Source organism: Pseudomonas sp. B12(2026) (genome assembly GCF_057767015.1).
The window spans coordinates 3,614,333-3,726,199 of record NZ_CM173430.1 but is presented as its reverse complement, the minus strand read 5'-3'; the positions used below and the strand labels follow the sequence as shown (position 1 = coordinate 3,726,199).

Here is a 111,867-nt window from a genome sequence, read left to right as displayed (position 1 = left end):
AGAAGAAGCTGGCGCGCATCCGCCAGGAGCAGGGCGAGGGGCGCATGGTCGCCATGTGCGGCGACGGCGCCAACGACGCCCCCGCACTGGCCCAGGCCGACGTCGGCATGGCGATGAACGACGGCACCCAGGCCGCCCGCGAGGCCGCCAACCTGGTCGACCTGGACAGCGACCCGACCAAGCTGCTGGACGTGGTGCAGGTGGGCAAGGAACTGCTGGTGACCCGCGGCGCGCTGACCACCTTCTCGGTGGCCAACGACGTGGCCAAGTACTTCGCCATCCTCCCCGCGCTGTTCGCCGGCATCTACCCGCAGCTGGGCGTGCTCAACGTGATGAAGCTGGCCAGCCCGCAGAGCGCGATCCTCTCGGCCATCGTGTTCAACGCGCTGATCATCGTCGCGCTGATCCCCCTGGCCCTGCGCGGCGTGCGCGTGCAGGCCACCGACGCCTCGCACCTGCTGCGGCGCAACCTGCTGATCTACGGCGTGGGCGGCATCGTCGCGCCCTTCGTGGGGATCAAGCTGATCGACATGCTGCTGGTGGCCATCGGTCTGGCCTGACGACGGCTGCTTTTCGTAGGAGCGAGCTTGCTCGCGAACCGCCCAACGCCGGAGCGACCGGGAAGCTGGTTCGCGAGCAAGCTCGCTCCTACAGGTAAGGCCCGGCTTCGATTCCGCCGGACGCTCCGAACCCAACAGAGGAACACCGAAAATGCTCAAACACCTCCGTCCCGCCATCGCCTCGCTGGCCCTGCTCAGCCTGGTCACCGGCGTCGCCTATCCGCTGGCCGTCACCGCCATCGCCCAGGTGGCCTTCCACGACCAGGCCAACGGCAGCCTGGTCCGCGACGAGCAGGGCAACGTGCGCGGCTCGGCGCTGATCGCGCAGAAGTTCGACGGCGCCCAGTGGTTCCACCCGCGCCCCTCGGCCGGCGACTTCGCCACCGTCTCCAGCAGCGCCAGCAACCTCGCGCCCGGCAACCCGGCGCTGGCCGAACGCATCGCCAAGGACGCCGCCGCCCAGCGCGTCGGCGCCCAGCCGGTGCCGCTGGCGCTGGTCACCACCTCCGGCAGCGGCCTCGACCCGCAGCTGCCGCCCCAGGCCGCGCTGTACCAGGTGCCGCGCATCGCCCTGGAGCGCGGCGTGCCGGCGGCCAGCCTGGAGAAGCTGGTGGAAGCCAACACGCAGCGCCCGCTGGTCGGCCCCGCCGTGGTCAACGTGCTGGCGCTGAACATGGCCCTGGCCGGTCTGCCTCGCTAGACTCCAGCGCCAATGCGGTCCGGGCCGTGGGACGATGTTTCCTGCGCGCCTCGGACAACCCCCTCCCCCTTCGGGAGAGGGCAGGGGTGAGGGGCTTTGCCGGCTCACTCCAGATGACATGAAGCGAGCGCCAGAAGCGCTCCGAGGATAGCCACATGACCGACCCCAACCGCGCCGACGCCCTGCTTGCCGACCTGCCGAGCATGGGCCGCGGCCGCCTGAAAGTGTTCCTCGGCGCGGCGCCGGGGGTCGGCAAGACCTACGCCATGCTGCTCGCCGCGCAAACCCAGCTGCGCCAGGGCGTGAACCTGCGCGTCGGCATCGTCGAGACCCACGGCCGCGCCGAGACCGAGGCGCTGCTCGCCGGCCTGCCGCAGCAGGCGCTCAAGCGCTCCGAGTACCGCGGCATCCAGCTGGTGGAAATGGACCTCGACGGCCTGCTCGCCGACCCGCCGCAACTGGCGCTGGTCGACGAGCTGGCCCACAGCAACGCCCCCGGCAGCCGCCACGCCAAGCGCTGGCAGGACATCCAGGAGCTGCTCGCGGCCGGCATCGACGTCTACACCACGGTCAACGTGCAGCACCTGGAAAGCCTCAACGACCAGGTACGCGACATCACCGGCGTGCTGGTGCGCGAGACGGTGCCCGACTGGGTATTGCAGGAAGCCTACGAACTGCTGCTGGTCGACCTGCCGCCGCGCGAGCTGCTGGAGCGCCTGCGCGAAGGCAAGGTCTACGTGCCCGAACAGGCGCGCGCCGCCATCGACGCCTTCTTCAGCCAGACCAACCTCACCGCCCTGCGCGAGCTGGCCATGCAGACGGCGGCGGCGCGGGTCGACGCCGACCTCGCCCATCGCTACCGCCAGCAGGGCGGCGAGGCCCCGGCGGTGCGCGGGCGCCTGCTGGTCGGGGTGGACGGCGAGCAGAACGCCGAGCGCCTGGTGCGTCACGCCTGCCGCGTGGCCGAGCGCCGGCACCTGCCCTGGTCGCTGGTCCACGTCGACACCGGCGAGGCGCGCAGCGAGGAGTCGCGCATGCGGTTGCAGAGCGCCCAGCAACTGGCCGAGCGCCTGGGCGGCGACGTGGTGGAACTGCGCGGCGGCGAAGTCGTGCGCACCCTGATCGAACATGCCCGGGAACGCCGCGCCAGCCTGCTGCTGGTGGGCCGCTCGCGGCAGCGCTGGCACCGCCGGCTGTTCGGCGGCGGCCTGGCGGCACGCCTGCTGCGCCTGGGCGCCGGGCTGGAAATCAGCGTGCTCGACAGCGAAGCCGACCTGGCGCCGCGCCAGGCGCACCCGCGCATGCCCTGGCCCTGGGGCGACTACCTGCTGGCGGCGCTCGCCGCCGCCGGCGCCAGCCTCCTGGCCTGGGTGGTGGCCCGGACCCTGGAACTGCCCAACATCTCCCTGGTGTTCCTCGCCGCCGTGCTGCTGGTGGCGGTGCGCAGCAGCCTGGGGCCGGCGCTGGCCTGCGCCGTGCTGTCGTTCCTGGTCTACGACTTCCTGTTCATCCCGCCGTACTTCTCCTTCGCCATCCAGCGCGAGGAGGACGTGCTGACCCTGCTGTTCTTCCTGCTCATGGCCGGCCTCACCGGCAACCTCGCCGCCCGCCAGCGCCGGCAGTTGCAGGCCCTGCGCGACACCCAGGAAGAGACCAGCCAGATGCTCGAACTGTCGCGCAAGCTCACCGCCGCCACCGACCGCCAGGCGGTGATGGCCGCCGCCGCGCAGCAACTGGGCGGCTGGGAAGGGCTGGACGTCTGCCTGCTCGGCCAGACCCACGGCGAGTGGAAGGTGGAGGGCGGCCTGAACCGCCCGCTGGACGACCAGGAACGCGCCGCCGCCGACTGGTCCTGGCAGCACAACCAGCCCGCCGGGCTGGGCACCGGCACCCTGCCGGGCGGGCGCTGGTGGTGGTGGCCGCTGGCGGGCGAGGAGGGGCCGCTGGCGCTGCTCGGCGTCAGCCCGCGCGACGGCCAGCCGCTGCCCGGCTCGCGCCGCCGCCTGCTCGCCGCCCTCGGCCAGCCGCTGGCCCAGGCCCTGGCCCGCGCGCGGCTGGCCGAAGACCTGGAAGCCGCCCGCCTGCACGGCGAAACCGAGCAGCTGCGCAGCGCACTGCTGGCCTCGGTCAGCCACGACCTGCGCACCCCGCTGACCTCCATGCGCGGCTCCATCGACAGCCTGTTGGCCCTGGGCGATGCGATTCCGCCGGCGGATCGCCGCGAGCTGCTGGAAGGCACCCGCGACGAAGCCGAGCGCCTGGACCGCTACATCCAGAACCTGCTGGACATGACCCGCCTGGGCCACGGCGGCCTGAAGCTCTCGCGCGACTGGGTGGCGCCCGGCGACATCGTCGGCAGCGCGCTCAACCGCCTGCGCGCGGTGGTCGCCCCGTACCGCGTGGAAACCCGCGTGCCGCCAGACCTGCCGCTGCTCTACGTGCACGCCGCGCTGATCGAGCAGGCGCTGGTCAACGTGCTGGAAAACGCCGCGCGCTTCTCGCCGCCCCAGGGCCGCCTGCGCATCGCGGTGGAGACCGGCGACGGCGAACTGCGCTTCTCGGTCAGCGACGAGGGGCCGGGGATTCCGCTGGCGGAGCGGGAGAAGATCTTCGACATGTTCTACACCGCCGCCCGTGGCGATCGCGGCGGGCAGGGCACCGGCCTGGGCCTGGCGATCTGCCAGGGTATGGTCGGCGCCCACGGCGGGCGGATCACCGTCGAGGACGGCATCGACGGGCGCGGCACCACCCTCGTGCTGCACCTGCCGCTGCAGCAGCAGCCGGACCTGGAGCAACTTGATGCCGTCAGCTGAAAGGCTCAAGCTGGGCGGCCCTGACAGCCAGCCCAGCTCCCCGATGAACGCCAGCGCCGCCACCATCCTGGTCGTCGACGACGAACCGCAGATCCGCAAGTTCCTCCGCATCAGCCTCAGCGCCGGCGGCTACAAGGTGCTGGAAGCCGGCACCGGCGAGGAAGGCCTGGCCCAGGCCGCGCTGGGCCGCCCGGACCTGGTGGTGCTCGACCTCGGCCTGCCGGACAAGGACGGCCAGGACGTGCTGCGCGAACTGCGCGAGTGGTCGCAGGTGCCGGTGCTGGTGCTTTCGGTGCGTGCCAGCGAGAGCGAGAAGGTGCTGGCGCTGGACAGCGGCGCCAACGACTACGTGACCAAGCCCTTCGGCATCCAGGAATTCCTCGCCCGCATCCGCGTGCTGCTGCGCCAGGGCGCCAGCGGCGAGGGCCAGGAGGCGCTGGTCCGGGTCGGCCCGCTGAGCGTCGATTTCTCCTACCGCCGCGTGCTGCTGGACGACGCCGAAGTGGCGCTGACCCGCAAGGAATACGCGGTGCTCTCGACCCTGGCCCGCCATCTTGGCCGGGTGGTCACCCAGCAGCAACTGCTCAAGGACATCTGGGGCCCGACCCACACCGAAGACACCCATTACCTGCGCGTGGTGGTCGGCCACCTGCGGCAGAAACTCGCCGACGACCCGGCCAGCCCGCGCTTCATCGTCACCGAGGCCGGCGTCGGTTATCGCTTGCGCGAGGGCTGATCGCCCCGCGATCCTGCCCGCGATCCGCGCCCACGGGCCGCTCCCGCAGGTGGGCGCCGCGCTTTCCCTGTCCTGTAGGAGCGGACCTTGTCCGCGATGCTCTTCGTAGATGGATAATGCGCAGCGTTATTCACCGATGGGTATCGCTTCGCTCCACGCCATCCTACGACGTGCAAATCCTTCAGCCGCCGCTCTTCCCGTTACACCGAAATCGCAGGCGCGCGCAGAGTCCCGTCAGGAGGCCGAGTGGAGGTATTGCGCAGAGGGGCGAGCGGCATGGATGCCGCGAGAGGCTTGAAGGGCCAGGGACGGCCCTTGCAAGCCGACCCTCGGAGCGATACCGGAAGGAGGGCAGTCTGAGCGAAGCGAAGACCCGGATGTCGGGACGGGCCCTTTTGGTTCCTTTTGGGGCCCCAAAAGGGACTCGCCCGGGAGGGCGAAACCCAATCTCTCAGCGCACGCCGAGGCGGCGCAGAAACACCTAATCCCGAAAGACAAAAAGCATCGCGGAGAAGCTCCGCTCCTACGAAAGCGATGCACCCCGCAGGAGCGGACTGCGTCCGCGATCAGCCACAGTTCGCGAGCAAGCAGGTCGGGCCGGTGCGCTCTTCGCTCTTCGTAGGAGCGAGCTCGCTCGCGAACCGCCCAACGCCGCTCTCGCCGCGATCAGGAATTCTCCTCCTCATACCGGTCCAGCGTATCGCTGGCGATCTGCCGGCCGAGGGCGATGAGTTCCGGGGCCTTGTAGAACTCGAAGAAACGACACACGCGCTTGGGCACGTTGATCAGGACGTCCGGCGGGTAACCGGCGATCTTGTATTGCGCCAGCGACGTCTGCATCACCTCGAAGCTCTGGTTGACCAGCTCCAGCAGCGAGGCCGGGCTGCTGCTGTCGATCACCCGGGTGCCGGTGGCCGAGCTCCCGTTCCGGGCCGCGGCGGCCAGTGGCTGCCCTATCTCCGGTAGGGCCGGGTCCTCGGCGCTGTCCGGTACCGGGTGGAGCAGGGCCTCGGGCAGCAGTTCCGGCGGCGACTCGGCGTCGTTGCCCTGGCGGCGGAAGAAACTCAGCTTGCTGCTCAGGCTGCCGATCACCGCGTCGAAGCGGCCCTTGAGCGCGGGCGGGCGCTCGATCACCGGCAGCGAATACTGGCGCTGGTTGGTGGCGTTGAGGTTGACCGCGACGATCAGGTCGGCATGGGTCGAGACCACCGGGACGATCGGCAGCGGGTTGAGCAGGCCGCCGTCCACCAGCATGCGGCTGCCCTGCATGACCGGGGTGAACAGGCTCGGAATCGCCGCCGAGGCGCGCATGGCCTGGTGCAGGCAGCCTTCCTGGAACCAGACTTCATGCTGGTTGGTGAGGTCGGTGGCCACCGCGGTATAGGGGATCGGCAGGTCTTCGATGTCGATCTCGCCGAGAATTTCGTGGATCTTGCCAAATACCCGCTCGCCGCGGATGGCGCCGAGGCGGAAGCTCACGTCGAGCAGGCGCAGCACGTCCAGGTAGTCCAGGCTCTCCACCCAGTCGCGGTACTCGTCCAGCTTGCCGGCGGCGTAGATACCGCCGATCACCGAGCCCATCGAGCAGCCGGCGATGCAGACGATCTCGTAGCCGCGCCGTTCGATCTCCTCGATCACGCCGATATGCGCGTAACCCCGCGCGCCACCGGAACCGAGCACCAGCGCAATCTGCTTTGACATCGGGCCATTCCCCTCATGAAACACTTCGACGATACGCCCGGGGGACAGGCGCCGCCAAGGTCGCTTTTGCTAGAATCGCCGTCTGTTTTTCTTTCGCCGGAGCCCGCGATGAGCGAACCGATCCGCCTGACCCAGTACAGCCATGGTGCCGGCTGTGGTTGCAAGATTTCCCCCAAGGTCCTGGAGGTCATCCTCGCCGGCAGCGGCGCGCAGAACCTCGACCCGAACCTGTGGGTCGGCAACGCCTCGCGCGACGATGCCGCCGTCTACGCCATCGACGCCGAGCGCGGCGTGGTGTCCACCACCGACTTCTTCATGCCGATCGTCGACGATCCCTTCGACTTCGGCCGCATCGCCGCCACCAACGCCATCAGCGACATCTACGCGATGGGCGGCGACCCGCTGATGGCCATCGCCATCCTCGGCTGGCCGGTGAACGTGCTGGCGCCGGAAATCGCCCGCGAGGTGATCGCCGGCGGCCGCAAGGTCTGCGACGAAGCCGGCATCCCGCTGGCTGGCGGCCACTCGATCGACGCACCCGAGCCGATCTTCGGCCTGGCGGTGACCGGCATGGTCGAGAAGCGCTTCATGAAGCGCAACGACACCGCCAGCGAAGGCTGCCGGTTGTACCTGACCAAGCCGCTGGGCATCGGCATCCTCACCACCGCCGAGAAGAAGTCCAAGCTGCGCGCCGAGGACATCGGCGTCGCCCGTGACTGGATGTGCACCCTGAACAAGCCCGGCGCGCGCTTCGGCAAGCTGGAAGGCGTGAAGGCGATGACCGACGTCACCGGCTTCGGCCTGCTCGGCCACCTGGTGGAAATGGCCGACGGCAGCGGCCTGACCGCGCGCATCCGCTACGACGCGGTGCCGCGCCTGGCCAGCGTCGAGTACTACCTGGAAGCCGGCTGCGTGCCCGGCGGCACCCTGCGCAACTTCGACAGCTACGGCGAGCGCATCGCGCCGCTGCCGGAGCTGCACAAGCTGCTGCTGTGCGACCCGCAGACCAGCGGTGGCCTGCTGGTGGCGGTGGAGCCAGAGGGCGAGGCGCAGTTCCTCGCCGCCGCGAAGGAGCTTGGCCTGGACCTGGCGTCCATCGGCGAACTGGTCGGCCGACAGCGTCACGCGGTCGAGGTGGTGTGATGCGCGAAAACACCCGCCACTACCGCGAGCTGTTCCTCGGCGATGTGAAGATGATGGACGTGCGCGCCCCGGTCGAGTTCGACAAGGGCGCCTTCCCGCACGTGGTGAACCTGCCGCTGATGAATGACAGCGAGCGGCAGAAGGTCGGCACCTGCTACAAGCAGAACGGCCAGCAGGCGGCCATCGCCCTGGGCCACGAGCTGGTCAACGGCAAGCTCAAGGCCGCGCGCATCGAGGCCTGGGCGAACTTCGCCCGCGCCAACCCCGAGGGTTACCTGTACTGCTTCCGTGGCGGGCTGCGCTCGCAGATCACCCAGCAGTGGCTGAAGTCCGAGGCCGGCATCGACTACCCGCGCGTGGTCGGCGGCTACAAGGCGATGCGCGGTTTCCTCTTCGACACCACCCGCGCCGCCGTCGAGGAATGCCAGTTCGTGCTGGTGGGCGGCCTGACCGGCACCGGCAAGACCGAGGTGGTCGCCCGGCTGGCCAACAGCCTGGACCTGGAAGGCCACGCCAACCACCGCGGCTCCGCCTTCGGCCGCCGCGCCACGCCGCAGCCGGGGCAGATCGATTTCGAGAACCGCCTGGCCATCGACATCCTGAAGAAGCGCCACGCCGGCCTGGAGCAGTTCGTGCTGGAGGACGAAGGGCGCATCATCGGCAGCTGCGCGCTGCCGCTGGAGCTGTACCAGGGCATGCAGCACTACCCGCTGGTGTGGCTGGAGGACAGCTTCGAGCAGCGCGTGGGGCGCATCCTCAAGGACTACGTGATCGACCTGTGCGCCGATCACCTGCAGACGGTGGGCGAGGAGGGCGGCTTCGACGCCTTCGCGGCCTACCTGCGCAAGAGCCTGTCCGGCATCGTCAAGCGCCTGGGCGGCGAGCGCTACCAGCGCCTGGCGGCGATCATGGACGCGGCCCTGGAAGAGCAGAAGCGCAGCGGCGCGGTGGACCTGCACCGGGGCTGGATCGAGGGGCTGCTGAGCGAATACTACGACCCGATGTACGCCTACCAGCGCGAGAGCAAGGAGTCGCGCATCGAGTTCCGCGGCACGCAGGCCGAGGTGGTCGAGTACCTGAGCTTCCGCGCGGAGCGCTGAGTCCCCGAACGGTTCAAGCCGCCCCGTTCCCACGCCAGCGCGGCGCGGGAGCGGGGCGGGAACCGGCTCACTGGATCAGGTGCATCACCTCGGCGCTGTAGCGCCCGCCCGCGGCGACGCCGGCGGGGAAGATGGCGTCGATCTCGGCCAGTTCCGTGGCGCTGAGCTCCAGCGTGACGGCGGCGATGTTCTCCTCCAGGTACTTGCGCTGCTTGGTGCCCGGGATCGGCACCAGGTGCTCGCCCTGCGCCAGCACCCAGGCCAGCGCCAGCTGCGCGGGTTTCACCCCGCGGGCGGCGGCCAGTTCGCCGATTTTCTCCACCAGTTTCAGGTTCTTCGCGAAGTTTTCCCCGGTGAAGCGCGGGCTGGCGCGGCGGTAGTCGTCCGCGGCGAAGTCTTCCGGGCTTTTCAGCGCGCCGGTGAGGAAACCGCGCCCCAGCGGGCTGTAGGGCACGAAGCCGACGCCCAGGCGGCGGCAGGTCTCCAGCACGCCGTTCTCCTCCGGGTCGCGGGTCCACAGCGAGTATTCGCTTTGCAGCGCGGTGATCGGGTGGACCTTGTGGGCGCGCTCCAGGGTCTGCGCCGAGGCTTCGCTCAGGCCCAGGTAGCGCACCTTGCCGGCCCGCACCAGCTCGGCCATGGCGCCGACGGTTTCCTCGATGGGCACGCCCGGGTCGACGCGGTGCTGGTAATAGAGGTCGATGTGGTCGGTGCCCAGGCGCTTCAGGCTGCCTTCCACGGCTTGCCGCACATAGTCGGGGTGACCGTTGGCGCCCCGGCTCCGGGGGGCGTCGGGGTTGCGCACCAGGCCGAACTTGGTGGCCAGGAATACCTGCTCGCGCTTGCCTTTGAGCGCCCGGCCGAGCAGTTCTTCGTTGGTGTGCGGGCCGTAGACGTCGGCGGTGTCGAACAGCGTGACGCCCAGTTCCAGGGCGCGGTGCAGGGTGGCGATGGATTCCTGCTCGTCGCTGCCGGTGGTGTAGAAGTCGGACATGCCCATGCAGCCGAGGCCGATGGCGGAAACGCTGGGGCCCTGTGGGCCGAGACGGCGGGTTTTCATGCGGGATTCTCCGGTAAGTGAGGAAGCGGATTCATTCTTGTTGTTTGGCATGCATGGATAAACCGGCCATTTACGGTTTAACTATTTGGCCTCAGCGAATAATCGGAGTCCCGCCATGGACCGTTTGCAGGCCATGCAGGTGTTCACCCGCATCGTCGAACTCGAGGCTTTCGGACAGGCGGCGGACAGCCTGCAACTGCCGCGCGCCAGCGTGACCCAGCTGATCCAGCAGCTGGAGGCGCACCTCGGCGTGCAGCTGCTGCGCCGCACCACCCGCCAGGTCAGCGTCACCGCCGACGGCCAGGCCTATTACGAGCGCTGCGTGCGGCTGCTGGAAGACCTGGAGGAGGCGGAAAACTGCTTCTCCGACTCGCCGGACAACCCGCGCGGCAAGCTGCGGATCGACCTGCCCAGTTCGCTCGGGCGGCGGGTGGTGATCCCGGCGCTGCCGGAATTCTGCCGGCGCTATCCGCAGATCGAGCTGGAGCTGAGCCTCAACGACCGCCAGGTGGATCTGGTGCGCGAGGGCGTGGACTGCGTGCTGCGCGCCGGCGAGCTGGCGGACTCCAGCCTGGTGGGCCGGCGCATCGCCGAGCTGGAGCAGCTCACCTGCGTGAGCCGCGACTACCTGGCCGAATTCGGCCGCCCCGAGCATCCGGAGCGGCTCGCCGGCCATCAGGCGGTGAACTACCAGTCGGCCTCCAGCGGACGCATCTTCGACCTGGAGTTCCGCTTCGACGGCGAGTTGCGCACCACCCGGCTGCCCGGCCGGATCACGGTGAACAACGCCGACGCCTATATCGCCGCCTGCCGCGCCGGCTTCGGGCTGATCCAGGCGCCGCGCTACCACCTGTGCGACGGGCTGGCCAGCGGCGAGCTGGTGGAGGTCCTGCGCGAGTGGCAGCCGCCGCCGCTGCCGGTGAGCGTGCTCTACCCGGCGCGCCGCCAGCTGTCGCGGCGGCTGCGGGTGTTTTCCGATTGGCTGACGCAGTTGTTTGCCGAGCGCCGCTGGTGAGCGTTGTAGCAGGGGGCCGCAACTGTCCGGGCGGAAGAAAAGCGGCCCCGGCGCCGGGTTGGTCCTGAGCAAGGACCCGGCGTCGGGGCCGTAAGGGATCAGCCGCGGCGATGCACGCTGCGGCCGTGGGCGAAGGTTTCCTTGACGGTGCGGTCGTCGCCGAGGATGACCAGGGCGAAGAGTTTTTCCTCCAGGGTCCTGGCCTGCCGCAGGCGGTAGTCCAGCAGCGGGGTGGCCTTGTAGTCGAGGACCACGAAGTCGGCCTCGTTGCCCTGGGCGAAGCTGCCGACCTTGTCGTCCAGCGCCAGCGCGCGGGCGCCGCCGAGGGTGGCCAGGTACAGCGACTTGAACGGGTCGAGCCTGATGCCCTGCAGCTGCATCACCTTGTACGCCTCGTTCAGCGACTGCAGCTGGGAGAAGCTGGTGCCGGCGCCGACGTCGGTGCCCAGGCCGACCTTGACCTTGTGCTTTTCCAGCCTGGCCAGGTCGAACAGGCCGCTGCCGAGGAACAGGTTGGAGGTCGGGCAGAAGGCCACCGCCGAGCCGGTTTCCGACAGGCGCTGGCATTCGCCGTCGCATAGGTGCACGCCATGGGCGAACACCGAGCGCGGGCCGAGCAGGCCGTGGTGGTCATAGACGTCCAGGTAGCCCTTGCGCTGCGGGAACAGTTCCTTGACCCACTCGATTTCCTTGAGGTTTTCCGACAGGTGCGTGTGCAGGTACACGCCCGGATGCTCCTTGAGCAGGCGGCCGGCGGCGTCCAGCTGTTCCGGCGTGCTGGTCGGCGCGAAGCGCGGGGTCACCGCGTAGAGCAGGCGGCCCTTGCCGTGCCAGCGCTCGATCAGGGCCTTGCTGTCGGCGTAGCTGCTTTGCGCGGTGTCGGTCAGGTAGTCCGGGGCGTTGCGGTCCATCATCACCTTGCCGGCGATCAGGCGCAGGTCGAGCTTTTCGGCGGCGCCGAACAGCGCGTCCACCGACTGCGGGTGCACGGTGCCGAACACCAGCGCGGTGGTGGTGCCGGCGCGCAGCAGTTCCTTGAGGAAGATGCCGGCGACGTCGGCGGCGTGGGCCGGGTCGGCGAACTGCTTCTCGGTGGGGAAGGTGTAGGTGTTCAGCCAGTCCAGCAGTTGCTCGCCGTAGGAGGCGATCATGCCGGTCTGCGGGTAGTGGATGTGGGTGTCGATGAAGCCGGGGGTGATCAGCGCGTCGCGGTACTCCACCACCTCGACGCCGCCCAGTTGCGGCAACAGCTCGGCGGCGTGGCCGACGCGGGCGACCTTGCCGTCTTCCACCAGCAGGATGCCGTCCTCGAAATACTGGTAGGACTGCTCCACGCCGACGTCGCTGGGGTCGGCGATGCTGTGCAGGATGCTGGCGCGGTAGGCTTTGGCTTGAGTGCTCATCGAGGTCTCGCAAATCGGAATTGGCGCGTCTTTAGACGCTATTCGATGGGTATCGCTGGCGCTCGCGGAGCGCCGCCCGACCCATCCTACAAAAAGCTGGTCATGGCTCCGTAGGATGGGTGGAGCGAAGCGATACCCATCACGAAGCCAGGCATGTTGCCGATCAGGCGCCGCTCTCGGCGGTGCGCGCGCGGCGGCTCGTGGGTAACAGTCTGGCCACGCTGTTCTCGCCCTGGCCGGTCTGCTGACCGAAGGTGGCGTTGTAGGTGGCGATCACCTCGCCGGCGATGGACACGGCGATCTCCACCGGCAGCTTGCCCTTCACCTCGCCGAGGCCCATGGGGCAGCGCATGCGCTGCACGGTGTCGGCGGCGAAACCACGGTCGCGCAGGCGGTGTTCGAACTTGGCGCGCTTGGTGTCCGAGCCGATCAGGCCGAAGTAGGTGAAGTCGTTGCGTTCGAGGATTCTGGCGGTCAGCTCCAGGTCCAGCGCGTGGTTGTGGGTCATGACGATGAAGTAGCTGCCGGCGGGCATTTCGTCGATCTCGTCGATCACCTCCTCGTTGACCACCCGGGTCACGCCTTCGGGGATGTGCTCCGGAAACTCGGCCTCCCGCGAGTCGATCCAGCGCACCTTGCACGGCAGGCTGGCGAGCAGCGGCACCAGGGCGCGGCCGACGTGGCCGGCGCCGAACACGGCGATGTGCGCCTGGGGCTGGCCCATGGGCTCGAACAGCAGCACGGTGGCGCCGCCGCAGCACTGGCCGAGGCTGGCGCCGAGGCTGAAGCGCTCCAGCCTGGGCTCGCGCTCGCGGTTCTGCAGCATTTCGCGGGCGATGGCCATGGCCTTGAATTCGAGGTGGCCGCCGCCGATGGTGTCGTAGGCCTTGCCGGCGCTGACCACCATCTTCGAGCCGGCGTTGCGCGGGGTGGAGCCGCGTTCCTCGATGATGGTCACCAGCACGCTGGCTTCGGCGCGCTGTTGCAGGTCGGCGAGGGCACTGATCCAGTTCATCGTTCGATCCTCGGACATGGGCTTTTTGTAGGAGCGAGCTTGCTCGCGAATGGGTTCCCCGGCGGTTCCGTCGCCGGGGCGGTTCGCGAGCAAACTCGCTCCTACAGGTTCATTAAAGGGTGGGGCAGCGCATCAGGCCGGTTCGACCTGCACCTGCGGCGTCCCGGCCTGCGCCAGCTTCAGCCTGCGCATCTGCTCCACGCCCCAGAGCACGCGCTCCGGCGTCGCCGGGGCGTCGATCCGGGGCTGGGCGCGGTAGTCGGCCAGGCTGGCCACGGCGTCCTTGATCGCGCAGAACACCGAGATGCCCAGCATGAACGGCGGCTCGCCGACGGCCTTGGAGTGGAACACCGTCTGCTCCGGGTTCTTGCGGTTCTCCACCAGCTTCACCCGCAGGTCGATGGGCATGTCGGCGATGGCCGGGATCTTGTAGCTCGCCGGGCTGTTGGTCATCAGCTTGCCCTTGGCGTTCCAGACCAGCTCCTCCATGGTCAGCCAGCCCATGCCCTGGACGAAGCCGCCTTCCACCTGGCCGATGTCGATGGCCGGGTTCAGCGAGGCGCCGACGTCGTGGAGGATGTCGCTGCGCAGCATCCGGTACTCGCCGGTGAGGGTGTCGACGATCACTTCCGAGCAGGACACGCCATAGGCGTAGTAGTAGAACGGCCGGCCGCGCGCCTGGCTGCGGTCGTAGAAGATCTTCGGCGTGCGGTAGAAGCCGGTGGAGGAGAGCGACACCTGGCCGAAGTAGGCCTGCTGGACCAGTTCCTCGAAGGGCAGGATCAGGTCGCGCACGCGCACCTGGTTGTTGCGGAATTCGACGTCTTCCTCGGTCACCTTCCAGTGCCTGGCGGCGAATTCCACCAGGCGCTGCTTGATGATCTCGGCGGCGTTCTGCGCGGCCTTGCCGTTGAGGTCGGCGCCGGAGGACGCGGCGGTCGGCGAGGTGTTGGGCACCTTGTCGGTGTTGGTCGCGGTGATCTGCACGCGGTCGATGTCGACCTGGAAGACCTCGGCCACCACCTGGGCGACCTTGGTGTTCAGGCCCTGGCCCATCTCGGTGCCGCCGTGGTTCAGGTGGATGCTGCCGTCGGTGTAGACGTGGATCAGCGCGCCGGCCTGGTTGAGGAAGGTGGCGGTGAAGCTGATGCCGAATTTCACCGGGGTCAGCGCCAGGCCCTTCTTCAGCACCGGGCTGCCGGCGTTGAACGCGCGGATTTCGGCGCGGCGCCTGGCGTACTCGGCGCTGGCTTCCAGTTCCCCGGTCATCTCCTGCAGCAGGTTGTGTTCCACCTGCTGGTGGTAGTGGGTGACGTTGCGCTCGTCCTTGCCGTAGTAGTTGCGCTTGCGCACCTCCAGCGGGTCCTTGCCGAGGTGGCGCGCGACCGCGTCCATGATCTCCTCGATGGCGACCATCCCCTGTGGACCGCCGAAGCCGCGGTAGGCGGTGTTCGACGCGGTGTTGGTCTTGCAGCGGTGGCCGTTCACCGTGGCGTTGCCGAGGAAGTAGGCGTTGTCGGAGTGGAACATCGCGCGGTCGACGATGGAGCCGGAGAGGTCCGGCGAGTAGCCGCAGTTGCCGGCCAGCTCGATGTTGATGCCGTGCAGCAGGCCGTCGTCCTCGAAGCCCACGTCGTACTCGACGTAGAACGGGTGGCGCTTGCCGGTCATCTGCATGTCTTCCATGCGCGGCAGGCGCATCTTCGCCGGGCGGCCGGTGAGGCGCGCGATCACCGCGCACAGGCAGGCCGGGGCGGCGGCCTGGGTTTCCTTGCCGCCGAAGCCGCCGCCCATGCGGCGCATGTCGATGACCACCTTGTTGAAGGAGATGCCCAGCACTTCGGCGACCAGCTTCTGCACTTCGGTGGGGTTCTGCGTCGAGGTGTAGACGATCACGCCGCCGTCTTCGGTGGGCATCACCGAGGAAATCTGCGTCTCCAGGTAGAAGTGCTCCTGGCCGCCGATGTGCAGGCTGCCCTGGATGCGGTTCGGCGCGGTGGCCAACTGGCCTTCCGAGTCGCCGATCTTGTGGGTGTGGCTGTCGAGCACGAAGTGCTTTTTGCGCAGCGCTTCGACCACGTCGAGCACCGGCTCCAGGTCTTCGTACTCGATGATCGCGGCCATGGCCGCCTTGCGCGCGGTTTCCAGGCTGTCGGCGGCCACGGCGATGACCATCTGGCCGACGTACTCGACCTTGCCGTCGGCCAGCAGCGGGTCGCCGGCGACCACCGGGCCGATGTCCAGCTGGCCGGGCACGTCGTCCCTGGTGATGGCGATGGCGACGCCGGGGAACTGGTAGCAGGGGCTGACGTCCAGCCGGGTGATGCGCGCGTGGGCGCGGTCGCTCATGCGGGCGTAGACGTGCAGCTGGTTGGGGAATTCCAGGCGGTCGTCGATGTAGACCGCCTCGCCGCTGACGTGCTTGGGCGCGCTCTCGTGCTTGACGCTGCGGCCGACGCCGGTGGTGAGGTCGGCGCGGAACAGTGCGGCGAGTTCTTCCTGGCTCTTCTGGGGCTTATGCATAGTGGGTCACCCGGGTCACGGCCTGAGGGGCTTCCAGTTCCAGGAAGCACTTGCGCAGCAGGTTCTGCGCGGTGAGCAGGCGGTATTCCTTGCTTGCGCGGAAGTCGCTGAGCGGGGCGAAGTCCTCGCTCAGGGCCAGCGCGGCGCGTTCGAAGGTGGCGCTGTCGAAGGTCTGGCCGAGCAGCGCGGCCTCGCAGGCAGCGGCGCGTTTCGGGATGGCGGCCATGCCGCCGAAGCCGGTGCGCACGGCGGTGATCCGGCAGTTTTCGACGGTGATGCTGAAGGCGGCGCAGACGGCGGAGATGTCGTCGTCCAGACGCTTGGAGACCTTGTAGGCGCGGAACGCCTGGTTGGCCTGCGGACGCGGAATGATCACCTGCTCGATGAACTCGCCTTCCTGGCGCGCGGTGACCTTGTAATCGATGAAGTATTCGTCGATCGGCAGCTCGCGGCGCTCGTTGCCCTTGCGCAGCACCAGGCGTGCACCGAGGGCGATCAGCAGCGGCGGCGAGTCGCCGATGGGCGAGGCGTTGCCGATGTTGCCGCCGAGGGTGCCCTGGTTGCGGATCTGCAGCGAGGCAAAGCGGTGCAGCAGCTCGCCGAAATCCGGCCAGTCGCGGGCGAGGGTCTGGTAGCAGTCGGTCAGCGGGGTGGCGGCGCCGATCTCGATGCGGTCGTCGAACACCTCGACGCGCTTCATTTCCTCGACATGGCCGACGTAGATCATCACCGGCAGTTCGCGGTGGAACTGGGTGACTTCCAGGGCCAGGTCGGTGCCGCCGGCCAGCAGGCGCGCCTGCGGGTTGGCGCTGTAGAGGTCGGCGAGGTCGGCGATGGTCAGCGGCAGCAGGCAGCGCTTGTCGCCGCTGTTGAGCTCGGCGGTTTCGCGCGGGGCGATGGCTTTCAGCTGGGCGATGATCTCGGCCTGGGCGGCGTCGAACTGGTCCGGGCGCTTCTGGCAGCAGGACTGCTCGGCGGCGTCGAGGATCGGCCGGTAGCCGGTGCAGCGGCAGAGGTTGCCGGCCAGCGCTTCGAGGGCCTCGGTCTTGCGCTGCTCGGCGCTCTCGCCGGCGCTGTTCTTCTGCAGGGCGAACAGCGACATGACGAAGCCGGGGGTGCAGAAGCCGCACTGCGAGCCGTGGCAGTCGACCATGGCCTGCTGCACGCCGTGCAGTTCGCCGCGGTGCTTGAGGTCGTCGACGCTGAGCAGCTGCTTGCCGTGCAGCGAGGAGACGAAGGTCAGGCAGGAATTGAGGGTGCGGTAGCGGATGCGCTCGGCGCCGTCTTCGCCGACCAGCTCGCCGACGACCACCGTGCAGGCACCGCAGTCACCGGAGGCGCAGCCCTCCTTGGTGCCGGTCTTGCCCAGGTGCTGGCGCAGGTAGTTGAGCACGGTGAGATTGGGGTCGAGGCGGTCTTCGACGCGCAGCTCGCGATTGAGCAGGAACCTGATCAAGGCTTGCCTCCAGGCTGTTCTTGTTTTTGGTAGGGCACTGGAGGGTGAATCTATGAAAAGCTGACTTGTGAGTCAATAAAAATTCTGTCCGTACGGTCAGAAAAGATTGCCGCAGGTGATGAATGGCGTGCCCCTGCTCCCCGTAGGATGGGTGGAGCCTAAGCGATACCCATGCGGTGGATGCAGGAATCGATGGGTATCGCTTCGCTCCACGCCATCCTGCGAGGGCGCTCCGCAATCGCGGGCAGGCGTGCCTGCGAAGAGCAAAAAGCAGAAGCAAAAAAAGGCGGCAAGCCGGGGTAGGGCTTGCCGCCAAGGCGTGGAACGTGTGGGTCAGGCTTGCTGGGTGGCGCTCAGCTGGTATTCCTCGCCGGCGTAGTAGGCGCGCACCCGGCGGTCCATCACCGCGCGCCAGAGCGGCGGGAACAGCGCGAGGACGATCATCCCGGCGTAACCGTTGGGCAACTGCGGGCTCTCGTCGAAGTGGCGCAGCACCTGGTAGCGGCGCTTGGCGTTGGCGTGGTGGTCGGAATGCCGTTGCAGGTGGAAGAGGAACAGGTTGGTCAGCAGGAAGTTGCTGTTCCACGAGTGTTCGTGGGTGGTCCGCTCGTAGCGGCCGTTCTCCAGCCGGCGGCGGTGCAGGCCGTAGTGCTCGACGTAGTTGACGATCTCCAGCAGGGTGAAGGCCATCGCCGACTGGCCGAGGAAGTAGACCGCGCCGATCCAGCCGAAGGCGAGGCTGAAGCCGGCCAGGAACAGCACGCTGATCGCGTACCAGCCGATCAGCTCGTTGCGCCAGTGGAAGGCCGGCAGGCCCTTGCGCTTGAGGCGCTCGGCCTCCAGCTTCCAGGCGTTGAGGAAGTTGTGCTTGTAGGCGTGGGGCAGGAAGGCGTAGAGGCTCTGGCCGTAGCGCGAGGAGGAGGCGTCCTCGGGCGTCGAGACATGCACGTGGTGCCCGCGCACATGCTCGACCTTGAACCCGGCGTAGCACACCGCCGCCAGCAGCAGGCCGCCGGCCTTCTGTTCCAGTTGCGGGTCCTTGTGGACCAGTTCGTGGGACACGGTGATGCCGATGGCGCCCATCACCGTGCCCACCGAGAGAATCCAGCCCAGCCGGCCGACCCAGTTCCAGGCGTCATAGGTGGCCAGCACCCAGCCACCGTACACCAGCATGGCCAGCAGCAGCGGCACCGTCGCCAGGCTGAGGAAGCGGTAGTAGCCCTCGCGCTCCATGGGCGGCACTTCGTCGATCTCGTCCGGGTTGGCCGGGTCGCGGCCGACCACGAAGTCCAGCAGCGGGATCACGCCGAACACGATGCCGATCACCATCCAGGGCCAGGCGTTGGGGTGCGCGCTGCCGTACGACCACCAGTAGCTGAGCGGAATGCCGAACACGGGGATCAGCCAGATCCAGTAGCCGGCCTTTTTCAGGCGCAGCATCCAGGCGGGGGAAAGCAGCGAGGCAAGCATGGACGACTCCCGAGACGTCTCTTGTGTAGGATTGTCAGACAATCCTGCGCCCGTTCTCCCCCTGTGGCGCACCAACCTTCGTTCTGTCGTCCGCCTGCCGGAGGGGATGGCGCGGTAACACCCTGTGTTACACTTCGCGTCCGCAATACCCCCTCGAAAGCGCCCGATTCTTAAGGACAACCATGACGTTCAAGGCCCCGGACAGCCTGGCTGAGCAGATCGCGCACCACCTTGCCGAACGCATCATCCGGGGCGAACTCAAGGAACGCGAGCGCATCCAGGAGCAAAAGGTCACCCAGACCCTCAACGTCAGCCGCGGCTCGGTGCGCGAGGCGCTGCTGATCCTCGAACGCCGCCATCTTGTGGTGATCCTGCCGCGCCGGGGGGCGCAGGTCTCCGAGCTGTCCGCCGCCCACGTGGAAAGCCTGTATTCGCTGGTCACCGAGCTCTACATCATGCTCGCCGGCAGCGTGGCCCGGGGCTGGCGCGAAGAGGGCGAGCTGCAGCCGTTCCTGGCGATCCAGCAGCGCCTGCTGGACAACCTCGAACGCGGCGACATCAACGCCTTCGTCGAGTCCAGCTTCGACATCATGCGCGCCGCCTTCCCGTTCGCCGCCAACCCGTACCTGCAGGAAACCGTGGAAAACCTCCTGCCGGCCATCAGCCGCACCTATCATCTGGCCCTGGAACGCCGCAAAGGCGAAATGAGCCAGTTCATCGGCAGCTTCGAGCAATTGCTCCGCGCCGTGGTCGGACGAGACGAAGCGGCGATCCGCGAGGTACTGCTCGACTACAGTCGACGCAACAGCCAACTGGTCCTGGCCGCCCTGGCCGAACGATAAGCGCGCTGGCTGAACGATAAGAAAGAGGGGGAGGGCTCATGCGGCTCAAGTGCATCAAGCTGGCGGGCTTCAAGTCCTTCGTCGACCCGACGACGGTCAGTTTCCCGAGCAACATGGCGGCCGTGGTCGGCCCCAACGGTTGCGGCAAGTCCAACATCATCGACGCCGTTCGCTGGGTGATGGGCGAGAGTTCGGCGAAGAACCTCCGTGGCGAGTCGATGACCGACGTCATCTTCAACGGCTCCAACACGCGCAAGCCGGTGACCCAGGCGTCCATCGAGCTGGTGTTCGACAACTCCGACCAGACCCTGCTGGGCGAATACGCCAGCTACGCCGAGATTTCCATCCGCCGCCGTGTCACCCGCGACGGCCAGAACACCTACTTCCTCAACGGCACCAAGTGCCGGCGCCGCGACATCACCGACATCTTCCTCGGCACCGGCCTGGGTCCGCGCAGCTACTCGATCATCGAGCAGGGCATGATCTCCAAGCTGATCGAGGCCAAGCCCGAGGACCTGCGCAACTTCATCGAGGAAGCCGCCGGCATCTCCAAGTACAAGGAGCGCCGCCGCGAGACCGAGAACCGCATCCGCCGCACCCAGGAAAACCTCGCGCGCCTGACCGACCTGCGCGAGGAGCTGGAACGCCAGCTGGAACGCCTGCACCGCCAGGCCCAGTCGGCGGAGAAGTATCAGGAATTCAAGGCCGAGGAACGCACCCTCAAGGCCCAGCTCGGCGCCCTGCGCTGGCGCGACCTGAACGAACAGGTCGGGCAGAAGGAGCGGGTGATCGGCGACCAGGAAGTGGCCTTCGAGGCGCTGGTGGCCGAGCAGCGCAGCGCCGATGCGAGCATCGAGCGCCTGCGCGACGGCCACCACGAGCTGTCGGAAAGCTTCAACCAGGTGCAGGGCCGCTTCTATTCCGTGGGCGGTGACATCGCCCGCGTCGAGCAGAGCATCCAGCACGGCCAGCAGCGCCTGCGCCAGTTGCAGGACGACCTGCGCGAGGCGGAGAAATCCCGCCAGGAAACCGAATCCCACCTCGGCCACGACCGCACTCTGCTCGCCACCCTGGGCGAGGAGCTGGAGCGCCTGGCCCCGGAGCAGGAAATCAGCGCCGCCGCCGCCGAGGAGGCCACCGTCGGCCTGGAAGACGCCGAGCAGCGCATGCAGGACTGGCAGCAGCGCTGGGACGCCTTCAACCAGCAGAGCGCCGAACCGCGCCGCGAGTCGGAAGTGCAGCAGTCGCGCATCCAGCACCTGGAGCAGAGCCTCGAACGCCAGGGCGAGCGCCAGCGCCGCCTGAACGACGAGCGCACGCAGCTGGCCGCCGATCCGGAAGACGCCGCGATCCTCGAACTGGGCGAGCAGGTCGCCGCCATCGAGCTGCTGCTGGAAGAGTCGCAGATCGAAGAACAGGAGCTGGCCGAGCGTCTGGAACGCGTGCGCCAGTCCCTGCAGGAAAGTAGCGCCGCGCAGCACCAGGCGCAGGGCGAGTTGCAGCGCCTGAACGGCCGCATCGCCTCGCTGGAAGCCTTGCAGCAGGCCGCGCTCGATCCGGGCGACGGCACCGCGCAATGGCTGCGCCAGCAGGGCCTGGAGCAGCGCCCGCGCCTCGCCGAGGGGCTGCGCGTGCAGCCGGGCTGGGAGCTGGCGGTGGAGACCGTGCTCGGCGCCGACCTGCACGGCGTGCTGCTGGACGATGTGAAGGGGCTGCCGTTCGACGCACTGGAAAAGGGCGAGCTGCGCCTGCTCGATCTCGCCGCCGGCGCCGCTTCACGGCCGGGCAGCCTGCTGGACAAGGTCGAAACCAGCGTCGACCTGAGCTACTGGCTGGGCCGCGTGCGCCCGGTGGAAAACCTCGACCAGGCGCTGGCGCAGCGCGCGATGCTGGGCGACGGCGAAAGCCTGGTCAGCCGCGACGGCTACTGGGTCGGGCGGAACTTCCTGCGCGTGCGCCGTGGCGAATCCGCCGATGGCGGCGTGCTGGCCCGCGGTCAGGAGCTGGAGCGCCTGTACGCCGAGCGCGAGACGCTGGAGCAGCGCCTCGCCGAGATCGACGAACAACTGGCGCGCCTGCGCGACGAACAGCGCCAGGCCGAGGAAGGCCGCGATCAGGTGCGCCGCCGCCTGCAGGACGAAGGCCGCCGCCAGGGCGAGCTGAAGGCGCAGCTGTCCGCGCAGCAGGCCAAGGTCGAGCAGTTGACCCTGCGCCGCCGCCGTCTCGACGAGGAGCTGGCCGAACTGGCCGAACAGCACGCCATCGAGCAGGAACAACTGGGCGAAGCGCGCCTGAGCCTGCAGGAAGCGCTGGACGCCATGGCGGTCGACACCGAGCGCCGCGAGTCGCTGCTGGCCGAGCGCGACGGCATGCGCGAGAAGCTCGACCGCATCCGCCACGAGTCCCGCCAGCACAAGGATCACGCCCACCAGCTGGCCGTGCGCGTCGGCTCCCTGCGCGCCCAGCACGAATCCACCCGCCAGGCCCTGGAGCGCCTGGACAGCCAGGCCGTGCGCCTGGTCGAGCGCTGCGAGCAGCTCAACCTCAATCTGGAGGAGGGCGCCGCGCCGCTGGAAGAGCTGCGCATGCGCCTGGAAGAACTGCTCGACCGGCGCATGGCGGTGGAGGACGAACTCAAGCACGCGCGCCTCGCCCTGGAAGACGCTGACCGCCAGCTGCGCGACGCCGAAAAGCGCCGCACCCGGGCCGAGCAGCAGTCGCAGCTGCTGCGCGGCCAGCTGGAGCAGCAGCGCATGGAATGGCAGGCCCTGAGCGTGCGGCGCAAGACGCTGCAGGAGCAGCTCCACGAGGACGGCTACGACCTGCACGGCGTGCTCGGCACCTTGCCCCATGACGCCGCCGAGAAGGTCTGGGAAACCCGCCTGGAGGAACTGGCCGCGCGCATCGGCCGGCTGGGCCCGATCAACCTCGCGGCGATCGAGGAATACCAGCAGCAGTCCGAGCGCAAACGCTACCTGGACGACCAGAACGACGACCTGGTGGAAGCGCTGGAGACCCTGGAAAACGTCATCCGCAAGATCGACAAGGAGACCCGCAACCGCTTCAAGGAAACCTTCGACCAGATCAATGCTGGCCTTCAGGCACTGTTCCCCAAGGTTTTCGGCGGCGGCCACGCCTATCTGGAACTTACCGGCGAGGATCTACTCGATACCGGGGTGGCGATCATGGCGCGCCCGCCGGGCAAGAAGAACAGCACCATCCATCTGCTGTCCGGCGGCGAGAAGGCCCTGACCGCCCTGGCGCTGGTATTTGCGATCTTCCAGCTGAACCCGGCACCGTTCTGCATGCTCGACGAAGTCGATGCGCCGCTGGACGATGCCAACGTCGGCCGTTATGCGCGACTGGTGAAGGACATGTCGGAGAAAGTGCAATTCATCTATATCACCCACAACAAGATCGCCATGGAAATGGCCGATCAACTGATGGGCGTGACGATGCACGAACCGGGATGTTCGCGACTGGTGGCGGTGGATGTCGAGGAGGCGGTAGCGCTGGCCGAAGCCTGATCCGGATGCAACTTGCGAGGCACTGCCGGAATATGGGTCTATGCTTGTAAAGCATTGATTATATTGAGGTAGGCGTCGCGCTGTAGGCGAACTCGCGATAGGCTATGAAAAGTTGCAAAGACCAGGGCGGAGTGTCGCCACAGGCAGTGTAAAGTTGCGTGCGAGCGTGTTAGCTTAACGCCCACTTCTGTTTCGCGTGGAAAACATCAGTCAGAACATGAAGTTGGCTCCACGTTTTCAAGGGATAGGATGTCCTTTTCTTCATCATCATTTTTTGTTCAGGGGCTACGGGATTAGATGGATATCGGTCTACGCGAATGGCTGATCGTCATTGGGCTTATCGTGATCGCCGGCATTCTGTTCGACGGCTGGCGTCGTATGCGGGGTGGCAAGGGCAAGTTGCGCTTCAAACTGGATCGCCACTTCGCCAACCAACCCGACGATGGGGATGACAGCAACCCCGAACTGCTCGGGCCGTCCCGCGTGGTCGAGCACCGCGAGCCGGAGCTCGACGAGGAAGACCTGCCCAGGGTCAGCGCCAGGGAGGCCCGTGGCAAGCGCCGCGGCGAGCCGCGCCAGGGCGACCTGAACCTGGACGACCCGGCACCGAACCTGCTCGGCCCGCTGGACGAGGAGGATTTCCCCAACCCGCTGGACGAAGCGCCGCAGGAGAAGGAAAAGTCCCGCAAGGAGCGCAAGAAGGACAAGGAGCGCGCCGCCGCCCCGGCCGCCGCCGCTGCCTCCGCGCCCCAGGCTCCGGTCGAGGAAGTGCTGATCATCAACGTCATCAGCCGCGAGGAGAACGGCTTCAAGGGCCCGGCGCTGCTGCAGAACATCCTCGAAAGCGGCCTGCGCTACGGCGAGATGGACATCTTCCACCGCCACGAGAGCATGGCCGGCAACGGCGAAGTGCTGTTCTCCATGGCCAACGCGGTCAAGCCGGGCACCTTCGATCTGGACAACATCGACCAGTTCAGCACCCGCGCCGTGAGCTTCTTCCTCGGCCTGCCGGGCCCGCGCCATCCCAAGCAGGCGTTCGACGTGATGATCGCCGCCGCGCGCAAGCTGGCCCAGGAGCTCAACGGCGAGCTGAAGGACGAGCAGCGCAGCGTGATGACCGCGCAGACCATCGAGCACTACCGGCAGCGCATCATCGACTTCGAGCGGCGCGCCCTGACCCAGAAACGCTAAATAGCAGCGGCAAGCGACAAGCCCCAAGCTGCAAGCCCTAGCGCTTGGCTTGGGGCTTTGCTTTTCTTAAGGCTCTTGTCTTGCCGCTTTCAGCTTGCAGCTTGAGGCTTCCTGAATGACCGATTCCCAGACCGCTGCCGAACGCATCGCCCAGCTGCGCAGCGAACTCGACGACCACAACTACCGCTACTACGTGCTCGACGAGCCGAGCGTGCCGGACGCCGAGTACGACCGCCTGTTCCGCGAGCTGAAGGCGCTGGAAACCGAGCATCCCGAGCTGGTCACCCCCGAGTCGCCGACCCAGCGCGTTGGCGGCGCGGCGGCCTCGGCCTTCGGCGAGGTGCGCCACGAGGTGCCGATGCTCAGCCTGGGCAACGCCTTCGAGGAGCAGGACCTCAACGACTTCGACCGCCGCGTGCGCGAGGGCCTGGCCGACCAGTTGCCGTCCTCCGACCTGTTCGGCGGCGGCGCCGAGGTGGAATACAGCTGCGAGCCCAAGCTCGACGGCCTGGCGGTCAGTCTGCTGTACGAGAACGGCCTGCTCACCCGTGGCGCCACCCGGGGCGACGGCACCACCGGCGAGGACATCAGCGTCAACGTGCGGACCATCCGCAACGTGCCGCTGCGCCTGCAGGGCGAGGGCTGGCCGGCGGTGCTGGAAGTGCGCGGCGAGGTGTTCATGTCCAAGGCCGGTTTCGAGGCGCTCAACCAGCGGCAGATGGAAGCCGGCGGCAAGACCTTCGCCAACCCGCGCAACGCCGCGGCGGGCAGCCTGCGCCAGCTGGACTCGAAGATCACCGCCGGCCGCCCGCTGGAGTTCTGCTGCTACGGCTTCGGCCGCGTCGAGGGCGGCGCGCTGCCGGGGACCCAGTTCGACATCCTCCAGGCCTTCAAGGGCTGGGGCATCCCGATCAGCCGCGAGCTGAAGCTGCGCAAAGGCGTCGAAGGCTGCCGCGCCTATTACGAAGACATCGGCACCCGCCGCGACAGCCTCGCCTACGAGATCGACGGCGTGGTGTTCAAGGTCAACCGCATCGACTTCCAGCGCGAGCTGGGCTTCCGCGCCCGCGAGCCGCGCTGGGCCATCGCCCACAAGTTTCCGGCCCGCGAGGAAATCACCGAGCTGCTCGACGTGGAATTCCAGGTCGGCCGCACTGGCGCGGTGACCCCCGTGGCACGCCTGAAGCCGGTGCAGGTGGCCGGCGTGACCGTGTCCAACGCCACCCTGCACAACATGGACGAAGTGGCGCGCCTGGGCCTGATGATCGGCGATACGGTGATCATCCGCCGCGCCGGCGACGTGATCCCGCAGGTCATGCAGGTGGTCACCGAGCGCCGCCCGGCGGACGCCCGCCCGGTGGAGATTCCGACCCAGTGCCCGGTGTGCGGCTCGCAGGTCGAGCGCACCCAGCTGGTCAAGCGCAGCAAGGGCAAGGAATCGGTCAGCGAAGGCGCCATCTACCGTTGCGTCGGCCGGCTGTTCTGCCAGGCGCAGCTCAAGCAGGCCATCATCCACTTCGTCTCGCGCCGCGCCATGGACATCGATGGCCTCGGCGACAAGATCGTCGAGCAACTGGTGGACAAGGGCCTGGTGACGTCGCCGGCCGACCTCTACACGCTCACCTATGAACAGGTCATCGAGCTGGAAGGCTTCGCCGAGGTCTCCACGCGCAACCTGCTCGCCGCCATCGCCGACAGCCGCAAGCCGGCGCTGGCGCGCTTCGTCTTCGCCCTGGGCATCCCCGACGTGGGCGAGGAGACCGCCAAGCTGCTGGCGCGCTCCCTGGGCTCGCTGGCGCGCATCCAGAAGGCGCTGCCGGAAGTGCTGACCTACCTGCCGGACGTCGGCGGCGAAGTGGCCTACGAGATCCACAACTTCTTCGGTGACGAGCACAACCGCAACGTGATCCGGCAACTGCTGGAGCGTGGCATCGAGCTGCAGGACGAAGGCGAGGTTTCCGCCGAGTTCGCCGCCTGCGCCACCCTGGCCGGCTTCATCGACAAGCTGAACATCCCCTTCATCGCCGCCACCGGCGCCGAGAAGCTGGCCGACAGGACCGGCAGCCTCGACGGGCTGGTCGCGCTGAGCCAGGACTGGCTGGACCTCAGCACCCTCAAGGGCGTGAACGAGAAGGCCAGGCAATCGGTGCGCGAATATTTCGCCGATGCTGCCCGCGTCGAGCGCGCCAAGCTCGTCGAGGCGCAGCTGGCGGAGTTCGGCATGCACTGGCGCAGCGAGCGCAAGGCGGTCGAAGGCCTGCCGCTGGCCGGCCAGACCTGGGTGCTCACCGGCACCCTGGAGGCCATGAGCCGCGACGTCGCCAAGGAAAAACTGGAAAGCCTGGGCGCCAAGGTGGCCGGCTCGGTCTCGGCCAAGACCCATTGCGTGGTGGCCGGGCCGGGAGCCGGTTCGAAACTGGCCAAGGCCCAGGAACTCGGCGTCGCCGTGATGGACGAAGAGCAGCTGCTCAGGCTGCTGGCCGACCACGGCATCGGCGCCTGACACACCCTCAACGATCAATCTACCCAGGAGCTATTCCATGCCCATGACCAAGGACCAACTGGTTCGCGATATCGCCGAATCCCTCGACCTGACCCAGGCCGCCGTGCGCGGCGTGTTCGAGCAACTGGCGCAGATCGCCCAGGACGCCCTGGAAAACGACGGCGAACTGACCCTGCCGGGCATCGGCAAGCTCAAGGTCAGCGAGCGCGCCGCCCGCACCGGCCGCAACCCGCAGACCGGCAAGAGCATCGAGATCGCCGCGAAGAAAGCGGTGCGCCTGGTGCCGGCCAAGGCCCTGGTCGACAGCCTGAACTGACCGGCGGACCCGCCCCGCGCAAGGCGGGGCGGGTCGTCCGCGAGCGGAGAGCGAGATGGACAAGGCAAGAAAGCAGCGCCTGCTTGGCGTGGCGGCGCTGGTGCTGCTGTTCGGGGGCTACGTGGCCTGGACCGAGCGGCCGCAGATCGTCCTGCACTATGACGCGAACGGCGGGATGGGGCAGGGCGGGGCGGCGGTCAGCTACAGCTTCAAGGAGAACGGCGAGGAAAGCCTGGCCGGCGAGATCAGGCCGGGCGAGTCGCGCGTGTTCCCGCTGCGCCTGTGGCGCCCGGGCGAATACCGCGTGGCCTTCCAGTTCCACCAGGGCGCGGAGCGCTACTCCACCTTCAGCACCCGTCCGGGCTACGACAAGACGGACCTGTACATCGGGCCGAACCTGGAGGTCTCCACCCAGCCTCGACCCGAAGGGCTGATCCAGGCGGAGTAAGGTGCGGCCCAGGCACTTGGCGCCCATCGGGAATTGCTGATGGGCGCACCTAAGTGCTTGAAGTGCTTGTAACTTGCAAACAAGCCGCTACAATGGCGCGGCTCGCCGATCTGGCGAGATTCGCGATGGTGGCCCTGTCGGTCCCCCCGCAACGATTACTCGCTTACCTGGTCAGGTCCGGAAGGAAGCAGCCAAGGCGGGGACATTGTGTGCCGGGGTGTGGCTGGCGGGGCCGCCTCCATTTCAGGGGCAGGAAAATCGCTCCGCCATCCCCGGCGTCGAGCTCCAGCCTTTATTTCAGTGCCCCGTTGTTTCAGCGATAGCGAGCGAGGATCCGCTCGATCCCTCCGTTGGCCTTCAGCGCCGCCAGCGCCGAAAGCAGCTCCGCGGTGGGCATCTCCGGGCTGTCCAGCACCATGCACGACAGCGGGGTTTCCTCGAGGATGCTGGCGAGCGTCAGGCGCTGGCCGTGCGGCAGCGAGCGGTTGAACCAGTCCAGGGTGATTTCGCTGCTGATCGCGTAGCGGTAACGGCCGATCTGCAGTTTCTTCAGCACCAGCTCCTGGTTGCGCGCTTCGTCGCGGGTCACCTGGCCGCTGTCCAGCAGCGGCTGCAGGCGCGGGTAGTGGTAGCCGAGCACGGTGCCGACGGCCTGGCCGGACAGGCTCTGCAGGTCGCCCGGCAGGCCCGCGCGGCTGACCAGTATGTCGCGCTGCGTCATCAGCGGCACGCTCCAGCGGTAATCCTTGAAGTCGTGTTCGGTCCAGGCCGGCGCGACGTAGCAGCGCACGTCCACCGTATGGTTGAGCAGCGCCTGTTCGACGCGGGCGCGGGGCAGGATATGGAAGGCCGGCGGCCGATGCACCTGGCGGGCGATCTCGCTGTACAGCTCGAAGAGGATGCCGCCGGTCAGCTTGCCGTCCTCGATGCGCGCCAGGGGCATCGCCCAGCTGTCGACCACCGAGAAGCGCAGCGGGCGCTCCTCGGCAAGGGCGAAGGCAGAGCTGAACAGCAGGGCGATTGCGAGCAGGCGCATCAAGGCTCCGATGGCGGCGTGATGGCGACACAATGCCTGTATGGATCGGGCCTTGCCAAGATGTACCAAAGGCCAGAGCGGACATCGGGTGCAATTTACGGTCCGCTTCGCTAGGATTAGCCCACTTCTGCTCACCTGTGCGATGGATATCAATGAGTTATCAGGTTCTTGCCCGCAAATGGCGTCCGCGTTCGTTCCGCGAAATGGTCGGCCAGACCCATGTGCTCAAGGCCCTGATCAACGCGCTGGACAACCAGCGCCTGCACCACGCCTACCTGTTCACCGGCACCCGCGGCGTGGGCAAGACCACCATCGCGCGCATCCTGGCCAAGTGCCTGAACTGCGAGACCGGCGTCAGCTCGACACCGTGCGGGCAGTGCTCGGTCTGCCGGGAGATCGACGAGGGCCGCTTCGTCGACCTGATCGAAGTCGACGCCGCCAGCCGCACCAAGGTCGAGGACACCCGCGAGCTGCTCGACAACGTGCAGTATTCGCCGACCCGCGGGCGCTACAAGGTCTACCTGATCGACGAAGTGCACATGCTCTCCAGCCACAGCTTCAACGCGCTGTTGAAGACCCTGGAGGAGCCGCCGCCGCACGTGAAGTTCCTGCTCGCCACCACCGACCCGCAGAAGCTGCCGGTCACCATCCTCTCGCGCTGCCTGCAGTTCTCCCTGAAGAACATGCCGCCGGAGCGGGTGGTGGAGCACCTGACCCACGTGCTGGGCGCGGAGAACGTGCCCTTCGAGGAAGACGCACTGTGGCTGCTCGGCCGCGCCGCCGATGGCTCCATGCGCGACGCCATGAGCCTCACCGACCAGGCCATCGCCTTCGGTGAGGGCAAGGTGCTGGCCGCCGACGTGCGCGCCATGCTCGGCACCCTGGATCACGGCCAGGTCTACGGCGTGCTCCACGCGCTGCTGGAAGGCGATGCCCGCGCGCTGCTCGAAGCGGTGCGCCACCTGGCCGAGCAGGGCCCGGACTGGGGCGGCGTGCTGGCGGAAATGCTCAACGTGCTGCACCGCGTGGCCATCGCCCAGGCGTTGCCCGAGGCGGTGGACAACGGCCAGGGCGACCGCGACCGCGTGCTCGCGCTGGCCCGGGCGCTGCCGGCCGAGGACGTGCAGTTCTACTACCAGATGGGCCTGATCGGCCGCCGCGACCTGCCGCTGGCGCCCGATCCCCGTGGCGGCTTCGAGATGGTGCTGCTGCGGATGCTGGCGTTCCGCCCGGCCGATGCCGCCGGCGCGCCCAGGTTGCCACTAAAGGACCTGGGGATCAGCAAGGCCACGGCTGATTCCAACCCCAACCCAGTGGCCGGCGCCGCCGTTGCGGCGCCGGTTGCATCCATTGCCGCGCCTGTCGCTGCGCCGGCCGCTCCGGTAGCCGAGGTCGCGCCGGCCGTTGCTGCGGCCCGGCCGCAGGCGGCTCCGGCTCCAGTTCCAGCTCCGGCTGCGCAAGCCGAGCCGGCGCCCGCTCCTGTGCCGGTGGCCGAGCGCGCGCCTGCGCCGGCCCCGGTCGAAGCGGAACCTGAGGTCGCCGTGCCGGCGGAGCCGGCCGCCGAGCCCGTACAGCCCGCTGCCGAAGCGCCGGTCGACCTGCCGTGGGAAGAGCCCGCCGCGCCGGTTGCCGCCGCTCCCGCGCCGGTCGAGCCTGCTGCACCTGCACCTGCACCTGCACCTGCACCTGCACCTGCACCTGCACCTGCACCTGCAGCCGCGCCGTCGGCCCCGGTCGTCGCCGAAGCCCCGGCCGAGGATGACGATCGCGACGAAGAGCCGCCGCCCGCCGACGACTACTACGAAGTGGACATGGAGTCCTACGGCTACCTGGAGAACGAAGCGCCGCAGGAACAGGCCGAGCCGGAACCCGAACCCGCCGCCATGCCCGCGACCGGTCTGGCCGCCGAATGGCTGGAGCTGTTCCCGCGCCTGGGCCTGGCCGGCATGACCGCCAGCATCGGCGCCAACTGCACCCTGGTGGCGGTGGACGGCGACCACTGGCACCTGCACCTGGACCCGGGGCAGAGCGCGTTGTTCAACCCCAACCAGCAGCGTCGCCTGAACGATGCGCTGAACCAGTTCCACGGCCGCACCCTGACCCTGCAGGTGACCCTGCAGAAGCCCGAGCAGGAGACCCCGGCCCAGGCCGCCGCGCGCAAGCGCGCCGAGCGTCAGCGCCTGGCCGAGGCGTCCATCGCCGCCGACCCCTATGTGCTACAGATGAAGCAACAGTTCGCCGCGGTCGTCCGCGACGGTACTATTGAACCCCTGGAGGCGAAGGCCTGAGAGCCAGTCCGCGACCTGCTGCGCGTCGGCAGAACGTCGTTGAAAGCAGGCGAGGGATGCTCATTTACTGCGTGTAAACTCCGCTCCCTCGCCTGCTTTCGCCTAGTTCTGCTCTAGCTCGCGAGGCCGCGAACAGACTCTGACTTCTCCACGACTGAACGAATCGAGGTGATCGAAATGATGAAAGGTGGCATGGCCGGCCTGATGAAGCAGGCCCAGCAGATGCAGGAAAAGATGCAGAAGATGCAGGAAGAGCTGGCCAACGCCGAAGTGACCGGCCAGTCCGGCGCCGGCCTGGTGAGCGTGGTGATGACCGGTCGCCATGACGTCAAGCGCGTCTCCCTGGACGACAGCCTGATGCAGGAAGACAAGGACATCCTCGAGGACCTGATCGCCGCCGCGGTGAACGACGCCGTGCGCAAGATCGAGCAGAACAACCAGGAGAAGATGTCCGGCATGACCGCCGGCATGCAGCTCCCCCCAGGCTTCAAGATGCCTTTCTGAGTTCGTTCGTGCCGCCCATGCCCGGCGCATGGCGGCGTTGCCGTCGGGTTCGGAATTCATGTGCTGCAGCACACTCCGGTTCCTCACCCGACGGCGCCTTGCCCTGCTTGGGCCTGAACGGCCCGCTGCATGATTTTTCCCTCCCTGTTTTGCAAGCGACGGCTCTTCCAGCCCTCGCGGCTTGGCAGGGGTTCGCGAGCAAGCTCGCTCCTACAGTCGTTCTATCCATCCGGAAACCTGAGACCGCCCCATGAGCTTCAGCCCGCTGATCCGCCAACTGATCGACGCCCTGCGCATCCTGCCCGGAGTGGGGCAGAAGAGTGCCCAGCGCATGGCGCTGCAGCTGCTGGAGCGCGACCGCAGCGGCGGCCTGCGCCTGGCCCAGGCGCTGACCCAGGCGATGGAAGGCGTCGGTCACTGCAAGCAGTGCCGCACGCTGTCGGAAGACGAGTTCTGCCCGCAATGCTCCGACCCGCGCCGCGACGACAGCCTGCTGTGCGTGGTGGAAGGTCCGCTGGATGTGTTCGCCGTCGAGCAGACCGGCTACCGCGGGCGCTATTTCGTGCTCAAGGGCCATCTCTCGCCGCTGGACGGCCTGGGCCCGGAAGCCATCGGCATTCCCGAGCTGGAAGCGCGGATCAAGGCCGGCAGCTTCAGCGAGATCATCCTCGCCACCAACCCCACGGTGGAAGGCGAGGCGACCGCTCATTACATCGCCCAGCTGCTCGGCGGCAGCGGTATTACCCTGTCGCGCATCGCCCACGGCGTGCCGCTGGGCGGCGAGTTGGAGCTGGTGGACGGCGGCACCCTGGCCCACGCCCTGGCCGGACGCCGGCCGATCAGCGGCTGATCCGGGCTTTTCCCGCTTCGACGGGCGGGCGCGGCGCATCTGCCCTGACCGATGGCGGATGTCTCGCCTTGTAAACCAAGCAAGCGCTCGGTAAGTTTTCAGGCAAATCGCCTGGAGCCTTGCCATGTCCGTGTTCGCCGAATACTTCGATGACAGTCACCGCCTGGTCCGCGACAGCGTGCGGCGCTTCGTCGAGCGGGAAATCCTGCCCTACGTCGCCGACTGGGAAGAAGCCGAGGAGTTTCCCCGCGAGCTGTACCGCAAGGCCGGCGAGGCCGGCATCCTCGGCATCGGCTACCCGGAGGCGCTGGGTGGCAGCCACGAGGGCGACCTGTTCGCCAAGGTGGCGGCCAGCGAGGAGCTGATGCGCTGCGGCTCCGGCGGACTGGTGGCGGGCCTCGGCTCGCTGGACATCGGCCTGCCGCCGTTGATCAAGTGGGGCCGCCCGGAGCTGCGCGAGCGCATCGCGCCGCAGGTGCTGGCCGGCGAGAAGATCATCGCGCTGGCGGTGACCGAGCCGTCCGGCGGCTCCGACGTGGCCAGCCTGAAGACCCGCGCCGTGCGCGACGGCGACCACTACCGCGTGAGCGGCAGCAAGACCTTCATCACCAGCGGTGTGCGCGCCGATTACTACACCGTGGCGGTGCGTACCGGCGGCGACGGCTTCGGCGGCGTCAGCCTGCTACTGGTGGAGAAGGGCACGCCCGGCTTCAGCGTCAGCCGCAAGCTGAAGAAGATGGGCTGGTGGGCGTCGGACACCGCCGAGCTGTTCTTCGACGATTGCCGGGTGCCGGCGGAAAACCTGATCGGCGCCGAGAACATGGGCTTCGCCTGCATCATGGCGAACTTCCAGAGCGAGCGCCTGGCGCTGGCGATCATGGCCAACATGACCGCGCAGCTGGCGCTGGACGAGGCGCTGGCCTGGTGCCGCGAGCGCGAGGCCTTCGGCAAGCCCATCGGCAGGTTCCAGGTGCTCAAGCATCGGCTGGCGGAGATGGCCACCCAGGTGGAGGTGTCCCGCGAGTTCACCTACCGCCAGGCGGCGAAGATGGCCATCGGCAAGAGCGTGATCAAGGAAATCTCCATGGCCAAGAACTTCGCCACCGACGTCGCCGACCGTGTCACCTACGATGCGGTGCAGGCCCTCGGCGGCATGGGCTACATGCGCGAGAGCCTGGTGGAGCGGCTGTACCGCGACAACCGCATCCTCTCCATCGGCGGCGGTACGCGGGAGATCATGAACGAGATCATCGCCAAGCAGATGGGGCTGTAAGCGCGGCTTTTCCTATCTTCTTCTGCGAGCCCCGTGTTCCTCGCCCCAAGAGAGACTTGGGGGCTCCTGATCCTGTAGGAGCGGACTCCGCCCGCGATGTGCCTGGCCCGGGATCGCGGACGGAGTCCGCTCCTACGAAAATCCAGGGCGCGCGCCGGCCGATTGGCTGCGCCGCCAGGCGGCCGGCGGGCAGCCGTATTCGCGGCGGAAGGCGCGGCTGAAGGCGGTGTCCGTCTGGTAGCCGACGTCCTCGGCGATGCGCGCCAGCGGGGCGTTGCTGCCGCGCAGCAGGTTGGCGGCGAGGAGCATCCGCCACTGGGTCAGGTACTGCATCGGCGGGCAGCCGACCAGGCACTGGAAGCGCTCGGCCAGCACCGAGCGCGAGGTGCCGGCGCTGCGCGCCAGTTCCTCCAGGCTCCAGGCGTGGGCCGGCGACTTGTGCAGGGCACCGAGGGCGCTGCCGACGATGCGGTCCTGCAGGCCGGCCAGCCAGCCGCTGCGGCCTTCGCCCTGCTGCTCCATGTACAGCCGCAGCATCTCGATGAACAGCACCTCCGCCAGCTTGGCCAGCACGCCGGCGCCGCCGGGGCGGGGCGAGCGCGCCTCGGCCAGGGCGTAGCGCACCGAGGCTTCCAGCCAGTCGCCGGCGGCGGAGCCGCGCACGTTGACCTTCACCAGCGCCGGCAGCCCGGCCAGCAGCAGCCGCGCCAGGCGCGCGTCGCAGGCCAGGTAGCCGCACACCAGGCGGGTCGTCGCGCCGCCGCCGCCATAGGCCAGTTGCCGTGGCCGGCGCGCCAGCACCGTGTCCAGCTGCGCGCCGCTGGCCGGCGGCACGCCGGGTTGGGACGTCATGCAATGGGCGTGGCCCTGAGGGAACAGCACCGCGTCGCCAGCGACCAGATGCAGTGGCTCGGCGCGGCCCATCTCGACGAAGCATTCGCCCTCGGTGATCAGGTGGAAGATCACCACCTGCTCGGCGCCGGGCTCCAGCAGCTCGACCACCGAGTCGGCGCGGGGCGACTGGTAGCACCAGGGCGCGGTGAAGCGCGCGTTGATGAAGATGGCGCCGACCAGCCGCACCACGCGCAGGGTTTCCGAGAGCGCGTCCATCAGTCCGCGCCGCTGTCGATGGCGAGCCGCACGGGGACGGCCTCGGCCAGCGCGCTGGCCATGGGAGAGACGCGGATCGCCTCCTCGACCAGTTCGCGCACCGCCGCATCCGCGGCGCCCGGCACGCTGATGCGCACCTGCAGGCGGATTTCCCGCGGCCCGGCCGAAGCGCGCTGGCCGTCTTCCCGCGCCAGCCCGAGCAGACCGTGCAGGTCGCTGTCGCTGGCGACTTCCGCCTCCAGCCGCTGCGGTTGCAGGCCCTTTTCCGCCGCCAACATGGCGATGCGCGTGACCGCGCAGGACGCCAGCGCCGCGCGCAGCAGCCAGCCGGGGCTGACCCGCTCGCCGTCGCCGCCCAGCTCGGCGGGCAGGTCGGTGTACAGCGCGTTGCCGTCCGGATGCTGGGTGCGCGTCTTGCCGGCACCTTCCCAGTGCGCGGTGGCGGGGACGTCGCGGACCTGGGCGACGGCCGGCCGCTGGCGCACCAGGCGGGTCAGGCGCTGTTGCGCGGCGAGGATGGTTTCCGAGCTCATGGACAGTCCCTCCGCCGGGGCTTTCAGAAATTCTGGGTGCTATATCGCCACCACGGCGGACCGTCGGACGATCGGGCAGGCAAGGCCGACGCTGGGGCAGGACGGCAACCGGCGCGCGGCGCAGCATGAAGGTGCGGGAGGTTGCGGTCCCCGTTCGATCCCACCCAATGGAGACTGTCATGCCCAAGTTCGTTATCGAGCGCGAAATCCCCGGCGCCGGCACCCTGTCCGAGCGCGATTTCAAGGCCATCGCGCAGAAGTCCTGCAAAGTCCTGAGCCAGCTGGGGCCGCAGATTCAATGGCTGCAAAGCTACGTGACCGGTGACCGCATCTACTGCCTGTACATCGCCCCCGACGAGGACGCCGTGCGCGAGCACGCGCGCCTGGGCGGCTTCCCGGCCAACCGGGTATCGCAGGTCGTCACCACCCTCGACCCGACCACCGCCGAATGAGCGCGCCGGCGCTGCCTGGAGATGCACAGATGAGCACCGATGTAGACCTCAATGCCCTGAAACAACGCCAGATGGCCACCTGGGCCAGCGGCGACTACGCCGTGATCGGCACCACCCTGCAGATCGTCGGCGAGCGCCTGGCCGAAGCCTGCGACCTGCGCTGCGACGAGCGGGTGCTGGATGTCGCCGCCGGCAATGGCAACGCCACCCTGGCGGCGGCCCGGCGTGGCTGCCGGGTGACCTCCACCGACTATGTGCCGCGCCTGCTGGAGCTGGGCGCCGAGCGCGCGCGGGCCGAGCACCTGGAGGTGGCGTTCCACGAGGCCGATGCCGAGGCGCTGCCCTTCGAGGCGGGCAGTTTCGATGCGGTGGTCTCGACCTTCGGCGTGATGTTCACCCCCGACCAGCCGAAGGCGGCCGCGGAGCTGGCGCGGGTCTGCCGCTCCGGCGGGCGCATCGGCCTGGCCAACTGGACGCCGGAAGGCTTCATCGGCCAGCTGTTCAAGGTGCTTTCCGGGTATGTCCCGCCGGCGCCCGGCGTGCGTCCGCCATCTGCCTGGGGGCGGGAGGAACATCTGCGCGAGCTGTTCGGCGAGGCGCTCGGCGAACTGCGCGCCTCGCGGCAGATCTTCAACTTCCGCTATCGCTCGGCGACGCATTTCATCGAGGTCTTCCGGGACTGGTACGGCCCGCTGCACAAGGCGTTCGCCAGCCTGCCGGAGAGCGAGGCGAAGGGGCTGGAGCGCGACCTGACGCAGCTGCTGGAGGCGAGCAATCGCGCCGGCCCGTCGTCGCTGGTGGTGCCCGGCGAGTACCTGGAGGTGGTGGTGACCCGTCGCTGAGCCCTTCATCCAAAAAAAACGGCGCCCACCCGGGGTAGAGGGTGGGCGCCGGCCCGACAGGGAAAGGGACGCCTACTTGGCCTCGACACCCTCGGCGCCGTGCTTGCGCTTGGGTTTGGGCGCGAAGCGCCTGGCCAGCTTCATGCTGCCGGTGACCACCTTCTGGTACCCGACCGGCAGCAGGCGCAGCATCAGGTCGATGGCGTGGGCGTCCGGGCCGATCAGGATGCGCCGCGCGTCACGCTCCACGCCGCGCAGGATGACCTGGGCGGCCTTCTGCGGGGTGGTGCGCAGCAACTGGTCGTTGAACTGGCTGCGGGCCTGCTCGGCGCTCTGCCCGGTGACCTTGGCCATGCTGTCGTTCATCCGCGCGGTCCTGGCGATGTTGGTCTTGATCCCGCCGGGGTGCACGCAGCTGGCCGAGACGCCGCCGCGCTCCATGTCCAGCTCCTGGCGCAGCGACTCGGTGAAGCCGCGCACGGCGAACTTGGTGGCGTTGTAGGCGCTCATGCCCGGCTGGGAGAACAGCCCGAACACGCTGGAGACGTTGACCACGTGGCCGTCGCCCGAGGCTTTCAGGTGCGGCAGGAAGGCCTTGGTGCCGTAGACCACGCCCCAGAAGTTGATGTTGGTGATCCACTCGTATTCTTCGTAGTCACTGGCTTCCACGGTGCCGGCGTGGGCGACCCCGGCGTTGTTGAACACCAGGTTGACCTTGCCGTGCTCGCGGGCGGCCTTGTCGGCCCAGGCGTGCACCTGTTCGCGGTCGGCGACGTTCACCGTGTCGACGGACACGCGCACGCCGCTGGAGGCGAGCAACTGGCGGGTTTCCTCCAGGCCGGCGGCGTTGACGTCGGCCAGCGCCAGGTGGCAGCCGCGGGCGCCCAGTTCGAGGGCCAGGGCGCGGCCGATGCCGGAGCCGGCGCCGGTGATGGCGGCGACCTTGTTCTCGAAACTCTTCATGCCGGCACCTCCTCGGCGTGGCGTGGCGCTTGGACGGCGGGGTTGCCCAGGGGCTTGGCCTTCAGATGGTAGGCGGCCGGGTCGAACTGGCTGGTCAGCGCGCGGAAACGCCAGGTGAAGCCCGGCCACAGGGTGCAGTTGCGCCCGCTCACCGGGTGCAGGTACCAGCTGTTGCAGCCGCCGGTGTTCCATACGCTGTGGTTGAGGCCGCGCTGCAGCTTCTCGTTCCAGCGCGCCTGCGCGTCTTCCTTCACTTCGACGCTCTGCAGCTCGCGGCGGTCCATCAGGCGGATGGCGCCCAGCACGTAGGCGATCTGCGATTCGATCATGTAGACCATGGAGTTGTGGCCCAGGCCGGTGTTCGGGCCCATCAGGAAGAACAGGTTGGGGAAGCCGCGGGTCATGGTGCCCTTGTAGGCTTCCGGGCCGTTGGGCCAGGTGTCGAGCAGGTCGACGCCGCCCTTGCCGAACACCGCGCCGCGCGGGATCGGGTCGTTGGCGGTGAAGCCGGTGCCGAAGATGATGGCGTCCACCGGGCGCTCGCGGCCGTCGCTGGTGACGATGCTGCCGGCCCTGATCTCGCGGATGCCTTCGGTGATCACCGCGGCGTTGGCCGCCGCCAGCGCCGGGTAGTAGTTGTGCGACATGAGCACGCGCTTGCAGCCGATGGTGTAGTCCGGGGTCAGCTTGCGGCGCAGGTCCGGGTCCTTGACCTGCTGGCGGATGAAGCGCTCGGCCAGCCGGCCCACCAGCTTCATCGCCCAGGGCGCGAAGGTGAAGCCCAGCACGCGGCCTTCGAGCATGCTGTAGAGGGCGCCGCGCCAGAGTTTCTGCAGCAGCGGGAAGTGGCGGAAGCGCGCGCGTTCCTTGTCGCTGATGGCGCGGTCCGGCTTGGGCAGGATCCACGGCGCGGTGCGCTGGTAGAGGTCGAGCCTGGCCACCAGCGGCTGGATTTCCGGGACGAACTGGATGGCCGAGGCGCCGGTGCCGATCACCGCCACGCGCTTGCCCTTGAGGTCGTAGCCGTGGTCCCACTGCTGGGAGTGGAAGGCCTTGCCCTGGAAGTTCTCCAGGCCCTTGAGCGCCGGGATCGAGGGGATCGACAGGGCGCCCATGCCGGAGACCACGGCCTTGGCGGTGTAGTGGTTGCCGGCGGCGTCGAACAGGTGCCAGAGCTGCTGCTCGTCGTTCCACTCCAGGCGCACCATCTCGGTGTTGAGCAGGGTCTTGTCTTCCAGGCGGTACTTCTTCCAGCAGTTCTCCAGGTAGGCGCGGATTTCCGGCTGGCGGGCGAACATGCGCGTCCAGTCCGGGTTCGGCTCGAAGGAGAAGGAGTAGACATGGGATTGCACGTCGCAGGCGCAGCCCGGGTAGTTGTTGACCCGCCAGGTACCGCCGACGCCGGCGTCCTTCTCGAACAGCAGGAAGTCGTTCTCGCCTTCCTGCTTCAGGCGGATCGCCATGCCCAGCCCGGAAAACCCGGTGCCGACGATGGCGATCTTGCAGTGTCTGCTCGGGGCAGTCTTAGGTTGCGTGCTCATACCCGTACCCATGGCCAAGCTCCTGTTATGATTATTGCTGGCGTATACAACTGTCTACGTGGTGCGAATGTAGACATCTGTATACTTCGGGAACAACCAACCTTAGGTGGGGGCGCGCGCCAGATTCATGGAAACCGGACAGGAAGAACGGCCGGCGGAAGCCGCGGGCAAGCGCGCGCTGATCGACGCGGCACTGCGCCTGGCGGCCGGCCGGCGCAGCCTGAGCAGCCTGGGGTTGCGCGAGCTGGCGCGGGAGGCGGGGCTGAACCCGAACACCTTCTACCGGCATTTCGGCGACGTCGACGACCTGGGCCTGGCGATCATCCGCGACATCGCCACTCAGTTGCGCCAGCCGCTGCGCGACCTGCGCCGCGAGGCCGCCGAGCGCGCGCAAGCGGGGGAGGGCGCCGCCGGCCTGCCCTTCGGCCTGGACCTGGAGCGTGGCCAGCGCGTGACCCGGGAAACCGTGCGGCTGTTCTTCGACTACGTCGAGGGCAACCCGCAGGCCTTCATCATCGGCGTGCGCGAGCTGCATGGTCCCTCGCCGGTGCTGCGCGCGGCGCTGGCGCGGGTGATGGACGAGTTCGGCGAGGACATGGCCGAGGACATCCGCCGGTTCCACCTGCTGCCGGAGATCGACGAGGGGGAGCTCCGGCAGTTGTCGCGGGCGATCAGCCGGCAGCTGTTCCAGCAATCGCTGGACTATCTCGAGCGTCCGCCGGAGCAGCGCGAGGAGGTCTGCGCCCTGGCCGGGCGGCAGATCCTGCTGCTCTTCACCGGCGTCGCGGTGCTGCAGACCTTCGGGATGCTGGCTAGGCTTTGAGTCTTCATGTCCTGTCCGGGAGGTTCGCCATGTTGCCCTTGCCCCTGTTCGGCGGCTGCGCCTGCGGCGCGGTGCGCTACCGGGTGGATGCCGAGCCGGAGGAGACCGGCTACTGCCACTGCCGCATCTGCCAGAAGTCCAGCGCCGCGCCGGCGTTGCCCTGGGCGGTGATTCCGCTGTCGGGCTTCCACTACCTGTCCGGTGAGCTGGGACTGTGGCGCTCCAGCGAGGACGGGGAACGGCGCTTCTGCGTGAAGTGCGGCACGCCGCTGGAGTTTCGCGTGCGCGATGGCGACACCGTCGGACTCAATTACGTGACCCTGGACGAGCCGGCGCTGATCGAGCCGCGCTGCCATGTGTGGTGCTCGTCGCAGTTGCCGTGGTTCGACACCAGGGACGACCTGCCGCGCCGGCAGGAGGGCTGAAACCTGCTCCTGCGGCGTGGGCTTTTGCTTTCGTAGGAGCGGAGCTTCTCCGCGATGCTCTTCAGCGAGGCAAGCCCTTCGCGGACAAGGTCCGCTCCTACGAAGAACCATCGGCGCGATGGGCTGCAACGCAAAACGCCAGGCAGTGCCTGGCGTTTTCAGTTCCACCGCGACGATCAGCCGGCGAAATCCAGCTGGTCCTTCCAGCGGGTCTCCAGCGCCTTGGTGTCGTGGTCGAAGGGGTGGAAGCCGGGGCGGAAGTAGTCCAGCCAGGGGCGGATCAGGTTGACGAAGTAGCCGCGGCGCGGGTGCAGCAGCACGCCCAGGCCGTGCGTCCAGCTGCGCCAGTTGAGCAGTTGGCCATCGCGGCGCAGCAGGTGGATCTGGAAGCCGCCGATGACGCCGAGGAAGATCAGGGTGGTCAGCAGCATCACCGCGGTACGGGTGAAGTAGCCGCCGTAGACCTGCTGGTAGACGTCATAGGCCACCGCCTTGTGCTCGTTCTCCTCGACGGCATGCCACATCCACAGCTTGTACATCTTGTCGGACTTCATCTGGCTGCTGAGGTCTTCGCGCTTGAGCAACTGTTCGGCCATGGTCGCGGTGAAGTGCTCCAGGGCGCAGGTGATCGCCAGCTGGTGCTTCTTCGTGGTGACCTTGCTGATCGCCCCGAGCAGGTGCTTGATGCGCAGCTCCAGGCGTTCCAGGTCGATGCCATGCACGTCGGCGTACTCGTTGTAGGTTGCGTGCTCCTTGGAGTGCATGGCTTCCTGGCCGATGAAGGCGCTGACGTCCTTCTGCAGCTGCGGGTCGCGGATGCGCTCGCGCACGGCACGCACGCTGTCGACGAAGAACTTCTCGCCGTAGGGGAACAGCGAGGACAGGTTGTTCATGAAGTGGGTCATGAAGGGTTGCCCGTCCCACCAGTATTTCGGCGTTTCGCTGAAGCTGAAATCCATGCGGCGGACCGGGAAATTGGCGCGGATCGGCGTGGTGCTGGCGTTCATGACTAACTCCTTGTTGTTGTGCGGGCGGGTGGTGCGCGGCGGGGCGCGACCCGGGCAAGCCCTGTCGTTAGTTCGCTATGCCACCTCGGAGTGTGTCATTAGCTGATGTCATGTTCGGAGTCTTGTCGGACAATCGCCAGGTCATATCCGGCCGTGCCCGGGTCGGATCAGGCCAAACCGGCCATGACCAGCCATTGGATGGGGGAAGCGAAAACGGGCGCCGAGGCGCCCGTTTTGTTGCTGGTAGCGACCGATCAGCGCTCGTCGAGGGCGAACGCAGTCAGGCTGTAGGTGGAAATCTGCGCGTCGGCCAGCTTGGCCGAGCCGCCCAGTTCCGGCAGGTCGATGATCGCGGCGGCCTCGAACACGCTGGCACCCATGCGGCGCACCAGTTGCGCGGCGGCCAGCAGGGTGCCGCCGGTGGCGATCAGGTCATCGAAGATCAGCACGCTGTCGCCTTCGCACAGGCTGTCGGCGTGGACCTCCAGCAGGGCTTCGCCGTACTCGGTCTCGTAGGCCTGGGCCAGCACCTCGGCCGGCAGCTTGCCGCGCTTGCGGAACAGCACCAGGGGCTTGTTCAGCTCGTAGGCGATGATCGAACCGATCAGGAAGCCGCGGGCGTCCATGGCGCCGATGTGGCTGAAGTCGGCCTCGACGTAGCGCTGGATGAAGCTGTCGGCGACGAAGCGCAGGGCTCGCGGCGACTGGAACAGCGGGGTGATGTCGCGGAACATGACGCCGGGCTTGGGAAAGTCGGGAACGGCGCGGATCACGGACTTCAGGTCGAGTTGGTTGAGGATCATGCTGGCTGTGCACCCGATGCGATTTTGCAGAGGCGGAAGTATAACGGGCCCGCCAGTTGGCGAGCCCGTTTTCGATGACCGGAAAGTCGACCGATCGATCAGCTTTCCAGCTGACCACCTGCCAGTGCGCACAGCTCGATGGAGTCGAGGATGTGCACTTCCTTGCCTTCGGCGGCGATCAGGCCGTTCTGCTGGAAGCGGGTGAACACGCGGGAGACGGTTTCCACCGCGAGGCCCAGGTAGTTGCCGATCTCGTTGCGCGACATGGCCAGGCGGAACTGCTGGGCCGAGAAGCCTCGGGCGCGGAAGCGCGCGGAGAGGTTGACCAGGAAGGTGGCGATGCGTTCGTCGGCGGTCTTCTTCGAAAGCAGCATCATCATCTGCTGATCGTCGCGGATCTCGCGGCTCATCACTCGCAGCAGCTGGCGGCGCAGCAGCGGCAGTTGCTCGGACAGCTCGTCCAGGCGCTCGAAGGGAATCTCGCAGACCGAGGTGGTTTCCAGCGCCTGGGCCGACACCGGGTAGCACTCGGTGTCCATGCCGGACAGGCCGACCAGCTCGCTGGGCAGGTGGAAGCCGGTGATCTGCTCTTCGCCGCCGTCGGTGATGCTGAAGGTCTTGAGTGCGCCGGAACGGACCGCGAAGACGGAGCCGAAGGGGTCGCCCTGACGGAACAGGAATTCGCCTTTCTTCAGTGGGCGGCCGCGCTTGACGATTTCATCCAGGGCGTCCATGTCGGTGGAGTTCAGCGACAGGGGCAGGCAGAGGGCCGCCAGGCTGCAATCCTTGCAGTGCGCCTGGGGCAATGCGCGCACTTTGATGGTTTCGGCCATTGAGAGATCCTTGAGAGAGAAGGCATACAGAGATCAAGGGTACCCCAGTCAATGGATCGGGCGCCAGCTGCCGGCCTGTCTGAGTCGGCCATTGGAGTGGCGGAGGAAAGGGCGGGAAGACGGAGAAGTATCCCGGGACGCTCCGGAAAGAGTCGATTCAGGGCCGTTCAGCGCCGGAGGTGGTGGACATATCCTGTTGCAATGGATGCGACACTCGGTCTCGGCCGTCCATCGACTTGCCGCGCGGGTCAGATGACCCGCGAGAAGCGTTGCAGGTTCTGCGCCGGCAGGTAGTGGTCGAACGCCATGCAGATGCTCCGCACCAGCAGCCGTCCCGAGGCGCTGACGTCGATGTTGCGCGGGCTGAGGGTGATCAGTCCGTCGGCGGCGAAGCGTTCCAGTTCCGGCCAGATATCCGCGAAATAACCGCGGAAATCGATGTTGTAGAGCTCCTCGATTTCCCCGATGTCCAGCTGGAAATGGCAGATCAGCTGCTGGATCACCGCGCGGCGGATGATGTCGTCCTTGCTGCAGTGCAGGCCGCGGCGGGTGGCGAGCTGGCCCTGGTCGAGGGAGTTCTGGTAGTCGGCGATGTCGTTGCTGTTCTGGCTGTAGAGGTCGCCGATCTGGCTGATCGACGAAACGCCCAGGCCCACCAGGTCGCAATGGCCATGGGTGGTGTAACCCTGGAAGTTGCGATGCAGGGTGCCGTCCTCCTGGGCCATGGACAGGTCGTCGTCCGGCAGGGCGAAGTGGTCCATGCCGATATAGCGGTAGCCGGCGGCTGCCAGTTGCTCAACGGTGCGCTGGAGCATCTCCAGTTTCTGGCCGGGGGTGGGGAGGTCCTCGGCCTTGATCCGCCGTTGCGCCATGAAGCGCTCGGGCAGGTGCGCGTAGTTGAACACCGAGAGGCGGTCGGGTTGCAGGGCGATGACCTGCTCCACGGTGCGGGCAAAGGTCTCGGGGGTCTGCTTGGGCAGGCCGTAGATAAGGTCGATGTTGATCGAGCGGTATTGCAGGGTATGCGCCGCGTCGATGATGGCGCGGGTCTCGTCGATGCTCTGCAGGCGGTTCACGGCCTGCTGCACTTCCAGGTTGAAGTCCTGCACGCCGATGCTGACACGGTTGAAGCCCAGCTCGCGGAGCAGGCCCATGGTCGACCAGTCGGTCTCGCGCGGGTCGATCTCGATGCCGTAGTCGCCGGAGTCGCCCTCGATGAAGTTGAAGTGGGTGCGCAGTTGGGCCATCAGCTCGCGCAACTGGCCGGGGCTGAGGAAGGTCGGGGTGCCACCGCCGAAATGCAGCTGCTCGACTTGCTGCTGACGGCCGAGGTGGCGGCTGACGATCTCGATTTCGTGAATCAGGCGGGCGAGGTACGGCGCGCTACGGCCGCGATCCTTGGTGATGACCTTGTTGCAGCCGCAGTAGTAGCAGACGTTCGCGCAGAACGGGATGTGCACGTAGAGCGAGAGTGGGCGCTGCGCCTTTTGGCTATCCCGCAGCGCGTGCAGCAGATCGAAGGGTCCGACGCCTTCGTGGAACTGCACGGCTGTGGGATAGGAGGTGTAACGCGGGCCGGACAGATCGTATCTGCGTATCAGATCTGCGTCCCAGCGAATGTTGTCGAGCATGCCGATGTTCCCCGGTGGCGAGCTTTTGACGCAGTCTAGGGAGTGTCGGGCCGGGGCCTGTTGACCTGTATCAAGCGGCTTTATGGTGGGGATGGACGGTGCCGGCGTGCATTTCGTGGCCCATGATCCAGGCCTGGTGCGGGCCCGGCAGGGTCCACAGGCCGAAGAGGATCACCAGGATGCCGCCGGCCATGCGCACGCTGCGCTTGCGCAGCAGGGCGGTGATGCGCTCGGCGGCCAGCCCCGTGGCCAGAAGCACCGGCCAGGTGCCCAGGCCGAAGGCGAGCATCAGCAGCGCGCTGTCGATGGCCGACCCCTGGCTGGTGGCCCAGAGCAGGGTGCTGTAGACCAGGCCGCAGGGCAGCCAGCCCCAGAGCGCGCCCAGCAGCAGCGCGCGCGGAACGCTGGCGACCGGCAGCAGGCGGCTGGCGAAGGGCTGGATGTGCTTCCACAGGCCGCGGCCGAGCGCTTCGATGCGGGTCAGGCCGCTCCACCAGCCGGCCAGGTACAGGCCCATGGCGATCAGCAGCAGCCCGGCGACGATGCGCAGCGCCGAGGCGAACGGCGTGCGGGCGATGGCCCAGCCGGCGAGGCCGAGCAGCAGGCCGGCGCAGGCGTAGCTGAGGATGCGCCCGAGGTTGTAGGCCAGCAGCAGGCGCAGGCGGCGGCCGCGCTGTTCCGGCGGAATCGCCAGGGTCAGCGCGCCCATCAGGCCGCCGCACATGCCCAGGCAGTGACCGCCGCCGAGCAGGCCGAGGATCAGCGCCGACGCCAGCAATGGCGCCAGTTCAGGCATCGCGCGGGTCCTTCTGTTCCTGGCCTTTGGCTTCGTCGATGCCGGCCTGGTGCTTGGGGTCCTCGTCGTCGAACAGGATGCTGTGGGCGGGGCCGTCCATGTCGTCGTACTGGCCGCTGTTCACCGCCCAGAAGAGAATCCAGATGCAGATGCCGACGATCAGCATGGCGATCGGGATCATGACGTAGAGTGCGGGCATTTCAACTCCGTGGCAGCGCCTGACCGGCCTGCAGGGCGGCGGGGCGCGCGGTGGTCGCTGGGGCGGTGTCGACGGCCCTGGGCAGCCGGGTCAGGCGCAGGGCGTTGAGCACCACGGTCAGCGAGCTGATCGACATGCCCACCGCCGCCCAGACGGGCGTGATCCAGCCGAGGGCGGCGAAGGGCAACATGAGGCCATTGTACAACCCCGCCCAGACCAGGTTCTCGATGATCACCCGGCGGGTGCGCCGCGCCAGGCCGAAGGCCTGCACCAGGCTGTCCAGGCGATTGGACAGCAGCACGGCGTCGGCGCTGGTCTTGGCCAGGTCGGTGGCCGAGCCCATGGCGACGCTGATGTCGGCGGCGGCCAGCACCGGCACGTCGTTCACGCCGTCGCCGAGCATCAGCACGCGGCGGCCTTCCTGGTGCAGCTGGCGCAGGACTTCCAGCTTGTCATCCGGGCGCAGGCTGCCCCGGCAGTCGTCGATACCCAGTTCGGCGGCGACGCGGCCGACCATCGGCGAGCTGTCGCCGGACAGCAGCAGGGTGCGCCAGCCACGGGCGCGGCAGGCGTCGAGGAGGGCGGGGGCGTCTTCGCGGATGCGGTCGTCCAGCACCAGCCAGGCCAGCGCGCCGCGTTCGTCGCCCAGCAGCAGCCACTGGCCGGGCTCCTGCGGATGGGCGGGCGCTTCGGTCCGGCTCAGGGCGCAGACGAAGGACGGCTCGCCGATGCGCAGGCGGTGCTCGCCGACCTGACCTTCCAGGCCCAGGCCGGGATGGCTCTCGACGCCCTCGGCGGGCTGCGGCGCGCGGCCGAAGGCGCGGGCGATGGGGTGTTCCGAGCGGTTTTCCAGCGCGGCGGCCAGGGCCAGGCAGGCATCGTGGTCGAGGTCGCCCAGCGGGCGAACGGCGCGCAGGGTCAGGCGGCCTTCGGTGAGGGTGCCGGTCTTGTCGAAGATCACCGTGTCGATGTGGTTCAGGCCTTCCAGCACGTGGCCGCGGGTAAGCAGCAGGCCGAGCTTGTGCAGCGTGCCGGTGGCGGCGGTGAGCGCGGTGGGCGTGGCCAGGGAGAGCGCGCAGGGGCAGGTCGCCACCAGCATCGCCAGGACCACCCAGAAGGCCCGGGATGCGTCGTGCTGCCACCAGAACAGGCCGACCAGCGCGGCCAGCACCAGCAGGACGACCAGGAACCATTGCGCGGCCCTGTCGGCGAGCTCGGCCAGGCGTGGCTTGTCCGACTGGGCGCGCTCCAGCAGGCGGACGATGGCGGACAGCCGGCTGTCGCCGCCCAGGGCCCTGACCTGCACGGTCAGCGGGCCTTCGACGTTCAGCGTGCCGCCGGTGACGCTGTCGCCGATCTGGCGCGGCTGCGGCAGGTATTCGCCGGTGAGCAGGGATTCGTCGACGCTGGACTGGCCGTCGAGGATCAGGCCGTCGGCGGGAATCACCGCACCGGGCTGCACCAGCACGCGGTCGCCGACGTTCAGTTCGCTGAGCAGCACGCGGCGGCTCTGGCCCTGCTCGTCCAGGCGCAGGCAGGAGGCGGGCAGCAGGTTGACCAGTTGCGCGGTGGCGGCGGCGGTCCGCTCGCGGGCGCGGCGCTCCAGGTAGCGGCCGGTGAGCAGGAACAGGGCGAACATGCCGACGGCGTCGAAATACAGGTCGCCGCTGCCGGTGATGGCGGTCCAGATGCCGGCGAGGTAGGCGCCGCCGATGGCCAGCGAGACCGAGACGTCCATGGTCAGGTGGCGGGTGCGCAGGTCGCGCAGGGCGCCGCGGAAGAACGGCTGGCAGGAATAGAAGACGATCGGCGTGGTGAGGAACATCGCCACCCAGCGCAGGATGACGTGCAGCTCGGGGCTGAGGTCGATGTTGAATTCCGGCCAGGTGGCCATGGTCGCCATCATCGCCTGGAACCACAGCAGGCCGGCGACGCCCAGCTGGCGCAGGGAGCGGCGGTTTTCCTGGTGCAACTGCTCGGCGGCGCGATCGGGCTGGTAGGGGTGGGCGGCGTAGCCGATCTTGCGCAGTTCGGCGAGCAGTGCGCTCAGGGGCATCTGGCTGTCGGACCAGCGCACGTGCAGGCGGTGGTTGGACAGGTTGAGACCGGCCTCGGCGACCGCGGGCAGGCCCTTGAGGTGCTTCTCGATCAGCCAGCCGCAGGCGGCGCAGCTGATGCCTTCCATGAGCAGGGTGGTTTCCGCCAGCTCGCCCTGGTGCTGGACGAAGGGTTGCTGCACGTCGGGGCGGTCGAACAGCTTCAGCTCGTCGGTGAGCTGCTCGGGCAGTACGTCGGGGTTGGGGGCTGCCTCGGTGCGGTGGCGATAGTAGCCTTCCAGGCCGCCGGCGACGATGGCTTCGGCCACGGCCTGGCAGCCCGGGCAGCAGAATTCGCGGGTTTCACCAAGGACCTGCGCCGTGAAACGGCTGCCGGACGGAACCGGCAGGGCGCAGTGGTAGCAGGGCAGCGGGGCGCTCATGGGCGCTCGGCTTCGTCTCCCTTGAGGGGCTCGTCGCCAAGGTCGAACGAACCGCCGGGGGTGACTTTCTCTTCTTCGAACAGGCGCCAGGCCTGGCCGTTTTCCTGGCCGAGCAGCTCGACGAAGCGGCGCCCCTTGACGGCGGCGTCGAGGCTGCCGGTATAGCGACCCGGCTCGGCCGGGCTGGGCAGCAGTTCGATGTGCTTGTCCTGGCTTTCCAGGGTGGGGGAGAGCAGGTTGAGGGTGACCTTGTCCGGGCGGCTGCCGCCGGAGAGGCGCAGGTCGATCTGCCCGGTCAGCTCGTCGAAGCTGATCTTGGCCTGCAGCTTGAGCTGTTGCGCCAGGTGTTCGCGGTCCAGCGAGCGGTTGATGCCCTTGCCGGCCTCGTAATAGTTGTCGCTGACCAGGGAGTCCTGGTTGTCCACCGCGATCCTGACCATCACCAGGCTGAGGAACACGGACGTGGCCAGCATGCCGATGATGATCCACGGCCAGAGGTGCTTGTACCAGGGTTGCACGGGCGTTTTCATGGCCGATTGCATTGTCATATCTCTCGCTGGAATTGCCCGCGCGGGGCACGATGCACCCGTTGAGGGGCGGGCGGATTCTACGTGCTTCGGACGGTACTGGCACCCCATGTGCGACATGGGGTGCCAGTTCGTTCAGCTTCGGCTCACTGGACGCGCGGGCCGATGAAGCGGCTGGAGGCTTCCTTGCTGATGGACGGATTGTCCACCGACTGGATGGTGAAGCTGATCTCGTTGGTGGTGGAGGGCAGCTTCTCCGGATCGATGGAGAGCTCCATCGACATGTTGAGGATGTCGCCGGCGGCCACCGTGACTTCCTTCTTGCCTTGCAGGACCAGGCCTTCCAGGCCCTTGGCGCCGAGCACGAAGGTGTGTTCGCGCTGATCCTTGTTCATGATCTTCAGGCTGTACACGTTCTCGATCCGGCCTTCGGCGTTCTCGCGGTAGAGCACGCGGTCCTTGCTGACGTCGAAACCCACCAGCGGGCGGATCACCACGGCGGTGATCAGCAGGCTGATCATCACGCACAGGGCGATGGCGTAGCCGATCAGGCGCGGGCGCACCAGATGGGTCTTCTGCCCGGACAGGTTGTGTTCGGTGGTGTAGCTGATCAGCCCGCGCGGGTAGTTCATCTTGTCCATGATGCTGTCGCAGGCGTCGATGCACGCGGCGCAGCCGATGCATTCGATCTGCAGGCCGTCGCGGATGTCGATGCCGGTCGGGCAGACCTGTACGCACATGGTGCAGTCGATGCAATCGCCCAGGCCCTGGGCCTTGTAGTCCACGGTCTTCTTGCGCGGGCCACGGGTTTCGCCGCGGCGCGGGTCGTAGGAGACGATCAGGGTGTCCTTGTCGAACATCACGCTCTGGAAGCGCGCGTAGGGGCACATGTAGATGCACACCTGCTCGCGCAGCCAGCCGGCGTTACCGTAGGTGGCGAGGGTGAAGAAGCCGACCCAGAAGTAGGCCCAGCCGTCGGCCTGGCCGGTCACCAGGTCCGGCAGCAGCTCGCGCATGGAGGCGAAGTAGCCGACGAAGGTCAGGCCGGTGACCAGACCGATCAGCAGCCACAGGCCGTGCTTGGCGACCTTGCGCGTCAGCTTGTTGCCGCTCATCGGCGCCTTGTCGAGCTTCATGCGCTGGTTGCGGTCACCCTCGGTGACTTTTTCGCACCACATGAAGATCCAGGTCCACACACTCTGCGGGCAGGTGTAGCCGCACCAGACGCGGCCGGCGAACACGGTGATGAAGAACAGGCCGAAGGCACAGATGATCAGCAGGCCGGAGAGGAGGATGAAGTCCTGCGGCCAGAAGGTCGCGCCGAAGATGTAGAACTTGCGCTCGGGCAGGTCCCAGAGAACCGCCTGGCGACCGTTCCAGGTCAGCCATACGGTGCCGAAGTAGAGGAGGAAGAGGAGTGCGCCTCCGGCCATGCGGAGGTTCCGGAAGAATCCGGTGAAGGCTCGGGTGTAGATCTTTTCCCGAGAGGCATAGAGGTCGACGTTGTCAGCCTTGCCCTTGGCGGGCGGGGTGACGTCTTGGACAGGAATCTTTTGGCTCATCAGTGCATTCCACGGCAGCGGGAGGGCGCCCTGTCGATACATGCCGAGCAGGGTCAGAAATATGCTTGCACGGCTAATAATGATACGGCGTGGAGGGTGGGACAACGGTGCGACAGTTGGTCGCGTAATGAATTATGGCCCCAGAAATAGAGCGGCGCCGGTGTGGGAACCGGCGCCGCTGAGGTGTCGCTTGTGGAGCAGGGGAGAGGAGGCTTATTCGGCGCTCTTCTCACCTTCACCATGGGACAAGCTGTACACGTAGGCAGCCAGCAGATGGACCTGGTCCTTGCCCAGACGCTCCAGTTGGGCCGGCATCTGGCCCTGGTGGCCGTAGCGGATGGTCTGCTGCAGCTGGGCGAAGCTCGAGCCATAGATGAAGGCAGCCGGGTGGGTCAGGTTCGGCGCGCCCATGGCGGCAGTACCCTTGCCTTCCGGACCGTGGCAAGCCACGCAGTTGGTCTGGAAGATCTTCTGGCCGTTGGCGACCTGTTCGTCCGACACGCCTTCGGGCAGTTTGCGGCCGTTCAGCTTGGTGGTGACGAAGGCGGCCACGTCGTGAACGCCGGCGTCGCCGATGACATCGCCCCAGGCCGGCATGGCCGCGTGGCGACCGCCTTCGATGGTGGCGATGATGTCCTTCGGCTCGCCACCCCAGCGCCAGTCGGCGTCGGTCAGGTTCGGGAAGCCATAGGCGCCCTTGGCGTCGGAGCCGTGGCAGACCGAGCAGTTGGAGGCGAACAGGCGGTTACCCATTTTCAGGGCCTGCTCGTCCTTGGCCACTTCCTCGATCGGCATGGCGCCGAACTTGGCGAAGATCGGACCGTACTTCTCGTCCGCCTTGGCCATTTCCTTTTCCCACTGGTGCACGCCGGTCCAGCCAGCCTGGCTGTCGGCGAACTCGGCCTTGTCCTGGTAACCCGGCAGGATGCCTTTCCAGTTACCCAGGCCCGGGTAGAGGAGCAGGTAGCCCACGGCGAAGACGAGGGTGCCCACGAACATCATGAACCACCACTTCGGCAGCGGGTTGTCGTACTCCTCGATGCCATCGAAGGAGTGGCCGACGGTTTCTTCGGTGGCTTCGCTACGCTGGCCGCGACGGGTTGCGAACAGCAGCCACGTCAGGGCGATGATGGTGCCCAGGGAAAGTACGGTGACGTACAGACTCCAGAAGGTTGTCATTCTTTGTTGCTCCTAGAAGCTTGCTCTTGCTCGACGTGCTTTTTGGCGACCGGGTCATCCGCGAAAGGTAGCAGCGCGTCCTCGTCGAAACGCTGCTTGCGCTTGCCGCTGTAGGCCCAGAGCAGAACGCCGACGAAGGCGACCATCACGATGACGGTGCCAATGCCGCGAATTGTCCCGATATCCATCACCGTCACCGTTTGCTCTTGATGATGGTGCCGAGGCCTTGCAGGTAGGCGACGACAGCGTCCATCTCGGTCTTGCCTTTGACGGCATCACGGGCACCGGCGATGTCATCGTCGGTGTAGGGCACGCCCAGGGTACGCAGGGCTTCCATCTTCTTCGCCGTGTCCTTGCCGTCGAGCTTGTTCTCCACCAGCCAGGGGTAGGACGGCATCTTCGACTCAGGCACCACGTTGCGCGGGTTGTACAGGTGCGCGCGGTGCCAGTCGTCCGAGTAGCGGCCGCCGACGCGGGCCAGGTCCGGGCCGGTACGCTTGGAACCCCACAGGAACGGGTGATCCCAGACGCTTTCGCCGGCGACGGAGTAGTGGCCGTAGCGCTCGGTCTCGGCGCGGAACGGACGGATCATCTGCGAGTGGCAGCCGACGCAGCCTTCGCGGATGTAGATGTCACGGCCTTCGAGTTCCAGCGCGGTGCGCGGCTTCATGCCTTCCACCGGGGTGTTGGTCACGTCCTGGAAGAACAGCGGGACGATCTGGGTAAGACCGCCGATGCTCACGGCGATGGTCATGAAGAAGGCCAGCAGGCCGATATTCTTCTCGACTATTTCGTGCTTCATCAGTGGGCTCCTACAGCGGGAATCTGAGCGGCGGCATCGGCTTCAGCCTGCTTGTAACCGCGCACGGTACGGAAGGTGTTGTAGGCCATCAGCAGCATGCCGCTGGCGAAGAAGGCACCGCCCAGCGCGCGGACGATGAAGCCCGGGTGGCTGGCCTGCAGGGCTTCCACGAAGGAGTAGGTGAGGGTGCCGTCGGCGTTGACCGCGCGCCACATCAGACCCTGGGTGATGCCGTTGACCCACATCGAGGAGATGTACAGCACGGTACCGATGGTAGCCAGCCAGAAGTGGGCGTTGATCAGGCCGATGCTGTGCATCTGCTCGCGACCGTAGACCTTCGGGATCAGGTGGTACAGGGAGCCGATGGAAACCATGGCGACCCAGCCCAGGGCACCGGCGTGTACGTGGCCGATGGTCCAGTCGGTGTAGTGCGACAGGGAGTTGACGGTCTTGATGGCCATCATCGGGCCTTCGAAGGTGGACATGCCGTAGAAGGCCAGGGAGACCACCAGGAAGCGCAGGATCGGGTCGTTGCGCAGCTTATGCCAGGCACCGGAGAGGGTCATCATGCCGTTGATCATGCCGCCCCAGCTCGGAGCCAGCAGGATCAGGGACATCACCATGCCCAGGCTCTGCGCCCAGTCCGGCAGCGCGGTGTAGTGCAGGTGGTGCGGGCCGGCCCAGATGTACAGGGTGATCAGTGCCCAGAAGTGCACGATGGACAGGCGATAGGAGTAGATCGGACGCTCCGCCTGCTTGGGTACGAAGTAGTACATCATGCCGAGGAAGCCGGTGGTCAGGAAGAAGCCCACGGCGTTGTGGCCGTACCACCATTGGATCATTGCATCGGTCGCGCCGGCGTACAGCGAGTACGACTTGAAGGCGGTTACCGGGATTTCCATGCTGTTGACGATGTGCAGCATGGCGGTCACCAGGATGAAGCCACCGTAGAACCAGTTGCCCACATAAATGTGCTTGGTCTTGCGCTTCATGATGGTGCCGAAGAACACGGCGGCGTAGGTGACCCAGACGATGGCCAGCAGGATGTCGATCGGCCATTCCAGCTCGGCGTACTCCTTGGAGGAGGTGTAGCCCAGCGGCAGGGTGATGCCGGCCAGCACGATCACGGCTTGCCAACCCCAGAAGGTGAAGGCGGCGAGGGTGTCAGAAATCAGGCGGGCCTGGCAGGTACGTTGTACGACGTAATAGGAGGTAGCGAACAGAGCGCAGCCGCCGAAGGCGAAGATCACCAGGTTGGTGTGCAGCGGACGCAAACGCCCGAAGCTGGTCCAGGGGAGGTCGAGGTTCAGTTGGGGCCAAACCAACTGTGAGGCGATGTAAACACCGAGCCCCATTCCAAGTATCCCCCAGACCACCGTCATGATGGCGAACTGGCGGACGACCTTATAGTTATAAGCAGTCGGACTTATTGCTGTGCTCATTCTAAGGTTCCACGGTTTTTGAGTATTTATGGACAAAAAAACGGCGGCAAGTATGGAGAAAGCAGGTAGGCAATGCAACGCGCCAGGCCTGGGACCAAAGTCGGTTCCATGCCTGCTTCAGAGCGCCTTTGGCCGTTGTTTTCCGCCCCTTTCGAGTCGCCCGTACCAACCTGGGAAGTGGGTCAGGTTAGTGATCTTGCAGGTTTGCGAATGGAGACCAGCTTAGACGCGAACTTTGGGGGTGTGAAGGAAGAGGGGGAGTGCGGTGCGACACTTCGTCGCGCGAGGAGGGAAACTCGCGCCCCGTGAAGGGCGCGAGTGGTAGAGCGGTGTACTTACTTCGACTGACCGGAGATGTTGTAGATGTAGGCAGCCAGGATATGCACCTTGTCTTTACCCAGGTACTGCTCCTGCGCCGGCATCTGGCCCTGGTGGCCGTAGCGGATGGTCTGCTGCAGTTGCGCGTAGCTCGAGCCGTAGATGAAGGCGGTCGGATGAGTCAGGTCCGGCGCGCCCATCAGCACGTTGCCCTTGCCTTCCGGGCCGTGGCAGGCGACGCAGTTGGTGGCGAACACCTTGCTGCCGTTGTCGACCTGCTCCTCGGTCACGCCTTCGGGCAGCTTGCGGCCGTTCAGCCTGGCGGTGACGAAGGCGGCTACGTCGCGAACGCCGGCGTCGCCGATGACTTCGCCCCAGGCCGGCATGGCTGCATGGCGGCCGCCGAGGATGGTGGTCTCGATGCTCTTGGCGTCACCGCCCCAGCGCCAGTCGGCGTCGGTCAGGTTCGGGAAGCCGAGCGCACCCTTGGCGTCGGAGCCGTGGCAGATGGAGCAGTAGGTGGCGAACAGGCGCTCGCCCATCTTCATGGCTTGCGCGTCCTTGGCGACATCTTCCACGGGCATCGCAGCGTATTTGGCGAAGATCGGGCCATATTTTTCCTTGGCCAGGTCTTCTTCGCGCTGCCACTGCTTGTCCTGGGTCCAGCCGCCGTCGTAGCCCGGCAGGATGCCTTTCCAGTTGCCCAGGCCCGGGTAGAGCACCAGGTAGCCGGCGGCGAAGATGATGGTGCCGACGAACAGCATGAACCACCACTTCGGCAGCGGGTTGTCATACTCCTCGATGCCGTCGAAGGCATGGCCCATGGTCTGGTCGGTGGTGTTCGCGGATTGTCCGCTGCGGGTGGCGAAGACCAGCCACAGCAGGGCGACCAGCGTGCCCAGTGTTAGAACGGTGATGTACAGACTCCAGAAGGTAGTCATGCGTTGTTGCTCCTAGAAGCTTGCTCTTGCTCAGCGTGCCGCTTGGCGACCGGGTCATCCGCGAAAGGCAGCAGCGCGTCCTCGTCGAAACGCTGCTTGCGCTTGCCGCTGTAGGCCCAGAGCAGAACGCCGACGAAGGCGACCATCACGATGACGGTGCCGAGGCCGCGAATGGTCCCGATATCCAATGCTGTCACCGCTTGTTCTTGATGGAGGTGCCGAGGACCTGCAGGTACGCGACCACCGCGTCCATTTCGGTCTTCCCTTTGACGGCGTCGCTGGCGCCGGCGATGTCTTCGTCGGTGTAGGGCACGCCCATGGTGCGCATCACTTCCAGTTTCTTCGCCGTGTCCTTGCCGTCGAGCTTGTTCTCCACCAGCCAGGGGTAGGCGGGCATCTTCGACTCAGGCACCACGTTGCGCGGGTTGTACAGGTGCGCGCGGTGCCAGTCGTCCGAGTAGCGGCTGCCGACGCGGGCCAGGTCCGGGCCGGTACGCTTGGAACCCCACAGGAACGGGTGGTCCCAGACGCTTTCGCCGGCGACGGAGTAGTGGCCGTAGCGCTCGGTCTCGGCGCGGAACGGGCGGATCATCTGCGAGTGGCAGCCGACGCAACCCTCGCGGATGTACACGTCACGGCCTTCCAGTTGCAGGGCGGTGTAGGGCTTCATGCCTTCCACCGGGGTGTTGGTGACGTCCTGGAAGAACAGCGGAACGATCTGGGTCAGGCCGCCGATGCTCACGGCCAGCGCCATGCACAGCGCCAGCAGGCCGACGTTTTTCTCGAGTACTTCGTGTTTCATGTCGGTCTCCTCAGGCCATCTGCGCCGCGGCTTGCATTTCAGCCGGCTTGGCGGCCGCTACGGTGCGGTAGGTGTTGTAGGCCATGACCAGCATGCCCATCAGGAACACCGCGCCGCCCACCATCCGCACGACGAAGCCCGGATGGCCGGCGGCCAGCGCTTCGACGAAGGAGTAGGTGAGGGTGCCGTCGGCGTTGACCGCGCGCCACATCAGGCCCTGGGTGATGCCGTTGACCCACATGGAGGCGATGTACAGCACGGTGCCGATGGTGGCCAGCCAGAAGTGGGTGTTGATCAGGCCGACGCTGTGCATCTGCTCGCGGCCGAAGACCTTCGGGATCAGGTGGTACAGGGAGCCGATGGAAACCATGGCGACCCAGCCCAGGGCGCCGGCGTGTACGTGGCCGATGGTCCAGTCGGTGTAGTGGGAGAGCGCGTTGACGGTCTTGATGGCCATCATCGGGCCTTCGAAGGTGGACATGCCGTAGAAGGCCAGGGAGACCACCAGGAAGCGCAGGATCGGGTCGGTGCGCAGCTTATGCCAGGCGCCGGAGAGGGTCATCATGCCGTTGATCATGCCGCCCCAGCTCGGAGCCAGCAGGATCAGCGACATCACCATGCCCAGGCTCTGCGCCCAGTCCGGCAGCGCGGTGTAGTGCAGGTGGTGCGGACCGGCCCAGATGTACACGGCGATCAGTGCCCAGAAGTGCACGATGGACAGCCGGTAGGAGTACACCGGACGCTCGGCCTGCTTGGGTACGAAGTAGTACATCATCCCCAGGAAGCCGGCGGTCAGGAAGAAGCCCACGGCGTTGTGGCCGTACCACCACTGGATCATGGCGTCGGTCGCGCCCGAGTACAGCGAGTAGGACTTGGTCAGGCTGACCGGGACTTCCATGTTGTTGACCACGTGCAGGATGGCCACGGTCAGGATGAAGCCGCCGAAGAACCAGTTGCCCACATAGATGTGCTTGGTCTTGCGCTTGACCAGGGTGCCGAAGAACACCACGGCGTAGGCGACCCAGACGATGGTGATCAGGATGTCGATCGGCCATTCCAGCTCGGCGTACTCCTTGGAGGAAGTCAGGCCCAGCGGCAGGCTGATGGCAGCCAGCAGGATCACCAGCTGCCAACCCCAGAAGGTGAAGGAAGCGAGGGTGTCGGAGAACAGGCGGGTCTGGCAGGTGCGCTGCACAGCGTAATAGCTGGTAGCGAACAGTGCGCAGCCGCCGAAGGCGAAGATCACGGCGTTGGTGTGCAGCGGACGCAAGCGTCCGAAACTGGTCCACGGCAAGCCTAGGTTGAGTTCCGGCCACACCAGTTGCGCCGCGATCAGGACACCGACGGTCATGCCGACGATCCCCCAGACCACTGTCATAATGGCGAACTGGCGGACCACCTTATAGTTATAAGCGGTCTGATTGGTTGTGCTCATTTATGGGCTTCCATCCACGGTTATGGGCTAGGCCCATCCCGGCAGGTTTTTTACGGCAGATGCCGCCCCTCCCCCTTGGGATAGGTACTAATTAGGTATTAGCGGAGCAAAGGATGGATAAAGGCCCTTTCCGGAATATTGATTCCGATCAATTACCGCCTGAGACCCCTGTCGCGGGCGCCTGCGGTGCTTTGTCGCTGCTGCGGAACCCTGCTTGCGCCGAGCTGTCGGCTACGCTGGTCCTCGCCCATGGCGCTGGCGCGCCGATGGACAGTCCGTTCATGGACGGCATCGCCCGGCGCCTGGCGGCGCGCGGCATCGCCGTGCTGCGTTTCGAGTTCCCCTACATGGCGCTGCGCCGGGAGGACGGCCGCCGGCGTCCGCCGAATCCGCAGAAGCAGTTGCTGGAGTGCTGGCGCGCGGTGCATGCGCAGGTGCGTGCCGAGGTGCCTGGCAAGCTGGCCATCGGCGGCAAGTCCATGGGCGGGCGCATGGCCAGCCTGTTGACCGATGAACTGGGCGCCGATGCGCTGGTCTGCCTCGGCTACCCCTTCTACGCCGCCGGCAAGCCGGAGAAGCCGCGCGTGGCGCATCTGGCGGAACTGCGCACGCCGACGCTGATCGTGCAGGGCGAGCGCGATGCCCTCGGCGACCGCGGCCACGTCGCCGACTACCTGCTGTCGCCGGCCATCCAGGTGCACTGGCTGATCGCCGCCGACCACGACCTCAAGCCGCTGAAGGCCTCCGGGCTGACCCACGAGCAGCACCTGGACAGCGCCGCAGCCGCCGTGGCCGCCTTCCTCGCCGGTTGAGCCGGCCTAGCGGCGTGCCGCCAGCAGGTCGAGCACGCCGCCGCCTTCCTTGATGGTCTGCAGGATGATTTCCGAGCGGATGTCGGTCACGCCGTTGGCGCGGTTCAGGCGGTTGACGATGAAGTCGGAGAACTGCTTGAGGTTGCGCGCCTGCACCCGCAGCACGTAGTTGCTGTGCCCGGTGACGATGTAGGCACTGACCACCTCGGGCCAGTCCTGCACCTGCTGCACGAAGCGGTCGTGCCAGCCTTCCTGATCCTGGCGCATGGAGACATGCACCAGGGCCTCCAGCTCGATCCCCAGGCGCTCGGCATCCAGCAGCGGGCGGTAGCCGCGGACGATGCCTTGTTCCTCCAGGTTGCGCAGGCGCCGCAGGCAGGCGGACGGCGAGAGCGCGACCTTCTCCGCCAGCTCCTGGTTGCTGATGCGGCCGTTCTGTTGCAGGCAGAGCAGGATGCGCAGGTCGGTGCTGTCGAGGGTCAATTGAATAATCTTCTGTTTATTCGTCAGTAACGAAATTATCTGCGAGTGAATGACGCTTTAGCGCTGAAGATAGCACGAAACTGCACAAGCCTTTGCAGCATGATTTTCTCACTTGCCGAGGAGGTCATGCCCGACCACGGCGTCCTGTGAGACGGCTCTCCCGCCCAAGTTCACCCATTCCGATGCCAGCCCGGCGCATGCCGCGCTGCGTCGCTTCTCGAACCAGGAGCCGACATGACGACCAGAGAAGACTGCCTGACCCTTGACGCCCGCGACCCGTTGGCCGCGCTGCGCGACGAATTCGCCCTGCCCGAGGGTGTGATCTACCTGGATGGCAACTCCCTTGGCGCCCGCCCCGTGGCCGCGCTGGAACGGGCCCGCCAGGTGCTCGCGCAGGAGTGGGGCGAAGGCCTCATCGGCAGCTGGAACAGCGCTGGCTGGCGCGCGCTGCCGGAGCGCCTGGGCGACCGGCTGGCGAGCCTGATCGGTGCCGGCGAAGACGAGGTGGTGATCACCGACACCACCTCCATCAACCTGTTCAAGGTGCTGGTGGCGGCCCTGCGCGTGCAGGGCCAGCGCGATCCGTCGCGCAAGGTGATCGTCACCGAACGCAGCAACTTCCCCACCGACATCTACATGGTCGAGGGCCTGGCCGACATGCTGCAGCAGGGCTACAGCCTGCGCCTGGTGGACAGCCCGGAGGAGCTGCCGGCAGCCATCGGCGCCGACACCGCGGTGGTGCTGCTGACCCAGGTGAACTACCGGACCGGCCACCTGCACGACATGGCCGCGCTCACCGCGCTGGTTCACGAGTGCGGCGCGTTGGCCATCTGGGACCTGTGCCATTCGGTCGGCGCCGTCCCGGTGGACCTCAAGGCGGCCGGCGCCGACTACGCCATCGGCTGCACCTACAAGTACCTCAATGGCGGCCCCGGCTCGCCGGCCTTCGTCTGGGTCTCGCCGGCCCTGCGCGAGCTGGTCTGGCAGCCGCTGTCCGGCTGGTGGGGACATGCCCGCCAGTTCGGCATGGAACCGGCCTACGAGCCGGCACCGGGCATCGGCCGCTACCTCTGCGGGACCCAGCCGATCACCTCCCTGGCCCTGGTCGAATGCGGCCTGGACACCTTCGCCAGAACCGACATGCAGGCCCTGCGCAGGAAGTCCCTGGCCCTCACCGACCTCTTCATCGAGCGCGTCCAGGCCCGCTGCGCGGCCCACCCGCTGACCCTGCTGACGCCGCTGGAGCACGCCCGGCGCGGCAGCCACGTCAGCTTCGAGCACCCCGAGGGCTACGCGGTGGTGCAGGCGCTGATCGAGCGTGGCGTCGTCAGCGACTACCGCGAGCCGCGCATCATGCGCTTCGGCTTCACCCCGCTGTACACCCGCTACAGCGACGCCTGGGACGCCGCGGAAGCCCTCGGCGAGGTGCTCGACAGCGGTGAGTGGCGCCAGGAGCGCTTCATGGCGCGCAAACGGGTGACCTGAGCCACCCCGGCAAGGCCTGCCGGGCGCTACCCCTCCGGGTAGCGCCCCACTTCGACCCATAACGACAACAAAAGGTTGAACCCGATGAAGCTGACCCCCTTGGCGGCCTGCCCGCTGCTGCTCGGCATCCTGAGCCCCCCTTCGCTGGCCGGGGAGGCCGCCGGTGGTGTTCTCGAAGACAGTCACCTGCTGCTCACCCAGCGCAACTTCTACTTCCACCGCAACCTGCTGAACAATCCGGGCGGCCAGAACTACCGCGAGGAGTGGGCCCACGGCATGCAGCTGGACTACCGCTCCGGCTACACCCGGGGCACCGTCGGCCTCGGCGTGGACGCCTACGCCAGACTGGGCCTGAAGCTCGACAGCAGCCGCGCCCGCACCGGTACCGACCTGCTGCCAATGAATTCCCGGGGCGAGCCCGAGGACGCGTTCTCCGACGCCGGGGCGGCGCTGAAGCTGCGCCTTTCCCGCAGCGAACTCCAGTACGGCAGCCAGGCGCCGCTGAACCCGGTGTTCGGCACCGGCAACGCGCGGCTCTTCACCCCCATGCCCCTGGGCTTTTCCCTGAACAGCCGGGAGGTCGACGACCTGCTGCTGGAGGCCGGCCACTTCACCGCTGCCACCGACGGCAACTCCAGCAACGGCGACGGCGCGCTCAAGGCCTTCTACGCCCAGGTGGAGACCCGCCGGGTGGATTACGCCGGTTTCAACTGGACGCCTGCGGACGGCGCCCGGCTTTCCCTCTATGGCTCGCGCTTCGCCGACATCTGGCAGCAGTACTACGCCGGCGCCGGACAGCGCCTGGAGCTGGGGGAGGGGCGCTCCCTGGACCTGGACTTCAACCTTTACCGCACCCGCGACCAGGGCCGGCGGCTGGCGGGGGAGATCGACAACACCACCTGGTCGCTGTCGGCCCGCTACAGCCAGGGCCCCCACGCCCTGACCCTGGCCTACCAGCGCGTGCACGGCGACGAGCCCTTCGACTACCTGGGCTTCGACCGCCAGCAGGGCGCCTCGATCTTCCTCGCCAACGCGGTGCAGGTGGTGGACTTCAACGCCCCCAACGAACGCTCCTGGCAACTGCGCTACGACCTCGACATGGCCGCCTTCGGCGTGCCCGGGCTGAGCTTCATGAGCCGCTATGTCAGCGGCGATCACATCGACGACAGCCACTACCAGGGTGGGCCCGACGGCGCCTACGGACGCTACGGCGACGACGGCAAACGCTGGGAGCGGGATATCGAACTGCGCTACGTGGTGCAGTCCGGCGCCGCCCGCGACCTGTCGGTGCGCCTGCGCCAGGCCAGCCTGCGCTCAAGTGCCCAGGTGGCCCGCGCCGACACCGCCGACAACAACGAACTGCGGGTGATCGTCGACTACCCGCTGCAACTGCTCTGACGCCTTCCATAACGACAAGACCAGAGGCACACGATGAACGACAAGACCGGATTCGCCGCCATCGCGGCACGCGAGCAGGGCCTCAAGCGCCAGCTCACCTCGGCGCAGATGAGCATGATCGCCATCGGTGGCGCCATCGGCACCGGGCTCTTCATGGGCAGCAGCTTCGCCATCGGCTTCGCCGGCCCGGGTGTGCTGCTCAGCTACGCCATCGGCGCGGTCATCGCGCTGCTGCTGATGGGCTGCCTGGCGGAGATGACCGTGGCCCATCCCACCTCCGGCTCCTTCGGCGCCTACGCCGAGTTCTACGTCGGCCCGCTGGCCGGCTTCCTGGTGCGCTACGCCTACTGGGCGTCCATCGTCCTGGCGGTGGGCACCGAGGTCACGGCCATCGCGCTGTACATGAAGTACTGGTTCCCCGACGTGGCCGGCTGGGTGTGGATCCTGCTGTTCTCCGCGGCGCTGATCCTGACCAACGCCATCAGCGTCAAGGCCTTCGGCCACTTCGAGTACGCCTTCTCGGCGATCAAGATCAGCGCCATCCTCGCCTTCATCCTGCTCGGCGCCTGGCTGGTGTTCGGTGGCACGCATCCGCAGTACGGCTTCCAGCACTACGTCGCGCATGGCGGCTTCCTGCCCAGGGGGCTGTCGGGCGTGTGGGTCGCGGTGATCATCGCGCTCTTCAGCTACCTGAGCATCGAGATGATCGCGGTGGCCGCCGGCGAGGCCGAGGACCCCGAGCGCGCGGTGAAGCACGCCTTCCGCGTGACCCTGGTGCGCCTGCTGGTGTTCTACATCCTGACCCTGGCGCTGGTCCTCGCCATCCTGCCCTGGAACCAGGCGGGGCAGGGCGCGCTGAGCCCCTTTGTCAGCGTCATGCAGCAGGTGGGCATTCCCGGCGCCACCGGGCTGATCAACTTCGTCATCCTGGTGGCCGCGCTGTCGGCGATGAACAGCCAGCTCTACACCACCACGCGGATGATGTTCAGCCTGTCGCGCGCCGGCCACGCGCCGAAGGCCATGGGCCGGCTGAGCCGTGCCGGGGTGCCGCTGAACGCCCTGGGGCTGTCCTGCACCGGCATCGCCCTGGCGACCCTGGTCAACCTGGCGTTCCCCGAACAGTCCTTCATGCTGATGATGGCCATCTCGATCTTCGGCTCGCTGTTCGCCTGGATGATGATCTTCCTCACCCACTTCCGCTTCCGCCGCTACCACCAGCGCCGCGGCGGGTTGCAGCTGTCGTTCCGCATGTGGGGTTTCCCCTGGACGACGCTGCTGGGGCTGGGGCTCATGCTGGCGATCCTGCTGACCACCGCCTTCGTCGACGCCTTCCGCATGACCCTGGTGTTCGGCGTGCCGTTCCTGGCGCTGCTGACGGCCGGCTACTGGCTGCTTGTGCGCAAGCCCGCGCCGGCCGCGGAGCGCGTGGAGTCGCTGTAACGCCCGGCCCCGGGGATTCGTGGCACGCCCGTACGGGCCCGTGCGCGAATCCCCGGCGCGATCAGCGGTTGAACCGCTCCACCAGCGAATACTGGCGCTGCGCGGTCTGGGTCAGTTCCTCGCTGAGCAGGACGGTGCGCTGGGCCTCGCCGGAGGTCTGGTCGGCGAGGTTGGCGATGGTGCTGATGTTGCGGTTGATCTCCTCGGCCACCGCGCTCTGCTCCTCGGCAGCGGCGGCGATCTGGGTGGTCATCTCGGCGATGTTGGCCACCGCGTCGCTGATGCCCACCAGCGCGTCGTCGGCGCGCAGCACGCGCTCCACGCCCTCGTCGGCCTGGCGGCGGCCGGCTTCCATGGCGCGCACGGTTTCGCTGGCGGTGTGCTGCAGGTTGGCGATCAGCTGGTGGATCTGCCCGGTGGACTCGGTGGTGCGCTGGGCCAGCGAGCGGACCTCGTCGGCCACCACGGCGAAGCCCCGGCCCATCTCGCCGGCGCGGGCGGCCTCGATGGCGGCGTTGAGGGCCAGCAGGTTGGTCTGGTCGGCGATACCCTTGATCACGTCCACCACGCCGCCGATCTGCTCGCTGTCGCGGGCCAGCTGGCTCACCGCCTCGCCGGTCTCGCCGACGGAGTCGGACAGGCGCTGCATGGCTTCGCGGGTCTGCGCGGCGATCTCCCGGCCCTCGGTGGTCAGGTCGTTCGCCTGGCGGGTGGCGTCGGCGGTGCGCTGCACGTTGTCGGCGACCTCCTGGGTGGTGGCGGCCATCTGGTTGACCGCCGTGGCCACCTGTTCGGTCTCCTGGCGCTGGCGGTCCAGCCCGGCGGAGCTGTGATGCGCCAGGGCGTCGGCCTGGCGCGCCTGTTCGGTCAGGTATTCGGCGGTGTCCTGCAGGCGGGTCAGGCAGGTCTTCATGCGCGCCTCCTGGCTGAGGATGGACATCTCCAGCCGCGCCTGGGCGCCACGGCTGTCGGTGTACATCTGCGCGATCAGCGGGTCGGAGGTGGTCTGCTCGGCCAGGCGCAGCAGGCGCTTGATGCCGCGCTGCTGCCAGCCGAGGCCGGCAAGGCCCAGCGGAATCGAGAGCAGGGCGGCGAGCAGGAAGCCCCAGGAGGAGTTCAGCCAGACGCCGATGAGGAAGGCGATCTGGCCGATCAGGATGAACGGCAGCCAGTCCAGCAGCACCGGCAGCCAGCGGTCGCGCCTCGGGATGGCCGGCTTGCCGGCGTTGATCCGCGCATACAGCGCCTCGGCGCGGCGCACCTGCTCGGCGCTGGGTTTCACCCGCACCGACTCGTAGCCGACGATCTGCTCACGTTCGTAGACGGGCGTGACGTAGGCGTTGACCCAGTAGTGATCGCCGTTCCGGCAGCGGTTCTTGACGATGCCCATCCACGGCCGGCCGGTCTTCAGGGTGGTCCACATGTGCGCGAACACCGCCGGCGGCACGTCCGGGTGGCGCACCAGGTTGTGCGGCGCGCCGACCAGTTCCTCGCGGGAGAAGCCGCTGATGGCGGTGAAGGCGTCGTTGGCGTAGGTGATCACGCCGCGGGCGTCGGTGGTGGAGATCAGGCGCTGGTCGGCGGGGAAGGTGCGTTCACGCTGGGTGATCGGCTGGTTGTTGCGCATGGGGGAGGGGTTCCACAGCAGAAGCAAATCGATTGATCGGGTTATCGGCCGCCGGCTCACCAAGTTGATGGTTGTTTCAGAAAAATGTCAGGACAGTGGCGCCAAGGAACTGGACGATAGCACGAGGCCATCAGTCACGGGATTGGCCGAAAGTCCTGCTGCGGCCCGTTGCGGGCCGCAGCAGGGGCGGGCTCAGATCAGGCTGCGCAGCACGTAGTGGAGGATGCCGCCGGCCTTGAAGTACTCGACTTCGTTCTGGGTATCGATGCGGCAGAGCACCTCGAAGCTGTCGCGGCCGCCGTCCTCGCGCTGCACCTCGACCTTGAGGTTCATGTGCGGCTTCAGCTCGCCGGACAGCCCGCCGATGCTCAGCACTTCCCGGCCGGTGAGCTTCAGCGCCTTGCGCTCCTGGCCGTCCTTGAACTGCAGCGGCAGCACGCCCATGCCCACCAGGTTGGAGCGGTGGATGCGCTCGAAGCTCTCGGCGATCACCGCCTTCACGCCCAGCAGGTTGGTGCCCTTGGCCGCCCAGTCGCGAGAGGAACCGGTGCCGTATTCCTTGCCGGCGACGATCACCAGCGGCGTGCCGTCCTGCTGGTAGCGCATGGCCGCGTCGTAGATCGCCAGCGTGTCGCCGCTGGGCACATGCAGCGTGTTGCCGCCTTCCTCGCCGCCGAGCATCTCGTTCCTGATGCGGATGTTGGCGAAGGTGCCGCGCATCATCACCTCATGGTTCCCGCGCCGCGAGCCATAGGAGTTGAAGTCGACGTAGGCCACGCCGTGCTCGCTGAGGTAGCGGCCGGCCGGGCTGTCCTTCTTGATGTTGCCGGCGGGGGAGATGTGGTCGGTGGTCACCGAGTCGCCCAGCACGGCGAGGATGCGGGCGCCCTGGATGTCCCCGACCTTCGGCGGCGCCTCGGCGATGTGCTCGAAGAAGGGCGGGTGCTGGATGTAGGTGGAGTCGTCGTGCCAGGTGTAGGTCTTGGCGTCCGGCACCTGGATCGCGCGCCACTTCTCGTCGCCCTGGAAGACTTCGGCGTACTCCTTGTGGAACATCGCCGTGTCCACTTTCTGGATCGCTTCGGCGATTTCCTTCTGGGTCGGCCAGATGTCCTTCAGGTAGACCGGCTGGCCATCCTTGCCGGTGCCCAGCGGGTCCCTGGTCAGGTCGGTGCGCACGGTGCCGGCCAGGGCGTAGGCCACCACCAGCGGCGGCGAGGCCAGCCAGTTGGTCTTCACCAGCGGATGCACGCGGCCCTCGAAGTTTCGGTTGCCGGAAAGCACCGAGGCCACCGTCAGGTCGGCCTGCTGGACGGCTTTCTCGATGGGCTCCAGCAACGGGCCGGAGTTGCCGATGCAGGTGGTGCAGCCGTAGCCCACCAGGTCGAAGCCCAGTTCGTCCAGGTAGCGGGTCAGGCCGGCGGCGCGGAAGTAGTCGGTGACCACCTTGGAGCCGGGCGCCAGCGAGCTCTTCACCCAGGGCTTGCGCTGCAGGCCCTTCTCCAGCGCCTTCTTCGCCAGCAGGCCGGCGGCCATCATCACGCTGGGGTTGGAGGTGTTGGTGCAGGAGGTGATGGCGGCGATCACCACGGCGCCGTTCTTCAGCCGGTAGGTGTGGCCGTCGTGCTGGTAGTCGATCTCCCCGGACGGCGTCGAGGCCCCCACCGCGGCCCCGCCGCCGCCCTCGCTGAGCAGCCGGCCCTCCTCGGTGGAGGCGGGCATGATCTGCAGGCCGAGGAAGTCGTCGAAGGCCTGGCTGACGTGGCCGAGGGCGACGCGGTCCTGCGGGCGCTTGGGCCCGGCGAGGCTGGCCTCGACGTCGCCCAGGTCCAGCTGCAGGGTGTCGGTGAACACCGGCTCGTGGCCCTTCTCGCGCCACAGGCCCTGGGCCTTGCAATAGGCCTCCACCAACTGGACCGCGTCATCCGGGCGGCCGGACAGGCGCAGGTAGCCCAGGGTGATCTCGTCCACCGGGAAGAAGCCGCAGGTGGCGCCGTATTCCGGGGCCATGTTGGCGATGGTGGCGCGGTCGGCCAGCGGCAGGTCGGCCAGGCCGTCGCCGTAGAATTCGACGAACTTCCCGACCACGCCCTTCTTGCGCAGCATCTGGGTCACCGTCAGCACCAGGTCGGTGGCGGTGATGCCTTCCTTCAGCTTGCCGGTGAGCTTGAAGCCGATCACCTCGGGAATCAGCATCGACACCGGCTGGCCGAGCATCGCCGCCTCGGCCTCGATGCCGCCGACGCCCCAGCCGAGCACGCCGAGGCCGTTGATCATGGTGGTGTGCGAGTCGGTGCCGACCAGGGTGTCGGGGAAGGCGTAGGTGCGGCCGTCCTCGTCCTTGGTCCAGACGGTGCGCCCCAGGTATTCCAGGTTGACCTGGTGGCAGATGCCGGTGCCCGGCGGCACCACGCGGAAGTTGTCGAAGGCGTTCTGCCCCCAGCGCAGGAAGGCGTAGCGCTCGCCGTTGCGCTGCATCTCGATCTCGACGTTCTGGGCGAAGGCGGACTGGCTGGCGAACTTGTCGACCATCACCGAGTGGTCGATGACCAGGTCGACCGGGGACAGCGGGTTGATCTTCTGCGGATCGCCACCAGCCCTGGCCATGGCGTCGCGCATGGCGGCGAGGTCGACCACCGCCGGCACGCCGGTGAAGTCCTGCATCAGCACCCGCGCGGGGCGGTACTGGATCTCGCGTTCGGAACTGCGGGTGTTCAGCCAGCCGGCCAGGGCCTTGAGGTCGTCGCCGGTGACGGTGTTGTCGTCTTCCCAGCGCAGCAGGTTTTCCAGCAGCACTTTCAGGGACATCGGCAGCTTGCCCAGGTCCCCCAGGCGCTTCGCCGCTTCGGGCAGGCTGTAATAGTGATAGGTCTTGCCGGCGACCTCCAGGGTGCGCAGGCTGTTCAGGCTATCCACGGCGGGCATGACATTCTCCTCGGGCTTGGATCGGCAGCGGGCCGCCGATGCAGGGTAATCACCGGCGCCAGGCGGCGGGCGGTGCACCAGATCACTCAAGCTAGACCGCACTGCGGGGTCTTGCCATCTGTTCTGGACCGGCCGCCCGCTGCTGGGGTTCCTGCCGCGTGAAGGCGGATTCCTGCGAATCTGCATGAAACCTTCGCGGGCAGCCTCTATAGTGCGCGGCCGAGGAGACGCCCCGATGAATACCCTGTTACTGCATTGCCGCCCGGGCTTCGAGAACGAGGTCTGCGCCGAACTGTCCGAGCATGCCGCGCGCCTGGAAATCCCCGGCTACGCGCGGGCCAAGCCGTCCAGCGCCTACGCCGAGTTCATCTGCACGGAGACCGATGGCGCCGAGCGCCTGATGCGCCAGCTGCGCTTTGCCGAGCTGATCTTCCCGCGCCAGTGGGCGCGCGGCGCGGGCTTCACCGCGCTGCCGGAGCAGGACCGCATCGGCGTGCTGCTCGACGCCCTGGCCGGCTTCCCAGTGTGCGGCAGCCTCTGGCTGGAGGTGTTCGACACCAACGAGGGCAAGGAACTCTCGACCTTCTGCCGCAAGTTCGAAAAGCCCCTGCGCGCCGCCCTGGCCAAGGCCGGCAGGCTGGTGGACGACCCGGGCCTGCCGCGCCTGCTGCTGACCTTCCGCTCCGGCCGCGAGGTGTTCGTCGGCCTGGCCGAGCCGCGCAACAGCGCCATGTGGCCGATGGGCATCCCGCGCCTGAAGTTCCCCCGCGAGGCGCCGAGCCGCTCGACCCTCAAGCTGGAGGAGGCCTGGCACCACTTCATCCCGCGCGCCGACTGGGACCGCCGCCTGGCGCCGGGCATGCTCGCCGTGGACCTGGGCGCCTCTCCCGGCGGCTGGACCTGGCAACTGGTCAACCGCGAGATGCGCGTCACCGCCGTGGACAACGGGCCGATGGCGGAAAACCTGATCTACTCCGGACTGGTCGATCACCAGCGCGTCGACGGCTACGCCTTCCGCCCGCGCCAGCGCATGGACTGGATGGTCTGCGACATCGTCGAGAAGCCCGCGCGCACCGGCGCCATGATGGAAACCTGGATCGGCGAGGGCCTGTGCCGCGAGGCCATCGTCAACCTCAAGCTGCCGATGAAGCAGCGCTACGCCGAGGTGCGGCGCATCCTCGACCGCCTGCACGAAGCCTTCCGCGAGCGCGGCCTGAAGGTGCAGGTCGGCTGCAAGCAGCTCTACCACGACCGCGAGGAAGTGACCTGCCACCTGCGCCGCCTGGAGAAGGGCGAGCGCTAGCGACCCGCAGCGGCCCGCCAGCGGCACCCGACCTTTGGCGGCTTGTCGCGCCGCCCGGCATTGCCCATGCTAGGCGGCGCGAATTCATCCGGAGCCGTCCGTGAAGCGAAAGTTGCCCTCCCTGCTGGGCAGTTACAGCCGCATGCTGCTGCCGCGCCGTGGCCTTGGCCGCGATGAGCGCGTTCCCTACCTGGCGATGGACAGCCGCACCCTGCATTTCGACCTGCGCCACCTGCGCGCCTACCGCCAGCACTTCGGCCTCGACCCGGCGCTGGGCGTGCCGCTGCTCTATCCGCAGGTGATCAGCCTGCCGCTGCACCTGCGCCTGCTCAGCCGCTCGCGCATGCCGCTGTCGGTGCTCGGGCTGATCCACCTGCGCAGCCACATCCAGCGCTACCGCCTGCTCGACGAGCACGAGCCGCTGCAGTTCGACTGCCGCATCCTCACCAGCCGGCGCAGCGCGCTGGGGCTGGAGGTGGACGTGCAGACCGAGGCCTGGCACCACGACATGCTCTACTGGCAATCGATCACCACCTACCTGCGCCGCGGCGACTTCCTCGACCCCGGGGCCGAGCCTGACCCGCTGCCGGAACGCGCCCAGTGGCGCGACCTGGACGCGCCGGTCCATGCCGGCGTGCAATGGCGCGTACCGAAGATCGTCGGCTGGCGTTACGCCGGCCTGAGCGGCGACTTCAACCCCCTGCACCTGTCGCGCCTGATGGCCTCCCGCTACGGCTTCGGCAAACCCTTCGCCCACGGCATGTGGGGGCTGGCGCGCAGCCTGACCGGCCGCCGCCTGGCCGACCAGGTACGCCTGGACGCGCACTTCAAGGCGCCGCTGCCGCTGGGCAGCCAGGTGCGGCAGAGCTACCGCCGCCTGGGCGAGAAGGAACAGTGGGCGCTGCTGCCCGCCGAGGGCGACGGCCTGCCGATGCTGCTGGCGCAACTGGACGAAGCGCCGGACGGGCCGTTGCGCTGACCGACCCGACGAGCGCCGAGGCCCACCTGCCTGTAGGAGCGGAGCTTCTCCGCGATGCTTTTTGTACGGTGGATAACGCCGCGCGTTATCCACCACTCTTTGTGACCGGTGTTTCCGCTCCGCTTTGGCGTGCGCTGGGAGATTTGGTTTCGCCCTCCCGGGCGAGTCCCTTTTGGCGTCCCAAAAGGAACCAAAAGGACCCGTCCCGACATCCGGGTCTTCGCTTCGCTCAGACTTCCCTCGCTCCGGCATTGCTCCGAGGGTCGGCGTACAAGGGCCGTCCCTGGCCCTTTACGCCTCTCGCGGCATCCATGCCGCTCGCCCCTCTGCGCAATGCCTCCACTCGGCCTCCTGACGGGACCCTGCGCGCGCCTGGGATTTCGGTGTGACAGGCAGCGCCGTGTCTGAAGGATTTGCACGTCGTAGGATGGTGTGGAGCGAAGCGATACCCATCGCGGCGGATAACGCTGCGCGTTATTCGCCCTACGAAGAGCATCGCGGACGGAGGCTAGGCGCCCCCGTCTCTCCTACGAAAGCCGATCCCATCGTAGGAGCGGACTTCGTCCGCGATCAGCCCCGGTTCGCGAGCAAGCTCGCTCCTACAAAAGAGAAAGAGCGAAAAGCGGTTTCCAGAGGAATATCCGCGCGCGCCGGAGCGCCCCTTCAGGAGGCCGAGTGGAATCGGAGTTTCAGGGGTTGAGCGGCATGGATGCCGCGAGAGCGTTGTCGGGCCAGGGATGGCCCGTCAACGCGGGCCCCTGAAACTCCGATGGAGCGAGGGAATTTTTCGCCTAGGCGAAAAACCGGATGCAGGGGCACAGACCTTTGCCTACTTTGGGGCACTTGCCAAAGTAGGTCGCCCGAGGGGGCGAAACAAAATCTCTCAGCACACACCGAAGCGGCGCAGAAACACCCAAACAGAACCAAAAGCATCGCGGAGAAGCTCCGCTCCTACGAAAGCGGTGTACCTCGCAGGTGTAGGAGCGGACCTTGTCCGCGATCCGCCGGCAAGGCCGGCGTCGGCTCAGCGCAGCTTCTCCATCATCTGGTAGTACCACATGCCCGCCGCCAGCATCGGGTTGCCGAACACGTCGCCCAGGGGCACGCGGATGTGCTTGCACTGGGCGAAGGTGTCGAACTTCTCCAGGTCGCCGGTCATCGCCGTGGCCATGATCTCGCCCATGATGTGGGTGGTCGCCACGCCGTGGCCGGAGTAGCCCTGGCAGTACCAGACGTTCTCCGACAGCTTGCCCAGCTGCGGGATGCGGTTCATCACGATGCCCATGGCGCAGCTCCACTGGAACTCGATGTCCACGCCCTTGAGCGCCGGGAAGGTGCGTTCGATGCACGGGCGCAGCTCGCCGGCGATGTCGCGCGAATCGCGGCCCGAGTAGTTGGCGCCGCCGCCGAACAGCAGGCGGCCGTCGCCGGTCATGCGGTAGTAGTCGAGCACGAAGCGGCAGTCGTAGACCGCCAGGTCCTGCGGGTTGAGGCGCCTGGCCAGTTCGCCCAGCGGCTTGGTGGTGACGATGCCGCCCATGGCCGGGAAGATCATGCCCTTGAGCTGCTTGCGCTCCAGCTTGTGGTAGACGTCGCCGGCGAGCATCACCTGCGCGGCGTTGATCCGCCCGCCCGAGGTCACCACTGCCGGACGCGGGCCGTGGATGATGTCCAGCACCTCGGAATGCTCGAAGATCATCGCGCCCAGGCTGGCCGCCGCCTTCGCCTCGCCGATGCACAGGTTGAGCGGGTGCAGGTGCATGTTGCGGGTGTTCTTGATCGCGCCGCAGTAGAGGTCGCTCTCCAGGTGCGCGCGCACGCCGGCGCTGTCCAGCAGGGTGATCTCGTCGCCCATGCCGCGGCGCTTGGCTTCGTCGTAGGACGCCTTCAGCTCGTCCATGTGCGTCGGCTTCATCGCCGCGTGCAGGTGGCCGAACTTCAGGTCGCACGGGATGCCGTACTTTTCCACGCGGGCCTTGATGATCTCGTGGCCGCGCCAGCGCAGGTGCCAGATGAAATCGTCGACCTCGTCGCCCAGCCACTGGCGCATCTGCTTGCTCATCGCGGCATCGCCCGAGAGGCTGCCGGTGACCTGCCCGCCGTTGCGCCCGCTGGCGCCCCAGCCGACCTTGTTGGTCTCGACGATGGCGACCTTGTAGCCGCGCTCGGCCAGTTCCACGGCGGTGGCGACGCCGGTGAAGCCGCCGCCGATGATGGCGATGTCGACGTTCACCTCGCCCTGCAGCGTGGGGTAGTTGGTCTCTTCGTTGAGGCTCGCGGAGTAATACGACTTCGCGCGCTCGGGGGCGGGCGTGGCGGGTTTCAGTGCAGCGTTCATTTCGGTGTTCCTGTCGTTGTTCGGTTGCCCTTGCTCGATGGCGGCAAGGGTTTGGCTGAGGGGCGTTCGGACGCCCTCACGCCTGGGTCAGGTACCAGCGCCAGTCCTGCTCGCCGACCTCGCCCATGAACTGGCGGTACTCGGCGCGCTTCACCGCGAGGTAGACGCCGAGGAACTCGTGCCCCAGCGCATCCCGCGCCCAGCTGGAACCTTCCAGCGCGCGCAGCGAGGTGAGCCAGTCGGTGGGCAGCAGTTCCTTGGCCTGGGCATAGCCGTTGCCTTCCACCGGCGTGCCGGGGTCGATGTCCTCGCGGATGCCGCGGTGGATGCCGGCGAGGATTCCCGCCGCCGCCAGGTAGGGGTTGGCGTCGGCGCCGCAGATGCGGTGCTCCACATGCCGGGTAGGGGCCGGGCCGCCCGGCACACGCAGGCTGACGGTGCGGTTGTCGACGCCCCAGGTCGGCGCCAGCGGCGCGTAGCTGTTGGCCTGGAAGCGCCGGTAGGAGTTGGCGTTGGGGCAGAACAGCAGCAGCGAGTCGAGCAGGCTTTTCAGCATGCCGCCCACGGCCTGGCGGAGCAGGGGAGTGCCGGCCGGGTCCTGGCTGGCGAACAGGTTGTTGCCCTCGGCGTCGGCCAGCGACACGTGCATGTGCATGCCGGTGCCGGCCAGGTCGTCGAACGGCTTGGCCATGAAGCAGGCCTGCATCCCGTGCTTGTGCGCCACGCCCTTCACCAGGCGCTTGTAGCGCACCGCCTGGTCCATGGCGGTGAGCGCGTCGCCGTGCTCCAGGGTGATCTCCACCTGGCCCGGTGCGTATTCGGAGATGGCGGTGCGCGCCGGAATGCCCTGCGCCTTGCAGGCTGCATAGAGGTCGGCGAGGAACGGCTCGATCTGCTCCAGCTCGCGCAGGCCGTAGACCTGCGTAGCGCGCGGGCGGCCGCCGTCGGCGTCCAGCGCCGGCTGCGGGCGGCCGTTGGCGTCGCGCTTGGCGTCGAGCAGGTAGAACTCCAGCTCGCAGGCCATCACCGGGTGGTAGCCGGCGGCCTTCAGCTGGTCGATCACCCGGATCAGCACGTGGCGCGGGTCGGCGATGTCCGCAGGCCGGCCTTCCTCGGGGTGCATGCTGACCTGCACCGCCGCCGTCGGAATCTGCCGCCAGGGCAGGCGTACCAGGCTGCCGGGCAGCGGGTAGGCGCGGCAGTCGATGTCGCCGACCTCCCAGACCAGCCCGGAATCCTCCACATCCTCGCCGTGGATGGTGAGGCCGAGGATGGTGCTCGGCAGCGGCCGGCCGGACTGGTACACGGCGAGCAGTTCCTCGCGGTGCAGCAGCTTGCCGCGCGGCACGCCGTTGGCGTCGAGGATGAACAGCTCGACCATCTCGATATCGGGGTTCTGGGACAGGAAATTCTGGGCTTCTTGCACGGAGGCGAAATTCATGGGGCTCTCGATTGCATCCAGCCGGATGCGCTGACGACCTGCGCCCAGGGCCGCGCGAGGGGCGCGGGAGAAAAAGGCGGGCAGGCGATGCGGCGGGCTACGTTGGCTTCGAGGAGGGCGCGGGCCGTTCCTGGGCGTAGTTCCGTCGATGGAGTCCGGGCGCGGCGGCCCGTCAGCGGCCGGCGCTATCCGGTGGGCGCGCATGGCGGCAATGCCAGAGCGCCCAGAAGGCCAGTTCGAGAGGCAGGGTCAGCGGTTGCAGTTCGAGCCAGCGGGCATGTTTGCGCGGCAGACGGGTAGCGCTGCCGGCCTTGCGGGCGGCGGCGGGTTCCAGCGGTGCGGGCGAAACGAGCAGATGCATGTCGGACGGGATGGCTGACGATTGCAGCAGCCTCGCACAGGGCGATGCGTTCATTAAATGCGATTTTCGAGATGCTTGGTTTTGCAGAATCGAAACTGAATGCCCGGCCGCTGCCGCCGCGAGCACCGTGCCAGAGGCGCCGCGGGCGATCGGCTGCAGCCGGTCGCGTGCCGCGATGGGTGCGCAGGCCTCCCTTACACTGGGAACATCGTTCGTCAGAAACGGGCCTGCCCATGTGCCGTATCGTCTTCGCCCCCTCGATCCAGCGCCACGTCGCGCTGGAGGAGCGCGAGCTGTCGGCTCCGACGCTGCGCGCGGCGCTGGAGACGGTGTTCGCCGAGGCGCCGGCCCTGCGCGGCTACCTGCTGGACGACCAGGGCGGACTGCGCCGGCACCTGACGATCTTCATCGACGGCCTGCGCCTGCGCGACCGCGCCCGCCTGAGCGATGCCCTGGCGGCGGATAGCGAGGTCTACGTGGTGCAAGCCCTGAGTGGCGGTTGAGGAGGCGGAACTATGGACGATCGACTGCTGGTGGCGACCCGCAAGGGGTTGTTCACCTTCCAGCGCGATGTGAACGGCTGGCAGGAAGCGCGCCGCGAATTCATCGGCGAGCCCCTGAGCATGGTGCTGGCCGACCCCCGCGACGACAACCTGTACGCCGCGCTCAACCTCGGCCACTTCGGCTGCAAGCTGTGGCGCCAGCGCCCCGGCGAGGACTGGCAGGAAGTCGCCGTGCCGGTCTACCCGCCGCAGCCCGACCCGCTGCCGACGCCGAAGGAGGGCGACGCCCCGCCCGCGCCCTGGAACCTGCAGCAGATCTGGTGCCTGGAGACCGGCGGCGCCAGCGAGCCCGGCGTGCTCTGGGCCGGGACCATTCCCGGGGGGTTGTTCCGCAGCGCCGACAGCGGCGACAGCTGGGAGCTGAACCGCCCGCTATGGGACCGCCCCGAGCGCGCCCGCTGGTTCGGCGGCGGCTACGACTGGCCGGGCATCCACTCGGTCAGCATCGACCCGCGCGACAGCCGCCACCTGACGGTGGGCGTGTCCTGCGGCGGCATCTGGCAGAGCGACGACGGCGGCGCCAACTGGCGCAACACCACCGCGGGCATGTACGCCGACTACATGCCGCCGGAGCTGCGCGAGGACGGCGCCATCCAGGACCCGCACCGCCTGGTGCAGTGCCCGGCGCAACCGCAGCGGCTGTGGGTGCAGCACCACAACGGCATCTTCACCTCCACCGACGGCGGCGCGCACTGGCATGACGTGCAGGTCGAGCCCTCCAGCTTCGGCTTCGCCGTCGCGGTGCACCCGACCCAGCCGGACACCGCCTGGTTCGTCCCGGCGGTGAAGGATGTCTGCCGGGTGCCGGTGGACGGCCGCTTCGTGGTCACCCGCACCCGCGATGGCGGCGCCAGCTTCGACGTGCTCGACAGCGGCCTGCCGCAGGGCCCGGCCTTCGACCTGGTGTACCGCCACGGCCTGGCGGTGGACGACGACGGCGCCTGCCTGGCGATGGGCTCCACCACCGGCGGGCTGTGGCTGTCGGAGAATGGCGGCGACCACTGGCAGTGCCTGTCGGCCAACCTGCCGCCGATCTACTGCGTGCGCTTCGGCTGAGCCTTGCGCCGCTCCTCCTCGCGGACTTCGCGCGGCTTCATGCGGTGGTCGAAGTAGTTGATCGCGGTGCCGAACACCACGATGGCGATGAGGATGGTCAGGCCGATGTGCATGGCTTCCATGGTTGGTTTCTCCTTGAGAGCCGTGCTCAGAGCGCCTGGCCGCGGCGCTTGAGCTCCAGGCGGCGGATGAATTCTTCCAGTACCTGGCGGTAGAGGTCGTCCTTGAGGCAGGCGTCCTCGATGCCGGCGTCGAGGTTGGGGTTGTCGTTCACCTCGATCACCAGCACCTCGCCTTTGACTTCCTTGAGGTCCACGCCGTAGAGGCCGTCGCCGATCAGGCCGGCGGTCTTCAGCGCCAGGTCCACCACGGCGGGCGGCGCGCTTTCCACCGGCAGCGTGCGGCATTCGCCGATCACCTCGCCGCCGGCCTTGTGCTCGACGATCTGCCAGTGCCCGCGCGACATGAAGTACTGGCAGGCGAACACCGGCCTGCGGTTGAGGATGCCGATGCGCCAGTCGTACTCGGTGTAGAGGAATTCCTGGGCGAGCAGCAGCACCGAGTGCTCGAACAGCTCCGCGCTGACGCTGTGCAGCTGCTGGGCGTTCTCCACCTTGTACACGCCGCGGGAGAAGCAGCCGTCGGGGATCTTCAGCACCAGCGGGAAGCCCAGCCGCTGGCCGACGCGCTCCAGTTCCTGCGGGTTGTCCTTGTACAGGACTTCGGTGTCCGGCATGCCCAGGCCGTGGCTGCGCAGCAGGTCGGTGAGGTAGACCTTGTTGGTGCAGCGCAGGATGGAGGTCGGGTCGTCCATCACGATCAGCCCCTCGCGCTCGGCCTTCTTGGCGAAGCGGTAGGTGTGGTCGTCGACGCGGGTGGTCTCGCGGATCAGCAGGGCGTCGTACTCGGCCAGGCGGGCGTAGTCCTTCTTCTCGATCAGCTCGATGTCGATGCCCAGCTTGCCGCCGACGCGGACGAAGTTCTCCAGCGCGCGGGCGTTGGACGGCGGCAGCGGGTCCGCCGGGTTGTGCAGGATCGCCATGTCGTAGCGCGCCAGCCGCCGCGAGTTGGGCTGGCGCCAGACGCGCCGGCTGAAGCCGTCGAGGGCGTCGGCGAAGTGGTCCTCCTGGCTCTCGTGCAGCTTGTGCAGGGCGCCGGGGCGGATGCCCGCGATGTGCCAGGTGTCGGTGCGGCGGAAGTCCACCAGCAGGATGGGGCAGGGGAAGGCCTCGAACAGCTGGCGGGCGATGTCCTGCAGCGGCGCGAGGTCGGTGCGGCCGAAGTACAGGCTGAGGGTGAAACCGTCGGTGCTGGCGCAGGGATGCTGGCCGAGGGCTTTTTCCAGGGACTTTTCCAGGCCGTCGAGGGCCAGCCCGTAGAGCGACTTCTTCGCCAGTTCGCTCAGTGTGCGCACCGACGGAATCACTTTATGACCGCGTGCCTCGGCCAGCAGCGAACAATAATAACCATGGCCGAGGTATTTATAGTTGCGGCACAGGTTGATGACCTGGATACGCTTGCCTTGTTCGAACTGGCGCGAATCCTCGAGATATTCGCGCGCACTCAGCATGTCCTCGCTGGGAATATAAGATGCCCAGTCTTCCTTGCGTTCGACGATGATCAGGATCTGGCTGGAACCGCGTGCTGAAGGGGGCTCCGCGGATACATCGGCGATCACCGGGAGCGAACTTGCATTGAACTTCTGCTGGAAGTTTGCGTGTAGCGAAGACATTGTTCACGGGCCTGTCTGGAAGTTACCGTGTTTCTATTAAGCACCAACTTCCTGAAATGTCCCGGTTCATTACGAAAGTTTTACGAAGAACCCCCGCCGCGGTTATATCGCCTTGCCGCGCGTGCCGATCCGGCGGATTTGCGGCAACTGCAAGCGCGCACTTTCGAACGGGATCGCCTGAGTGCGCACAGTTCCGCCGCCTGGCGCTACGGGAAGCCGTTGATCCGAGCGGGCGCGGCGGGGCTGTTCATTGCATGGAAAATAATCTATAAAAATATAGATTGTTTATTTGTAGACCGTTGCCATGACCGCTACCCCGCTCGACCCCGCCGATATCCTGCGCCTGCACCAATCCGCCGAATCCGCCAGCCAGCTGCTCAAGGCCCTGGCCAATGCGGACCGCCTGATGCTGCTCTGCCAACTGGCCCAGGGCGAGTTGAACGTCGGCGAACTGGAAGCCCGTACCGGCATCGCCCAGCCGACGCTGTCGCAACAGCTGGCGGTGCTGCGCCGCGAGGCGCTGGTGGAAACCCGCCGCGACGGCAAGCAGGTCTACTACCGCATCGCCAGCCAACAGGCGCTGGCGGTGATCGAGACCCTGTATCGCCTGTTCTGCGCGGAGGATTCGAAATGATCGACTGGAGCAATTTCACGCCCTGGAGCGCCCTCGCCGGTGGCGCGCTGATCGGGCTGGCGGCGGGGCTGTTCGCCGTGCTCGACGGCCGCGTCGCCGGCATCAGCGGCCTGCTCGGCGGCCTGTTCAAACGCAGCGGATGGGGCGGCGAGGGCTCGCTGTTCCTGCTCGGCCTGCTGGCGGCGCCGCTGCTCTGGGCGGCGCTGCGGCCGCTGCCGGAGATTCGCTTCGAGTCCGGCTGGGCGCCCCTGCTGGCGGCGGGGCTGCTGGTCGGCGTGGGCAGCCGCTTCGGCTCCGGCTGCACCAGCGGGCACGGCGTCTGCGGCCTGTCGCGGCTGTCCGGCCGTTCCCTGGTGGCGACGCTGTGCTTCATGGCCAGCGGCTTCGCCAGCGTATTCGTCCTGCGTCACCTGCTGGGAGGCTGAGCCATGGGCAAGATCGTCGCGTTTCTCGCCGGCCTGCTGTTCGGCGTCGGCCTGCTGCTGGCGGGCATGGCCAACCCGGCGAAGGTGCTGGGCTTCCTCGATCTCGCCGGGCGCTGGGACCCGTCGCTGGCGCTGGTGATGGCCGGGGCCATCGGCACGGCGCTGCCGTTCTTCGCCTGGGCGCGGCGGCATGACCGCGCGCTGCTCGGTGGCGTCATGCAATTGCCGCAGCGCCGCGACCTGGATGGCCAACTGATCGGCGGCAGCCTGCTGTTCGGCGTCGGCTGGGGCATCGCCGGCATCTGCCCGGGGCCGGCGCTGGTGACCCTGGCCGCCGGCTACTGGCAGGGCGCGCTGTTCTGCCTCGCCATGCTGGCGGGGATGGGGCTGCACGCCGGCTACGAATGGCAACGCGATACGAGGAGGAGACCGGCATGAGCGCCATCATCCAGCCCTTCTTCGACCCGGCCACCTCCACCTACAGCTACGTGGTGGCCGATCCGCGCAGCGGGCGCTGCGCCATCGTCGACCCGGTGCTCGACTACGATGCCGCCGCCGGGCGCATCGGCCACGCCAGCGCCCAACGCATCGTCGACTACGTGCGCGAACGGGGCCTGACGGTGGAGTGGCTGCTGGAAACCCACCTGCACGCCGATCACCTGTCCGCCTCGGCCTGGCTCAAGGGCGAGCTGGGTGGACGGCTGGCCATCGGCGCCAGTATCGCCCCGGTGCAGCGCACCTTCGCCGGGCTGCTCAACCTGGGCGCGGCGTTTCCCTGCGACGGCAGCCAGTTCGACCACCTGTTCAGCGATGGCGAGCGTTTCCTCATCGGCGAACTGCAGGCCGAGGCGCTGCACACCCCGGGCCACACGCCGGCGTGCATGACCTACCGGGTCGGCGATGCGGCGTTCGTCGGCGACACCCTGTTCATGCCCGACTACGGCACCGCCCGCTGCGACTTCCCCGGCGGCGACGCGCGCCAGTTGTACCGCTCGATCCAGCGGCTGTTCGCGCTGCCCGCCGAGACCCGGCTGTTCATGTGCCACGACTACCTGACGGCGCAGCGGGAGGAACACGCGCACGAGACCACCGTCGCCCGGCAGCGCCAGGACAACGTGCACGTGCGCGACGGCGTGGACGAGGAGAGCTTCGTCGCCATGCGCCGGCAGCGCGACGCGGCGCTCCACGCGCCGGCGCTGATCTGGCCGTCGATCCAGGTGAACATGCGTGGCGGGGAGTTGCCCGAGGCGGAGGGCAACGGCGTGCGTTACCTGCGGATTCCGCTGGACCGGATGTGACGGGTTCGCGAGCAAGCTCGCTCCTACAGGTCGGGCTGGACTGCTCTTCGTAGGAGCGAGCTTGCTCGCGAACCGGGTCGGGCACTAAAGCAACAGGCTGCGGATATCCCCCAGCAACTCGCCCAGCCGCTTGGTGAACCGCGCCGCCGCCGCGCCGTTGATTACCCGGTGGTCGTAGGACAGCGACAGCGGCAGCATCAGGCGCGGCTGGAAGGCCTTGCCGTCCCACACCGGCTGGATCGTCGCCTTGCTCACACCGAGGATCGCCACCTCCGGCGCGTTGACGATCGGCGTGAAGCCGGTGCCGCCAATGTGGCCGAGGCTGGAGATGGTGAAGCAGGCGCCCTGCATGGCGTCGGCGGAGAGCTTCTTGGTGCGCGCCTTTTCCGCGAGGTCCGCGGCTTCGGCGGCCAGCTGCAGCAGGCTCTTCTGGTCGACGTTGCGGATCACCGGCACCAGCAGGCCGTCCGGGGTGTCCACGGCGAAGCCGATGTGCACGTACTTCTTGCGGATCAGCGCCTTGCCGCTGGGAGCCAGGGAGCTGTTGAAGTCCGGCAGCTCCTTGAGCAGGTGCGCACAGGCCTTGAGCAGGATCGGCAATACCGTCAGCTTGGTCCCGGCCTTCTCGGCGGCGGCCTTCTGCGCCACGCGGAAGGCTTCCGCCTCGGTGATGTCGGCGGACTCGAACTGGGTCACGTGCGGCACGTTCAGCCAGCTGCGGTGCAGGTTGGCGGCGCCGACCTGCATCAGCCGGGTCATCGCCATTTCTTCCACTTCGCCGAACTTGCTGAAGTCGACTTCCGGAATCGGCGGGATGCCCGCGCCGCCAGTGGCGCCGGCCGGCGCGCCGGACTTGGCGCGTTGCAGCTGCTCCTTGACGAACGCCTGCACGTCTTCCTTGAGGACGCGGCCCTTGGGACCGCTGCCCTTCACGTCGGACAGCTCGACGCCGAACTCGCGGGCGACCATGCGCACCGCAGGCCCGGCGTGGACCTTGGCGCCTTCGCGGCTGGGCGCGCCCACTGGGGCGACGTTCCGCGCCCTGGGCGGCTCGGCTTCCGCGCTCGGGGCGGCGGCAGGTGCGGATGCGCTCGGCGCCGGTGCCGTGGCCGCCGGGGCACCGCCCGCGACTTCCAGGTCGAGAATCTCGTCGCCTTCCTTGAGGGTGTCGCCGATCTTCACCTTGATGGCTTTCACCACACCTGCTTTCGGCGCGGGAATCTCCATGCTGGCCTTGTCGGATTCCAGCGTCAGCAGGCTCTGCTCGGCCTCGATGGCGTCACCCAGCTTGACCATCAGTTCGATGACATTGCCCTGGCCGTTGCCGATATCCGGCACGCGGATGGTTTCCACGCCGCCGCTGGCAGCCGGCGCGGGCGCGGGTTTCTCTGCCTTCGCCGGAGCGGGAGCCGGGGCGGAAGCGGGCGCCGCAGCGGCGGGCGCGCTGGCCGCCGCTGCGGCGCCCTCGGTTTCCAGTTCGAGAATCTCGTCGCCTTCCTTGAGCGTGTCGCCGATCTTCACCTTGATCGCCTTCACAACGCCGGCCCGTGGCGCGGGAATCTCCATGCTGGCCTTGTCGGACTCCAGCGTCAGCAGGCTCTGGTCGGCCTCGATGCGCTCGCCGACCTTGACCATCAGCTCGATGACCTCGCCCTGGCCGTTGCCGATATCCGGCACCTTGATGGTTTCCACGCCGCCACCGTCAGCGGGCGCTGCTACCGGTTGCGGCGCAGGCGCGGCGGCGGGCTTGGGTGCTTCAGCAGCCGGTTTGGCGGGTGCCTCGGCTTTTGCCTCGGCAGCGCCACCTTCGGCCTCCAGTTCGAGAATCTCGTCGCCTTCCTTGAGGGTGTCGCCGATCTTCACCTTGATGGCTTTCACCACGCCTGCTTTCGGCGCGGGAATCTCCATGCTGGCCTTGTCCGACTCCAGGGTCAGCAGGCTCTGCTCGGCTTCCACGCGGTCGCCGACCTTGACCAGCAGTTCGATGACTTCACCCTGGCCGTTGCCGATGTCGGGTACACGAATCAGTTCGCTCATCGTGCCTCTCCTCAGCAGTCCAGCGGGTTGCGTTTTTCGGGATCGAGACCGAACCTGGCGATGGCCTCGGCCACCACCTTCGGCTCGATGTCGCCTCGGTCGGCCAGGGCTTCCAGCGCGGCGAGCACCACCCAGTGGCGGTCCACCTCGAAGAAGTGGCGCAGCTTGGCGCGGGTGTCGCTGCGGCCGAAGCCGTCGGTGCCCAGCACCTTGTATTCCTTGCTCGGCACCCACTGGCGGATCTGCTCGGCGTAGACCTTCAGGTAATCGGTGGAGGCGATCACCGGCCCCCGGCGCCCGATCAGGCATTCCTCGACGTAGCTCTGCCTGGGCTTCTGCCCCGGGTGCAGGCGGTTCCAGCGCTCCACCGCGAGGCCGTCGCGGCGCAGTTCGTTGAAGCTGGGCACCGACCAGACGTCGGCGCCGATGCCGAAGTCGTCACGCAGGATCCTCGCCGCCGCCTCCACCTCGCGCAGGATGGTGCCGGAGCCGAGCAGCTGCACATGGTGCGCGGCATCGCGGTGGTCCTCGTCGAGCAGGTACATGCCCTTGATGATGCCGGCCTCGACGCCCGCCGGCAGCGGTGGGTGGGGGTAGTTCTCGTTCATCACGGTGATGTAGTAGAAGACCTCCTGCTGCTCCTGCATCATCTGCCGCACGCCTTCCTGGATGATCACCGCCAGCTCGTAGGCGTAGGTCGGGTCGTAGGTGCGGCAGTTGGGGATCACCCCGGCCAGCACGTGGCTGTGGCCGTCCTCGTGCTGCAGGCCCTCGCCGTTCAAGGTGGTGCGCCCGGCGGTGCCGCCGAGCAGGAAGCCGCGGGTCAGGCTGTCGCCGGCGGCCCAGGCCAGGTCGCCGATGCGCTGGAAGCCGAACATCGAATAGAAGATGTAGAACGGCAGCATCGGCTGGCGGTAGTTGCTGTAGGCGGTGCCGGCGGCGATGAACGACGACATGCCGCCGGCCTCGGTGATGCCTTCCTCGAGGATCTGCCCCTTCTTGTCCTCGCGGTAGAACATCAGCTGTTCCTTGTCGACCGGCTCGTACAGCTGGCCGACGGAGGAGTAGATGCCGAGCTGGCGGAACATGCCTTCCATGCCGAAGGTGCGCGCCTCGTCGGGGATGATCGGGACGATGCGCGGGCCCAGTTCCTTGTCCTTGACCAGCTGCGAGATGATCCGCACGAAGGCCATGGTGGTGGAGATTTCGCGCTCGCCCGAGCCGTCGAGGATGGCCTTGAGGGTTTCCAGCGGCGGCGCCGGGATGCGCAGGCTGTTGCCGTGGCGGTGCGGCATGAAACCGCCCAGGGAGGCGCGGCGTTCCTTCAGGTAGCGCGCCTCGGCGCTGCCTTCCTCGGGGCGGTAGAAGGGCAGCCCGGCCAGGTCCGCGTCCTTGATCGGGATGTCGAAGCGGTCGCGGAAGGCGCGCAGGCTCTCGACGTCGATCTCATGGATGTTGTGGGCGATGTTCTTCGCCTCGCCGGTGCCGGTGCCGTAGCCCTTGATGGTCTTGGCCAGCACCACGCTGGGCTGGCCGCTGTGGTTCACCGCCGCGTGGTAGGCGGCGTAGACCTTGTAGGGGTCGTGGCCGCCGCGGTTGAGGTTCCAGATTTCCTCGTCGGAGAGGTCCTTGACCATCTCCAGCAGCTCCGGGCGGGTGCCGAAGAAGTGCTCGCGCACGTAGGCGCCGTCCTTGGCCTTGTAGTTCTGGTAGTCGCCGTCCACCGCCGCGTCCATCCGCGCCTGCATGAGGCCGGCGGTGTCCTTGGCGAACAGCGGGTCCCAGAAGCGCCCCCAGATCACCTTGATCACGTTCCAGTTGGCGCCGCGGAACACGCCTTCGAGCTCCTGGATGATCTTGCCGTTGCCGCGAACCGGGCCGTCCAGGCGCTGCAGGTTGCAGTTCACCACGAAGATCAGGTTGTCCAGCTTCTCGCGCCCGGCCAGGGAGATCGCGCCGAGGGACTCGGGCTCGTCGGTCTCTCCGTCGCCGAGGAAGCACCAGACCTTCTGCTTGCCGGCGGGAATGAAGCCGCGGCTCTCCAGGTACTTCATGAAGCGCGCCTGGTAGATCGCCTGGATCGGCCCCAGGCCCATGGACACCGTGGGGAATTGCCAGAAGCCCGGCATCAGGCGCGGGTGCGGGTAGGAGGAGAGGCCCTTGCCGTCCACCTCCTGGCGGAAATTCTCCAGCTGCTGGTCGGTGAGCAGGCCCTCGATGTAGGCGCGGGCATAGAAGCCGGGCGAGGCGTGGCCCTGGAAGTAGATCAGGTCGCCGGCGTGCTCCTCGGTGGGGCCGTTGAAGAAGTAGTTGAAACCGATGTCGTAGAGGGTCGCCGAGGAGGCGAAGGTGGAGATGTGGCCGCCCAGCGACGAGTCCTTGTGGTTGGCGCGCATCACCATGGCCAGGGCGTTCCAGCGCACCAGCGAGCGGATGCGCCGCTCCATGAACAGGTCGCCCGGCATGCGCGCCTCGTGGCCGGCCGGGATGGTGTTGCGGTAGGGAGTGGTGATGGCGTAGGGCAGTTGGGTGCCGGTGCGGCTGGCCAGCTCGCCGAGGCGGGTCATCAGGTAGCGGGCGCGTTCCTCACCTTCCTTTTCCAGTACGGATTCCAGCGCGTCCAGCCATTCCTGGGTTTCCACGGGGTCGATGTCGTGCATGGTCAGGGGTCCTGGTTACGGGGTCGGCTCAACGCTATGCCGGCTCCGGGGGCTGCTCCCACCGCCAGTTTGACGGAAAAGCCGAAGTCCGCTTCCGAACCTCGCAGCCGACCGCCGGCACGCGCGCGTGAGGTAGAGCTTAGACAGCCCTGCCGCGCCTGTCGGGCAGATCGTCGTGTCGGGGCGCCGCGGCGGCGTTCCGCTGGCGCGGGGAATGGCACGGAGAATGGCGCGCGCCGGGCCGGTCGGTCGGGCCAACGGCATCTTCAATAAATCATGACGCCTTCTTCACAAACCGGGCGTTAGGTTGCATGGGCCCGACACCCGACTCCCCGCAGCACGGTGTCAGCCCCAGGGATGGGCCGGGCCTCGGACGTGCGCCACAGCACGCCGGACGGGGTAGGGACACAGCCTTGCAGGCCAGACAGCGGAAACGCCATGCCGATTTCTCTCATCATCCAGCGCGCGCGACGAGCCCTTGCCAGGCGCTGGTTGCTGGTTCCCCTGGCGGTGCTTTCGTTCGGCCTGATCAGCGGCTTCTGGCTGATCCAGCCGACCAGCCCGGCGAACATCGCCCGCGACCCGGCCCGGCTCGACGCGCTGCGCGAGCACTGGCGCAAGGGCGACCTGATCGTCCTGGTGCGCCATGCCGAGCGCTGCGACCGTTCCGACGCCCCCTGCCTGTCCGCGCCGGAAGGCATCACCGTCCGCGCCGAGGCGGCGGCCCATGAGCTGGGCCAGCACTTCCGCGCGCTCGGCCTTGCCGACGCGGACATCCTCAGCAGCCCGCAGGTCCGCGCCGAGCAGACCGCCGCGTCCATGTTCGGCCAGGCGCCGGCGCAGCAGGAGTGGCTGTCCGACTGCCACGGCTCGATGCTGCGCGACGCCCGCCAGCACAAGACGCCGAACCGCAACCTGATCCTGGTGACCCACAGCGAGTGCATCGAGGACCTGGAGAACACCGTGAGCATCGCCGACCCGGCGACGCCCGGATACGCATCGTCGCTGTTCCTCGTCAGCGACGGCCACGCCGCCCCCACGCTGCTGGGCTACCTCGACGCCGACCAATGGGCCGCCGTCGCACCGATCCGCTGATACCCGAAGGACCTCGCTTTGTCTGCCCGCCGTTTCTACCTGCTCAATCTCGGCCTGCCGCTGCTGCTGGCGGTGCTGGTGTTCTGCCTGTTCGATCTCACCAACCTGGACGTGCTGATCAGCAACCACTTCTACGACCCGCTGACGCAGACTTTCGTGCTGGAGCACGACCGCCTGTTCGAGAAGCTGACCCACAAGCTGCCGCGCATCCTGCCCGACACCACCGGCGAGGTGGCGGTGATCGGGATGCTCCTGTCGTTCGTCTGGACGCTGCTGCCCAAGGGGCGCTTCAGCGCCTGGCTGGAGCAGGTGCGCATCGCCCCGGCCCTGCGCTGGTTCGCCGCGCACCGGCGGGACTTCCTCTTCCTGGTGGTGTCCATCGCCCTCACCACCGGGATGGTGCACTACTTCAAGAGCCACACCAGCGTCTGGTGCCCGGTGGAGACCACGCTCTACGGCGGCGTCCACGAGAAGCGCGAATGGTTCGAGAACTTCAGCCTGCTGCACGAGGCGGGCGAGGGGCGCTGCTGGCCGGGCGGCCACGCCTCCAGCGGCTTCACCCTGCTGGCGCTGTACTTCGTGGCGCGGCGCTACCGCTGGCGGCACGCGCGCAAGCTGTTCATCGCGGTGATGACCATCGGCATGATCTACGGCAGCACCCGCGTCCCGCAGGGCTGGCACTTCGTCTCGCATACCTTCTGGTCGGGCATCCTCGTCTGGCTGACGATGCTGGGCACCGCCCTGGCCTTCTACGGGCGCGAGCGCCTGGGCCGGCCGGCGCCCGGCGCCCTCCGAAGCGAGCCAGCGGCGCCGGACGCGCTGCCCCTCAGCGGACGCTGAGGCCGCGCGGCGCGCCGCCCAGGCGGTAGCGCTCCAGCTCCTGCGGCGAGAGCACGCGCATCCGCTGCGGGTCGATGTCCTGCATGTCGTCGGCCAGGGCCAGCGGAATGTCCATGTCGCGCAGGTAGCTGCGCGCGTTGTAGCCGCCGCTGGCCTGGGACGAGTCGCCACCCGGGTAATACGGGCGGTGCAGGCCGACGTAGCCGCGCACCGTCCTGCGCTGGCCGGCGGCGAGCAGGTAGACGCAGGAGCCCTGGCACACGCTGTTGCTCGGCACCAGGGTCTCGAAGCCGGATTCGCGCAGCAGGCGGCCCATCTTGATCGACTCCGCCGCGCTGCCGCCGATGCTGTCGAGCAGCGCCACCTTGCGCGCGAACTTGCCGGGATTGTCCCGCAGCCCCCTGAGCAGCCGCTCGTAGTCGCCCGGGGCGATGTCCTCGGAAATGCGCACCGCCAGCACCGCCCCGACGTTGCTGTGCTGCACCGGGCGCACCTCGACCTTGGCCAGGGCGCTGGCGGAGCACAGGAGGGTGGCGCAGAGCAGGGTGACGCGGCGCATGGGCGGAGAATCCTGTCGGAAGGGGCGTGCGGAAGGCGCCGAAGATACCGCGAAGCGGCTACGCCGTGCACCCCTGCCGCGTGCCCCTCATCTGCCGACGCGCGGGCCCGGCTCGCCCTGCACCGGCAGGCGCACCCGCGCCTGCAGGCCGCCTTCGGGGCGGTTGCCCAGGCTCACCTCGCCGCCCAGGCGCTGTACCGCCCGGTTCACGATGGACAGGCCCAGGCCCGCGCCGTTGGGGTTGCCCTCGCTGTAGAAGCGCTCGAAGGCCCGTTCCAGCCGGGCATCCTCGATGCCCGGGCCGCTGTCCTGCACGGTCAGCAGCAGGTCGCCGCCCTGGCGTTCGAGGGCGATGCGCACGGTGGCGCCGGCGGGGGAGAAGTTCACCGCATTGCTGACCAGGTTCTGCAGGACCACTTCCAGCGCGCCGCGATCGCTCAGGGTGCGGTAGTCGCCGGCGGCGATCTCGAGGTCGGGCTCGACCTGGTGGCGGAGCATCCAGGGCGTCAGCTCGGCAAGGGCGTCGGTGACCAGCGCCTGGACGTCCAGCACCTTCCAGTGGCTGCGGTTGGACGCCGGCTCCAGGCGCGCCAGGGTCAGCAGTTGGTTGACCACCCGGCTGAGGCGGTCGACCCCGTCGATCAGGAAGTCCAGGGCCTGCCGGCGTTCCTCGGCGTTGTCCGTCTGCGCGGCGTTCTGCGCGTGCAGGCGCAGCACCGCCAGGGGCGTGCGCATCTCGTGGGCGGCGTCGGCGATGAAGCGGTGTTCGCGCTGGAGCAGGGATTCCACCTGGCTGAGCAGGCGGTTCAGGGCCGCCTGCATCGGCTCCAGCTCGCGCGGCAGCGGCACCAGTTGCAGCGGCTCCAGGGAGTCGGCGTGGCGCGCGCGGATGACCCGCGCCATGTTCTGCAGCGGTTGCAGCCCCCGGCCGATGGCCAGCCAGACCAGCAGCGCCAGCGCCAGGCTGCCGGCCAGGAAGGGCAGCAGGGTGTGGCGCACGATGCGGCTGACCAGGTCGCCGCGCACGTCGTAGCGCTCGCCGACCCAGATCACCAGCTTGTGCGCCGGCACCGGCAGGACGAAGCCGCGCCATTGCCGGCCGTCGCGGCTCTCGGTGCTGAAGCCGGGGAGTGCGGGCGGCGCGTCGAAGCCCGGCGCGCTGGGCGAGCGCACGCGCAACTGGCCGTCCTCGCCCCAGACGGCGAAGGCCAGCTTGTTTTCGTAGGGGTGGCCCGGGCCTCCCGCGCTTGACTGGCTGAGCGCCTCGTTGAAGGCCTGGTACAGCGCCTGGCGCTCGGTGCCGGCCAGCGGCAGGCTCATCACGCCCTGCAGCAGGCGGGCGTTCTGCGCCAGGTGGGCGTCGTAGACTTCGGCGATCTCGTGGCTGCTGTCGTGGTAGTTGTACAGCGCCAGCAGGCCGGTGCCGGCCAGCAACAGGAGCATCACCCGCCAGAGGGTGCGGCTGCGCAACGAGCCCATCAGGCCTCCACCAGGTAACCGATGCCCCGCACCGTGCGGATCAGGCCGCTGAACAGCTTCTTGCGCAGGTGCGAGATGTGCACTTCCAGGGTGTTGCTTTCGGCGCTCTCGTCCCAGCCGTAGAGCAGCTGGGTCAGGCGGTCGCGGGTGAAGACCTTGCCCGGCTGCCCGAGCAGTTCGTGCAGCAGCTGGTATTCCTTGGGCGTGAGCACCACCACCTGGCCCTGGAAGCGCACCTGCTGGGTCGACGGGTCGAGGCTGACGCCGGCGTGCTCGATCAGCGCCCGCGCCCGGCCGCTGCTGCGGCGCAGCAGCGCGCGCAGGCGGGCCTGGAGTTCGTGGAGGTCGAAGGGCTTGACCAGGTAGTCGTCGGCGCCGGCGTCGAGACCGGCGATGCGGTCCTCGGTGGCGTCGCGGGCGGTGAGGATCAGCACCGGCACCGTCGAGCCGGAGGCGCGCAGCTGGCCGAGCACCTGCAGGCCGTCCAGGCGCGGCAGCCCGAGGTCGAGCACCACCAGGTCGAACTCCTCGCTCTGCAGGGCGTGCAGCGCGCTGGCGCCGTCCTGCAGCCAGTCGATGGTGTAGCCCTCCTGGCGCAGGCCGGTGCGTACGCCTTCGCCCAGGGCCTGGTCATCCTCCACCAGCAGCAAACGCATGGTCAGTCCTGTTTCGCCTGGATTTCCTTGAGTAAAGCATCGATCTCGCCGCGCCGTCCCTGGTCGGCCACCTCGCGGCCGGGGCGCGCGGGGGCCTGGAGGGCCTTCTGCAACGCCGCGCGGGCTTCGCCGTAGCGCTTCTCGCGGAACAGGTGGTCGCCCCAGAAGTACAGCGGGTCGATGCCGTCCGGGTTCATCTGCAGCGCCTTGCGCAGCATCTCGGCGGCCTTGTCGCTGTCGCCGAAGCCGATCGGCCAGCCCGGCACGCGATCATACAGCGCGCCGAGGCTGGTGTAGGCCGAGCCTTGCAGGGCGGCCGGGTCCAGCGCCAGGGCCTTTTCCAGGCTGGCGCGGGCGTCCTTCACCTTGCCCAGCGCGCCCAGGCCGCCGACGGCGCCGGCCCAGCTGCTGGTGACGATGCCGTTCCAGATCCAGGCTTCGGCGGCCTGCGGCGATTCCTGGGTGAAGCGCTGGCTGTCCGCCGCCAGCTTCTCGAAGGCGGCGGCGCGCTGGGCTTCGGGGGTGCGGTACTGGATCTGCGCCCAGCGCTGCTGGATGTCGGTCAGGCGCTGGGTGGCGGCGGGGTCGAGCGCCCAGCCCAGGGGCGTGGCGAGCAGCAGGGCGGCGAAGGCGAGTGCGCGTTTCATCGGGATTGTCCTCCGTGGCGGCTGTGGCGGCGGATCAGCGGCAGCTGCTTGCGCAGCGCGCGGTCGACGATGCCGGGCAGCATGCCGTTGATGCGCACGAAGAGTTTTTCCGGCCAGCCCAGGTACAGCTCGCTGCGCTTGCCTTCGATGGCGGCGAGCACGGCGCGGGCGACGTCGCGGGGATCGTCGGTGCTGGCTTTCAGCGCCTCGTTCAGGGCCATCGCCTCCGCGCTGTTCATGCCGGTGCGGGTGGTGCGCGGGGCGACGTAGAGCACGTCCACCGGGGTGTCCGCCAGTTCGCGGCGCAGCGCTTCGGAGAAGCCGCGCAGGGCGAACTTGCTGGCGCAGTAGACGGCGTAGCCCGGATAGCCGATGGAGCCGTAGATGGAGCCGACGTTGACCACCAGGGCGTGCGGCTGTTCGCGCAGGACCGGCAGCATCAGGCGGGTGAGGTGCAGGGTGGCGGCGATGTTCAGTTCGATCATGTCGTCCAGGCGCGACTCGTCCATCTGGTCGAGCATGGCGAACTGGTTGACCCCGGCGGCGTTGATCAGCAGGTTGACCCCGCAGCCGCGCCGCACGCTGTCCAGCAGGGCCTGGCGGTCGAGGCTGCTGCGCAGGTCGGCGGCCTGCCAGCTCAGTTGCCCGGGGTAGAGCCGCGCCAGCTCGTCCAGCGCCCCGGCGTGGCGGCTCACCGCCAGCACCCGCGCGCCGGCCGCGCAGAGCTGCTCGGCCAGCTGCAGGCCGATGCCGCCGCTGGCGCCGGTGAGCAGCACGCGGCACTCAGACAGTCGCATGCTGCACCTCGCCCTGCTGCCCCTGGGAGCGCGGCAACCCGCGGAACATGTCGGCGTACAGGCGGTAGACGACCTGCGCCGCGTGGATCACCGCCTCCTGGTCGGCCGGGTCGTCCAGGCGGTTCATCAGGCCGCGGTAGGTCTGCATGTGGCCCTGGTCCAGGGCGCCGTGGGAGCTCAGGTAGCTGAAGGCTTCCGCGGGCAGGCCGAGGCTGCTGCGGATGGTGCCGGCGGCCTGGGTGGCGAGGGCGATGCTGGTGCCTTCGAGCACGTTGACCATGCCGAACAGCCCGACCGGGTTGCCGCGCTGGATGAGGTCGTAGAGGAAGGCCACCATCAGCTCGATGGCCATCGACGGGCGGCTGTTGCGCACGGCTTCCGGGTCGCCGCCGCAGGCCGCGATGTCGTCGAGGATCCAGCGCTCGTGGCCGTATTCCTCGTCGATGTATTCGCACACCGCGCCGCGCAGCCACTCCAGGCGGGCGGGCAGGCGCGCGCCGCAGGACATCATCAGCGGCACGGTATGGCGGACGTGGTGGTAGGCCTGGGAGAGGAAGGCGACGTAGCCCTCCAGGCTGACGGTGCCGGCCAGCGCCTCGCGGATCACCGGGACGCTGAACAGCGCCTCGCGTTCCCGGGCGGTGGCCGATTGCAGGGTATCGAAGAAGAGCATGGGGGGCCTCACTGGGTAACCATGGCGGAAAGGGTTTCGCGGTACTGATCGAGGATCGCCGCGCGGCGCGGGCGGCCGTTGGCGGTGAGCAGGCCGCTGGCGCTGCTGAAGGGTTCGGGCAGGCGCGCCCAGCGGTGCACCTGGGCGTAGTCCGGCAGTTGCGCGTTGCACTGGCGCACCGCCTGTTCCAGGGCCTGGTCGGTGCAGGCCGGGTCCACCGGCCAGAGCAGCGCCAGGTTCTGGTGCAGGCCCTCGCCGTGGACGAAGGCCTGGAGTATCACGCCGTTCTGGGTCAGCTCGGCCTCGATCCATTCCGGGTTGACGTTGCGCCCGAAGCTGGTGATGAACTGGTTCTTCTTGCGGCCGGCGAGGTACAGGTAGCCGTCCTCGTCGAAACGGCCGAGGTCGCCGGTGGGCCACCACTGGCCCAGGTGCGGCAGTTCGCCGAGGTAGCCGAGCAGGGCGGAGCCGCTGACCAGCACCTCGCCGTCGTCGGCCAGCTTGACCTGCACGTGCGGCAGCGGCTTGCCCACGCTGCCCGGGCGCACCGCGCCGGGACGGTTCAGGCAGACCACCGAGGCGCACTCGGAGAGCCCGTAGCCCTCGAACACCGGCAGCCCGACGGCGGCGGCGCGCTGCAGCAGCGAGGGCGCGACCCGCGCGCCGCCCACGGCGACGAACTTCAGCGGGCCGGGGCGCATCATGCCGCGCTCGATGGCGGTCACCAGGCCGAGCAGCAGCTGCGGCACCAGGATCAGGCTCTGCGCGCCGCTCAGGGCGATGGCGCCGAGCAGCTTCTTCCAGTCGACGCTGCTCGACCCGCCCAGGCCGATCTGCGCGGAGGGCAGCAGGGTCAGCGTGGCGCCGGCGTAGAGGGCGGCGTACAGGCCGAGGTTTTCCAGCAGCACCGCCAGCGGCAGGACGGCCAGGTACTGCGTGGGGCCGGTGGGCCGGCTGGCGGCTTCCAGCTCGCGGGCGACGCGCAGCATGGCGTCGGCGCCCAGGCACACGCCCTTGGGCGTGCCGGTGCTGCCGGAGGTGTAGGTGATCTTCGCCGTGCCCAGGGGCAGGCCGGCGTCCACCACCGCCGGGCGGTACCAGAAGGTCTCGCCGCGGCTGAAGCCGTTGCTGCGCAGCTCGTCCTCGAAGCCCGGTTCGACCAGGGCCAGGCTCGCCTGGCTCTGCATCAGGCAGTGGGCGCGCTGGGCCGGGCTGAAGAACGGCGGCAGGATGATGCACGGGCGCTCGCTCAGCAGCGCGGCCAGGTCCCAGAGCAGTGCGTCCGGGCCGTTGTCCAGGGCCAGGGCGAAGGCGCCGGCCGGTTGCGCGGCGAGGTGCGCGGCGCGCTGCTCGACGGTCTCCAGCAGCTGCGCGTAGCTGTAGCGCTGGGTCGCGCCACGCAGCGCCAGGCGCTCGCCGTGCTCGCGGGCGTGCTGGCGCAGCCGGTGCAGGAAGTCTTCCAGTTCAGGCTGCATGGTGCTGGCCCTCGTGCTGGCGCTGCGCCGGGAAGCCCAGGCGTTCGTAGGCCCCGCTGCGCTCCAGCTGCTGGTGGCCATAGAGGATGCTGCCGGTGAACACCTGCGGGCACTGGTCGTAGTAGCTGCCCCAGTCGGCTCGCTCGCCGTTGATCCGCGCGGGATCGGCCGGGGCCAGCACCGTCGGCTCCAGGCCCAGGCGGTGGAAGCTGTTGATCAGCGTCGCCGCGCCGGTGAAGGCGACCCAGTGCAGCCCGCGCGCGGCCAGCAGCCAGGTGGTCGCGGCGATGATCAGGCGCGCGCTGCCGGCGTTGCGGGCGGCCAGGTTGCCCACTTCCACCAGCTCCCGGCGCGCCACGTCGCGGCCGGCGATGCGCGACACCGGGGCTTCCAGCGGTTCGTCCAGGTAACGTTCGAGGAACAGCGGCTCCTGCGCCGCCAGGCGGATGCCTGCGGCCGCCACCAGCACGCCGTGGCGGTCGCGCAGGCTGAGCAGCTCGGGCAGGAACTGGTGCACGTCGGCATGGTGGACGCGGTCGAAGCGCTCATGCACGAAGGCTTCGATCTCGTGCCGCTGCGGGTCGTCGCGGCCGATCAGGCACAGGCTGGCGAGGTGTGTGTCGCGCGGGCCGAAACGGAATGGAAACAGCGACTCCCATTCGGATTGGGTCATGACTTCTCCCACTGTGGAGTTCATTCGTGGGAGGAGTATTCGTGGCGAATCTGAATGCAGTCTGAAGATGCGCGGCTCAGGCCATGTCGCTGCGCGCGAAGCCCTCCGCGAGGAAGTCCAGCAGCGCCCGCACCGACGGCAGCAGGCCGCGCCGCGAGGGGAACACCGCATGGACCACCCCGGTGCGCGGCGCCCAGTCGGGCAGCAGGTTGACCAGGCAGCCGTCGTTGAGGTCGGCGGTCACCACCACCGCCGGCAGGTGTACCGCGCCGACCCCGGCCAGCGCGGCCTGGCGCAGCGCCACCAGGTCGTCGGTGACCATCCGCGGGCAGTAGCGCACCTGCGCGCTGGCGCCCTTGGGGCCGTCAGCTGCCAGTGGTATTCGCGCTGCACCGAGCCCCAGTGCAGCGTCGGCAGCGCCGCCACGTCGGCGGGGATCGGCCGCTCCGCCAGCCGCTCGCGCAACGACGGCGCGCCGACCACGCGCTGGCGGCTCTCGCCCAGCACCTTCATCACCAGGTCGCTGCTTTCCAGCGGCGGGAAGCGCACCCGCAGGGCGATGTCGATGCCTTCCTGGATCAGGTCCACCTGGCGGTTGCTGCTCTCCACGTGCAGCGTCACCAGCGGGTGCTCGACCATGAAGCGCGCCAGCATCGGGCCGACCCAGAAGTTCAGCAGCGCGGTGGGGCAGCTCAGCCGCACCACGCCGTGCGGCTCGGAGCGGTGGCGCTGGATCACCTCGGCCGCGCCTTCGGCCTCCACCAGCATCGCCAGGCAGTGGCGGTAATACTCCTGGCCGATCTCGGTTACCGAGAAGTGCCGGGTGGAGCGCTGGATCAGGCGCACGCCGAGGCGCTCCTCCAGCGAGGCGATGCGCCGGCTGAGCTTCGACTTGGGCTGGTCCAGGGCGCGCCCGGCGGGGGCGAAGCCGCCGTGTTCGACGACCTGGGCGAAGTAATAGAGATCGTTGAGGTCTTCCACTTCAGTGTTCTCCGGATGGAACTCTGAGGTGAATTATCGCCGCCTACCGGCCATGTCGTTGCGGTTTTATCGTTTCTTCCATGCGCTACGGGAGGCGCCCTTGAAACCCCGGCCCCGGCAGCGAGGCATTGGACGCGTCGATCGTCGGCTGCGGACGGCCAGGCCGATGAGTGTCACATCCAGGTCTTGGTCGTCGCCTAGTCTGGATCAATGCCCGCGCTGGAATGCACGGGGTGCCAAGGGCCGAAGCCAACCGTCTGATTTCCCCCACGCCCGACTCCGGTCGGGTCTCACTGCAACGAGGAAACGCCATGAGCAAGCCCTATGTTCGTCTCGACAAGTCCCAGGCCGCCGTACTGCTGGTCGATCACCAGACCGGTCTGCTCTCGCTGGTGCGCGATATCGAACCGGACAAGTTCAAGAACAACGTCCTGGCCCTGGCCGACCTGGCCAAGTATTTCAAGCTGCCGACCATCCTCACCACCAGCTTCGAGAACGGCCCCAACGGCCCGCTGGTGCCCGAACTGAAAGACATGTTCCCCGAGGCGCCGTACATTGCCCGTCCGGGCAACATCAACGCCTGGGACAACGAAGACTTCGTCAAGGCGGTCAAGGCCACCGGCAAGAAGCAACTGATCATCGCCGGCGTGGTGACCGAGGTCTGCGTGGCCTTCCCGGCGCTGTCGGCGCTGGCCGAGGACTTCGACGTGTTCGTCGTCGCCGACGCTTCCGGCACCTTCAACGAAGTCACCCGTGACGCCGCCTGGCGCCGCATGGAAGCCGCCGGTGCGCAGCTGATGACCTGGTTCGGCGTGGCCTGTGAACTGCACCGCGACTGGCGCAACGACATCGAGGGCCTGGCCGCGCTGTTCTCCGCGCACATCCCGGACTACCGCAACCTGATCACCAGCTACAGCCTGTTGACCGCGAACAAGTAAGCGCTTCCCGGCAAGCCCCCGGCAGGCCCCGATGGGGTCTGCCGGGGGCTTTTTGCTTTCCGGCTTCGTGGTCGGCCGGGGCGGGGTTCAGGCGTTTTCCAGGGCGAGTTCGTAGAGCTGGCGCGCCTCGCTCACCAGCGGCGCGAGGGCCGAGGCGAGGCGGGCGGTGGCGTGGATCAGGCCGCGGTCGGCGTCGTCTTCCATGAGCCGCAGCAGGTCTTCCACCGCCGTCAGGCGCCGTAGCGCGGCCTCGCGCAGCTGCTGGGCCGGTGCCTGGGCGTTGATGAAGAACACGTCCTCGCCGGGCTGCGTGGCCAGGGGGACAAAGTGCAGTTCAGGCATGGCGCACCTCCGGAGGAAGGGCGGGCGGTGGGGAAGGGTGGTGCTCGGGGGTAAAAGGGGGAAAGTGCATATCTGGTTCTCCCTGGGTTGGATGGGAGTCACCAATCGACCTTTCCTACGGGTAGAGAGGCGACCGTGCGGGGGTAGGAAATGCCGGACCCAGGGAACCGGTAGGCCAAAAGGCCTCCCCGCACGGACACCATAGAAACACGAGTTCACTGGATAAACTGCACCAGCAATTCGTGGCTACAGAGCTACCGCGACCTGAGTTGGTATTCCCGGGTTCCTACGCCCGACCGCAGTTGTGCTGCGGCGATCCGGAGGCTAGCGATGGCGCGTGTAGGCGGACAAGGGTAAATGAATGTCGGAAATTTCGCTTATTTCTGCGTAGTGCGGGAATCCGCCGAACGACGCGGCGCCCGTGCTCAGTCGGCGACGACCCGGTTGCGCCCCGTCTGCTTGGCCCGGTAGAGGCGCTCGTCGGCGGTCTTCAGCACGGCGTCCGGCTCGCCGTCGCCCCAGGCGATGCCGATGGAGACGGTGAGATGCCCGACCTTCGGCACCTCGGTCTCCTCGATGGTCGCGCGGATGCGCTCGGCGATGCCGCTGGCGGTCTCCAGCGTGGCGTCCGGCAGCAGCAGGATGAATTCCTCGCCGCCCGAGCGGCAGGCCAGGTCTTCGGCGCGCGAGTGCTGCTGGAGGATCGCCGCGACCTGCTTCAGCGCCTCGTCCCCCGCATCGTGGCCGTAGGTGTCGTTGACCTGCTTGAAGTGGTCGATATCCACGGCGAGCACCGAATACTGCCGATGGGTCTCGTCCAGCAGGGTCAGCGTCGCGACCAGCGCGCGCCGGTTGGCCAGGCCGGTCAGCGGGTCGCTCTGCGCTTCCTGGCTGAGCTTGCCGAGCTTCTGCTGCAGCAGCACCACGCCGGTGAGCAGCGCATGGCGTATGGCGGAGGCTTCCGCGTACCAGGCGCGCACCAGGCGCAGTTGCCCGGTGGTCTCCGGGGCCGCCAGCTGGTTCGCGCCCCGGGCCAGCTCCCGCAGGGGCCGGCTGATCAGCATCACTCCGATCCAGATCATCATCAGCCCGATCACGCTCGCCGGGAGGATGCCCAGGAGCATGGCGGTCATCAACTGATGCAGCGGTGCGAGCGTCTGCTCCCGTGGCTGCTGCGCCACGATCGCCCAGCCGGCGTCGGGTATCGGCGCATAGCCGGCCAGCATCCTGACGTCCCGGTCGTTGACGATGGAGGTCGAGCCGCTTTCACCACGCAGCGCGGCATCCAGCGTGGCGTTCGGCCCGAGCACCTCGCCGAGGCGGGAAGGGTCGGGGTGGTAGAGCAGGCGCCGGTTGCCGTCGGCGACGTAGGCGTAGGTGCCGTCATGGTGGAAATGGCTGCTGATGATGGTGTGCAGCAGGCTCAGCTTGAGGAGGTACACCGAACCGCCGACCACGCCGAGGAATTCGCCCGAGGGGCTGAATATCGGGTGGGAGATGAACACCACCAGGTTCCCCGCCACCGAGTGGTAGGCCCGGCTGACCAGCGGGCGACGCTCCTTCAGCGCCTGCACTATGCCTTCGGAGCGCAGCGTGGTGCCGACGATCTGCAGCGCATCCGGGTAGGCCTGCAGCACCCGGCCGGAGGCGTCGACGATGGCGATGGAGTTGAAGTACAGGTCCTGCCCCTGCAGGCGCATGGCCTCGTCGCGGACGATCTTCGGGTCGCCCATGTGTTCGGAGAGGATCGAGCTGCTGTAGCGCAGGTGGCTGTGCGCCGACCTGAGCAAGGTGCCGATGCTGGAGGCGACCTTCGCCGCGTAGGCGCTGTTGGCCTCCAGCTCCGAATTGATCAGCGCGTCGCGCTGCACCCCGTAGGCGACGATCAGGCTGTTGCACAGCGTGGCCAGGGTGCTCAGCAGCACGAGGACGAGGATCAGGCCGCGCAGGGTGATGGCACGCCGCCTGATCATGCCGGCCGCCTCTGCGCCTGCGCGATGCGGCGTGCGGGTGTTGGGCTGGCGGGGGGCTCTGTCGCGGGGCTCTGGGTTTTGGCCATGGCTGTGTTCGGGTCCGGTCAGGTCAGGAAGCGCCGCCGCGCGGGGGCTCTTCGCACAGCATAGGCAAGTGGCGACGAATGGCCATGGACGACGTCGACTTCGGTGCACGGGCGCTGATTTGGGGGAGGGATCGTTCGTTGGGGTGGCTGTTGTCCTGATGGGCTGGGGGGCGAAAGCGGTTGCGGGCTCAGCGCGCTGCCAATGCTGCGGTTCTGCGGAAGAAAGGCGGGCGGGTCTATTACCGGGCAGTCACTCGCCCGCTCATTCTCTCCATCGCGGACTATTCTTGGGTGACTTTCCCGCCGAGCTTTTGGTGATTTCTCCACCGGAGCCTTCCATGCCCGATTCGCCCTACCTGCGCATTCCGGTCGAAGCCGTCACGCTGGGGATGTATGTGCACGGGCTGTGTGGTGCGTGGACGGACCACCCATTCTGGCGCGCCCGTTTCCTGCTCGAAGATCCCGAAGACCTGCGGCGGCTCAGGCAGAGCGCCGTGCGTGAAGTGCTCATCGATCCCCGCCGGGGGCTGGCGCCGGCTGCCCCGTCAGAGCCCGCCTGCGCCACCGAGCCTCAAGCTCAAGCCAAGGCGCCGGATGCCGTCGGCGAGCCAGCACCGAGCGTTGCCCGGCGCAGCATGGATCAGGAGCTGCAATCCGCCCGCCAGCTATGCATAAAGTCCCGGAAGGTCGTCATGGCCATGTTTCAGGATGCTCGTCTGGGACAGGTCGTTGAAGCCGAGGGGGCCCGGACGCTGGTGAATGAGATCGCCGCCTCGGTGGAGCGCCACCCCAGCGCGATGATCAGCCTGGCGCGGCTGAAGACGGCGGACGAATACACCTACCTGCATTCCGTGGCGGTCTGCGCGCTGATGATTGCCCTGGCGCGCCAGCTCGGCCTCCAGGAAAGCCTGGTGCGCGAGGCCGGCCTGGCAGGGCTGCTGCACGACATCGGCAAGATGTGCGTGCCGATGAGTGTGCTCAACAAGCCCGGACGGCTCGACGAGGACGAGTTCGCCAGCGTGCGTGAACATCCTCGCCGTGGCGCGGATATCCTGCGCGAAGGGCGGCAGGTCGGCGCCCTGGTGCTGGACGTGTGCCTGCACCACCACGAGAAGCTCGACGGCAGCGGCTATCCCCTTGGCCTGGCGGGCGAGCAGATCAGCCTGTTCGCGCGCATGGGGGCGATCTGCGACATCTATGATGCGATCACGTCCGACCGCCCCTACAAGCGCGGCTGGGACCCGGCCGAATCGCTGCAGCGCATGTCGCGTTGGTGCGGCGAGCATCTCGACGAACGAATCTTCCAGGCCTTCATTCGTTGCCTGGGCATCTATCCGGTCGGCACGCTGGTTCGCCTCCAGAGCGAACGCCTTGCCGTGGTGGTGGAGCAGAGCGCGGAACTGCTGCTGCCGGTGGTGAAGGTGTTCTATTCGACCCATACCAGGGCCGCGTTGACGGTGGAGCTGATCGACCTGTCGAAGCTCAAGGGGCGTGAACGCATAACCGGCCGCGAGTCGCCGGAGAAGTGGGGTTTCCGCAACCTGGATGCGTTGTGGAGCGGTCTGGATCGTCAGTATGGCTCGCTGTTCGACCGCTGATATCCGTCTGCCGGCTGATTATTGGCTCAGGGGCGGATAGCCGTGGGTATAGATCCAGTCTGACGCTTGGGCCGGCACGTGACAGGACTGACAGTCCTGCTTGTAGTTCGTGGATGTGGTTTTCCCGGGATCGGCCGCATCGAACCACGCCCAACCCCAGCCGTCTCCCCAAAGCTTGCTATCCGGAAATCGGCCGACATCGTCTTTCACCATGACGAACCACCCGGCCAAAGTGCCCGCGCTGCTTACCGTCCCGGTTGTCATGGGTTTTGTGGTCGTCTTGAACACTTCCTTCACGAGAACGGTGCCGTCGGGAAAGTGCCCGGCCTTGCGGTAGGCGCTGACGGCTCCAGGGGATGCATAGACCACGTGCATCTCCTTTGACCCTGGACTGCTGTCTGCGGCAACTGCCCAAGTGCCCAACACTTGGTATGCGCTTCGATAGTCGGAGGGGACGCGCATGTTCCCTTTGTCGTCGACTACGGCGGAAGTGATTTCCCCGTATGCCGAGCGCATGCCAGCCTGCCCGTAGGCATTGACGATAATTACCATGGCCAACCCTGCCAGGGTTACGCATAACGGCCTGACGATTTTCATGACACTGTTCCTCGTGTTGGTGAGCTGAAAACGTTCATTGACGATTTCACTTGTCCAGCAGCGGATAGAACTGTGTCCAGACGTCGTCTTTCTTGGCGCTCGCCATGTGGCAGTACGCACATTCGGCTTTGGCTTTCACCTTGGCCGTCGCCGCCTTCGGTTCATGGTGATTGAAATTGAAATAACCCCAGCCCCCGGTGTCGGCGTAGCGCTTGGAGTCCTTGACGGTCACGTCGGCGCCGTTCAGTTTTCCAGGGAAGTAGCCACGCCCGGATGCTTCGGTGCGCGAACCATCGGGGTTCTCGCCGGGGATGGTTAACTGCAGCTCTTTGAAAAAGATCGTTCCCTCCGGGAACTCGCCGGTCTTTTTGTAGATCGCGTATGAGCCGGGCTCGATATAGACGTTGTGGAATTCCGGGAAGTTGGCCTTTCCACCGTTGAGTCCGTTAGGCGTGAGGGGCGAGCCAACGAAGATCCACTCATTGAAGTTCTTCGGCAGTATCAACTCGCCCGACGTCGTATATTCGGGGAGGTATCGTTTGCTTGCTTGCATGTCGCCATCATCCGATGACGACTGGGAGAGCGCGGCTGTCATGAAAAGAGTGCTGGAAACAGCAGTGGCAAAGAGCAGGGGGATTCGCATACGTAACTCCTTTTACTTCATGAACGGTTGAGCCCTGAATCTAGTCTTTCCGGTGTGCTGAATGGTCTTGAGTTGGTGCTGAATCGTCCAGATCGTTGGATATGATTCATCGGGTTGCATTCATATTCGAATCCCTTTAATAATTTCTCCCCTCTTTCCGACTTGCGCTTATATTCTCCAAATGTCCGAATCGCCCTTATCCGCGCATGTGATCCTGGATCATTTGCTGGCCGTGCTTGATGTCGGCGTTACCCATTTCACCGTCTGCGATATACGTACCGGTTGGGGAATGCGCTTCGATTCCTGCGAGACGGCGAGTCTGCATTATTGCCTGGACGGTGCCGGCATACTGGCGGTTCGGGGAGAGGCTCCCATCCAGCTTGAGCCACACAGTTTCGTACTCTTGCCGCCGGGAGTTTCGTACCACCTTGAAAGCGCCTCACCCGAACCTGTGCGGCTTGAGTGGAAGGCACGCATGCACGGGGTACCGGTACAGGAGTCCGTTCCGACGCTGATTGCCGGCGATGGTCAGAAGGGTGTCACTACAGCGTGCGGTGAAGTTCGCCTGGGGTTGGTGGATGGCGTGGACCTTTTCACCGCTTTGGGAAAGCCACTTGTTGTGCACTTCGGTGGCGCCGACGGGTTGCGAGACCAGTTTCTGATGCTGTTGGCCGAGTCGGCCCGGCCAGGAGTGGGCTCACGTGTCCTGACCGAGGCATTGCTTAAACAATGTCTGATACTGGCCTTGCGGCGCTGGATCGAAACTGACTCCTCGCCATTGCCCTGGTTGGCTGCCATGGCGGATACGCGGTTGAGTCGTGCCTTGCTTGCTATTTTTGAGCATCCCGCTGCCGCACATACCGTAGAGAGTCTCGCGCAAATCGCCGGTATGAGCCGTTCGGCGTTTGCTTCCGCATTCCGGAGCGCATTTGGTCAATCGCCGATGAGTCTGGTCAAGTTGGTGCGATTACGTCGTGCCAGTGAACTCTTGATCACCACGGCATTGCCAATTGCCGAGGTCGCCAGGCGCGTTGGATTCTCCAGCAGGAGCAACTTTTCTCTGGCATTCAGCCAACTTCACGGCATGGACCCCAGTCTCTATCGTCGTACGTACTCGATAATCAGAAAAGGCTAGTGCCTTCCAATTGCCGGATGGATGAGAGGGGAGGCTGTCCTTCCCATCACGGAGGTCTTGCGCTCCCTGTTCAGGGAAGCGGGCCGTTTGCGCTGACGGATTTCATCCAGTCACGCGGATTCAAGCCGGTTTTTCGTCGAAAGGCGCGAGCCAGGGCGGAGGGGCTTTCATATCCCACCTGATCGGAAATCAAGGCCATGGAGAGGCCTTCCTGCAACAGCTTCTGAGCAAGGCTGATTCTCCAGCTCAACAGATACTCGGCAGGGGTCTGCCCCACAACATCCTTGAAATGCGCGGCATAGCTGGCCCGCGACATATTCGATTCGCTGGCCAGTTCCGAGATCGACCACGGATGGTGCGGTTCCTCGTGAATCCTTACCAGTGAACGGGCCAGACGGTTATCTGCCAGACCCGCCATCATCCCGGATTTGAGTTGGCGATGGTCGAGCAGGTGCCGCAATAACTGGATGACCGTAAGCTCGAACAATCGATCCAGCGTCGCGTGGCGACCGCAATGATCACTGGCAGCCTCGGCGAACAACCATTTGACCGTGTCTGAAAGCATTGGAAGTTCAGTCAGCGGCAGCACGATCGAATTAGGCAGCGATGCCGCCAGGGGATTGTTGGCGCCGCCGGCGAACTCCAGGGATGCGCATTGCAAGCGAGCGCCGCCGGCCTCAGTGCCGATCAGTTGGTGCTTGCTGGGCCGGGGGATGAAAATCAGGCTGGGCTCGGTCAGCAGTACCTGCGGTCGGCCCGCGATTACCAACCCCAGCTCCCCTTCCTGCAGCAGATGTATGTATCCCCTCTGATCCGCCGTGTCGAATTGGCTCACCCCACAAAGCCCACCGCTGTAAAACAGGTCAGCGCGAACACCGAATAGCATCAATAGCGTGGATAAACGATCCATGGCTTACCTCGATCTGGACGATCTGCAGCATATCATAGAGTATCTGCATCCAAAGAGATGGATTTCCGTTGCATCATGGCACCGTACTCAACGCGCAATGCGCAGCGTCACTGGACCAACCCGTGCAACCGAAAACATTCTGGAGATACACGATGACCACTTCCATCATTGATCGCGTTAATGCTGCTGGTCTTTTCAAGAACGGACTGGGCGCGCAAGTCACCCGCTTCGGGGTAGGGGCCATTTATTTCGCCCTGACGGTTATTTACTTGTGGTTCGGAGGCATGAAGTTCTCCGGGTATGAAGCGAACGGTATTTATGGATTTGTCAGCAACAGTCCTCTGCTTTCCTGGGTGTACAGCTTCATGAGCGTTCAGGGGTTCTCGAACTTTCTCGGTGTCTTGGAAATTTCCATCGGTGTGCTTATCGCGGCCCGAGTCTTTTCTCCAAAGTTCTCGGCCTTGGGCGGGGTGCTGTCCGCGGGCTTGTTCGTCACAACGCTGTCTTTCATGTTGACGACCCCCGGCGTCTTCGAGCCCAGTCTCGGTTTCCCTGCGATTTCAGTGGTTCCCGGCCAGTTTCTGCTGAAGGATCTGGGGCTTCTTGCCGCTTCGATCTTCATTGCCGGTACCTCGATCGCCGCGCTTGAACAGGAAATTGGCTAGGCCAGAAGCGTGCCTGCTCTGGAAAGGTCTTCCAGTCTCACTGGAAGACCTTTTCCTGATTGAAAACACGCTGCATATATTTTAGAAAACATAGTGAATGGCCAGTCCTTACACCGATGGCAGATATTCCACTTCATTCTCATGGTTCATGATGAAGGCGAGGGATTAATCCAAAGGACCATATCCAGTACCACCACGGCACAGCCCTGCGGCGCGATATTCCTTGCAGTTGCATGGAGTTGCATCTGCTGGCCAATTGGCGGAGAGCACTACTAATGAGCATATTGTTCTTGAGCGCTGCTCTGGCATTCATAACGGGGTTTGCGATAAAGCGTGGAAATATTTGCGCCGTGGCAGCGATGCATCAATGGGTGGTCCACCGTAATGCGCATCACCTGAGGGCGCTCGTTATCGGGACGTGTTGTTCCGGAGTCACACTGGCGGCGATTGCCTGGAGCTTTCCAGGCACCGCCAAAGTATCTGCCGAGTATGCAGTGACAGGCGCCACCGTCCTGGCGGGCATACTCTTCGGCGCTGGAGCCTGGCTCAACAGGGCCTGTGTATTGGGGACCCTCGTATTTCTAGGCAAGGGCGACCTGAACTATATGGGCACACTCCTGGGTATGTTTATCGGCGGTTTCATCGGGCAGCACGCGTATAAGCCGCTGTTGACCTCCGGCGTTTCGCCTTTGCAGATGCCCACGACGCTGGCTGCAGGCATTGTCTGTGTGTATGGATTCGTTTTACTTCTGGGCGTTTGGAAGCACTTCCACAGTCAGCGAGTGGACGACAAACCACGCGCCATCCCTCTGAATTCACATGACCTGTTGCCCATGATTCTGGTGGTAGGCGCGTGCTGCGCGGCTCTTCACGCATTGAATGGGGAGTGGACTTATATGGCAGCCCTCATGCGGGTAGCAGAACGTGTGACAACAAATACAGACGAGCCACCAGGGCCAATCCTGATTTATTCAGTTGCCACGTTTTCCGGTGGATTGCTGGCGGCAAGATACAAGGGCGAAATCAAGGTACGCGTTCCAGCACCGGGTTTGCTTGCTCAGCGATTGATAGGCGGCATGGCGATGGGGTTGGCCGCTTGCATGATCCCTGGCGGGAATGAATCCATGATGTTCAGCGGTGTTCCATCTTTGGCTCCCCACGCAATCATCGCCTACGTGGCGATGGCGCTGACGCTGTTGATCATGACCCGGGCTTTTCGGCGCTGATCCGATATGTCGCTGGATGGTCGATGAGGCGCGGCCTCATGGTCTCTTTGTCGCAGCCGCCGATACCGACTTGACCATGCTGGCCTGTGCGCCTTACAAGGGCGGGCGAAATTTTACGTCCCCATCCGATAGAGGAATCGTTTCCATGTCGATCAAACGCGGCTTGAACCTCATGATCCTGCTGGCAAGCGTGCTGGGTGCCTCTTCGGTGCTGGCCCATGCGCACCTGGAGAGGGAAGTGCCGGCAGCCGAAAGCAGTGTCGGCCCGACCAGTGAACTGCGGCTGACCTTCACCGAGGGCATCGAGCCGAAGTTCACCAAGGTCCGGATCGAGAGCGCAGCAGGCGTTGCCGCGCAAGTCAGCGAAATCGCCACGAATCCCAAGGACGACAAGGAATTGATCGTCACGCTGGCCAAGCCGCTGGCGGCGGGTGAGTACAAGGTCGAGTGGTATGCCGTGTCGGTGGATACCCATAAGAGCAAGGGCCACTACAGCTTCAAGGTCAATCCCTGACCTTCATGGACTACGTTCTGGTTTTCTGCCGCTTCGTGCATTACGCGGCGGCGTTTTCGGTATTCGGTAGTTCGCTGTTCCGAAGTGTTCTGGGCCGGGGGGAGCCAGGGGCATTTTCCGGCCTGGACCGCTACCTGCTTCGGGGGAATCGCTTCCTGGCCGGTCTGTTGATGCTGAGCGCTCTGGCGTGGTTGTGCCTCGTGGCGGCCAGCATGGACGAGGCCTGGCAGGCCGCTTTCGACCCCTCCGTCATCTCGACGGTGCTTTTCGATACCCACTTTGGCCACGCCTGGCGCTGGCATCTTCTGTTCTGCCTCGGCCTGTTGCTGAGCTACGCCTGCGATTCCCGGCAGGCGAGGCTGCTTCGCCTGCCACTCGCCGCGGCGGTGGTCGCCAGCCTCGCTCCGATCGGGCATGTCGCCATGCTCAGTGGCTGGGCCGGCGTCGGACTGGTGTTCAACCAGATCATCCACCTGCTCTGCGCGGGGGCATGGTTCGGTGGGCTGCTGTTCCTTGGCGCATCGCTCCATGGGGCTTCCCTGTCCTTGAGCTGGACCATGTTGCGACGCTTCAGCCATGCGGGCTATGGCCTGGTAGCCGGGGTGCTGGGGACGGGGGTGCTGAATGTCTGGGCACTGACCGGGGAGTGGCCCGATCCCCGGGAGTCGATGTTCGGTCTGGTGCTGACCATCAAGCTGGCGCTGGTCGCGTGCATGCTCATGCTCGCGATATTCAATTTCCGCGTGCTGACGGTACGGCGGCGGCAGCAATTGCCGGCATTGCGTCGAAGCGTGCTGTTCGAGTGGGGCTGCGGGCTGGCGGCGGTGGCGGCTGTTTCGTTACTGGGCACCCTTCAGCCGATGCCGGCCTGAGCCCTGTAGCAAAATCGGCGCACGGTCCTGCCTGGACAGGCCCGGTGTGGCGGGGCCTGCTTGGCTGTCCCGGTCAGCAGATCGGCTGCTAAGTGACATCCTCCCTCACCTTCGAGGCGTCTATCGGAAGCTCCATCCGGAAGGTGGTGCCGACGCCCTGGATACTCTGCACGGCCAGCGTTCCGCCATGCTTCTGCACGATCCCGTAGGAAAGGGAGAGCCCCAGCCCCGTTCCCTTGCCCACGGGTTTGGTGGTGAAGAAGGGGTCGAATATGCGGGTCAGTATCTCGCTCGGTATCCCGCTTCCGGTATCCGAGACTTCGATCCAGACGCGCTCCCCGGCGGTGCCGGTGATGAGGGTGATCTGGCCCCGGGTATCGCCCATCGCCTGCGCGGCATTGATCACCAGGTTCATCACGACCTGGTTTATCTGCGACGGCAGGCATTTGACCTGGGGCAGGTCGCCGTACTTCCTGATGATGTCGGCCCGGTATTTGACTTCGTTGGCGACGATATTCAGCGTGACTTCTATCCCTTGGTGGATATCGCTCCATTGCCATTCCTGGTCGGCGTCGACACGGGAAAAGTCCTTCAGGTCCTGGATGATCTTCTTGACCCGGGTGATGCCTTCCCTGGACTCGTGCAGCAGCGTCGGGATATCGCTCTTGAGGTAATCCAGGTCCACCCTGTCGCGCAGCGCGGCCATCTGCTCCCTGATTGCCGCATCGCCGATGGCGGGCTCGGCCTTCTCGCCGGCCTCGATGACTTCGAGGAGGCTGCCGAAATAGCTCTCCAGCATGCTGTGGTTGGAGGAGATGAAGCCGATGGGGTTGTTGATCTCATGGGCGACGCCGGCGGCGAGTTGGCCGATGGAGGCGAGCTTCTCGTTCTGGATCAGCTGGTTCTCCAGTTGCTTGCGCTCATCCATTTCGCGTTGCAGCGCAGCGTTGGTCAGGGTCAGTTCCTCGGTTCTCCTGCGCACCTGGTCTTCAAGATGCTCCATCTGCTGTTGCAGGTTCCGGGTCATGTCCCATTTGGCCGTCAGCGAGCAGGCCAGCTGGTTGACCTCGATGTTGTCGAAGGGCTTCTTCAGGATCAGCAGCCGGTCCGCCACCGTCAGCCGGGACAGCAGCTCCTCCCAGGAGTAATCGGAGTAGGCGGTGCAGACCACCACCTGCAGGCGGGGGTCGGCCTGCCAGAGATGCTCGATGGTTTCCACGCCATCCCATCCCTGGGGCATGCGCATGTCGACGAAGGCCATCGCGTATGGCGCGCCTTTCTCCAGCGCCTTTTCCAGCAGCGCCAGGCCTTCCTGTCCGCTGTAGGCCGAGTCGAGCTCGAACTCTCTTTTTTCAGCGAGCGGGTCGGTGCCGAAGAGCTCCGCTTCGAGCGCGTCGAGTTCCGCGTTGCCAGTCGGCTCGGGGACGAGAATCTTGCGGAAGTCCTCATGGATCGAGGGCGTGTCGTCGATCAGCAGAATGCGGCGATTACGTCGGGTATTCATTTGGGCTCCCTCTTCCTGGTCGGGATTTCCAAGACGAAGCAGGCGCCGGCGCCCGGACCGTCGCTTTCGGCCTTGAGCGTGCCGCCCATCTCGATGGCGGCGAGCGCGCAGCTGTGGAGCCCGAAGCCATGCCCGTTCTTACGGGTGGTGAAGCCATGCGCGAAGATGCGCGTCATGTTCTCCGGCTCGATGCCCTCGCCGTTGTCCCGAACGCTGATGAGCAGGTTGCCGCCCTCCAGGCGCAAACCCAGGGTGAGTATGCGGGGGCGGTCCTCCTGGGCGTTCATGGCCTGCTTGGCGTTGCTGATGAGGTTCACCAGGATCAGCAGGATCCGATGCTTGTCCAGGACCAGCTCCGGCAGGGCGGTGTAGTCCCGGACGATCTCGACCTGGTGCCGGGTGAGGGAGCCCGACTGCATGCGCAGGGCGTCCTCGACCAGATCCTGCATGTTGATGGGTTCGAGGATGCTGGATGGGCCGGCATAGGACTGCTGGGTCGAGACGATCTCCTTGATGTGGTTGATGCTCCTGGTCATCTGGCCGATTTCCCTGGAAATACTCTCCCGCTCCATGGCCAGCGTGTCGGAAACCTGGGCGATGTAGCCGGGCAACAGCCGGCCTTTTTCATCCTGGCTGATGAATTCGCCCAGGTTGCCCCGGTGCTCGTTCATCATCTCCACGGCCCTGGCCAGGCCGGCCGCCTTGGAGCCGCGGACCTTGCGCTCAACGAGGTCGGCGGAAATGTTCACGCTGTTGAGGACGTTCCCGACGTTGTGCAGGACGTTGGTGGCGATCTCCGCCATGCCGGCCTGCCGGGCGGCGGTGACCAGGTCGCTCTGGGCCCGCTGCAACTCGTAGGTGCGCTCCTGCACGCGTTGCTCCAGGTCGTCATTGGCGCTGTGCAGGGCCTTGTTGACCCGATTGATCTCGGCGTAGCTGCGCGCCAGCCGGTAGCCCAGGAACAGCAGCAGCGCCGCGAGTATCGCGGCAAATATCAGCAGGTACTGGTGATAGCGCCGGTCCTGGTCGGCGGCGGCCAGTTGCTCCCGGCTCAGCAGGTCGATCAGCGCATCCAGGCGGGGCGCGACCGGCACGGCGGCAATGTCGTTGAGCAGTCCATTGACCGCCTTCTGCTCGTTCAGAAGGGTTCGAACGTGCATCGCGAAGATGTCGATGGCACCCGCGATATCCGGATCGAGGCGGGCTCTCTGGGCCTCCAGTTTGCCGAGCCTGAGCAGCACCTCCGCGGTCTTCTCCTCCGTGGCGACCTGCGCGTACTCCATCGCGCCCAGAAGCGTATCGACGACCAGGCTGGAGGCCTGGTCGAGCGCCGGGCTGGCGGGCCGGCTACTGATCAGGTTCTGGACGTCGTCCTCGGCCGTGGGAAGAAAGTTCAGCGAGTTCCGCAGTATCGAATTGTGGGATTTGAACTGCTCCACCAGGCGGGATTTCTCATCGAGTGCCGTCCGGTACGCTGCCTGGCTTCGCTCCCAGCTCGCCGGGGCGTGCACCGGCGCATCGGCCAGGCGGTGCTGCAGGCGCTGCCAGTTGCTGTTCATTTCGCTGAACGGGTCCACCAGCAGGTCGTAGTCGAGATTGCTGCCGATGCGTGAGCGAAGCACCTGGAGTTCCCACTGCGCGTCGCTCTGCTTGATCTGCCGAAGCAGGGCCAGGGACCCATAGAAGCGCGACGGGTCGTAGGACTCCACCCGCAGGAAGAGGAATGCCAGGACGCCGGCCAGCGACACTGCCGCTCCGAACAGGGCGATCCAGATGGTGCTCCTGCGCAGGCGATTCACTGTGCCCCCATCGTTTCGCCGGTCAGCGTCTTCAGGAACAGGATGATCAGGCGCTTGTCTTCCGCCGACGCCGTCCGCCCCAGTTGGTACTTGAACATCACGTCGACGGCCTCATCCAGGGTTCGCGCCGAGGCGTCGTGGAAGTAGGGCGGGGTGCGTTCGACGTTGCGCAGGCTGGGGACCTTGAACACGTAGCGGTCTTCCTCCCGCCCGGTGATGGTGAAGCGCCCCAGGTCGGCCTCGGTGACTCCGCCGCGGTCCTTGAAGTAATCCCCCATCACGCCGAACTTCTGGAACATGTTGCCGCCCACGTTCATGCCCTGGTGGCAGGAGATGCAGCCGTTGCGCTTGAAGCGTGCGTAACCCGCCTTCTCGTCCTCGCTGATGGCGGTAGCGTCCCCTTCCAGATACAGGTCGAAGCGCGATTTGGGTGTCAGCAGGCTCCGTTCGTAGGTCGCGATGGCGTTCTGGACGTTGGCCTGGGTCACGCCATCCGGATAGATGGCCTCGAAGTCGGCGCGGTATTGCCGGTCCTGGGCAATGCGGCTGAGCAGTTCCGGCCAGTTCGCCCCCATTTCCCTGGGGTTGCGGATCACGTCGTCGATCTGCGCTTCGAGGCTGTCGGCCCGGCCGTTCCAGAACTGGCGGAAGTTCAGGCTGGCATTCAGCACGGTCGGCGTGTTCACCAGGCTGCGTTCCCCATGCAGGCCGACGGACTTGTCCTGGTCGTCCGCACCGCCGTGATCGAGCCGATGACAGCTGGAGCAGGCGACGGCGCCGTTCGCCGAGAGGCGCTTGTCGTTGAAGAGCCGCCGCCCCAGCTCCGCCTGCTGGGGCGCCGCCGTCTGCCAGTGCGGCAAGGGCTTGATGGGTTCGTCCAGGGGGGCGGCGTTGAGGGCGGAGGCCGCCGCAAGCGCGATCAGCACCAGCCCCGGCCGGATGCCTGTCCATCTGGCATTCACTGGCATTCGCCCGTCAGGCCATGGCTGCATGGTGCAAACGGTATGACGGAAACACGAAGGCGTCGGCCCGAGGTATTCCAGGCGCCGATTGCTTCAGCTGATTCATTCCCTGAGCCCCCGATGACTAATTTTCCAGATATTCCTTAAAGTACGGTTCGAGACTTTCTTCAAGGTGGGTCAGCGAGTCCCGGGTGTCCGACGCCATCAGGTCCATCAGGATCAGGCCATTGATGCCGTAGTCGCCTTCGCTGGCGGCGCGTAAGCGCTCGACCACGCCCTTGTTGACCTTCCGCAGGTTGCCGTACAGCTCCGGAAGCCGCGCGAGGTCGGTGTCGGCATCGAGCCCGCGCAAGGCGCGCAGGTGTTGCCCGAGCAGGTAGGTGCCGAGCAGCCGGAAGAGGGTTTCCTCGACGTTGCTGAAGGGCAGATGGAACCAGGCCATGGCACGCAGGAGGCGCGTGTGGGGGCACCCGGAGGAGGCCGATATCAAGCCCATCAGCGAGCCCAGCGCGCGTTGCAGGGTGGTCTGCACCTGTACCCGTCGTTCCCGCCACACCACTTCCACGTCCACCGGGTCGTAGGAGTTGCGCCCATCCAGCACCCGGAGCGGCTCCACCAGTGACAGCGCGAAGGGACAATACGGGCTTTCCCCCTCGCTGAGCGGGCAATGTTGGCACTGATGGAAACCCAGGCGGGCCCAGTCCGGCTTTTCACCCTCGAATGGAACTCCCACGGGACTCGCAACGATGACGCAGTCGTCTGCGCTGTCCCGGAAGCGCAACCGGTATAGAGCCTGGGGCGAGTCTTCGAGCATGTCTGCCACCTCTTTTGCTCCAGCATAGCTGCTTCCTTGCATCGACCCGGCTGCGCGGTCAGTGAAAGAAGCTACGCTGAGAACATCTCCCACCCGGCCTGGAACGCAGACGGCAGGCAAGAGCAGACGCTTATGGATGATGCGCTCCACCCAACAGAAGAACCCAGGTTCACCGTGCTTTTGGTGGACGATGAAGTGTTGATCCTGAACAGCCTGAAAAGGATATTGCGCAGCCAGCCCTACGACCTCCTGCAGGCGGAGAGCGGGGAGGAGGCGCTCGCGCTGCTGGCGGCCCGGCCCGTCGACCTGGTCATTTCCGATGCGAGGATGCCGGCGATGGATGGCGCCACGCTGCTGGCCGAGATCTACCGCCGCCATCCGGACGTCATCCGCATTCTGCTGACCGGCTATACGGACATGTCCACCCTGGCCAAGGCCATCAACGAGGGACATATCCATCGTTACCTGAGCAAGCCGTGGGACGACGACGAACTCCGCCATGTGCTCCGGCAGTCGCTCGCCCATCTGCATTCCGACCGGGAGCGGAAACGCCTCGAACGGGTGAATCAGGAACAGAGGGAAGCGCTGCAGCAACTCAATGCCACCCTGGAGAAGCGCGTCGAGTCCCGGACCGCGGAGCTGCAGCAGACCGCCGACATGCTCGATCTCGCCTACGAGGAGCTCAAGAGAAGCTACGTGGTCAGTACCGAGGTCTTCTCCTTGCTGATCAACCAGCGCCTGCCCCAGGGCAAGCAGACCAACCAGGCGATCATCGAGCTGATCCGTGCGTGCGGTGACTCGGGGTTGGTGGACAGCGGCCTGGCCCACGACCTGACCATGGCCGCGGCCCTCTACAACGTGGGCAAGCTGAGCTGGAGCGACAGCATGCTGGCGAAGCCGGCGGACCTGATGAACCACCATGAGCGGGACAGGTTCCAGTCCTACCCGGAAACCAGCGAGTCGCTCCTGATGTCGCTGGAGCCGATGCAGGATGCCGCGAGGCTGATCCGGCACCATCAGGAGCGCTGGGATGGCAGCGGCTTCCCCGACCATCTCAAGGGCAGCGCCATTCCTCTCGGATCGAGGTTGCTCAAGCTCGCGGTGGACTTCGTCGAACTGCAGCGCGGGCTGATTCTCGAACGAAACATGAACCGCGACGAGGCGCTGCTGTTCATCCGGAAATACGCAGGCCGCCTGTACGATCCGGAGCTGGTCGAGGTATTCGTGCAGCTCTGCGCCACCCACCTGAGCGACATCACGCTCGCCGATCCTCATGTACGAAGCCTGGGCACCCGCGACCTGGAGGAAGGAATGACACTCGCGCGCAACCTGAATGCGGACAACTGCATGCTCCTGCTCAACGCCGGCAAGGTCCTGACCGCGGCGCTGATCGAAAAACTGATTGCCTTTGAAGCCATGGAAGGTACGCGCTACACCGTTTTTGTCCGCGTTCCGGAACCGGCTTGACCCGTAGTGGAGAGCGCCATGGCACGTATCCA

General features: G+C 67.0%; 100 protein-coding genes, 1 other RNA gene and 1 pseudogene (2 of these 102 only partly in view). 45 read left to right on the top strand and 57 right to left on the bottom strand.

Going from position 1 to position 111,867, the window contains the following annotated elements; genetic code table 11:
* The 4 genes from kdpB to AC3B6A_RS17240 form a co-directional block, all read left to right on the top strand.
* Positions 1–560 carry the 3' portion of a potassium-transporting ATPase subunit KdpB gene (kdpB, locus tag AC3B6A_RS17255; protein ID WP_488398431.1) on the top strand. It extends 1,510 nt beyond the left edge of the window, so the window shows 560 of its 2,070 coding nt (coding positions 1,511–2,070); its start codon lies off the left edge, out of view; its stop codon occupies positions 558–560.
* A gap of 151 nt (positions 561–711) precedes the next feature.
* Positions 712–1,260 (top strand): potassium-transporting ATPase subunit KdpC, encoded by a 549-nt coding sequence (gene kdpC / locus AC3B6A_RS17250; protein ID WP_488398430.1) that lies wholly within the window; start codon positions 712–714, stop codon positions 1,258–1,260.
* 155 nt (positions 1,261–1,415) lie between these two features.
* On the top strand, positions 1,416–4,073 hold the full coding sequence (locus AC3B6A_RS17245) for a DUF4118 domain-containing protein (protein WP_488398429.1): 2,658 nt from the start codon (positions 1,416–1,418) through the stop codon (positions 4,071–4,073).
* A 43-nt stretch (positions 4,074–4,116) separates the two neighbouring features.
* Positions 4,117–4,809 carry a response regulator gene (locus AC3B6A_RS17240; RefSeq protein ID WP_488403628.1) on the top strand — a complete coding sequence of 231 codons (693 nt, stop codon included), beginning with the start codon at positions 4,117–4,119 and terminating at the stop codon, positions 4,807–4,809.
* 666 nt (positions 4,810–5,475) lie between these two features.
* On the opposite strand, the gene AC3B6A_RS17235 is transcribed toward AC3B6A_RS17240, so the two are convergent.
* Positions 5,476–6,510, bottom strand: a complete 1,035-nt coding sequence (locus AC3B6A_RS17235; protein WP_488398428.1) for a patatin-like phospholipase family protein — start codon at positions 6,508–6,510, stop codon at positions 5,476–5,478.
* Between the two features lie 108 nt (positions 6,511–6,618).
* Here AC3B6A_RS17235 and selD point away from each other — a divergent pair, with 108 nt between their 5' ends.
* Both selD and mnmH read left to right on the top strand, forming a co-directional pair.
* Positions 6,619–7,653, top strand: coding sequence for a selenide, water dikinase SelD (gene selD, locus AC3B6A_RS17230; RefSeq protein ID WP_488398427.1), 1,035 nt, complete (start codon positions 6,619–6,621; stop codon positions 7,651–7,653).
* On the top strand, positions 7,653–8,753 hold the full coding sequence (gene mnmH / locus AC3B6A_RS17225) for a tRNA 2-selenouridine(34) synthase MnmH (protein WP_488398426.1): 1,101 nt from the start codon (positions 7,653–7,655) through the stop codon (positions 8,751–8,753). Before selD ends, mnmH begins: the two co-directional genes overlap by 1 nt.
* A gap of 67 nt (positions 8,754–8,820) precedes the next feature.
* Here mnmH and AC3B6A_RS17220 read toward each other — a convergent pair whose 3' ends face one another.
* Positions 8,821–9,813, bottom strand: a complete 993-nt coding sequence (locus AC3B6A_RS17220; protein WP_488398425.1) for an aldo/keto reductase — start codon at positions 9,811–9,813, stop codon at positions 8,821–8,823.
* 115 nt (positions 9,814–9,928) lie between these two features.
* Here AC3B6A_RS17220 and AC3B6A_RS17215 point away from each other — a divergent pair, with 115 nt between their 5' ends.
* Complete coding sequence (locus AC3B6A_RS17215; protein WP_488398424.1) at positions 9,929–10,828, top strand: LysR family transcriptional regulator; 900 nt, start codon at positions 9,929–9,931, stop codon at positions 10,826–10,828.
* A 98-nt stretch (positions 10,829–10,926) separates the two neighbouring features.
* On the opposite strand, the gene guaD is transcribed toward AC3B6A_RS17215, so the two are convergent.
* From guaD to AC3B6A_RS17190, 5 genes are all read right to left on the bottom strand, one after another.
* On the bottom strand, positions 10,927–12,231 hold the full coding sequence (gene guaD / locus AC3B6A_RS17210; protein WP_488398423.1) for a guanine deaminase: 1,305 nt from the start codon (positions 12,229–12,231) through the stop codon (positions 10,927–10,929).
* Between the two features lie 163 nt (positions 12,232–12,394).
* Positions 12,395–13,246, bottom strand: a complete 852-nt coding sequence (xdhC, locus tag AC3B6A_RS17205) for a xanthine dehydrogenase accessory protein XdhC (protein ID WP_488398421.1) — start codon at positions 13,244–13,246, stop codon at positions 12,395–12,397.
* A 132-nt stretch (positions 13,247–13,378) separates the two neighbouring features.
* The gene (gene xdhB, locus AC3B6A_RS17200) at positions 13,379–15,769 is read right to left on the bottom strand and encodes a xanthine dehydrogenase molybdopterin binding subunit (RefSeq protein ID WP_488398420.1); all 2,391 of its coding nucleotides are present in this window, start codon (positions 15,767–15,769) and stop codon (positions 13,379–13,381) included.
* The gene (xdhA, locus tag AC3B6A_RS17195) at positions 15,762–17,225 is read right to left on the bottom strand and encodes a xanthine dehydrogenase small subunit (RefSeq protein WP_488398419.1); all 1,464 of its coding nucleotides are present in this window, start codon (positions 17,223–17,225) and stop codon (positions 15,762–15,764) included. Before xdhA ends, xdhB begins: the two co-directional genes overlap by 8 nt.
* Before the next feature lie 333 nt (positions 17,226–17,558).
* Entirely contained in the window at positions 17,559–18,695 is a 1,137-nt protein-coding gene (locus AC3B6A_RS17190) for an alkane 1-monooxygenase (protein ID WP_488398418.1), read from the bottom strand.
* 182 nt (positions 18,696–18,877) lie between these two features.
* Between AC3B6A_RS17190 and AC3B6A_RS17185 the strand changes: the two genes are divergently transcribed.
* The 7 genes from AC3B6A_RS17185 (at position 18,878) to ffs (ending at position 27,754) form a co-directional block, all read left to right on the top strand.
* The gene (locus AC3B6A_RS17185; RefSeq protein ID WP_488398417.1) at positions 18,878–19,537 is read left to right on the top strand and encodes a GntR family transcriptional regulator; all 660 of its coding nucleotides are present in this window, start codon (positions 18,878–18,880) and stop codon (positions 19,535–19,537) included.
* A 38-nt stretch (positions 19,538–19,575) separates the two neighbouring features.
* Entirely contained in the window at positions 19,576–23,064 is a 3,489-nt protein-coding gene (gene smc / locus AC3B6A_RS17180; protein WP_488398416.1) for a chromosome segregation protein SMC, read from the top strand.
* 297 nt (positions 23,065–23,361) lie between these two features.
* Positions 23,362–24,255: a cell division protein ZipA gene (gene zipA, locus AC3B6A_RS17175; RefSeq protein ID WP_488398415.1), complete on the top strand. Its 894-nt coding sequence runs from the start codon at positions 23,362–23,364 to the stop codon at positions 24,253–24,255.
* Between the two features lie 115 nt (positions 24,256–24,370).
* Complete coding sequence (gene ligA, locus AC3B6A_RS17170) at positions 24,371–26,758, top strand: NAD-dependent DNA ligase LigA (RefSeq protein WP_488398414.1); 2,388 nt, start codon at positions 24,371–24,373, stop codon at positions 26,756–26,758.
* Between the two features lie 37 nt (positions 26,759–26,795).
* Positions 26,796–27,074, top strand: a complete 279-nt coding sequence (locus tag AC3B6A_RS17165; protein ID WP_017517541.1) for an HU family DNA-binding protein — start codon at positions 26,796–26,798, stop codon at positions 27,072–27,074.
* Between the two features lie 55 nt (positions 27,075–27,129).
* Complete coding sequence (locus tag AC3B6A_RS17160) at positions 27,130–27,522, top strand: hypothetical protein (RefSeq protein WP_488398413.1); 393 nt, start codon at positions 27,130–27,132, stop codon at positions 27,520–27,522.
* A 135-nt stretch (positions 27,523–27,657) separates the two neighbouring features.
* An RNA gene (ffs, locus tag AC3B6A_RS17155) (signal recognition particle sRNA small type) lies at positions 27,658–27,754 on the top strand.
* A gap of 81 nt (positions 27,755–27,835) precedes the next feature.
* On the opposite strand, the gene AC3B6A_RS17150 is transcribed toward ffs, so the two are convergent.
* The gene (locus AC3B6A_RS17150; RefSeq protein WP_488398412.1) at positions 27,836–28,558 is read right to left on the bottom strand and encodes a substrate-binding periplasmic protein; all 723 of its coding nucleotides are present in this window, start codon (positions 28,556–28,558) and stop codon (positions 27,836–27,838) included.
* Positions 28,559–28,710: 152 nt separating this feature from the next.
* On the opposite strand from AC3B6A_RS17150, the gene dnaX reads away from it, so the two are divergent.
* From dnaX to AC3B6A_RS17130, 4 genes are all read left to right on the top strand, one after another.
* Positions 28,711–30,846: a DNA polymerase III subunit gamma/tau gene (dnaX, locus tag AC3B6A_RS17145; protein ID WP_488398411.1), complete on the top strand. Its 2,136-nt coding sequence runs from the start codon at positions 28,711–28,713 to the stop codon at positions 30,844–30,846.
* A 177-nt stretch (positions 30,847–31,023) separates the two neighbouring features.
* Complete coding sequence (locus AC3B6A_RS17140) at positions 31,024–31,350, top strand: YbaB/EbfC family nucleoid-associated protein (RefSeq protein ID WP_488398409.1); 327 nt, start codon at positions 31,024–31,026, stop codon at positions 31,348–31,350.
* A gap of 250 nt (positions 31,351–31,600) precedes the next feature.
* The gene (recR, locus tag AC3B6A_RS17135; RefSeq protein ID WP_488398408.1) at positions 31,601–32,200 is read left to right on the top strand and encodes a recombination mediator RecR; all 600 of its coding nucleotides are present in this window, start codon (positions 31,601–31,603) and stop codon (positions 32,198–32,200) included.
* A gap of 124 nt (positions 32,201–32,324) precedes the next feature.
* Positions 32,325–33,473: an acyl-CoA dehydrogenase family protein gene (locus AC3B6A_RS17130; RefSeq protein ID WP_488398407.1), complete on the top strand. Its 1,149-nt coding sequence runs from the start codon at positions 32,325–32,327 to the stop codon at positions 33,471–33,473.
* Positions 33,474–33,605: 132 nt separating this feature from the next.
* Here the strand turns inward: AC3B6A_RS17130 and AC3B6A_RS17125 are convergent, their stop codons facing one another.
* Positions 33,606–34,583, bottom strand: coding sequence for an AraC family transcriptional regulator (locus AC3B6A_RS17125; RefSeq protein WP_488398406.1), 978 nt, complete (start codon positions 34,581–34,583; stop codon positions 33,606–33,608).
* The gene (locus AC3B6A_RS17120) at positions 34,583–35,116 is read right to left on the bottom strand and encodes an OsmC family protein (RefSeq protein ID WP_488398405.1); all 534 of its coding nucleotides are present in this window, start codon (positions 35,114–35,116) and stop codon (positions 34,583–34,585) included. Before AC3B6A_RS17120 ends, AC3B6A_RS17125 begins: the two co-directional genes overlap by 1 nt.
* A 179-nt stretch (positions 35,117–35,295) precedes the next feature.
* Here AC3B6A_RS17120 and AC3B6A_RS17115 point away from each other — a divergent pair, with 179 nt between their 5' ends.
* A complete protein-coding gene (locus tag AC3B6A_RS17115) occupies positions 35,296–35,568 on the top strand; it encodes a DUF4242 domain-containing protein (protein WP_488398404.1) in 273 nt (90 codons plus the stop codon).
* Between the two features lie 29 nt (positions 35,569–35,597).
* On the top strand, positions 35,598–36,410 hold the full coding sequence (locus tag AC3B6A_RS17110) for a class I SAM-dependent methyltransferase (protein WP_488398403.1): 813 nt from the start codon (positions 35,598–35,600) through the stop codon (positions 36,408–36,410).
* Between the two features lie 72 nt (positions 36,411–36,482).
* Here AC3B6A_RS17110 and AC3B6A_RS17105 read toward each other — a convergent pair whose 3' ends face one another.
* Both AC3B6A_RS17105 and AC3B6A_RS17100 read right to left on the bottom strand, forming a co-directional pair.
* Positions 36,483–37,373, bottom strand: coding sequence for an SDR family NAD(P)-dependent oxidoreductase (locus AC3B6A_RS17105; RefSeq protein WP_488398401.1), 891 nt, complete (start codon positions 37,371–37,373; stop codon positions 36,483–36,485).
* Positions 37,370–38,914 carry a flavin-containing monooxygenase gene (locus tag AC3B6A_RS17100; RefSeq protein WP_488398400.1) on the bottom strand — a complete coding sequence of 515 codons (1,545 nt, stop codon included), beginning with the start codon at positions 38,912–38,914 and terminating at the stop codon, positions 37,370–37,372. Before AC3B6A_RS17100 ends, AC3B6A_RS17105 begins: the two co-directional genes overlap by 4 nt.
* 127 nt (positions 38,915–39,041) lie before the next feature.
* Between AC3B6A_RS17100 and AC3B6A_RS17095 the strand changes: the two genes are divergently transcribed.
* Complete coding sequence (locus AC3B6A_RS17095) at positions 39,042–39,737, top strand: TetR family transcriptional regulator (protein WP_488398399.1); 696 nt, start codon at positions 39,042–39,044, stop codon at positions 39,735–39,737.
* Positions 39,738–39,766: 29 nt separating this feature from the next.
* Positions 39,767–40,162 (top strand): GFA family protein, encoded by a 396-nt coding sequence (locus AC3B6A_RS17090; RefSeq protein WP_488398398.1) that lies wholly within the window; start codon positions 39,767–39,769, stop codon positions 40,160–40,162.
* Positions 40,163–40,338: 176 nt separating this feature from the next.
* Here AC3B6A_RS17090 and AC3B6A_RS17085 read toward each other — a convergent pair whose 3' ends face one another.
* The 17 genes from AC3B6A_RS17085 to ccoN (AC3B6A_RS17005) all read right to left on the bottom strand — a co-directional run bounded on the left by AC3B6A_RS17085 (position 40,339) and on the right by ccoN (AC3B6A_RS17005) (position 56,918).
* A complete protein-coding gene (locus AC3B6A_RS17085; protein WP_488398397.1) occupies positions 40,339–41,169 on the bottom strand; it encodes a metal-dependent hydrolase in 831 nt (276 codons plus the stop codon).
* A gap of 254 nt (positions 41,170–41,423) precedes the next feature.
* Positions 41,424–41,972 (bottom strand): adenine phosphoribosyltransferase, encoded by a 549-nt coding sequence (locus AC3B6A_RS17080; protein WP_488398396.1) that lies wholly within the window; start codon positions 41,970–41,972, stop codon positions 41,424–41,426.
* A 98-nt stretch (positions 41,973–42,070) separates the two neighbouring features.
* Complete coding sequence (gene anr / locus AC3B6A_RS17075; protein ID WP_488398395.1) at positions 42,071–42,805, bottom strand: transcriptional regulator Anr; 735 nt, start codon at positions 42,803–42,805, stop codon at positions 42,071–42,073.
* Between the two features lie 248 nt (positions 42,806–43,053).
* Positions 43,054–44,436: an oxygen-independent coproporphyrinogen III oxidase gene (gene hemN / locus AC3B6A_RS17070; RefSeq protein WP_488398394.1), complete on the bottom strand. Its 1,383-nt coding sequence runs from the start codon at positions 44,434–44,436 to the stop codon at positions 43,054–43,056.
* Positions 44,437–44,506: 70 nt separating this feature from the next.
* The gene (locus AC3B6A_RS17065; RefSeq protein WP_488398393.1) at positions 44,507–45,232 is read right to left on the bottom strand and encodes a sulfite exporter TauE/SafE family protein; all 726 of its coding nucleotides are present in this window, start codon (positions 45,230–45,232) and stop codon (positions 44,507–44,509) included.
* Complete coding sequence (gene ccoS, locus AC3B6A_RS17060; RefSeq protein ID WP_488398391.1) at positions 45,225–45,431, bottom strand: cbb3-type cytochrome oxidase assembly protein CcoS; 207 nt, start codon at positions 45,429–45,431, stop codon at positions 45,225–45,227. The genes AC3B6A_RS17065 and ccoS overlap by 8 nt, the downstream gene beginning before the upstream one ends.
* Position 45,432: 1 nt before the next feature.
* Positions 45,433–47,910, bottom strand: a complete 2,478-nt coding sequence (locus tag AC3B6A_RS17055; protein ID WP_488398390.1) for a heavy metal translocating P-type ATPase — start codon at positions 47,908–47,910, stop codon at positions 45,433–45,435.
* A complete protein-coding gene (locus AC3B6A_RS17050) occupies positions 47,907–48,452 on the bottom strand; it encodes a FixH family protein (protein WP_488403626.1) in 546 nt (181 codons plus the stop codon). The genes AC3B6A_RS17055 and AC3B6A_RS17050 overlap by 4 nt, the downstream gene beginning before the upstream one ends.
* A 131-nt stretch (positions 48,453–48,583) precedes the next feature.
* Positions 48,584–49,999, bottom strand: a complete 1,416-nt coding sequence (gene ccoG / locus AC3B6A_RS17045) for a cytochrome c oxidase accessory protein CcoG (protein ID WP_488398389.1) — start codon at positions 49,997–49,999, stop codon at positions 48,584–48,586.
* Positions 50,000–50,212: 213 nt separating this feature from the next.
* Complete coding sequence (ccoP, locus tag AC3B6A_RS17040; protein WP_488398388.1) at positions 50,213–51,178, bottom strand: cytochrome-c oxidase, cbb3-type subunit III; 966 nt, start codon at positions 51,176–51,178, stop codon at positions 50,213–50,215.
* Positions 51,175–51,366, bottom strand: coding sequence for a cbb3-type cytochrome oxidase subunit 3 (locus AC3B6A_RS17035; protein WP_488403624.1), 192 nt, complete (start codon positions 51,364–51,366; stop codon positions 51,175–51,177). The genes ccoP (AC3B6A_RS17040) and AC3B6A_RS17035 overlap by 4 nt, the downstream gene beginning before the upstream one ends.
* Before the next feature lie 5 nt (positions 51,367–51,371).
* Positions 51,372–51,980, bottom strand: coding sequence for a cytochrome-c oxidase, cbb3-type subunit II (ccoO, locus tag AC3B6A_RS17030; RefSeq protein WP_488398387.1), 609 nt, complete (start codon positions 51,978–51,980; stop codon positions 51,372–51,374).
* Positions 51,980–53,422 (bottom strand): cytochrome-c oxidase, cbb3-type subunit I, encoded by a 1,443-nt coding sequence (gene ccoN, locus AC3B6A_RS17025; RefSeq protein ID WP_488398386.1) that lies wholly within the window; start codon positions 53,420–53,422, stop codon positions 51,980–51,982. Before ccoN (AC3B6A_RS17025) ends, ccoO (AC3B6A_RS17030) begins: the two co-directional genes overlap by 1 nt.
* Before the next feature lie 335 nt (positions 53,423–53,757).
* A complete protein-coding gene (gene ccoP, locus AC3B6A_RS17020; RefSeq protein WP_488398385.1) occupies positions 53,758–54,681 on the bottom strand; it encodes a cytochrome-c oxidase, cbb3-type subunit III in 924 nt (307 codons plus the stop codon).
* A complete protein-coding gene (locus AC3B6A_RS17015) occupies positions 54,678–54,869 on the bottom strand; it encodes a cbb3-type cytochrome oxidase subunit 3 (RefSeq protein WP_152228188.1) in 192 nt (63 codons plus the stop codon). The genes ccoP (AC3B6A_RS17020) and AC3B6A_RS17015 overlap by 4 nt, the downstream gene beginning before the upstream one ends.
* A gap of 5 nt (positions 54,870–54,874) precedes the next feature.
* On the bottom strand, positions 54,875–55,483 hold the full coding sequence (ccoO, locus tag AC3B6A_RS17010; RefSeq protein WP_488398384.1) for a cytochrome-c oxidase, cbb3-type subunit II: 609 nt from the start codon (positions 55,481–55,483) through the stop codon (positions 54,875–54,877).
* Positions 55,484–55,493: 10 nt separating this feature from the next.
* On the bottom strand, positions 55,494–56,918 hold the full coding sequence (gene ccoN, locus AC3B6A_RS17005) for a cytochrome-c oxidase, cbb3-type subunit I (RefSeq protein ID WP_488398383.1): 1,425 nt from the start codon (positions 56,916–56,918) through the stop codon (positions 55,494–55,496).
* 113 nt (positions 56,919–57,031) lie between these two features.
* Here ccoN (AC3B6A_RS17005) and AC3B6A_RS17000 point away from each other — a divergent pair, with 113 nt between their 5' ends.
* The gene (locus AC3B6A_RS17000) at positions 57,032–57,730 is read left to right on the top strand and encodes an alpha/beta family hydrolase (RefSeq protein WP_488398382.1); all 699 of its coding nucleotides are present in this window, start codon (positions 57,032–57,034) and stop codon (positions 57,728–57,730) included.
* Positions 57,731–57,736: 6 nt separating this feature from the next.
* Here AC3B6A_RS17000 and AC3B6A_RS16995 read toward each other — a convergent pair whose 3' ends face one another.
* The gene (locus AC3B6A_RS16995; RefSeq protein ID WP_488398381.1) at positions 57,737–58,213 is read right to left on the bottom strand and encodes an Lrp/AsnC family transcriptional regulator; all 477 of its coding nucleotides are present in this window, start codon (positions 58,211–58,213) and stop codon (positions 57,737–57,739) included.
* A gap of 234 nt (positions 58,214–58,447) precedes the next feature.
* Here AC3B6A_RS16995 and kynU point away from each other — a divergent pair, with 234 nt between their 5' ends.
* The 3 genes from kynU to AC3B6A_RS16980 all read left to right on the top strand — a co-directional run bounded on the left by kynU (position 58,448) and on the right by AC3B6A_RS16980 (position 62,536).
* Positions 58,448–59,698, top strand: a complete 1,251-nt coding sequence (kynU, locus tag AC3B6A_RS16990) for a kynureninase (protein WP_488398380.1) — start codon at positions 58,448–58,450, stop codon at positions 59,696–59,698.
* An 84-nt stretch (positions 59,699–59,782) separates the two neighbouring features.
* Entirely contained in the window at positions 59,783–61,096 is a 1,314-nt protein-coding gene (locus tag AC3B6A_RS16985) for an OprD family porin (RefSeq protein WP_488398379.1), read from the top strand.
* 33 nt (positions 61,097–61,129) lie between these two features.
* Positions 61,130–62,536, top strand: a complete 1,407-nt coding sequence (locus AC3B6A_RS16980) for an amino acid permease (protein ID WP_488398378.1) — start codon at positions 61,130–61,132, stop codon at positions 62,534–62,536.
* Positions 62,537–62,597: 61 nt separating this feature from the next.
* Here the strand turns inward: AC3B6A_RS16980 and aer are convergent, their stop codons facing one another.
* Together aer and acnA are read right to left on the bottom strand one after the other, a co-directional pair.
* Positions 62,598–64,163, bottom strand: a complete 1,566-nt coding sequence (aer, locus tag AC3B6A_RS16975) for a methyl-accepting chemotaxis protein Aer (RefSeq protein ID WP_488398377.1) — start codon at positions 64,161–64,163, stop codon at positions 62,598–62,600.
* 192 nt (positions 64,164–64,355) lie between these two features.
* Entirely contained in the window at positions 64,356–67,088 is a 2,733-nt protein-coding gene (acnA, locus tag AC3B6A_RS16970; protein WP_488398376.1) for an aconitate hydratase AcnA, read from the bottom strand.
* 235 nt (positions 67,089–67,323) lie between these two features.
* Between acnA and rlmM the strand changes: the two genes are divergently transcribed.
* Both rlmM and AC3B6A_RS16960 read left to right on the top strand, forming a co-directional pair.
* On the top strand, positions 67,324–68,391 hold the full coding sequence (gene rlmM / locus AC3B6A_RS16965; protein WP_488398375.1) for a 23S rRNA (cytidine(2498)-2'-O)-methyltransferase RlmM: 1,068 nt from the start codon (positions 67,324–67,326) through the stop codon (positions 68,389–68,391).
* 100 nt (positions 68,392–68,491) lie between these two features.
* Positions 68,492–69,370: a MaoC family dehydratase gene (locus tag AC3B6A_RS16960; RefSeq protein WP_488398374.1), complete on the top strand. Its 879-nt coding sequence runs from the start codon at positions 68,492–68,494 to the stop codon at positions 69,368–69,370.
* Between the two features lie 1,024 nt (positions 69,371–70,394).
* Here AC3B6A_RS16960 and AC3B6A_RS16955 read toward each other — a convergent pair.
* From AC3B6A_RS16955 to AC3B6A_RS16945, 3 genes are all read right to left on the bottom strand, one after another.
* Complete coding sequence (locus tag AC3B6A_RS16955; protein WP_488398373.1) at positions 70,395–71,708, bottom strand: NAD(P)/FAD-dependent oxidoreductase; 1,314 nt, start codon at positions 71,706–71,708, stop codon at positions 70,395–70,397.
* Positions 71,709–71,784: 76 nt separating this feature from the next.
* On the bottom strand, positions 71,785–73,149 hold the full coding sequence (locus AC3B6A_RS16950) for a glutamine synthetase family protein (protein WP_488398372.1): 1,365 nt from the start codon (positions 73,147–73,149) through the stop codon (positions 71,785–71,787).
* 172 nt (positions 73,150–73,321) lie between these two features.
* Positions 73,322–73,510 carry a hypothetical protein gene (locus tag AC3B6A_RS16945; RefSeq protein ID WP_488403622.1) on the bottom strand — a complete coding sequence of 63 codons (189 nt, stop codon included), beginning with the start codon at positions 73,508–73,510 and terminating at the stop codon, positions 73,322–73,324.
* A 233-nt stretch (positions 73,511–73,743) separates the two neighbouring features.
* On the opposite strand from AC3B6A_RS16945, the gene AC3B6A_RS16940 reads away from it, so the two are divergent.
* Positions 73,744–74,013 carry a ubiquitin family protein gene (locus tag AC3B6A_RS16940; RefSeq protein WP_488398371.1) on the top strand — a complete coding sequence of 90 codons (270 nt, stop codon included), beginning with the start codon at positions 73,744–73,746 and terminating at the stop codon, positions 74,011–74,013.
* 12 nt (positions 74,014–74,025) lie between these two features.
* A complete protein-coding gene (locus tag AC3B6A_RS16935; protein WP_488398370.1) occupies positions 74,026–75,129 on the top strand; it encodes a WD40/YVTN/BNR-like repeat-containing protein in 1,104 nt (367 codons plus the stop codon).
* Here the strand turns inward: AC3B6A_RS16935 and AC3B6A_RS16930 are convergent.
* Positions 75,108–75,251, bottom strand: coding sequence for a hypothetical protein (locus tag AC3B6A_RS16930; RefSeq protein WP_488398369.1), 144 nt, complete (start codon positions 75,249–75,251; stop codon positions 75,108–75,110). The two genes, AC3B6A_RS16935 and AC3B6A_RS16930, sit on opposite strands and share 22 nt — an antisense overlap.
* 26 nt (positions 75,252–75,277) lie before the next feature.
* Positions 75,278–76,861 carry a RimK family ATP-grasp domain-containing protein gene (locus AC3B6A_RS16925; protein ID WP_488398368.1) on the bottom strand — a complete coding sequence of 528 codons (1,584 nt, stop codon included), beginning with the start codon at positions 76,859–76,861 and terminating at the stop codon, positions 75,278–75,280.
* A 304-nt stretch (positions 76,862–77,165) separates the two neighbouring features.
* On the opposite strand from AC3B6A_RS16925, the gene AC3B6A_RS16920 reads away from it, so the two are divergent.
* From AC3B6A_RS16920 to AC3B6A_RS16905, 4 genes are read left to right on the top strand one after another with little or no spacing between them, the layout of a single operon-like run.
* The gene (locus AC3B6A_RS16920; protein ID WP_488398367.1) at positions 77,166–77,495 is read left to right on the top strand and encodes an ArsR/SmtB family transcription factor; all 330 of its coding nucleotides are present in this window, start codon (positions 77,166–77,168) and stop codon (positions 77,493–77,495) included.
* A complete protein-coding gene (locus AC3B6A_RS16915; protein WP_488398366.1) occupies positions 77,492–77,920 on the top strand; it encodes a YeeE/YedE family protein in 429 nt (142 codons plus the stop codon). The genes AC3B6A_RS16920 and AC3B6A_RS16915 overlap by 4 nt, the downstream gene beginning before the upstream one ends.
* A 3-nt stretch (positions 77,921–77,923) precedes the next feature.
* Positions 77,924–78,358 (top strand): DUF6691 family protein, encoded by a 435-nt coding sequence (locus tag AC3B6A_RS16910; RefSeq protein ID WP_488398365.1) that lies wholly within the window; start codon positions 77,924–77,926, stop codon positions 78,356–78,358.
* On the top strand, positions 78,355–79,218 hold the full coding sequence (locus AC3B6A_RS16905) for an MBL fold metallo-hydrolase (RefSeq protein WP_488398364.1): 864 nt from the start codon (positions 78,355–78,357) through the stop codon (positions 79,216–79,218). Before AC3B6A_RS16910 ends, AC3B6A_RS16905 begins: the two co-directional genes overlap by 4 nt.
* A gap of 84 nt (positions 79,219–79,302) precedes the next feature.
* On the opposite strand, the gene aceF is transcribed toward AC3B6A_RS16905, so the two are convergent.
* Entirely contained in the window at positions 79,303–81,255 is a 1,953-nt protein-coding gene (aceF, locus tag AC3B6A_RS16900) for a dihydrolipoyllysine-residue acetyltransferase (RefSeq protein ID WP_488398363.1), read from the bottom strand.
* A gap of 11 nt (positions 81,256–81,266) precedes the next feature.
* A complete protein-coding gene (gene aceE, locus AC3B6A_RS16895; protein WP_488398362.1) occupies positions 81,267–83,915 on the bottom strand; it encodes a pyruvate dehydrogenase (acetyl-transferring), homodimeric type in 2,649 nt (882 codons plus the stop codon).
* A 438-nt stretch (positions 83,916–84,353) separates the two neighbouring features.
* Here aceE and pmrG point away from each other — a divergent pair, with 438 nt between their 5' ends.
* Both pmrG and AC3B6A_RS16885 read left to right on the top strand, forming a co-directional pair.
* Entirely contained in the window at positions 84,354–85,010 is a 657-nt protein-coding gene (pmrG, locus tag AC3B6A_RS16890; RefSeq protein WP_488398361.1) for a lipopolysaccharide core heptose(II)-phosphate phosphatase PmrG, read from the top strand.
* 18 nt (positions 85,011–85,028) lie between these two features.
* Entirely contained in the window at positions 85,029–85,850 is an 822-nt protein-coding gene (locus AC3B6A_RS16885; RefSeq protein ID WP_488398360.1) for a phosphatase PAP2 family protein, read from the top strand.
* Here AC3B6A_RS16885 and AC3B6A_RS16880 read toward each other — a convergent pair.
* The 9 genes and pseudogenes from AC3B6A_RS16880 to AC3B6A_RS16840 all read right to left on the bottom strand — a co-directional run bounded on the left by AC3B6A_RS16880 (position 85,837) and on the right by AC3B6A_RS16840 (position 93,790).
* The gene (locus AC3B6A_RS16880) at positions 85,837–86,409 is read right to left on the bottom strand and encodes a COG3904 family protein (protein ID WP_488398359.1); all 573 of its coding nucleotides are present in this window, start codon (positions 86,407–86,409) and stop codon (positions 85,837–85,839) included. The two genes, AC3B6A_RS16885 and AC3B6A_RS16880, sit on opposite strands and share 14 nt — an antisense overlap.
* Before the next feature lie 87 nt (positions 86,410–86,496).
* On the bottom strand, positions 86,497–87,888 hold the full coding sequence (locus AC3B6A_RS16875) for a sensor histidine kinase (protein WP_488398358.1): 1,392 nt from the start codon (positions 87,886–87,888) through the stop codon (positions 86,497–86,499).
* Complete coding sequence (locus AC3B6A_RS16870) at positions 87,888–88,544, bottom strand: response regulator (RefSeq protein WP_488398357.1); 657 nt, start codon at positions 88,542–88,544, stop codon at positions 87,888–87,890. The genes AC3B6A_RS16875 and AC3B6A_RS16870 overlap by 1 nt, the downstream gene beginning before the upstream one ends.
* 2 nt (positions 88,545–88,546) lie before the next feature.
* Positions 88,547–89,191 (bottom strand): tetratricopeptide repeat protein, encoded by a 645-nt coding sequence (locus AC3B6A_RS16865; protein ID WP_488398356.1) that lies wholly within the window; start codon positions 89,189–89,191, stop codon positions 88,547–88,549.
* Positions 89,188–89,988, bottom strand: a complete 801-nt coding sequence (locus AC3B6A_RS16860) for an SDR family oxidoreductase (protein ID WP_488398355.1) — start codon at positions 89,986–89,988, stop codon at positions 89,188–89,190. Before AC3B6A_RS16860 ends, AC3B6A_RS16865 begins: the two co-directional genes overlap by 4 nt.
* On the bottom strand, positions 89,975–90,661 hold the full coding sequence (locus AC3B6A_RS16855; protein WP_488398354.1) for an iron-containing redox enzyme family protein: 687 nt from the start codon (positions 90,659–90,661) through the stop codon (positions 89,975–89,977). Before AC3B6A_RS16855 ends, AC3B6A_RS16860 begins: the two co-directional genes overlap by 14 nt.
* An 8-nt stretch (positions 90,662–90,669) precedes the next feature.
* Entirely contained in the window at positions 90,670–92,136 is a 1,467-nt protein-coding gene (locus AC3B6A_RS16850; protein ID WP_488398353.1) for an AMP-binding protein, read from the bottom strand.
* Entirely contained in the window at positions 92,126–92,809 is a 684-nt protein-coding gene (locus AC3B6A_RS16845) for a thermostable hemolysin (RefSeq protein WP_488398352.1), read from the bottom strand. Before AC3B6A_RS16845 ends, AC3B6A_RS16850 begins: the two co-directional genes overlap by 11 nt.
* A gap of 76 nt (positions 92,810–92,885) precedes the next feature.
* Positions 92,886–93,790: pseudogene (locus tag AC3B6A_RS16840) on the bottom strand (LysR family transcriptional regulator).
* A gap of 311 nt (positions 93,791–94,101) precedes the next feature.
* On the opposite strand from AC3B6A_RS16840, the gene ycaC reads away from it, so the two are divergent.
* Entirely contained in the window at positions 94,102–94,728 is a 627-nt protein-coding gene (gene ycaC / locus AC3B6A_RS16835) for an isochorismate family cysteine hydrolase YcaC (RefSeq protein ID WP_488398351.1), read from the top strand.
* An 87-nt stretch (positions 94,729–94,815) separates the two neighbouring features.
* On the opposite strand, the gene AC3B6A_RS16830 is transcribed toward ycaC, so the two are convergent.
* Positions 94,816–95,070, bottom strand: a complete 255-nt coding sequence (locus AC3B6A_RS16830; protein ID WP_488398350.1) for a hypothetical protein — start codon at positions 95,068–95,070, stop codon at positions 94,816–94,818.
* Positions 95,071–95,495: 425 nt separating this feature from the next.
* A complete protein-coding gene (locus AC3B6A_RS16825; RefSeq protein WP_488398349.1) occupies positions 95,496–97,043 on the bottom strand; it encodes a GGDEF domain-containing protein in 1,548 nt (515 codons plus the stop codon).
* A gap of 424 nt (positions 97,044–97,467) precedes the next feature.
* Between AC3B6A_RS16825 and AC3B6A_RS16820 the strand changes: the two genes are divergently transcribed.
* A complete protein-coding gene (locus tag AC3B6A_RS16820) occupies positions 97,468–98,727 on the top strand; it encodes a cyclic di-GMP phosphodiesterase (protein ID WP_488398348.1) in 1,260 nt (419 codons plus the stop codon).
* Positions 98,728–98,745: 18 nt separating this feature from the next.
* On the opposite strand, the gene AC3B6A_RS16815 is transcribed toward AC3B6A_RS16820, so the two are convergent.
* Positions 98,746–99,324 (bottom strand): cytochrome P460 family protein, encoded by a 579-nt coding sequence (locus AC3B6A_RS16815; RefSeq protein WP_488398347.1) that lies wholly within the window; start codon positions 99,322–99,324, stop codon positions 98,746–98,748.
* Positions 99,325–99,370: 46 nt separating this feature from the next.
* Complete coding sequence (locus tag AC3B6A_RS16810; protein WP_488398346.1) at positions 99,371–99,967, bottom strand: cytochrome P460 family protein; 597 nt, start codon at positions 99,965–99,967, stop codon at positions 99,371–99,373.
* A 181-nt stretch (positions 99,968–100,148) separates the two neighbouring features.
* Here AC3B6A_RS16810 and AC3B6A_RS16805 point away from each other — a divergent pair, with 181 nt between their 5' ends.
* A complete protein-coding gene (locus tag AC3B6A_RS16805) occupies positions 100,149–101,102 on the top strand; it encodes an AraC family transcriptional regulator (protein WP_488398345.1) in 954 nt (317 codons plus the stop codon).
* A 70-nt stretch (positions 101,103–101,172) separates the two neighbouring features.
* Here AC3B6A_RS16805 and AC3B6A_RS16800 read toward each other — a convergent pair whose 3' ends face one another.
* Positions 101,173–102,012: a cupin domain-containing protein gene (locus AC3B6A_RS16800; RefSeq protein ID WP_488398344.1), complete on the bottom strand. Its 840-nt coding sequence runs from the start codon at positions 102,010–102,012 to the stop codon at positions 101,173–101,175.
* A 152-nt stretch (positions 102,013–102,164) separates the two neighbouring features.
* On the opposite strand from AC3B6A_RS16800, the gene AC3B6A_RS16795 reads away from it, so the two are divergent.
* The 4 genes from AC3B6A_RS16795 (at position 102,165) to copD (ending at position 105,289) form a co-directional block, all read left to right on the top strand.
* Positions 102,165–102,677: a YkgB family protein gene (locus AC3B6A_RS16795; protein ID WP_488398343.1), complete on the top strand. Its 513-nt coding sequence runs from the start codon at positions 102,165–102,167 to the stop codon at positions 102,675–102,677.
* Positions 102,678–102,952: 275 nt separating this feature from the next.
* A complete protein-coding gene (locus tag AC3B6A_RS16790; protein WP_488398342.1) occupies positions 102,953–103,903 on the top strand; it encodes a YeeE/YedE thiosulfate transporter family protein in 951 nt (316 codons plus the stop codon).
* 145 nt (positions 103,904–104,048) lie between these two features.
* Positions 104,049–104,417, top strand: coding sequence for a copper homeostasis periplasmic binding protein CopC (copC, locus tag AC3B6A_RS16785; protein ID WP_488398341.1), 369 nt, complete (start codon positions 104,049–104,051; stop codon positions 104,415–104,417).
* A 5-nt stretch (positions 104,418–104,422) separates the two neighbouring features.
* Positions 104,423–105,289 (top strand): copper homeostasis membrane protein CopD, encoded by an 867-nt coding sequence (gene copD / locus AC3B6A_RS16780; RefSeq protein WP_488398340.1) that lies wholly within the window; start codon positions 104,423–104,425, stop codon positions 105,287–105,289.
* 88 nt (positions 105,290–105,377) lie between these two features.
* On the opposite strand, the gene AC3B6A_RS16775 is transcribed toward copD, so the two are convergent.
* The 4 genes from AC3B6A_RS16775 to AC3B6A_RS16760 all read right to left on the bottom strand — a co-directional run bounded on the left by AC3B6A_RS16775 (position 105,378) and on the right by AC3B6A_RS16760 (position 110,368).
* Entirely contained in the window at positions 105,378–106,793 is a 1,416-nt protein-coding gene (locus tag AC3B6A_RS16775; protein WP_488398339.1) for an ATP-binding protein, read from the bottom strand.
* Positions 106,790–108,592, bottom strand: coding sequence for a DAHL domain-containing sensor histidine kinase (locus AC3B6A_RS16770; RefSeq protein ID WP_488398338.1), 1,803 nt, complete (start codon positions 108,590–108,592; stop codon positions 106,790–106,792). The genes AC3B6A_RS16775 and AC3B6A_RS16770 overlap by 4 nt, the downstream gene beginning before the upstream one ends.
* Positions 108,589–109,560 (bottom strand): cytochrome-c peroxidase, encoded by a 972-nt coding sequence (locus tag AC3B6A_RS16765; RefSeq protein ID WP_488398337.1) that lies wholly within the window; start codon positions 109,558–109,560, stop codon positions 108,589–108,591. Before AC3B6A_RS16765 ends, AC3B6A_RS16770 begins: the two co-directional genes overlap by 4 nt.
* A gap of 118 nt (positions 109,561–109,678) precedes the next feature.
* Positions 109,679–110,368 carry a DUF6901 family protein gene (locus tag AC3B6A_RS16760; RefSeq protein WP_488398336.1) on the bottom strand — a complete coding sequence of 230 codons (690 nt, stop codon included), beginning with the start codon at positions 110,366–110,368 and terminating at the stop codon, positions 109,679–109,681.
* A gap of 132 nt (positions 110,369–110,500) precedes the next feature.
* Between AC3B6A_RS16760 and nosR the strand changes: the two genes are divergently transcribed.
* Together nosR and AC3B6A_RS16750 are read left to right on the top strand one after the other, a co-directional pair.
* Positions 110,501–111,835, top strand: a complete 1,335-nt coding sequence (nosR, locus tag AC3B6A_RS16755) for a response regulator c-di-GMP phosphodiesterase, NosR family (protein WP_488398335.1) — start codon at positions 110,501–110,503, stop codon at positions 111,833–111,835.
* 18 nt (positions 111,836–111,853) lie between these two features.
* Positions 111,854–111,867, top strand: partial view of a response regulator gene (locus AC3B6A_RS16750; protein ID WP_488398334.1) — the beginning only. Its footprint extends 514 nt past the window's final position; 14 of the gene's 528 nt are visible here — the first part of the coding sequence; the start codon lies at positions 111,854–111,856; its stop codon lies beyond the right edge, outside the window.

Coding starts and splice junctions, on each gene's coding strand:
- copC (WP_488398341.1), top strand. CDS start 104,049: ATGTCGATCAAACGCGGCTTGAACCTCATGATCCTGCTGGCAAGCGTG.
- dnaX (WP_488398411.1), top strand. CDS start 28,711: ATGAGTTATCAGGTTCTTGCCCGCAAATGGCGTCCGCGTTCGTTCCGC.
- AC3B6A_RS17120 (WP_488398405.1), bottom strand. CDS start 35,116: ATGAGCTCGGAAACCATCCTCGCCGCGCAACAGCGCCTGACCCGCCTG.
- AC3B6A_RS16920 (WP_488398367.1), top strand. CDS start 77,166: ATGACCGCTACCCCGCTCGACCCCGCCGATATCCTGCGCCTGCACCAA.
- AC3B6A_RS16945 (WP_488403622.1), bottom strand. CDS start 73,510: ATGCATCTGCTCGTTTCGCCCGCACCGCTGGAACCCGCCGCCGCCCGC.
- aceE (WP_488398362.1), bottom strand. CDS start 83,915: ATGCACGACATCGACCCCGTGGAAACCCAGGAATGGCTGGACGCGCTG.
- AC3B6A_RS17220 (WP_488398425.1), bottom strand. CDS start 9,813: ATGAAAACCCGCCGTCTCGGCCCACAGGGCCCCAGCGTTTCCGCCATC.
- AC3B6A_RS17215 (WP_488398424.1), top strand. CDS start 9,929: ATGGACCGTTTGCAGGCCATGCAGGTGTTCACCCGCATCGTCGAACTC.
- AC3B6A_RS16930 (WP_488398369.1), bottom strand. CDS start 75,251: ATGGAAGCCATGCACATCGGCCTGACCATCCTCATCGCCATCGTGGTG.
- acnA (WP_488398376.1), bottom strand. CDS start 67,088: ATGCCCGCCGTGGATAGCCTGAACAGCCTGCGCACCCTGGAGGTCGCC.
- AC3B6A_RS16950 (WP_488398372.1), bottom strand. CDS start 73,149: ATGAATTTCGCCTCCGTGCAAGAAGCCCAGAATTTCCTGTCCCAGAAC.
- AC3B6A_RS17130 (WP_488398407.1), top strand. CDS start 32,325: ATGTCCGTGTTCGCCGAATACTTCGATGACAGTCACCGCCTGGTCCGC.
- ccoO (WP_488398387.1), bottom strand. CDS start 51,980: ATGAAGCACGAAATAGTCGAGAAGAATATCGGCCTGCTGGCCTTCTTC.
- guaD (WP_488398423.1), bottom strand. CDS start 12,231: ATGAGCACTCAAGCCAAAGCCTACCGCGCCAGCATCCTGCACAGCATC.
- AC3B6A_RS17080 (WP_488398396.1), bottom strand. CDS start 41,972: ATGATCCTCAACCAACTCGACCTGAAGTCCGTGATCCGCGCCGTTCCC.
- AC3B6A_RS16875 (WP_488398358.1), bottom strand. CDS start 87,888: ATGGGCTCGTTGCGCAGCCGCACCCTCTGGCGGGTGATGCTCCTGTTG.
- AC3B6A_RS16805 (WP_488398345.1), top strand. CDS start 100,149: ATGTCCGAATCGCCCTTATCCGCGCATGTGATCCTGGATCATTTGCTG.
- AC3B6A_RS17050 (WP_488403626.1), bottom strand. CDS start 48,452: ATGCAATCGGCCATGAAAACGCCCGTGCAACCCTGGTACAAGCACCTC.
- copD (WP_488398340.1), top strand. CDS start 104,423: ATGGACTACGTTCTGGTTTTCTGCCGCTTCGTGCATTACGCGGCGGCG.
- AC3B6A_RS16830 (WP_488398350.1), bottom strand. CDS start 95,070: ATGCCTGAACTGCACTTTGTCCCCCTGGCCACGCAGCCCGGCGAGGAC.
- AC3B6A_RS17115 (WP_488398404.1), top strand. CDS start 35,296: ATGCCCAAGTTCGTTATCGAGCGCGAAATCCCCGGCGCCGGCACCCTG.
- AC3B6A_RS16795 (WP_488398343.1), top strand. CDS start 102,165: ATGACCACTTCCATCATTGATCGCGTTAATGCTGCTGGTCTTTTCAAG.
- AC3B6A_RS17110 (WP_488398403.1), top strand. CDS start 35,598: ATGAGCACCGATGTAGACCTCAATGCCCTGAAACAACGCCAGATGGCC.
- AC3B6A_RS17245 (WP_488398429.1), top strand. CDS start 1,416: ATGACCGACCCCAACCGCGCCGACGCCCTGCTTGCCGACCTGCCGAGC.
- AC3B6A_RS17125 (WP_488398406.1), bottom strand. CDS start 34,583: ATGGACGCGCTCTCGGAAACCCTGCGCGTGGTGCGGCTGGTCGGCGCC.
- aer (WP_488398377.1), bottom strand. CDS start 64,163: ATGCGCAACAACCAGCCGATCACCCAGCGTGAACGCACCTTCCCCGCC.
- nosR (WP_488398335.1), top strand. CDS start 110,501: ATGGATGATGCGCTCCACCCAACAGAAGAACCCAGGTTCACCGTGCTT.
- AC3B6A_RS16845 (WP_488398352.1), bottom strand. CDS start 92,809: ATGACCCAATCCGAATGGGAGTCGCTGTTTCCATTCCGTTTCGGCCCG.
- AC3B6A_RS16850 (WP_488398353.1), bottom strand. CDS start 92,136: ATGCAGCCTGAACTGGAAGACTTCCTGCACCGGCTGCGCCAGCACGCC.
- smc (WP_488398416.1), top strand. CDS start 19,576: ATGCGGCTCAAGTGCATCAAGCTGGCGGGCTTCAAGTCCTTCGTCGAC.
- AC3B6A_RS16800 (WP_488398344.1), bottom strand. CDS start 102,012: ATGGATCGTTTATCCACGCTATTGATGCTATTCGGTGTTCGCGCTGAC.
- AC3B6A_RS16775 (WP_488398339.1), bottom strand. CDS start 106,793: ATGAATACCCGACGTAATCGCCGCATTCTGCTGATCGACGACACGCCC.
- AC3B6A_RS16925 (WP_488398368.1), bottom strand. CDS start 76,861: ATGTCTTCGCTACACGCAAACTTCCAGCAGAAGTTCAATGCAAGTTCG.
- AC3B6A_RS17090 (WP_488398398.1), top strand. CDS start 39,767: ATGTTGCCCTTGCCCCTGTTCGGCGGCTGCGCCTGCGGCGCGGTGCGC.
- pmrG (WP_488398361.1), top strand. CDS start 84,354: ATGCCGATTTCTCTCATCATCCAGCGCGCGCGACGAGCCCTTGCCAGG.
- AC3B6A_RS17190 (WP_488398418.1), bottom strand. CDS start 18,695: ATGCTTGCCTCGCTGCTTTCCCCCGCCTGGATGCTGCGCCTGAAAAAG.
- anr (WP_488398395.1), bottom strand. CDS start 42,805: ATGGCCGAAACCATCAAAGTGCGCGCATTGCCCCAGGCGCACTGCAAG.
- AC3B6A_RS16870 (WP_488398357.1), bottom strand. CDS start 88,544: ATGCGTTTGCTGCTGGTGGAGGATGACCAGGCCCTGGGCGAAGGCGTA.
- kdpC (WP_488398430.1), top strand. CDS start 712: ATGCTCAAACACCTCCGTCCCGCCATCGCCTCGCTGGCCCTGCTCAGC.
- AC3B6A_RS16935 (WP_488398370.1), top strand. CDS start 74,026: ATGGACGATCGACTGCTGGTGGCGACCCGCAAGGGGTTGTTCACCTTC.
- AC3B6A_RS16825 (WP_488398349.1), bottom strand. CDS start 97,043: ATGATCAGGCGGCGTGCCATCACCCTGCGCGGCCTGATCCTCGTCCTC.
- ccoG (WP_488398389.1), bottom strand. CDS start 49,999: ATGAGCCAAAAGATTCCTGTCCAAGACGTCACCCCGCCCGCCAAGGGC.
- AC3B6A_RS17240 (WP_488403628.1), top strand. CDS start 4,117: ATGAACGCCAGCGCCGCCACCATCCTGGTCGTCGACGACGAACCGCAG.
- AC3B6A_RS16760 (WP_488398336.1), bottom strand. CDS start 110,368: ATGCTCGAAGACTCGCCCCAGGCTCTATACCGGTTGCGCTTCCGGGAC.
- AC3B6A_RS16865 (WP_488398356.1), bottom strand. CDS start 89,191: ATGAAACGCGCACTCGCCTTCGCCGCCCTGCTGCTCGCCACGCCCCTG.
- ycaC (WP_488398351.1), top strand. CDS start 94,102: ATGAGCAAGCCCTATGTTCGTCTCGACAAGTCCCAGGCCGCCGTACTG.
- AC3B6A_RS17160 (WP_488398413.1), top strand. CDS start 27,130: ATGGACAAGGCAAGAAAGCAGCGCCTGCTTGGCGTGGCGGCGCTGGTG.
- zipA (WP_488398415.1), top strand. CDS start 23,362: ATGGATATCGGTCTACGCGAATGGCTGATCGTCATTGGGCTTATCGTG.
- AC3B6A_RS17165 (WP_017517541.1), top strand. CDS start 26,796: ATGCCCATGACCAAGGACCAACTGGTTCGCGATATCGCCGAATCCCTC.
- AC3B6A_RS16955 (WP_488398373.1), bottom strand. CDS start 71,708: ATGAACGCTGCACTGAAACCCGCCACGCCCGCCCCCGAGCGCGCGAAG.
- AC3B6A_RS16855 (WP_488398354.1), bottom strand. CDS start 90,661: ATGCTCTTCTTCGATACCCTGCAATCGGCCACCGCCCGGGAACGCGAG.
- AC3B6A_RS16985 (WP_488398379.1), top strand. CDS start 59,783: ATGAAGCTGACCCCCTTGGCGGCCTGCCCGCTGCTGCTCGGCATCCTG.
- AC3B6A_RS17185 (WP_488398417.1), top strand. CDS start 18,878: ATGACGTTCAAGGCCCCGGACAGCCTGGCTGAGCAGATCGCGCACCAC.
- ccoN (WP_488398386.1), bottom strand. CDS start 53,422: ATGAGCACAGCAATAAGTCCGACTGCTTATAACTATAAGGTCGTCCGC.
- rlmM (WP_488398375.1), top strand. CDS start 67,324: ATGAATACCCTGTTACTGCATTGCCGCCCGGGCTTCGAGAACGAGGTC.
- ccoN (WP_488398383.1), bottom strand. CDS start 56,918: ATGAGCACAACCAATCAGACCGCTTATAACTATAAGGTGGTCCGCCAG.
- ccoP (WP_488398385.1), bottom strand. CDS start 54,681: ATGACTACCTTCTGGAGTCTGTACATCACCGTTCTAACACTGGGCACG.
- AC3B6A_RS17065 (WP_488398393.1), bottom strand. CDS start 45,232: ATGCCTGAACTGGCGCCATTGCTGGCGTCGGCGCTGATCCTCGGCCTG.
- AC3B6A_RS17140 (WP_488398409.1), top strand. CDS start 31,024: ATGATGAAAGGTGGCATGGCCGGCCTGATGAAGCAGGCCCAGCAGATG.
- mnmH (WP_488398426.1), top strand. CDS start 7,653: ATGCGCGAAAACACCCGCCACTACCGCGAGCTGTTCCTCGGCGATGTG.
- AC3B6A_RS16940 (WP_488398371.1), top strand. CDS start 73,744: ATGTGCCGTATCGTCTTCGCCCCCTCGATCCAGCGCCACGTCGCGCTG.
- AC3B6A_RS17055 (WP_488398390.1), bottom strand. CDS start 47,910: ATGAGCGCCCCGCTGCCCTGCTACCACTGCGCCCTGCCGGTTCCGTCC.
- AC3B6A_RS17100 (WP_488398400.1), bottom strand. CDS start 38,914: ATGAGCACGCAACCTAAGACTGCCCCGAGCAGACACTGCAAGATCGCC.
- recR (WP_488398408.1), top strand. CDS start 31,601: ATGAGCTTCAGCCCGCTGATCCGCCAACTGATCGACGCCCTGCGCATC.
- kynU (WP_488398380.1), top strand. CDS start 58,448: ATGACGACCAGAGAAGACTGCCTGACCCTTGACGCCCGCGACCCGTTG.
- aceF (WP_488398363.1), bottom strand. CDS start 81,255: ATGAGCGAACTGATTCGTGTACCCGACATCGGCAACGGCCAGGGTGAA.
- AC3B6A_RS16880 (WP_488398359.1), bottom strand. CDS start 86,409: ATGCGCCGCGTCACCCTGCTCTGCGCCACCCTCCTGTGCTCCGCCAGC.
- AC3B6A_RS17105 (WP_488398401.1), bottom strand. CDS start 37,373: ATGAAGAGTTTCGAGAACAAGGTCGCCGCCATCACCGGCGCCGGCTCC.
- AC3B6A_RS17000 (WP_488398382.1), top strand. CDS start 57,032: ATGGATAAAGGCCCTTTCCGGAATATTGATTCCGATCAATTACCGCCT.
- AC3B6A_RS17035 (WP_488403624.1), bottom strand. CDS start 51,366: ATGGATATCGGGACAATTCGCGGCATTGGCACCGTCATCGTGATGGTC.
- AC3B6A_RS16905 (WP_488398364.1), top strand. CDS start 78,355: ATGAGCGCCATCATCCAGCCCTTCTTCGACCCGGCCACCTCCACCTAC.
- ligA (WP_488398414.1), top strand. CDS start 24,371: ATGACCGATTCCCAGACCGCTGCCGAACGCATCGCCCAGCTGCGCAGC.
- AC3B6A_RS16980 (WP_488398378.1), top strand. CDS start 61,130: ATGAACGACAAGACCGGATTCGCCGCCATCGCGGCACGCGAGCAGGGC.
- ccoO (WP_488398384.1), bottom strand. CDS start 55,483: ATGAAACACGAAGTACTCGAGAAAAACGTCGGCCTGCTGGCGCTGTGC.
- AC3B6A_RS16915 (WP_488398366.1), top strand. CDS start 77,492: ATGATCGACTGGAGCAATTTCACGCCCTGGAGCGCCCTCGCCGGTGGC.
- selD (WP_488398427.1), top strand. CDS start 6,619: ATGAGCGAACCGATCCGCCTGACCCAGTACAGCCATGGTGCCGGCTGT.
- AC3B6A_RS16860 (WP_488398355.1), bottom strand. CDS start 89,988: ATGCGACTGTCTGAGTGCCGCGTGCTGCTCACCGGCGCCAGCGGCGGC.
- AC3B6A_RS17095 (WP_488398399.1), top strand. CDS start 39,042: ATGGAAACCGGACAGGAAGAACGGCCGGCGGAAGCCGCGGGCAAGCGC.
- AC3B6A_RS16815 (WP_488398347.1), bottom strand. CDS start 99,324: ATGAAAATCGTCAGGCCGTTATGCGTAACCCTGGCAGGGTTGGCCATG.
- ccoS (WP_488398391.1), bottom strand. CDS start 45,431: ATGCCCGCACTCTACGTCATGATCCCGATCGCCATGCTGATCGTCGGC.
- AC3B6A_RS16820 (WP_488398348.1), top strand. CDS start 97,468: ATGCCCGATTCGCCCTACCTGCGCATTCCGGTCGAAGCCGTCACGCTG.
- AC3B6A_RS17235 (WP_488398428.1), bottom strand. CDS start 6,510: ATGTCAAAGCAGATTGCGCTGGTGCTCGGTTCCGGTGGCGCGCGGGGT.
- hemN (WP_488398394.1), bottom strand. CDS start 44,436: ATGCTCGACAACATTCGCTGGGACGCAGATCTGATACGCAGATACGAT.
- AC3B6A_RS16910 (WP_488398365.1), top strand. CDS start 77,924: ATGGGCAAGATCGTCGCGTTTCTCGCCGGCCTGCTGTTCGGCGTCGGC.
- ccoP (WP_488398388.1), bottom strand. CDS start 51,178: ATGACAACCTTCTGGAGTCTGTACGTCACCGTACTTTCCCTGGGCACC.
- xdhB (WP_488398420.1), bottom strand. CDS start 15,769: ATGCATAAGCCCCAGAAGAGCCAGGAAGAACTCGCCGCACTGTTCCGC.
- AC3B6A_RS16790 (WP_488398342.1), top strand. CDS start 102,953: ATGAGCATATTGTTCTTGAGCGCTGCTCTGGCATTCATAACGGGGTTT.
- AC3B6A_RS17150 (WP_488398412.1), bottom strand. CDS start 28,558: ATGCGCCTGCTCGCAATCGCCCTGCTGTTCAGCTCTGCCTTCGCCCTT.
- AC3B6A_RS16810 (WP_488398346.1), bottom strand. CDS start 99,967: ATGCGAATCCCCCTGCTCTTTGCCACTGCTGTTTCCAGCACTCTTTTC.
- AC3B6A_RS17085 (WP_488398397.1), bottom strand. CDS start 41,169: ATGAACGCCAGCACCACGCCGATCCGCGCCAATTTCCCGGTCCGCCGC.
- xdhC (WP_488398421.1), bottom strand. CDS start 13,246: ATGAACTGGATCAGTGCCCTCGCCGACCTGCAACAGCGCGCCGAAGCC.
- AC3B6A_RS16765 (WP_488398337.1), bottom strand. CDS start 109,560: ATGCCAGTGAATGCCAGATGGACAGGCATCCGGCCGGGGCTGGTGCTG.